This window comes from Streptomyces sp. NPDC005281 (assembly GCF_040607495.1).
In the GTDB taxonomy this organism is placed as follows: Bacteria; Actinomycetota; Actinomycetes; order Streptomycetales; family Streptomycetaceae; genus Streptomyces.
In genome coordinates this window covers 271069-385239 of the sequence record NZ_JBEXGX010000001.1, presented here as the reverse complement: position 1 = coordinate 385239, position 114171 = coordinate 271069, and the positions used below count along the sequence as shown (strand labels likewise).

General features: G+C 71.8%; 93 protein-coding genes (1 of these 93 only partly in view). 50 read left to right on the top strand and 43 right to left on the bottom strand.

All coding sequences use genetic code 11. The features are described 5' to 3' along the window. The 4 genes in view from ABZV42_RS01645 to ABZV42_RS01630 are tightly spaced (at most 17 nt apart) and all read left to right on the top strand, a layout consistent with a single transcriptional unit that may run on beyond the window. Positions 1–524, top strand: partial view of an acyl-CoA dehydrogenase family protein gene (locus tag ABZV42_RS01645; RefSeq protein ID WP_355977668.1) — the end only. It extends 637 nt beyond the left edge of the window; the window shows 524 of its 1161 coding nt (coding positions 638–1161); the start codon falls outside the window, past its left edge; its stop codon occupies positions 522–524. A gap of 17 nt (positions 525–541) precedes the next feature. Then, complete coding sequence (locus ABZV42_RS01640) at positions 542–2107, top strand: 4-coumarate--CoA ligase family protein (protein ID WP_355977671.1); 1566 nt, start codon at positions 542–544, stop codon at positions 2105–2107. Continuing rightward, positions 2104–2838: an enoyl-CoA hydratase family protein gene (locus tag ABZV42_RS01635; protein ID WP_355977674.1), complete on the top strand. Its 735-nt coding sequence runs from the start codon at positions 2104–2106 to the stop codon at positions 2836–2838. The genes ABZV42_RS01640 and ABZV42_RS01635 overlap by 4 nt, the downstream gene beginning before the upstream one ends. Next, on the top strand, positions 2826–3443 hold the full coding sequence (locus ABZV42_RS01630) for a TetR/AcrR family transcriptional regulator (protein ID WP_355977677.1): 618 nt from the start codon (positions 2826–2828) through the stop codon (positions 3441–3443). Before ABZV42_RS01635 ends, ABZV42_RS01630 begins: the two co-directional genes overlap by 13 nt. A 55-nt stretch (positions 3444–3498) precedes the next feature. On the opposite strand, the gene pdxH is transcribed toward ABZV42_RS01630, so the two are convergent. After that, a complete protein-coding gene (pdxH, locus tag ABZV42_RS01625) occupies positions 3499–4137 on the bottom strand; it encodes a pyridoxamine 5'-phosphate oxidase (RefSeq protein ID WP_355977909.1) in 639 nt (212 codons plus the stop codon). Positions 4138–4582: 445 nt separating this feature from the next. Between pdxH and ABZV42_RS01620 the strand changes: the two genes are divergently transcribed. Beyond that, complete coding sequence (locus tag ABZV42_RS01620) at positions 4583–5683, top strand: citrate synthase 2 (protein WP_355977680.1); 1101 nt, start codon at positions 4583–4585, stop codon at positions 5681–5683. A gap of 59 nt (positions 5684–5742) precedes the next feature. On the opposite strand, the gene ABZV42_RS01615 is transcribed toward ABZV42_RS01620, so the two are convergent. Next, on the bottom strand, positions 5743–6795 hold the full coding sequence (locus ABZV42_RS01615; protein ID WP_356050629.1) for a 2-oxoglutarate and iron-dependent oxygenase domain-containing protein: 1053 nt from the start codon (positions 6793–6795) through the stop codon (positions 5743–5745). Between the two features lie 792 nt (positions 6796–7587). On the opposite strand from ABZV42_RS01615, the gene ABZV42_RS01610 reads away from it, so the two are divergent. Beyond that, positions 7588–8970, top strand: a complete 1383-nt coding sequence (locus ABZV42_RS01610) for a PAS domain-containing protein (RefSeq protein ID WP_356050628.1) — start codon at positions 7588–7590, stop codon at positions 8968–8970. Positions 8971–9054: 84 nt separating this feature from the next. Here ABZV42_RS01610 and ABZV42_RS01605 read toward each other — a convergent pair whose 3' ends face one another. Continuing rightward, positions 9055–9810 (bottom strand): SIS domain-containing protein, encoded by a 756-nt coding sequence (locus tag ABZV42_RS01605; protein ID WP_355977688.1) that lies wholly within the window; start codon positions 9808–9810, stop codon positions 9055–9057. A 360-nt stretch (positions 9811–10170) separates the two neighbouring features. Here ABZV42_RS01605 and ABZV42_RS01600 point away from each other — a divergent pair, with 360 nt between their 5' ends. Both ABZV42_RS01600 and ABZV42_RS01595 read left to right on the top strand, forming a co-directional pair. After that, entirely contained in the window at positions 10171–10863 is a 693-nt protein-coding gene (locus ABZV42_RS01600) for a metal-dependent transcriptional regulator (RefSeq protein ID WP_355977691.1), read from the top strand. Between the two features lie 859 nt (positions 10864–11722). Beyond that, positions 11723–12589 carry an alpha/beta hydrolase gene (locus ABZV42_RS01595; protein WP_355977694.1) on the top strand — a complete coding sequence of 289 codons (867 nt, stop codon included), beginning with the start codon at positions 11723–11725 and terminating at the stop codon, positions 12587–12589. A gap of 78 nt (positions 12590–12667) precedes the next feature. On the opposite strand, the gene ABZV42_RS01590 is transcribed toward ABZV42_RS01595, so the two are convergent. From ABZV42_RS01590 to ABZV42_RS01580, 3 genes are read right to left on the bottom strand one after another with little or no spacing between them, the layout of a single operon-like run. After that, a complete protein-coding gene (locus ABZV42_RS01590; protein ID WP_355977697.1) occupies positions 12668–14281 on the bottom strand; it encodes a transporter in 1614 nt (537 codons plus the stop codon). Then, positions 14278–15075: an ABC transporter ATP-binding protein gene (locus ABZV42_RS01585; RefSeq protein WP_355977700.1), complete on the bottom strand. Its 798-nt coding sequence runs from the start codon at positions 15073–15075 to the stop codon at positions 14278–14280. Before ABZV42_RS01585 ends, ABZV42_RS01590 begins: the two co-directional genes overlap by 4 nt. A 50-nt stretch (positions 15076–15125) precedes the next feature. Beyond that, entirely contained in the window at positions 15126–15779 is a 654-nt protein-coding gene (locus ABZV42_RS01580; protein ID WP_355977701.1) for a bifunctional DNA primase/polymerase, read from the bottom strand. A 303-nt stretch (positions 15780–16082) separates the two neighbouring features. Here ABZV42_RS01580 and ABZV42_RS01575 point away from each other — a divergent pair, with 303 nt between their 5' ends. Both ABZV42_RS01575 and ABZV42_RS01570 read left to right on the top strand, forming a co-directional pair. After that, positions 16083–17468: a transcriptional regulator gene (locus tag ABZV42_RS01575; RefSeq protein ID WP_355977703.1), complete on the top strand. Its 1386-nt coding sequence runs from the start codon at positions 16083–16085 to the stop codon at positions 17466–17468. Between the two features lie 320 nt (positions 17469–17788). Then, positions 17789–19402: a hypothetical protein gene (locus ABZV42_RS01570; protein WP_355977705.1), complete on the top strand. Its 1614-nt coding sequence runs from the start codon at positions 17789–17791 to the stop codon at positions 19400–19402. 103 nt (positions 19403–19505) lie between these two features. On the opposite strand, the gene ABZV42_RS01565 is transcribed toward ABZV42_RS01570, so the two are convergent. Next, entirely contained in the window at positions 19506–20804 is a 1299-nt protein-coding gene (locus ABZV42_RS01565; protein WP_355977707.1) for an ABC transporter substrate-binding protein, read from the bottom strand. Positions 20805–20921: 117 nt separating this feature from the next. Here ABZV42_RS01565 and ABZV42_RS01560 point away from each other — a divergent pair, with 117 nt between their 5' ends. Both ABZV42_RS01560 and purU read left to right on the top strand, forming a co-directional pair. Further along, positions 20922–21422, top strand: coding sequence for a hypothetical protein (locus ABZV42_RS01560; protein ID WP_355977708.1), 501 nt, complete (start codon positions 20922–20924; stop codon positions 21420–21422). A 167-nt stretch (positions 21423–21589) separates the two neighbouring features. Beyond that, positions 21590–22474 carry a formyltetrahydrofolate deformylase gene (gene purU, locus ABZV42_RS01555; RefSeq protein WP_356050627.1) on the top strand — a complete coding sequence of 295 codons (885 nt, stop codon included), beginning with the start codon at positions 21590–21592 and terminating at the stop codon, positions 22472–22474. A gap of 64 nt (positions 22475–22538) precedes the next feature. On the opposite strand, the gene ABZV42_RS01550 is transcribed toward purU, so the two are convergent. After that, on the bottom strand, positions 22539–23807 hold the full coding sequence (locus tag ABZV42_RS01550; protein ID WP_355977912.1) for a maleylpyruvate isomerase N-terminal domain-containing protein: 1269 nt from the start codon (positions 23805–23807) through the stop codon (positions 22539–22541). 113 nt (positions 23808–23920) lie between these two features. Further along, complete coding sequence (locus ABZV42_RS01545) at positions 23921–24502, bottom strand: sigma-70 family RNA polymerase sigma factor (protein WP_355977714.1); 582 nt, start codon at positions 24500–24502, stop codon at positions 23921–23923. 524 nt (positions 24503–25026) lie between these two features. On the opposite strand from ABZV42_RS01545, the gene ABZV42_RS01540 reads away from it, so the two are divergent. Both ABZV42_RS01540 and ABZV42_RS01535 read left to right on the top strand, forming a co-directional pair. After that, positions 25027–25359 (top strand): STAS domain-containing protein, encoded by a 333-nt coding sequence (locus tag ABZV42_RS01540; RefSeq protein ID WP_356050703.1) that lies wholly within the window; start codon positions 25027–25029, stop codon positions 25357–25359. Between the two features lie 314 nt (positions 25360–25673). Further along, complete coding sequence (locus ABZV42_RS01535) at positions 25674–26186, top strand: EF-hand domain-containing protein (RefSeq protein ID WP_355977716.1); 513 nt, start codon at positions 25674–25676, stop codon at positions 26184–26186. 204 nt (positions 26187–26390) lie between these two features. On the opposite strand, the gene ABZV42_RS01530 is transcribed toward ABZV42_RS01535, so the two are convergent. Continuing rightward, complete coding sequence (locus ABZV42_RS01530) at positions 26391–27923, bottom strand: AMP-binding protein (protein WP_355977718.1); 1533 nt, start codon at positions 27921–27923, stop codon at positions 26391–26393. Between the two features lie 166 nt (positions 27924–28089). Here ABZV42_RS01530 and ABZV42_RS01525 point away from each other — a divergent pair, with 166 nt between their 5' ends. The 4 genes from ABZV42_RS01525 (at position 28090) to ABZV42_RS01510 (ending at position 32592) form a co-directional block, all read left to right on the top strand. Further along, a complete protein-coding gene (locus ABZV42_RS01525) occupies positions 28090–29277 on the top strand; it encodes an amidohydrolase family protein (protein ID WP_355977721.1) in 1188 nt (395 codons plus the stop codon). Next, a complete protein-coding gene (locus tag ABZV42_RS01520; protein WP_355977724.1) occupies positions 29277–30431 on the top strand; it encodes an acyl-CoA dehydrogenase family protein in 1155 nt (384 codons plus the stop codon). Before ABZV42_RS01525 ends, ABZV42_RS01520 begins: the two co-directional genes overlap by 1 nt. Next, entirely contained in the window at positions 30428–31651 is a 1224-nt protein-coding gene (locus tag ABZV42_RS01515; protein ID WP_356050626.1) for an acyl-CoA dehydrogenase, read from the top strand. The genes ABZV42_RS01520 and ABZV42_RS01515 overlap by 4 nt, the downstream gene beginning before the upstream one ends. Before the next feature lie 479 nt (positions 31652–32130). Continuing rightward, the gene (locus tag ABZV42_RS01510) at positions 32131–32592 is read left to right on the top strand and encodes an ATP-binding protein (RefSeq protein ID WP_356050625.1); all 462 of its coding nucleotides are present in this window, start codon (positions 32131–32133) and stop codon (positions 32590–32592) included. Positions 32593–33184: 592 nt separating this feature from the next. Here the strand turns inward: ABZV42_RS01510 and ABZV42_RS01505 are convergent. Beyond that, positions 33185–34120 carry a cyclase family protein gene (locus tag ABZV42_RS01505; protein WP_356050624.1) on the bottom strand — a complete coding sequence of 312 codons (936 nt, stop codon included), beginning with the start codon at positions 34118–34120 and terminating at the stop codon, positions 33185–33187. A 96-nt stretch (positions 34121–34216) separates the two neighbouring features. Here ABZV42_RS01505 and ABZV42_RS01500 point away from each other — a divergent pair, with 96 nt between their 5' ends. From ABZV42_RS01500 to ABZV42_RS01490, 3 genes are all read left to right on the top strand, one after another. Next, entirely contained in the window at positions 34217–35128 is a 912-nt protein-coding gene (locus tag ABZV42_RS01500; protein WP_355977734.1) for an SDR family oxidoreductase, read from the top strand. Between the two features lie 30 nt (positions 35129–35158). Next, positions 35159–36325: an acyl-CoA dehydrogenase family protein gene (locus ABZV42_RS01495; protein ID WP_355977736.1), complete on the top strand. Its 1167-nt coding sequence runs from the start codon at positions 35159–35161 to the stop codon at positions 36323–36325. A gap of 222 nt (positions 36326–36547) precedes the next feature. After that, on the top strand, positions 36548–37597 hold the full coding sequence (locus ABZV42_RS01490) for a Zn-dependent alcohol dehydrogenase (protein WP_355977738.1): 1050 nt from the start codon (positions 36548–36550) through the stop codon (positions 37595–37597). Positions 37598–37772: 175 nt separating this feature from the next. On the opposite strand, the gene ABZV42_RS01485 is transcribed toward ABZV42_RS01490, so the two are convergent. The 5 genes from ABZV42_RS01485 to ABZV42_RS01465 form a co-directional block, all read right to left on the bottom strand. After that, the gene (locus tag ABZV42_RS01485) at positions 37773–38552 is read right to left on the bottom strand and encodes a hypothetical protein (RefSeq protein WP_356050623.1); all 780 of its coding nucleotides are present in this window, start codon (positions 38550–38552) and stop codon (positions 37773–37775) included. A gap of 11 nt (positions 38553–38563) precedes the next feature. Then, positions 38564–40672 carry a polysaccharide deacetylase family protein gene (locus ABZV42_RS01480; protein WP_355977742.1) on the bottom strand — a complete coding sequence of 703 codons (2109 nt, stop codon included), beginning with the start codon at positions 40670–40672 and terminating at the stop codon, positions 38564–38566. Between the two features lie 103 nt (positions 40673–40775). Then, on the bottom strand, positions 40776–42368 hold the full coding sequence (locus ABZV42_RS01475; RefSeq protein ID WP_355977916.1) for a glycosyltransferase: 1593 nt from the start codon (positions 42366–42368) through the stop codon (positions 40776–40778). Between the two features lie 2 nt (positions 42369–42370). Next, positions 42371–43666, bottom strand: a complete 1296-nt coding sequence (locus ABZV42_RS01470) for a nucleotide sugar dehydrogenase (RefSeq protein WP_355977744.1) — start codon at positions 43664–43666, stop codon at positions 42371–42373. Positions 43667–44254: 588 nt separating this feature from the next. Beyond that, entirely contained in the window at positions 44255–45262 is a 1008-nt protein-coding gene (locus ABZV42_RS01465; protein ID WP_355977746.1) for a helix-turn-helix domain-containing protein, read from the bottom strand. A gap of 71 nt (positions 45263–45333) precedes the next feature. Between ABZV42_RS01465 and ABZV42_RS01460 the strand changes: the two genes are divergently transcribed. Further along, positions 45334–46659 carry an MFS transporter gene (locus ABZV42_RS01460; RefSeq protein ID WP_355977748.1) on the top strand — a complete coding sequence of 442 codons (1326 nt, stop codon included), beginning with the start codon at positions 45334–45336 and terminating at the stop codon, positions 46657–46659. 9 nt (positions 46660–46668) lie between these two features. Here the strand turns inward: ABZV42_RS01460 and ABZV42_RS01455 are convergent, their stop codons facing one another. Further along, the gene (locus tag ABZV42_RS01455; protein ID WP_355977750.1) at positions 46669–47298 is read right to left on the bottom strand and encodes a flavin reductase family protein; all 630 of its coding nucleotides are present in this window, start codon (positions 47296–47298) and stop codon (positions 46669–46671) included. Positions 47299–47634: 336 nt separating this feature from the next. Between ABZV42_RS01455 and ABZV42_RS01450 the strand changes: the two genes are divergently transcribed. Beyond that, positions 47635–48543 carry a hypothetical protein gene (locus ABZV42_RS01450; RefSeq protein ID WP_355977752.1) on the top strand — a complete coding sequence of 303 codons (909 nt, stop codon included), beginning with the start codon at positions 47635–47637 and terminating at the stop codon, positions 48541–48543. A gap of 149 nt (positions 48544–48692) precedes the next feature. Here the strand turns inward: ABZV42_RS01450 and ABZV42_RS01445 are convergent, their stop codons facing one another. From ABZV42_RS01445 to ABZV42_RS01430, 4 genes are all read right to left on the bottom strand, one after another. Then, a complete protein-coding gene (locus ABZV42_RS01445; RefSeq protein WP_355977754.1) occupies positions 48693–49580 on the bottom strand; it encodes an enoyl-CoA hydratase-related protein in 888 nt (295 codons plus the stop codon). A gap of 109 nt (positions 49581–49689) precedes the next feature. After that, positions 49690–51915, bottom strand: a complete 2226-nt coding sequence (locus ABZV42_RS01440) for an acetate--CoA ligase family protein (protein ID WP_355977756.1) — start codon at positions 51913–51915, stop codon at positions 49690–49692. A gap of 286 nt (positions 51916–52201) precedes the next feature. Beyond that, on the bottom strand, positions 52202–52708 hold the full coding sequence (locus tag ABZV42_RS01435; protein WP_355977758.1) for a hypothetical protein: 507 nt from the start codon (positions 52706–52708) through the stop codon (positions 52202–52204). Beyond that, positions 52705–53463: a hypothetical protein gene (locus ABZV42_RS01430; protein ID WP_355977760.1), complete on the bottom strand. Its 759-nt coding sequence runs from the start codon at positions 53461–53463 to the stop codon at positions 52705–52707. The genes ABZV42_RS01435 and ABZV42_RS01430 overlap by 4 nt, the downstream gene beginning before the upstream one ends. A 451-nt stretch (positions 53464–53914) precedes the next feature. Here ABZV42_RS01430 and ABZV42_RS01425 point away from each other — a divergent pair, with 451 nt between their 5' ends. Next, complete coding sequence (locus ABZV42_RS01425; RefSeq protein ID WP_355977762.1) at positions 53915–54751, top strand: enoyl-CoA hydratase/isomerase family protein; 837 nt, start codon at positions 53915–53917, stop codon at positions 54749–54751. Between the two features lie 24 nt (positions 54752–54775). Here ABZV42_RS01425 and ABZV42_RS01420 read toward each other — a convergent pair whose 3' ends face one another. Next, positions 54776–55072: a hypothetical protein gene (locus ABZV42_RS01420; RefSeq protein WP_356050622.1), complete on the bottom strand. Its 297-nt coding sequence runs from the start codon at positions 55070–55072 to the stop codon at positions 54776–54778. A 123-nt stretch (positions 55073–55195) separates the two neighbouring features. On the opposite strand from ABZV42_RS01420, the gene ABZV42_RS01415 reads away from it, so the two are divergent. Next, positions 55196–55804, top strand: coding sequence for a DJ-1/PfpI family protein (locus tag ABZV42_RS01415; protein ID WP_355977766.1), 609 nt, complete (start codon positions 55196–55198; stop codon positions 55802–55804). Positions 55805–55920: 116 nt separating this feature from the next. Here ABZV42_RS01415 and ABZV42_RS01410 read toward each other — a convergent pair whose 3' ends face one another. Continuing rightward, positions 55921–57144: an NAD(P)/FAD-dependent oxidoreductase gene (locus ABZV42_RS01410; RefSeq protein ID WP_356050621.1), complete on the bottom strand. Its 1224-nt coding sequence runs from the start codon at positions 57142–57144 to the stop codon at positions 55921–55923. A 351-nt stretch (positions 57145–57495) separates the two neighbouring features. Here ABZV42_RS01410 and ABZV42_RS01405 point away from each other — a divergent pair, with 351 nt between their 5' ends. Beyond that, positions 57496–57948 (top strand): DoxX family protein, encoded by a 453-nt coding sequence (locus ABZV42_RS01405; protein WP_356050620.1) that lies wholly within the window; start codon positions 57496–57498, stop codon positions 57946–57948. Beyond that, the gene (locus tag ABZV42_RS01400; RefSeq protein ID WP_355977772.1) at positions 57945–58379 is read left to right on the top strand and encodes an OB-fold domain-containing protein; all 435 of its coding nucleotides are present in this window, start codon (positions 57945–57947) and stop codon (positions 58377–58379) included. Before ABZV42_RS01405 ends, ABZV42_RS01400 begins: the two co-directional genes overlap by 4 nt. Before the next feature lie 90 nt (positions 58380–58469). Here ABZV42_RS01400 and ABZV42_RS01395 read toward each other — a convergent pair whose 3' ends face one another. Further along, a complete protein-coding gene (locus tag ABZV42_RS01395) occupies positions 58470–59075 on the bottom strand; it encodes a GNAT family protein (protein ID WP_356050619.1) in 606 nt (201 codons plus the stop codon). 90 nt (positions 59076–59165) lie between these two features. Here ABZV42_RS01395 and ABZV42_RS01390 point away from each other — a divergent pair, with 90 nt between their 5' ends. Continuing rightward, positions 59166–60038 (top strand): GNAT family N-acetyltransferase, encoded by an 873-nt coding sequence (locus ABZV42_RS01390; protein WP_355977776.1) that lies wholly within the window; start codon positions 59166–59168, stop codon positions 60036–60038. A 103-nt stretch (positions 60039–60141) separates the two neighbouring features. Here the strand turns inward: ABZV42_RS01390 and ABZV42_RS01385 are convergent, their stop codons facing one another. Continuing rightward, positions 60142–60798: a pyridoxal 5'-phosphate synthase gene (locus ABZV42_RS01385; RefSeq protein ID WP_355977778.1), complete on the bottom strand. Its 657-nt coding sequence runs from the start codon at positions 60796–60798 to the stop codon at positions 60142–60144. Between the two features lie 41 nt (positions 60799–60839). After that, on the bottom strand, positions 60840–62033 hold the full coding sequence (locus ABZV42_RS01380; protein WP_355977780.1) for an acetyl-CoA acetyltransferase: 1194 nt from the start codon (positions 62031–62033) through the stop codon (positions 60840–60842). 306 nt (positions 62034–62339) lie between these two features. Between ABZV42_RS01380 and ABZV42_RS01375 the strand changes: the two genes are divergently transcribed. Then, positions 62340–63527, top strand: coding sequence for an acyl-CoA dehydrogenase family protein (locus tag ABZV42_RS01375; protein WP_356050618.1), 1188 nt, complete (start codon positions 62340–62342; stop codon positions 63525–63527). Positions 63528–63649: 122 nt separating this feature from the next. Then, positions 63650–64282, top strand: coding sequence for a nitroreductase/quinone reductase family protein (locus tag ABZV42_RS01370; RefSeq protein WP_356050617.1), 633 nt, complete (start codon positions 63650–63652; stop codon positions 64280–64282). A 199-nt stretch (positions 64283–64481) separates the two neighbouring features. On the opposite strand, the gene ABZV42_RS01365 is transcribed toward ABZV42_RS01370, so the two are convergent. Continuing rightward, complete coding sequence (locus ABZV42_RS01365) at positions 64482–65117, bottom strand: TetR family transcriptional regulator (RefSeq protein WP_355977918.1); 636 nt, start codon at positions 65115–65117, stop codon at positions 64482–64484. Between the two features lie 368 nt (positions 65118–65485). Here ABZV42_RS01365 and ABZV42_RS01360 point away from each other — a divergent pair, with 368 nt between their 5' ends. Continuing rightward, positions 65486–66220: a VOC family protein gene (locus ABZV42_RS01360; protein ID WP_355977786.1), complete on the top strand. Its 735-nt coding sequence runs from the start codon at positions 65486–65488 to the stop codon at positions 66218–66220. 393 nt (positions 66221–66613) lie between these two features. Further along, positions 66614–68944 (top strand): serine/threonine-protein kinase, encoded by a 2331-nt coding sequence (locus tag ABZV42_RS01355; RefSeq protein WP_355977788.1) that lies wholly within the window; start codon positions 66614–66616, stop codon positions 68942–68944. A gap of 271 nt (positions 68945–69215) precedes the next feature. Here ABZV42_RS01355 and ABZV42_RS01350 read toward each other — a convergent pair whose 3' ends face one another. From ABZV42_RS01350 to ABZV42_RS01340, 3 genes are read right to left on the bottom strand one after another with little or no spacing between them, the layout of a single operon-like run. Further along, complete coding sequence (locus tag ABZV42_RS01350) at positions 69216–70007, bottom strand: enoyl-CoA hydratase/isomerase family protein (RefSeq protein WP_356050616.1); 792 nt, start codon at positions 70005–70007, stop codon at positions 69216–69218. After that, a complete protein-coding gene (locus ABZV42_RS01345; RefSeq protein WP_356050615.1) occupies positions 70004–70477 on the bottom strand; it encodes an OB-fold domain-containing protein in 474 nt (157 codons plus the stop codon). The genes ABZV42_RS01350 and ABZV42_RS01345 overlap by 4 nt, the downstream gene beginning before the upstream one ends. Positions 70478–70495: 18 nt before the next feature. Then, positions 70496–71644: a lipid-transfer protein gene (locus ABZV42_RS01340; protein WP_355977794.1), complete on the bottom strand. Its 1149-nt coding sequence runs from the start codon at positions 71642–71644 to the stop codon at positions 70496–70498. Between the two features lie 98 nt (positions 71645–71742). Between ABZV42_RS01340 and ABZV42_RS01335 the strand changes: the two genes are divergently transcribed. Further along, on the top strand, positions 71743–73365 hold the full coding sequence (locus ABZV42_RS01335) for a FadD3 family acyl-CoA ligase (RefSeq protein ID WP_356050614.1): 1623 nt from the start codon (positions 71743–71745) through the stop codon (positions 73363–73365). A gap of 124 nt (positions 73366–73489) precedes the next feature. Here ABZV42_RS01335 and ABZV42_RS01330 read toward each other — a convergent pair whose 3' ends face one another. Together ABZV42_RS01330 and ABZV42_RS01325 are read right to left on the bottom strand one after the other, a co-directional pair. After that, positions 73490–73669 (bottom strand): hypothetical protein, encoded by a 180-nt coding sequence (locus ABZV42_RS01330; RefSeq protein ID WP_355977798.1) that lies wholly within the window; start codon positions 73667–73669, stop codon positions 73490–73492. A 208-nt stretch (positions 73670–73877) separates the two neighbouring features. Next, the gene (locus ABZV42_RS01325) at positions 73878–76835 is read right to left on the bottom strand and encodes a BTAD domain-containing putative transcriptional regulator (RefSeq protein WP_355977800.1); all 2958 of its coding nucleotides are present in this window, start codon (positions 76833–76835) and stop codon (positions 73878–73880) included. A 245-nt stretch (positions 76836–77080) separates the two neighbouring features. Between ABZV42_RS01325 and ABZV42_RS01320 the strand changes: the two genes are divergently transcribed. From ABZV42_RS01320 to ABZV42_RS01280, 9 genes are all read left to right on the top strand, one after another. Then, positions 77081–78340, top strand: coding sequence for an amidohydrolase family protein (locus ABZV42_RS01320; RefSeq protein WP_355977802.1), 1260 nt, complete (start codon positions 77081–77083; stop codon positions 78338–78340). Positions 78341–78505: 165 nt separating this feature from the next. After that, positions 78506–79978, top strand: a complete 1473-nt coding sequence (locus ABZV42_RS01315; RefSeq protein WP_355977804.1) for a VCBS repeat-containing protein — start codon at positions 78506–78508, stop codon at positions 79976–79978. A 160-nt stretch (positions 79979–80138) separates the two neighbouring features. Beyond that, positions 80139–81080: an LLM class F420-dependent oxidoreductase gene (locus ABZV42_RS01310; protein ID WP_356050613.1), complete on the top strand. Its 942-nt coding sequence runs from the start codon at positions 80139–80141 to the stop codon at positions 81078–81080. Positions 81081–81091: 11 nt separating this feature from the next. Beyond that, positions 81092–81868, top strand: coding sequence for a glucose 1-dehydrogenase (locus ABZV42_RS01305; RefSeq protein ID WP_356050612.1), 777 nt, complete (start codon positions 81092–81094; stop codon positions 81866–81868). A gap of 97 nt (positions 81869–81965) precedes the next feature. Continuing rightward, positions 81966–83084 carry an LLM class flavin-dependent oxidoreductase gene (locus ABZV42_RS01300; protein ID WP_356050611.1) on the top strand — a complete coding sequence of 373 codons (1119 nt, stop codon included), beginning with the start codon at positions 81966–81968 and terminating at the stop codon, positions 83082–83084. A gap of 49 nt (positions 83085–83133) precedes the next feature. Further along, complete coding sequence (locus ABZV42_RS01295) at positions 83134–84864, top strand: D-aminoacylase (RefSeq protein ID WP_356050610.1); 1731 nt, start codon at positions 83134–83136, stop codon at positions 84862–84864. Next, entirely contained in the window at positions 84861–86339 is a 1479-nt protein-coding gene (locus tag ABZV42_RS01290; protein WP_356050609.1) for an aldehyde dehydrogenase family protein, read from the top strand. Before ABZV42_RS01295 ends, ABZV42_RS01290 begins: the two co-directional genes overlap by 4 nt. A gap of 120 nt (positions 86340–86459) precedes the next feature. Further along, the gene (locus ABZV42_RS01285) at positions 86460–87209 is read left to right on the top strand and encodes an SDR family oxidoreductase (protein WP_355977816.1); all 750 of its coding nucleotides are present in this window, start codon (positions 86460–86462) and stop codon (positions 87207–87209) included. A 50-nt stretch (positions 87210–87259) separates the two neighbouring features. Continuing rightward, on the top strand, positions 87260–88015 hold the full coding sequence (locus tag ABZV42_RS01280) for a TetR/AcrR family transcriptional regulator (RefSeq protein ID WP_355977818.1): 756 nt from the start codon (positions 87260–87262) through the stop codon (positions 88013–88015). An 18-nt stretch (positions 88016–88033) separates the two neighbouring features. On the opposite strand, the gene ABZV42_RS01275 is transcribed toward ABZV42_RS01280, so the two are convergent. Together ABZV42_RS01275 and ABZV42_RS01270 are read right to left on the bottom strand one after the other, a co-directional pair. After that, on the bottom strand, positions 88034–88834 hold the full coding sequence (locus tag ABZV42_RS01275) for a DUF4232 domain-containing protein (RefSeq protein ID WP_355977820.1): 801 nt from the start codon (positions 88832–88834) through the stop codon (positions 88034–88036). Between the two features lie 288 nt (positions 88835–89122). Continuing rightward, positions 89123–89533 (bottom strand): nitroreductase/quinone reductase family protein, encoded by a 411-nt coding sequence (locus tag ABZV42_RS01270; RefSeq protein ID WP_355977823.1) that lies wholly within the window; start codon positions 89531–89533, stop codon positions 89123–89125. A 92-nt stretch (positions 89534–89625) separates the two neighbouring features. On the opposite strand from ABZV42_RS01270, the gene ABZV42_RS01265 reads away from it, so the two are divergent. Next, the gene (locus ABZV42_RS01265) at positions 89626–90462 is read left to right on the top strand and encodes an endonuclease/exonuclease/phosphatase family protein (RefSeq protein WP_356050608.1); all 837 of its coding nucleotides are present in this window, start codon (positions 89626–89628) and stop codon (positions 90460–90462) included. A gap of 6 nt (positions 90463–90468) precedes the next feature. On the opposite strand, the gene ABZV42_RS01260 is transcribed toward ABZV42_RS01265, so the two are convergent. Continuing rightward, complete coding sequence (locus tag ABZV42_RS01260; protein ID WP_356050607.1) at positions 90469–90660, bottom strand: DUF397 domain-containing protein; 192 nt, start codon at positions 90658–90660, stop codon at positions 90469–90471. Between the two features lie 10 nt (positions 90661–90670). Continuing rightward, the gene (locus ABZV42_RS01255; RefSeq protein ID WP_356050606.1) at positions 90671–91522 is read right to left on the bottom strand and encodes a helix-turn-helix transcriptional regulator; all 852 of its coding nucleotides are present in this window, start codon (positions 91520–91522) and stop codon (positions 90671–90673) included. A gap of 213 nt (positions 91523–91735) precedes the next feature. Between ABZV42_RS01255 and ABZV42_RS01250 the strand changes: the two genes are divergently transcribed. Next, positions 91736–92203, top strand: a complete 468-nt coding sequence (locus tag ABZV42_RS01250; RefSeq protein WP_356050605.1) for an ATP-binding protein — start codon at positions 91736–91738, stop codon at positions 92201–92203. On the opposite strand, the gene ABZV42_RS01245 is transcribed toward ABZV42_RS01250, so the two are convergent. Further along, entirely contained in the window at positions 92175–93689 is a 1515-nt protein-coding gene (locus ABZV42_RS01245) for a CehA/McbA family metallohydrolase (RefSeq protein ID WP_355977838.1), read from the bottom strand. The two genes, ABZV42_RS01250 and ABZV42_RS01245, sit on opposite strands and share 29 nt — an antisense overlap. Positions 93690–93909: 220 nt before the next feature. Between ABZV42_RS01245 and ABZV42_RS01240 the strand changes: the two genes are divergently transcribed. The 3 genes from ABZV42_RS01240 (at position 93910) to ABZV42_RS01230 (ending at position 101159) form a co-directional block, all read left to right on the top strand. Next, positions 93910–96504 (top strand): bifunctional FO biosynthesis protein CofGH, encoded by a 2595-nt coding sequence (locus ABZV42_RS01240; RefSeq protein WP_356050604.1) that lies wholly within the window; start codon positions 93910–93912, stop codon positions 96502–96504. 106 nt (positions 96505–96610) lie between these two features. Beyond that, entirely contained in the window at positions 96611–99928 is a 3318-nt protein-coding gene (locus ABZV42_RS01235; RefSeq protein ID WP_356050603.1) for a tetratricopeptide repeat protein, read from the top strand. Positions 99929–100043: 115 nt separating this feature from the next. After that, the gene (locus ABZV42_RS01230; protein WP_356050602.1) at positions 100044–101159 is read left to right on the top strand and encodes an ADP-ribosylglycohydrolase family protein; all 1116 of its coding nucleotides are present in this window, start codon (positions 100044–100046) and stop codon (positions 101157–101159) included. A 19-nt stretch (positions 101160–101178) separates the two neighbouring features. On the opposite strand, the gene ABZV42_RS01225 is transcribed toward ABZV42_RS01230, so the two are convergent. Both ABZV42_RS01225 and ABZV42_RS01220 read right to left on the bottom strand, forming a co-directional pair. Then, the gene (locus tag ABZV42_RS01225; RefSeq protein WP_355977850.1) at positions 101179–102780 is read right to left on the bottom strand and encodes a sodium:solute symporter family protein; all 1602 of its coding nucleotides are present in this window, start codon (positions 102778–102780) and stop codon (positions 101179–101181) included. A gap of 351 nt (positions 102781–103131) precedes the next feature. Then, positions 103132–103917 (bottom strand): SDR family oxidoreductase, encoded by a 786-nt coding sequence (locus ABZV42_RS01220; RefSeq protein ID WP_356050601.1) that lies wholly within the window; start codon positions 103915–103917, stop codon positions 103132–103134. Between the two features lie 161 nt (positions 103918–104078). Here ABZV42_RS01220 and ABZV42_RS01215 point away from each other — a divergent pair, with 161 nt between their 5' ends. After that, positions 104079–104918, top strand: coding sequence for a hypothetical protein (locus tag ABZV42_RS01215; protein WP_355977856.1), 840 nt, complete (start codon positions 104079–104081; stop codon positions 104916–104918). 236 nt (positions 104919–105154) lie between these two features. Here ABZV42_RS01215 and ABZV42_RS01210 read toward each other — a convergent pair whose 3' ends face one another. The 3 genes from ABZV42_RS01210 to ABZV42_RS01200 form a co-directional block, all read right to left on the bottom strand. Beyond that, positions 105155–105364: a DUF397 domain-containing protein gene (locus ABZV42_RS01210; RefSeq protein WP_355977859.1), complete on the bottom strand. Its 210-nt coding sequence runs from the start codon at positions 105362–105364 to the stop codon at positions 105155–105157. Positions 105365–105646: 282 nt separating this feature from the next. Next, positions 105647–106504, bottom strand: a complete 858-nt coding sequence (locus tag ABZV42_RS01205) for a helix-turn-helix transcriptional regulator (RefSeq protein ID WP_355977862.1) — start codon at positions 106502–106504, stop codon at positions 105647–105649. 536 nt (positions 106505–107040) lie between these two features. Beyond that, the gene (locus ABZV42_RS01200) at positions 107041–107796 is read right to left on the bottom strand and encodes a GPP34 family phosphoprotein (RefSeq protein WP_355977865.1); all 756 of its coding nucleotides are present in this window, start codon (positions 107794–107796) and stop codon (positions 107041–107043) included. Between the two features lie 405 nt (positions 107797–108201). On the opposite strand from ABZV42_RS01200, the gene ABZV42_RS01195 reads away from it, so the two are divergent. Both ABZV42_RS01195 and ABZV42_RS01190 read left to right on the top strand, forming a co-directional pair. Next, positions 108202–110904 (top strand): D-alanyl-D-alanine carboxypeptidase, encoded by a 2703-nt coding sequence (locus tag ABZV42_RS01195; protein WP_356050600.1) that lies wholly within the window; start codon positions 108202–108204, stop codon positions 110902–110904. 202 nt (positions 110905–111106) lie between these two features. After that, positions 111107–112996, top strand: coding sequence for an MFS transporter (locus tag ABZV42_RS01190; protein WP_356050599.1), 1890 nt, complete (start codon positions 111107–111109; stop codon positions 112994–112996). Positions 112997–113009: 13 nt separating this feature from the next. Here ABZV42_RS01190 and ABZV42_RS01185 read toward each other — a convergent pair whose 3' ends face one another. Beyond that, positions 113010–113945 carry an alpha/beta fold hydrolase gene (locus ABZV42_RS01185; RefSeq protein WP_355977873.1) on the bottom strand — a complete coding sequence of 312 codons (936 nt, stop codon included), beginning with the start codon at positions 113943–113945 and terminating at the stop codon, positions 113010–113012. Positions 113946–114171: the final 226 nt, after the last annotated feature.

Genomic DNA, 114171 nt, shown 5'->3' with positions numbered 1-114171 from the left:
CCCTGGACGAGGTGCGGCTGCCCGCCGACGCTCTGGTCGGCGACGAGGACGCGGGACTGCTGCAACTCTTCGCCGGGCTCAACCCGGAGCGGGTGATGACGGCCGCGTTCGCGATCGGCATGGGCCGGTTCGCGCTCGCCAGGGCCGTCGAGTACGCACGGGAACGGACCGTCTGGAAGGCGCCGATCGGTGCCCACCAGGCCATCGCCCACCCTCTCGCACAGGCCCACATCGAGCTCGAACTGGCCCGGCTGATGATGCAGAAGGCCGCGTACCTCTACGACGCGGGCGACGACATCGCGGCGGGCGAGGCGGCCAACATGGCCAAGTACGCGGCCGGAGAGGCCTGTGTACGGGCCGTCGACCAGGCCGTGCACACCCTCGGAGGCAACGGCCTCACCCGGGAGTTCGGCCTCGCCTCCCTGATCACGGCGGCGCGCGTGTCTCGTATCGCACCGGTCAGCAGGGAGATGATTCTCAACTACGTCTCCCACCAGACCCTGGGTCTGCCCAAGTCGTACTGAGCGCTCTAGGAGGAACCGTGTTCCGCAGCGAGTACGCAGATGTACCGGCCGTCGAGGAACCCATCCACGACGCCGTCCTCGGCCGCGCGGCCGAGCGCGGCGAGGCACCCGCGCTCGTCGACGGCGTCGACGGCACCACCCTCAGCTACGCCCAGGTAGACCAGTACCACCGGCGGCTGGCCGCCGCGTTCGCCGAGGCGGGGCTGCGCAAGGGCGACGTGCTCGCCCTGCACAGCCCCAACACCATCGCCTTCCCCGTGGTCTTCTACGGGGCCACGCGGGCGGGGGCGTCGGTCACCACCGTGCACCCGCTCGCCACGGCGGAGGAGTTCGCCAAGCAGCTGCGGGACTCCTCGGCCCGCTGGATCGTGACCGTCTCGCCCCTGCTGGAGGTGGCCCGCCACGCCGCCGAACTCGCGGGCGGCATAAGGGAGATCCTCGTCTGCGACCAGGCGGAGGGCCACCGGTCCGTGCTCGGCCTGCTCGGCAGCACCGCGCCCGAACCGCAGGTCGGCATCGATCCCGTCGAGGACGTGGCGGCGCTCCCGTACTCCTCGGGCACCACCGGTGTCCCCAAGGGCGTGATGCTCACCCACCGCTCCATAGCCACGAACCTCGCCCAGCTCTCGCCCGCCATGCCGATGGGACCGGACGACCGCATCCTCGCCGTGCTGCCGTTCTTCCACATCTACGGGCTCACCGCCCTGATGAACGCGCCGCTGCGGCAGGGCGCGACCGTGGTCGTGCTGCCCCGCTTCGACCTCGACACCTTCCTCGGCGCCATCCAGGAACACCGCATCACCGGCCTGTACGTGGCGCCGCCGATCGTCCTGGCCCTCGCCAAGCACCCCGCCGTCGCGAAGTACGACCTGTCGTCGCTGAAGTACATCGTCTGTTCCGCCGCGCCCCTGGACGCCGCGCTGGCGGCCGCCTGTTCGGCCCGGCTGGGGCTGCCGCCGGTGGGCCAGGCGTACGGCATGACCGAGCTGTCGCCCGGTACGCACGTCGTCCCGCTGGACGCCGAGAACCCGCCCCCGGGGACGGTCGGCAAGCTCGTCGCGGGCACGGAGATGCGCATCGTCTCCCTCGACGACCCGGACAGGGACCTCGGGCCGGGAGAGCGCGGCGAGATCGTCGTCCGGGGGCCCCAGGTCATGAAGGGCTATCTGGGCCGGCCCGACGCGACCGCAGCGATGATCGACCCGGACGGCTGGCTGCACACCGGGGACGTCGGCCAGGTGGACGAGGACGGCTGGCTGTTCGTCGTGGACCGCGTCAAGGAACTCATCAAGTACAAGGGCTTCCAGGTCGCCCCCGCCGAACTGGAGGCACTGCTGCTCACCCACCCCGGCATCGCCGACGCCGCCGTGATCGGTGCCTACAACGAGGACAACAACGAGGTCCCGCACGCCTTCGTGGTGCGCCAGCCCTCCGCGGCCGGTCTCTCCGAGGCGGAGGTGATGATGTACGTCGCCGAGCGCGTCGCCCCGTACAAACGGGTCCGTCTCGTCACCTTCATCGAAACGGTCCCGAGGGCGGTCTCCGGGAAGATCCTGCGCCGCGAACTGCGAGGCCTGTCATGACCGTCGTCCGCACGGCGCACGAGCGCGCCGTCACCACCCTCACCCTGGACTCGCCGGACACCCGCAACGCCCTGTCGGCCGTCCTCGTGGGCGAGCTGTCCGACGCGCTCACCCGCTGCGGCAAGGACGACGGCGTACGCGCGGTCGTCCTGACCCACACCGGGAACACCTTCAGCGCGGGCGCCGACCTGCGCGACCCGCCCGGTCCGGACGCCTTCGTCGGCCTGCTGCGGCAGATCGTCGAGCTGCCGAGGCCCGTCGTGGCCCGGGTGAGCGGACACGTCAGGGCGGGCGGCCTCGGGCTGCTCGGGGCCTGCGACATCGCGGTGGCCGGCCCGGCGGCGAGCTTCGCCTTCACCGAGGTACGGATCGGGGTCGCCCCCGCCGTCATCTCGCTCCCGCTGCTGCCCCGCACCGACCCGCGCGCACTCGCCCGGTACTACCTCACCGGCGAGCGCTTCGACGCCGCCGAGGCGGTACGCGCCGGGCTCCTCACGGCGGCCGGGGACGACGTGGACGCCGTACTCGCACCCGTGCTCGACGGGCTGCGCCGGGCCGCCCCCGAAGCCCTCGCCGAGACGAAGGCGCTGCTCACGGCTAAGGTGCTGGAGACCTTCGACCGGGACGCGGCGGACCTGACCGCGCTCTCGGCCCGGCTGTTCTCCTCCGCACAGGCCCGCGAGGGGATGACGGCCTTCCTCGAACGACGGGATCCCGCATGGGTGGTGTGAGCGCGACGGAACACGCGGCACGTACTCCGCACGTCCCCAAACAGGACCGCAGCCGGGCCACCCGGCAGCGGCTCCTGGCCGCCGCCGTGGCCTGCCTCGCCGAGCACGGCTGGGCGGGCTCCACCGTCTCCGTCGTCGCCGAGCGCGCCGGGGTGTCCCGGGGCGCCGCCCAGCACCACTTCCCCACCCGCGAGGACCTCTTCACCGCGGCGGTCGAGTACGTCGCCGAGGAACGCTCCAGCGCCCTGCGGGACCTGTTCCCCGACGGCCCCGCCGACCGGCGTGCCGTCGTCGCCGCCCTCGTCGCCCTCTACACCGGGCCGCTGTTCCGCGCCGCCCTCCATCTGTGGGTCGCGGCCTCGAACGAGGACCAGCTCCGCGCGCGGGTCACCGAGCTCGAAGGCCGGGTGGGCCGTGAGAGCCACCGCATCGCGGTCGACCTGCTGGGCGCCGACGAATCCCGGCCCGGGGTGCGCGAGACGGTGCAGGGCCTGCTCGACATGGCACGCGGTCTCGGCCTCGCGAACCTGCTCACCGACGACACCGCGCGCCGGGAGCGGGTCGTGGAGCAGTGGGGGACGATCGTGGAGGAGACGCTCGGCTGAGCGGCCGCCCGGCGCCGCCCCCGGCCGTTGCCCGGGGGCGCCGCCTCCGGCCGCCTCAGGGGCTGAGCCGCTCGATCCGCCAGCTGCCGTCGGGCTCGGCCACGTAGCGCAGCCGGTCGTGGAGGCGGTTCTCCCGGCCCTGCCAGAACTCGACCGTCTGCGGGGCGATCCGGAAACCGCCCCAGTGCGGCGGCACCGGCACCTGCTCACCCTCCGGGTAGCGGGTGCTCAGTTCCGCGTACAGGACCTCCAGCTCGCCGCGCGAGGCGATGACCGCGGACTGCGTGCTCGCCCAGGCGCCCAGCTGGGAGCCGTGCGGGCGGGTGCGGAAGTACGCGGCGGTCTCGTCCCGGCCGGTGCGCCGAGCCGTCCCGGTGACGACGACCTGCCGGGCCATCGGGTGCCAGGGGAAGAGCAGCGAGATGTACGGGTTGTGGGCCAGCTCGCGGGCCTTGCGCGAGTCGTAGTTGGTGTAGAAGACGAAGCCCTGCTCGTCGTACTGCTTGAGCAGCACCGTGCGCGAGCTGGGCCGGCCCTCGGCGTCCGCCGTGGAGACGACCATCGCGTTCGGCTCGTGCACGAATCCGTGCACCGCGGCCTGCGCCGCCTGCTTGAACCAGCGGGAGAACTGCTCCATGGGGTGCGCGGCGACATCGCCCTCGGCGAGTCCCTCCGCGCGGTAGTGCGCCCGCATGGAGGCGGGGTCGTCGGCGATCTCCTCGTGCGAGGCCTCGGCGGCCTCGGCCGCGGCCTGGATGAGGGGCTCGGTCGGGGATTCGTCCGGGAAACGATCGTTCACGCGGTCATCCTGCCGTATCCGGGCCCGCTCGCGCGGCGGGGCGGGTGTGCTTCGTCACGCGGTGGCACTCAGTGCCGCGTACTCTCCCTAAGGATGGCACTCGGAGATATCGTGCTGATGCCGTTCCGGTTGGAGGACCAGCCGTACGGGGCATCACCGGGGTGACCGCTTTCGGACCGCGAGTCGGCGGAGACTGATCGAAGAGCATTCGGGAGTCTTCGCGGATGACCGCGGAACCGGCAGGCGAAGCGCCTCACCGTCGACCGCCTCCCCTACAAGGGGCACCGGTCACCTCGACCCGACAACACCATCCGTCGTACACATCACGAGGAGCCGCCTGATGTCCGACTTCGTACCCGGACTCGAAGGAGTCGTCGCGTTCGAGACGGAGATCGCCGAACCCGACAAGGAGGGCGGCGCCCTTCGGTACCGAGGCGTCGACATCGAGGACCTCGTCGGCCATGTCTCCTTCGGCAACGTCTGGGGACTCCTCGTCGACGGCGCCTTCAACCCCGGCCTGCCGCCCGCCGAGCCGTTCCCGATCCCCGTCCACTCCGGCGACATCCGTGTCGACGTGCAGTCCGCGCTCGCCATGCTCGCGCCCGTCTGGGGTCTCAAACCCCTCCTCGACATCGACGCGGAGCAGGCTCGCGAGGACCTCGCCCGCGCCGCCGTCATGGCCCTGTCGTACGTCGCCCAGTCCGCCCGCGGCCAGGGCCGGGCGATGGTTCCGCAGAGCGAGATCGACAAGGCCGGCTCCGTCGTCGAACGCTTCATGATCCGCTGGCGCGGCGAGCCCGACCCCAAGCACGTCGCCGCCGTCGACGCCTACTGGACCTCGGCCGCCGAGCACGGCATGAACGCCTCCACCTTCACCGCGCGCGTGATCGCCTCCACCGGCGCGGACGTCGCCGCCGCGCTCTCCGGAGCCGTGGGCGCCATGTCCGGCCCGCTGCACGGTGGCGCCCCCTCCCGTGTCCTCGGCATGATCGAGGAGATCGAGCGCACCGGCGACGCCGACGCCTACGTCCGCCACGCCCTGGACAAGGGCGAGCGCCTGATGGGCTTCGGCCACCGCGTGTACCGCGCCGAGGACCCCCGCGCGCGGGTCCTGCGCCGCACCGCGCGCGAGCTGGGCGCCCCCCGCTTCGAGATCGCCGAAGCCCTGGAGAAGGCCGCCCTCGCCGAGCTCCACGCCCGCCGTCCGGACCGTGTCCTCGCCACGAACGTCGAGTTCTGGGCGGCCATCGTCCTGGACTTCGCCGAGGTCCCGGCGCACATGTTCACATCCATGTTCACGTGCGCCCGTACCGCCGGCTGGTCGGCGCACATTCTGGAGCAGAAGCGCACCGGCCGCCTGGTGCGCCCCTCCGCGCACTACGTGGGCCCCGGCTCGCGCGGCCCCCGGGAGATCGAGGGATACGGGGACATCGCGCACTGAACCGGCGCACCGAGGCGGTGTACCGACCCGGCACACCGGCCCGCGTCCGCCGCCGGTCGTCACGCCGGAGCGAGCAGCTCCGCGTGATGGCGGGCGGCGACGAGCGGGTGCGCACGCAGCTTGCCCTTGAGCTCGTTGAAGCCGTACTCGGCGAACAGCGGATTCGACGGGTCGTCGGTGACACCGGGCGCGGCCGGGGCGTGCGGGAAGGGTAGCGGCTCGATCCGGGCGTCCAGGCGCGGGTTGTAGAAGAACGGCACCGAGAACCGCTCGGTGGCCCCGGCGGGGCTCACCACCCGGTGGTTGGTCGCCAGGAGGTACCCGTTCGTGGCGACCTCCAGGAGCTCGCCCAGGTTGACCACGAACGCGCCCGGCAGCGGCGGCACGTCGTGGAAGCGGCCGTCCTCGCGCTCCACCTGGAGCCCGCCGATCCGGTCCTGGAGCAGCAGCGTCAGGAACCCGTAGTCCTTGTGCGCGCCCACGCCCTGATCGGCCCCGTCTCCGGCGCTCCCCGGATAGCGCACCAGCTTCAGATGCGGGTGTGCCCGCCCGCCGAAGATCGGGTCGTAGAAACCGGCGGGAGCCCCGATGGCGGCCAGCAGCTCGCGCAGCAGCCGGGCCGCGACCTCGCTCAGCCGTTCCATCCAGGTCAGCGCGGCCGTCCGCAGCTCCGGCAGCGCGGCCGGCCACTGGTTGGGCCCCTGGAGCCACCAGTACGCGGGCTCGCCGGGGCGAGGTGCCCGAGCGGGCCGCTCGGCGCCTATGTCGAGCTGGTCCCGCCAGTCCCGGCTGCCGCCGGTGCGCTCGTCACCGGTGCGCGTGTACCCGCGGAAGTGCGGGGAGCCGACGTTGTCCAGGGCCAGCCGGTCGGCCTCGGGGAGCGCGAAGAACCGGTGCATGGCCCGCAGCAGCGCGCCGGTCTCGGCCTCGCTCACTCCGTGCCCGACTAGCTGGAAGAAACCCACGTCGTGGGCGGCGCTGTGCAGCTGCGCGTGCAGCAGCGCCCGTGCCCGGGGGCCGCGGTCGGCGGCCGAGAGATCGATGATCGGGAGCTGCTGGTACGAGGGGAGCTGCCCGGTCGGGGCAGGCGTGGAAGACGTGTTCGTCGTCATGAGATGCGTCCGCGGGGTGTACGGGTGCCCGGACGGCCGCCGGGGGTGGGGCGGGGGTCACGGGTGCCGGGTGGGGAAAGCGCGAAGGGGGCTGGGTCAGGCGGAGCGCCGACAGCCCATGCTCGTGACGCGCACGAAATCCACGTGGCGGCGTCGGACGAGCATCGGAGGCATGGCCACAGCGTACTGCGGTCCCCGCGTTCCGCGTGTGGCCTGGATCACTAGCCTGGGTGCCGCCCGTGCGGGGCGGGCGCACCGGCTGGCGGAACACGGGCCGGCGGAACAGCGGAACAGGCACACGGGTGGGCGGAACCGCGGCACACGGGCGGGCGGAACACCGCCGGGCCGAGAACGCGGACGACCCGTGAGCTCGGGTCCCTCCGCCTCTCGGCGACGGGGCCGGCCGGACGCACCGGCGAGCTCACGGGTCGGGTGACTGCGTTGGATTGGGCCGGCTGCATGCGCGTCGCGCATGCCGGTCCGGCGCCGAACCGAGTCCGACAACGGGCCGTCAGCCCGCAGTCACCTCGTATGTCCGGGTTTCCGTCATGAGCCGAACCACCTCCTCTCCTACGTGTGAAGAACTCTAGGAAGACATCCCGGAGGGCTCAAGCGATTTATCGCGAGGTGCGGGACCGAGGCTCCTGGGGCGGGCGGTGCGGAAATCCGGCCTACAGTGATTTCCCCCATTTCCGGGGAACGAGGTGTGGGCTGGGTCACGTTCGAGTTGAATGGTGTCGAGCGAGTGAACTGTCGCGCCGTACACACGGACGCAGCCTGCAGGGGGTCCAGGTGAGTGCTTCCCGGCGTAGTGGGACCACCGACGAGCTGGGGCCCGACGAGCCCGAGCCGGACGGTTCGGATCTGCTTGCCGCGTTGCTGGACGGCATGGACGCGGCGTTGTGCGCCTTCGACGCCGACGGTGTCCTCACGCACTGGAACCGCGAGGCCGAGCGCATTCTCGGGTGGACGGCGGCCGAGGCCGTGGGGCGGCGCGGATTCGCCGGCTGGGCCGTGCGGACCGCCGACGCCGAGGAGGTCGAGGGCCGGCTGATGTCCTCCATGGAGGCGCCCGGCCGCCAGGTGCACGAGTTCGCGCTCCTCACCAAGGAGGGCGGCAGGGTGCTCGTGCGCACCCAGTCCGCCGCCGTACGCGGCCCGGACGGCAAGCCCGCCGGCGTGTACTGCGCCTTCAGCGAGGTGCACACCCAGATCGACCTCGAACGCTCGATCGCCCTGAGCGAGGCACTCTTCGAGGACGCAGGCTGGGGCGTGGTGCTGGTCGACGCCGACCTGCGGCCCGCCGTGGTCAACGCGCACGCCGCCCAGGCCCTCGGGACCGGGCGCAGCTCCGTCCTCGGCCGGCCTCTGGGGGACCTGCTCTCCCAGGGCGTCGAGGAGCTGGAGAGCGCCCTGACCCACGTCCTGTCCGAAGGCGCGCCGCCGGCCCCCGCGGAGATGTGGGTGAACGTGCGCACGCCGGAGGGCGAGAAGCGGCGGTGCTGGCTCAGCGGCTTCGTGCGGCTCGCCTCGCCGCTGGCGGAGGAACCCGTGCCGCTCGGCGTCGGCTGGCTCTTCCAGGACGTGACCGAGGCCAAGCAGACCGAGCAGGAGGCGGCGCTGCTGCGCTTCCGCGCCAACCAGCTGCATCGCGCCGCGCGGGCCGCGGCCGAGTGCGAGAACCCGGGCGAGGCCGCCGCCGTCCACCTCGACTTCGCCCTCGCCGGCTTCGCCGACCACGCCCTGGTCGACCGGCTGGCCGCGGGCGGACCGGCGGACGGGGAAGGGCCCGTACGGCTCGTCCGCACCGTCGCCACGCCCGCCGGTTCTCCCGGACCGAGCCACATCACCGGGAAGGCCGGACTGCCCCTGCGCTACGGGGAGGGGCATCCCGCCCTCCAGTGCGTGGACCGCGCCGGTTCGGTACGGGCCGACGCGGCCTCCGCCGACCCCGAGCGGGCGCGCGAGTGGGCTCTGGCCCGGCAGTGGCCGCGCGACTCCGTGCACGCCCTGTGCGCGGTGCTGCGCAGCCGCGGGCGGACGCTGGGCGTCGTGACGTTCCTGCGGAGCGCGGGCCGCAGCCGGTTCGAGCGAGCGGACGCGATGTACGCGGAGGACGTCGCCGTACGGATCGCGATGGCCCTGGACCTCCAGGAGCTGGCCGGCAGGTCCTGAGGACGCCTCCGGGGCGCCCTGGACGGCTCGTTCCCCCGGGCGGGCGGCCCTCGGCGCCGGATGTTACCCGGCGCCGGACGCCACTCAGCGGCGGTAGAAGATCCGGTCCCCGTACTCCGTCATGACCCGACCGTTCCACTCGTGGCCGCCGTCGACGTTGCCCGAGCGCAGCAGAGGCGGCTCGATGCCGCGGTCGGCGAGGTCGCCGGCCGCGGTGGCCATGACGGCCTGGAGGAGGGCCGAGGTGACGACGGTCGACGCGGGGGCGAAGGGCGCCTCGATGGAGTCCAGGGTCAGCTCCGCGTCGCCGACCGGGATCCGCGAGTCGAGGACGACGTCGCAGTGGTCCTTGAGGTAGGTGCCCGACACGTGCCGTGACGTGGTCTCGGTGGCATAGGCGACGGAGGTGACGCCGATGACCTTCAGCCCGCGGGCGCGGGCGTTCATGGCCATCTCCACGGGAAGCGCGTTGCGGCCGGAGAGCGAGATGATCACCAACAGGTCGCCGGCGCGCAGCGGACTGGTGTCGAGGACCGCGCTCGCCAGACCGTCGACCCGTTCCAGGGCGGAGCCGAGGGTCGCGGGCATGACGTCGACGCCCACCACTCCCGGTACCGCGAGCAGGTTCATCAGGGCGAGGCCGCCCGCGCGGTAGACGATGTCCTGCGCGGCGAGCGAGGAGTGGCCGGCGCCGAAGGCGAACAGCCGGCCGCCGTCCACGACGGTGTCGGCGATCAGTGACCCGGCCGCCTCGATCTCCCCGGCGCCCTCGTCCCGCACCTGCCGCAGCAGGCCGATCGCGGCGTCGAAGAACTGCCCGGCCAGCTTGCTGTCGCTCATCGGCGAAGCCCCTCAGAAGTCTCGTCGGCATGGACGTCTCGTCGGCGCCGGGTCGGCGCGGGGCGGATGGACGGCTGAACCGGTCGCCCGGCGTGGCCGTACTCCCGTCGTGTCGCGGATCACGTTGCGGTCTGGACCACTGCCCTGTCAATACGGCTTGCGGGGGTGCTCCCGAGCGCGCGGCCGGGGCGCGCGCGGGCCGGCCGGGCTCCTCGTCCGCGCGGATTCCGGGGCGATCCGTGCCAAGCGGTTTGAACGGCGAGGCACGGTTGTCAGTGCTATGCGTCAGAATTGAGTTCAGGGCCAGCGCACACGCCGGTGGGCCATCGAGTCTCCGGCAGAGCTAATCGAGGGGCACGAATGTCCGGACTGATCGACACCACGGAGATGTATCTCCGCACCATCCTCGAGCTGGAGGAGGAAGGCGTTGTCCCCATGCGCGCCCGGATCGCGGAGCGGCTCGACCAGAGTGGCCCGACGGTGAGCCAGACAGTGGCGAGGATGGAGCGCGACGGTCTGGTGGCGGTGGCGAGCGACCGGCATCTGGAGCTCACGGACGAGGGACGGCGGCTGGCCACGCGTGTCATGCGCAAGCACCGCCTCGCCGAGTGTCTGCTCGTCGACGTGATCGGCCTCGAGTGGGAGCAGGTGCACGCGGAGGCCTGCCGCTGGGAGCACGTGATGAGCGAGGCGGTGGAGCGGCGCGTGCTGGAACTGCTGCGCCACCCGACCGAGTCGCCGTACGGAAACCCGATCCCGGGCCTGGAGGAGCTGGGCGAGAAGGACGGCGCGGACCCGTTCCTGGACGAGGGCATGGTGTCGCTGTCCGAGCTGGACCCGGGTCTGGACGGCAAGACCGTGGTCGTACGGCGGATCGGGGAGCCGATCCAGACGGACGCCCAGCTGATGTACACGCTGCGGCGGGCGGGCGTGCAGCCCGGCTCGGTGGTCAGCGTGACCGCGTCCGCCGGCGGGGTCCTCGTCGGCAGCGGCGGCGAGGCCGCGGAGCTGGAGGCGGACGTTGCCTCTCACGTGTTCGTCGCCAAGCGCTGATCCGGCCGGCGGGCCCACCGGCAGCGATGCTGCCGGTGGCCGCACTGTCCGGCTCCGGGCTTCCGGAGGCCCGGCTTCCGGTGTCCACGCGCCCGGCGGCCGGGCTTCCGGTATCGACACGTCCGGTATCCGCGCCTCCGGTATTTCCCGTTCCGGATCCCGGTCTTTGTCCATCCGCGCTTCCGGTGCCCGCGAGGGGCAGTTCCCGGGCGCCGACCGAGGGGCCGGCGGCCGCTGACCTCCACGTCGGCGTCCGGGAGCACGCCGGACACCGTGGGACCCACCCGGCCCGTACCGCCTCGGGCGTGTCAACTGCTGTGGCGGCAGGGGCAGTTGTGATGTTTTCGCGACCTTGTCGAAACCAAGATTCAGTGTGCCGAATCGCAGCGCCGGGACCGTTTGCGTGCGAGGCTGTCGCGTGAGGCATATGACCTGAGGGCTCTTGACCGTGTCCGAGAGCGATGGTGCACGGTCGGGGAGGGGGCGTAAGGATGTGCCGCAGACGTGGAGAGGGCCCCGGCGCCGTTCGGCGCCGGGGCCTGTCCTCCCCTGTGCTGACCCGGAGCCCCGAGCTCCCAGGGTCATTCCCTTCGGACCGTTTTCCCCGAGCGGTCCGCCTCCCGCAGAAGATCTCCCCCGGGCGACGCCGGTCAACCCTTGTCGGTGGTCACTCGAACGAGGGGTGTTGCGGCCGGAAAGGCCAGTTTCGAAACCGCATTCGATAACGTGACGATGTGGCGGGAGTGCACGAGGGGCATCGACCGGCACGGCGGGAACAGCGGCAGAAGGCGTACGAGTGGACCGGCCGGGAAGAGCGGGTGCGAGGCGGTCCGAGCGAGCTAGGGGGGTGCCATTACCGATGGTGCGGCGCATCGACGTGACGGGAGCGGGCGGTGTACGCCTGGCTGCCTGGGAGTTCGCGGATCCTCCCAAGAGCGATCAGCCGAGGGCGTCCGAGGCGCCCGGCGTGCTGTTACTGCACGGCCTCATGGGCCGCGCCTCGCACTGGGCCTCCACCGCCCGCTGGCTCTCCGAGCGGCACCGGGCCGTCGCTCTCGACCAGCGCGGCCACGGCCAGAGCGACAAGGCCCCGGAGGCCGAGTACACCCGTGAGGCCTACGTCGAGGACGCCGAAGCCGCCCTCGACCAGCTCGGTCTCGGACCGGCCGTCGTCGTCGGCCACGCGATGGGCGCACTGACCGGCTGGCAGCTCGCCGCCAAGCGCCCCGATCTCGTCCGCGCCCTGATCATCTGCGACATGCGGGCCTCCGCGCTCGGTGCCGCCTCCCAGCGCGAGTGGGAGGACTGGTTCAAGGCCTGGCCCGTCCCCTTCGCCACCCTCGCCGACGTACGGAAGTGGTTCGGCGAGGACGACCCCTGGGTGGAGCGCCGCTATCCCTCCCGCGGCGAGTTCTACGCCGAGGTGATGCACGAGTCCTCGGACGGCTGGCGCCCCGTCTTCGAGCCGGAACAGATGCTCAAGTCCCGCCAGACATGGGTGTACGACGCCCACTGGGAGGAGCTCGCCCAGGTCCGGTGCCCCGCCCTGGTCGTCCGCGGCCTCGACGGCGAGCTCGGCCGGGCCGAGTCCCAGGAGATGGTCCGGGTCCTGCCGCGCGGCCAGTACGCCGAGGTCGCGGACGCCGGCCACCTCGTGCACTACGACCGGCCCGAGGCGTGGCGCAGCGCGATCGAGCCGTTCCTGGACGGCGTCCTCACCCGCTAGCGGTGGCCCCTGGACGGCGTGCTCACCCGCTGGCGGTGGCCCCTGGACGGCGTCCTCACCCGCCGGCGGCGGCCGGGGTCACCCCTTGCTGACCGCCGCCAGGATCTCCGGCAGCCGCCCCGCCGTCCGGGGTGCCGCGAGCCTGAGCCCCAGCAGCGTGATCAGCGCTCCGTAGCCGGCGCCCACGGGCAGCAGCAGCCAGGTCCAGTGGTCGCCGTCGGCGCTCACGTTCAGCCAGATCGTCAGGGCGATGACGGGGGAGGCGAGCAGGGCGGCCGAGATCAGGCCGCCGAAGATGGCGATCCAGGCGAGCCCGGCCTGGCCGGGGGCCACGTTCTTGTAGCCCTCCTGGGGGATGGAGTACGGGAAACGGGCCGAGGACCAGGCGCCGGTCGCCAGCATCGCGCCGAGCAGCGCGAAGGAGAGCCCGAGGACCTCGGGCAGTTTCGCCCACGCGCCGAGCAGCCCGGTCGTCACCGTGCTCACGAGGGTCGCGTACGGCAGGGTGATCAGCAGCAGCGCCAGCGCGCGCCCGCGCAGCTCGACGTAGGCGTCGCGGGTCGAGGAGATCGTCAGCGCGACCATCCAGAAGGCGGACGTGTCCTGCCCGAACTGGTTGTACATCTGGATCCCGAGCATCCCGGCCGCGAAGCACGCGAAGTAGACCGAGCCGGTGCCCTGGAGCGCGTTGAAGACCGGCACGATCAGACCGATGGCCAGCGAGGTCACCCAGGCCGCCTTCGTCTTCGGATCGCGCCACACGTACCGCAGGCTGCGCTCCATGACCGTGCCGGTGCGCCCGGCCGGCAGCAGCCGCCCGAGCCCCGACGGGCCGCGCTCGCGGCCGGCGGGTTCCGCGGCCTGGAGCGTGGACCCGTCGGGCGAGGTCATCAGCCGGGTCAGATGACGGGACCAGAGCGCCAGCAGCCCCGCCAGGGCGGCCGCGCACAGCGCGAGCTGGACGACCCCGGCCCCGTACGAGCCCTCGCTCACCGAGTCCACGGCGCCGACCGCCGACGCGGGCGGGATCCAGCGCAGCACCTCCGTCGCCGGGTCCAGCTTCGACAGGCCGCCCGTCGAACCGAGCCGCTGCGCGCCGAAGTTGACCAGCTGGGCCCCGATCGCGACGACCAGTCCGCTGAGCACCGCCAGATCACGGCCCTTGCGGCTGGACAGCAGCCGGATGTTGGCGGCCGCGACGGCTCGCGCGAGGGCCACACAGACCAGCAGGGCGAGCCCGAGGGCGACCACCGCCGTCGCGTACGCCGCGGCCCCGTGCGCGACCGAGATCACCGAGCCGAGCAGCAGGCAGAACGTGAAGAGCGGGCCGACACCGACCAGGGAGGCGGCCAGCAGCGCCCGGACGAGCGGCCGCGGGCGCAGCGGCAGCATCACCAGCCGCGTCGGATCGAGCGTCTCGTCGCCACTGGGGAAGAACAGCGGCATCACGGTCCAGCCGAGGGCCAGGATCACCGCGAGCAGGACGCCGACGGTTTCGGCGTGCGCGTTGCCGCGCAGCGCGATCAGACCGAGCAGCTGGAGCACGGCGAAGAGCGTCACGAGCACCGTGGAGGCGATGAACGCGGCCCGCCTCCCGGCGGACTGCCGCAGCCCGTTGCGCAGGAGCGACAGCTTCAGGCGTACGACGACGGGGGTGATCGACGCGGCGGAGACGCCGGTGGGGGCGCTCACCGGGGAGCCCCGCCGCCCAGCCAGTCCAGGTCGGCCGTGGTGCCGCGGCCGTGCGCGCCGACCAGCTCCAGGAAGGCCTGCTGGAGCGAGGGCGCGCTGCCGGTCACGTCCGCGAGCGGACCGTGCGCGCGGATGCGTCCGGCGGCCATGACGGCGACCCAGTCGCACAGCGACTCGACCAGCTCCATCACGTGGGAGGAGAAGACGACGGTGGCGCCGGACGCGGTGTACCGCTCGAGGACACCCCGGATGGTCTGTGCGGAGACCGGGTCCACCCCCTCGAACGGCTCGTCCAGGAAGAGGACTTCGGGGTTGTGGAGGAGTGCGCAGGCCAGACCGATCTTCTTGCGCATGCCGGTCGAGTAGTCGACGACCAGTTTGTGCTGCGCGCCGGCGAGGTCGAGGACGTCGAGGAGCTGGGTGGCGCGCTTGTCGACCTCGGCGCCGGGCAGGCCGCGCAACCGCCCGTTGTACGCGAGCAGTTCGCGTCCTGAGAGCCGCTCGAAGAGGCGGAGCCCCTCGGGCAGCACGCCGATCCTGGCCTTCACCTCCGCCGGGTCGCGCCAGACGTCGTGTCCGACGACCTCGACGGTGCCGGAATCGGGCCTGAGCAGCCCGGTCACCATCGACAGGGTGGTGGTCTTGCCGGCCCCGTTCGGCCCGACGAGCCCGATGAACTGCCCCGCGGGAAGCTCCAGATCGATCCCGGCCACGGCGACCTGGTCACCGAACCGCTTCCAGAGCCCCCGCACACGTACGGCGGGCACGCCGCCGTCCTTCGCTCCCTCGCTCATACAGGCACCCTAAGCGTCCCCGGGTGCCGCTCACCCGTTCCTGCCGGTCCCTACCTGTCCCGTCCGCACGCGTAGGCCAGCGGGGAGATCAGCTCCTCCGCGTCCGGCAGCCAGCGGTTCGCGGGAGTCGGCCGGCAGGCCCACTGCACGGCACCGCGGGATCCGACCCGGGTGGGCGGCGCGGCCACATAGGCGCCTTCGCCCAGCGTCGTGAGGTCGAGCGAGGCGGGCGGCCAGCCCAGCGCCCCTACGAGGTCGGGGATCTTCGCCGCCGCTCCGGGCAGCACGAAGAACTGCATGCGCCGGTCGGGGGTGCACGTCACAGGCCCGAGGGCGAGCCGCATCCGCTGCATACGGGCGAGTGCCAGGAACCCGGCCGTCTCGGGCACGTCGATCGCGTCGAACGTACGCCCCGTGGGCAGCAGGATCGACGCGGACGGCTGTACCGACCAGAGCCGCCGCGCGACGCTCGCGCTTCCGGTGGCCTGGCCCGGCCAGTCCTCGCGCGCCGGATGCGCGCCGGGCACGGCACAGGCGCGTTCGCCGCAGGAGCAGAGCTGCACCCCGCCGGCCGCTTCCAGCCAGGTGCCGGGGAACACGTCCCAGTGGCGTTCCTCGGCATAGCGCACGGCGGCTTCCCGCAGCGATTCGCCACGCTGCTGGGGGATCTGTGCGGACTCGGTGCCTGCGATGGTCTCTTCCACGTGGATCTCAACTCCCGCGTCCACCCCGGGTTACGGGGACACGCGCGCGGGGGAGGAGCATCGATTCCCCGCCTGGGGCGCATGGATGCACGTGTGGGGGCGCGCGGGGGGAACGGCAGCCGGTAGCGGGTAACCAGGGGTGGGGTCGGGCGACCGCCCTTACCCCGGCAATCCTCACATGTCTCGCATCTTCGGTATGTCTGCGGGGCATTGATCTTCCTGGCCGGCCTCCTTCGGTGCTCGGCCTGTGAGGACACGTCAACTCGGTGCGTGGGCAGGCACCGCAGCCACAGGGGGTACGCCATGGCCGCAAGGCCTCTGATCGCCAGGCAGCCGAACGAACGGCTACAGGCACTCATCCAGGAAGCGGGCTGCTCGAACGCCGGGCTGGCCCGCCGGGTCAACATGTGCGGAGCGGAGCACGGGCTCGACCTGCGCTACGACAAGACGTCCGTCGCGCGCTGGCTGCGCGGTCAGCAGCCCCGGGGGCGGGCTCCGGCGATCATCGCCGAGGCGCTCGGCCGCAAGCTCGGCAGGACGGTCACGATCGACGAGATCGGCATGGCCAACGGCAAGAACCTGGCGTCCGGTGTCGGCCTCCAGTTCTCGCCGACGATACTGGGCGCCATCGAGCAGGTCTGCGAGCTGTGGCGCAGCGACGTGGGACGGCGGGACTTCCTGTCCGGGTCGTCCGTCGCCGCCTCCGCGCTCGTCGAGCCGAGCCGTGACTGGCTCATCTCGTCGCCCGACTCCCAGGTGGCCCGCTCGGCCGGCCCGCGCGTCGGGCTCTCGGACGTGGCGGCGGTCCGCGCGATGACCCAGGCCCTCGTCGACCTGGACCACCAGTACGGCAGCGGGCATGTGCGCCCGGTCGTCGTGCACTACCTGAACAGCGTGGTCTCCGGCCTGCTCGCCGGCTCCTACCGGGAGGCGGTGGGACGCGAACTGTTCGCGGCCGTGTCCCGGCTGACGGAACTCGCCGGCTACATGGCCATCGACACCGGCCAGCCCGGGCTGGCCCAGCGCTACTACATCCAGGCGCTGCGGCTCGCTCAGGCGGCCGGCGACCGCGGCTACGGCGGCTACGTCCTCGCCGCGTCCATGAGCCACCTGGCCGCCCAGCTCGGCAACCCGCGCGAGATCGCCCAGTTGGCGCGCGCGGCCCAGGAGGGGGCGCGCGGGCGGGTGACACCGAGGGCGGAGTCGATGTTCCACGCCGCCGAGGCGCGCGGGCACGCGCTGATGGGCGACGCGCGCGCCGCGCAGGTGGCGTCCGGGCGGGCCGTCACGGCCCTGGAGAACGCGGACCCGGCCTCCGGGGACGACCCGACGTGGATCGCGCACTTCGACGAGGCCTATCTCGCCGACGAACTGGCCCACTGTCACCGGGACCTGGGTCAGGCCGAGGCCGCCGCGCGGTGCGCCGAGGAGTCCCTGGCGGGCCATCCCGAGTCCCGCGCCCGCCGCCGGGCCATCGGCTATGTCCTGCTGGCCACGGCACAGGTCCAGCAGCGCGAGGTGGAGCAGGCCTGTCACACCGGCCTGCGCGCCGTCGAACTCCTCGGCACGCTCCGCTCCAACCGGGGCGCCGAGTACCTGGAGGACCTGCAACAGCGCCTCCAGCCGTTCCAGAACGAGGCCGTGGTGCGGGAGTTCGGGGCACGCATGGAGCTTCAGGCCGCGGCGTGAGCGGCACCGGGGGCGGGGGCTCCGGAGTGGCGGCCGGGCAGGAGGACCGGGGCCGTCGGCGCGGGGTGTGATCATTTCGCTTCCGCCCGCTTCCGCGGCTTCCGGCCCCGTTCGGTGAACATATGACCCGTGGGGGCGTGAACGCCGGGAAAACCAGGGTGCCGTGCGGAAAGGGAGTGAGATACAGCGCATTCGGGGGCGGTTTCGTTACCCGTGTCACAAGGCGCGGCGGTGACTCCAGGTGCTGCGTAGCAACGGGTTGCGGGGACCCGGTAGCGTGAGCCGATGATTCCGAAGGTCCCCCATTCGTAGGAGTCCCGGTGACGCAGAGTGGACAGGGCGAGGAGCCCTCGGCGCGGCCCGCGCGCGAAGGCATCGTGCTGCCCTCCGACGGCAGCGAGCCGCTGCTGCCGGGCACGACGGGTGACGGTGCGGCCCCGGTCGGTGGTCCGGCCTGGGGCGGGCAGTGGGGCCCCGGCCAGTCGGCCGCCCAGGCTCCGCAGTCCGGTGACGGCTGGGGTGCGCCGGTGAACGCCACCCAGTCATGGGGTGCCTCCGCACCCTCAGGATCCCAGGGCTGGCCGGCGCAGGACGCGCACGGCGCACAGCAGGCGCAGGGCTTCGGACAGCCGGGTACCGGCTCCGTACCGCTGCCGCCGGAGAGCGCTCCGTCCTCGGCATACGGCGCCCAGAACGGCTATGCGCCGGGGGCGCACGGCTCGCACGCGGCCGCCGGATACGACGGCTACGGCGCCTACGGGTCCCCGGGCCAGCAGGGCGCGTCGTTGCCGACCGGCGGCGAGGACGGCGCCACCCAGTACATCCCGTACATACCGGCCGCCCCGGGTGCCGACGAGGGGGCGACGCAGTTCATACCGCCGGTCGCCGCCGCGCCGGACGAGGGCGCCACCCAGTTCATACCGCCGGTCGGGCCGGGCGCCCTGCCGCCGGAAATCGGTTCCGGCGTCCCGCGGTACCCGGGCCGGCCGGCTCACGGCGGTTCGGACGCCGACGCCACGCAGTACATCCCGCCCGTGCCCGCGCAGCCGTCGGGGGCCTACGGGATGCCCTCGGGCGCGCCGGAGGAGCGGCAGCCCCCGGCCGAGTTCGACAGCCTCTTCCGCAGCGAGCCGGAGGTGGCCGGATCGACGCAGATGCTGCCCCGTATCGACGCGGGCGCCCCGCAGGCCCCGCACGGTGACATGTACGGCGCCCAGCCCGTGCCGGGCGGGCCCGGCGGCCGGGCCGCCGGGCGCCGCGGCGGTCCGTCCGACGGTGACGGAGGGGCGGGCGGTGGCCGCGGCCGCTCGCGCGTCCCGCTGATCGCCGCTGTCGGCATCGGCATCATCGTGCTCGGCGTCGGCGCGGGCGCCCTGCTCAGCGGCGGCGGCAGCGGCGACGGCGCCAAGAACGACACCGGCAAGACGGTGGCCGCGACCGCGCCCGCCACACAGGGCTCGTCGGCGGCGGCCGACCCGGTGAAGGCGCAGGCCGTGGAACTGGACAAGCTCCTTGCGGACAGCTCCAACAGCCGTGGCTCGGTGATCAACGCCGTGGCGAACGTGAAGGCCTGCGACAACCTGGGCCAGGCGGCCGGCGATCTGCGGGACGCCGCCAAGCAGCGCGGCGAACTCGTCACCCGGCTCGCCTCCCTCGCCGTCGACAAGCTGCCGAACCACGACGCGCTGTCGACCGCCCTCACCAACGGCTGGAAGGCCTCCGCGGCGGCCGACAACCACTACGCGGCCTGGGCCGACCAGGTCAACAACGGGAAGAAGGGCTGCCGCAAGGGCCACGCCCGCACCACACCGCAGACCCAGGCCGGCGACTCGGCCAGCGGTACGGCCTCCGCCGAGAAGGAGAAGGCCGCCGGGCTGTGGAACTCCATCGCGTCCAAGTACGGCCTGACGCAGCGGACCCGCACCCAGTTGTGACCCCGAACGAAAGCCCGGCCCCCTCGCTGAACGGCGAGGGGGCCGGGCTTCGTCGTGGGCTCCGTCCCTGAACCGGCCCGCCGGCCGGTTCCGGGACGCTCGGCTAGTCCGCGTTGGCCAGGGTCTTGGCCATGTCGACGAACCCGCCTCGCTGAGAGGTCAGCTGACCGTCGCGGATGACCTGGAAGGTGACGTCGGCGTTGACGAGGCGGGGGAAGTCCGCGGCCGCGGTCTGCGCGTCGAAGCGCCAGCTGAGGGTGGGCGTGAGCCCGCCCGTGTTCACCTTCAGGCCGTCGTCGAGCTCGCGCCGGATGGTGAGGGGCGAGACCTCTCCCGCGCCGAGGGACTCGATGACCTTCCTCAGCACGGTGTAGGCGATCCAGGTGGTCTGCACCCCGGCGTCGGCGGGGTCGATCCGGTTGTCGCCGAAGGCCTGCTCCTTGATCACCGCGCGCATCGGGTACCAGCGCGAGTCGTTCGCGGTCGGGTACCAGCCGGTGACGTACGAACCCTCGTAGGGGCCCGACTTGCCGCCGGTGGCGTCGATCTGCGACTGGTCGATGCTGCCGATGACCGTTCCGGTGTGCACCTTCCGGTAGTCCGCGCTGTCGCGCCGGAAGGAGTCCATGAAGGTGTTCGTGCGGTCACCGAGCGCGGGGACCACACAGCCCTGCCGGCCCGGCACGGAGGTCGCGTGCTGGAGCGCCAGCTGAGTCGGCCGGGAGTACTCGGTGGCGTCCTCGGCGGCCCGCTGGTCCGCGGCCTGCGGGTGCCCCAGCGCCTTCAGACCGGCGTCGAGCAGCACCGGCAGCTCGTCACCGGCGATGGTGTCGGGGCGTATGAGCGAGACCGGGCCGCAGTTCTTGCCGAGCTGCTCGCCGAGGCCCGCCAGCAGGACGCCCTGACCGCCGTTGACGGGGTAGGAGACGGGGCTGGTGAACTCGTCGTCCGTTATGCCGAAGCCGCCGATGTAGGGGATGCCCGCGCTTTCCAGCGGGGCGAGGAACGCGCGGCTGTGCTGGCTGTAGGAACCCACGACCGCGACGACCTTCTCGTCGGCGGCCCGCTCGGCGCAGTGCGCGGCGGCGACCGAGTCGTTGTGGTCGTTGCAGGTGAGGACCTCCAGCTGCCGGCCGTTGATGCCACCGTGGGCGTTGACCCAGCGCGCGTAGGCCTTGGCCATGGCCGGCATGCCGGGCTTGTTCGTCGCGTTGGTCTTCTCGGGGGCCCAGGTCATCACCTTGACGGGGCCATCCCCGGAGCCCCCCGTGGCACCAGGGATGACCCCGCATCCGACGGCGACCGACGCGCATGCGATTAACGCGCTCGCGTACAGCAGCTTGGCCTTGCGGGGCCGGGGCGGAGTGGGGGAGGTGGTGCGGGTACGTCGCCTACCGGTCATGGGCATGCACGATTCCCCCACACCGAGAACCCTTGTGTGACCCTTGGTCGACACTGGGTGACACAGAGGTGAATTGCAGGGGTCGATGAACTGTTTTTCACAGAGAACGTACGATCGATGACCGTGCAAGACTCGGAGAACTCTTCCCGCCGCGGCCGTCGCTCATCCACCATGGGCGGCATGCCACTGAACGACATGCCCTGGTGGCGCTGGCGCAGCAATGTGCGTTCCGCGCTGCACATGCTTTCCGACCCCGTGTTCCAGAGAGACGTCTGGCTCGCCGGCGTCGACGGGTACGGCGACGTCACGGACGCCGTGTACCGCCTGGTCGAGGACACCTGGCTGGACAACTGGTCGGCCGAGAAATACGTCGGCACGATCTTCCGGGACTCCCAGGAGGCCGCCCTCGTGGACAGTGCCGTCCTGCGGGTCCTGCGGATCATGCACCAGGTCGGACCCGACGCGCAGGTCGCCGCCTATCTCGACCACCAGGCGTGGCCGGACGCCCTCCAGGCCGCGCGCGCCGCGCACGTACGGCTGGCCACGAGCGACGGAGAGGACCCGGACGCGCCTCCGCGCACCCTCGAGGTCCTGCGCATCCTGACGCGGTCCGCGTAGCCGTCGTACCGCTGCCGTACAGCCGTCCTACTGCTGCCGTGCCGCTGCCGTACCGCCGTCGTGCCGCTGCCGGCCTCCAGGTCCGGCGGTCGTGAGGTGTCCTGGGCGGCGTCCGCGTGGCGGGACGGCACTCCTGCGCGGGCGCCCGGTGTGAAACCCTGTCCCGCATGAATGAGCCGTCCGTCCGCGGGACCGCGCCCGCCGCCGAGCAGTACGTCCTGACGCTGTCCTGCCCCGACAAGCAGGGCATCGTGCACGCCGTGTCGAGCTACTTGTTCATGACCGGCTGCAACATCGAGGACAGTCAGCAGTTCGGCGACCACGACACGGGACTGTTCTTCATGCGCGTCCACTTCTCGGCTGAATCGCCGGTGACTGTGGAGAAACTGCGTGCGAGTTTCACAGCGATCGGCGACGCCTTCCACATGGAATGGCAGATCCACCGGGCCGAGGACCGGATGCGGGTCGTCCTCATGGTCAGCAAGTTCGGCCACTGTCTGAACGACCTGCTCTTCCGCGCGCGGATCGGCGCGCTGCCCGTCGACTTCGCCGCGGTGGTCTCCAACCACACGGACTTCGCGGAACTGGTGGGGTCGTACGACGTGCCCTTCCACCACATCGCGGTGACGAAGGACACGAAGGCCGAGGCCGAGGCCCAGCTCCTGGAGCTGGTGCGGGAGAAGGGCGTCGAGCTGGTCGTCCTCGCCCGCTACATGCAGGTCCTCTCCGACGACCTGTGCAAGCAGCTCAGCGGACGCATCATCAACATCCATCACTCCTTCCTGCCGAGCTTCAAGGGCGCCAAGCCCTACCACCAGGCGCACGCCCGCGGGGTCAAGCTCATCGGCGCCACGGCGCACTACGTCACCGCCGACCTCGACGAGGGCCCGATCATCGAGCAGGAGGTCGAGCGGGTCGGCCACGACGTCACCCCCGACCAGCTGGTCGCCATCGGCCGTGACGTGGAGTGCCAGGCGCTGGCCCGCGCGGTGAAGTGGCACGCGGAGCGCCGCATCCTGCTGAACGGCCGCCGGACGGTCGTCTTCGCCTGACCGCCTGACCGCCAAACCGCCCGGCCGCCTGACAGCCTTGCCGTTCGGCCGCCCGGCCGCCCGCTTACATCCTGCTCAGCGACGCGGCCGCGAACAGCACGTCCCTGATGACCTCGCGGTCGCCGTCCTGTCCGGCGGCCGCCTCCTCCGGGGACACATGGCCCGCGGCCAGGCGGCAGAACTCCACCCCGTCCAGCGCGACATGGGCCACCTCGTGATCGGCGGAGCCCACGGCGCCCGGCGAGTCGAGCGGGATGAGCCACTCGCCGCCCCCGGAGCCCTCGATCTCCAGGCGCAGACTGCGCCCCGGTGCGCCCGCCGTGACGAGGTGCCGGGACGACCGCGCGGACAGTCCGGCCCGGCGCCGCTCGGCGAGCGAGACGGGCAGCATCCGCGCGGCCAGGTCGATCATCCGGTGCAGGTGCCGGGGAGCCGGGGGCTCGTACGGGTAGTCCACCGCGTCGGCGATGTCCCCAGCGTGCACCCAGCATTCGAAGGCCCGGTCCACCATCGAGTCGCTCAGCGGCAGGTCGAATCCGCCGTACGCCACGGTGAGCCGCCCGGAGGTCTCCCCGCCCGCGGCCGCGCCCGCCGCCGGGGCGCCCTCCTCCACGAACGACACCGTCCGCACGATGTCGTGGCTCTGTTCCCGCCAGGGTCCGCGCACGGACCGGGTGTGCGGGACGCGCGTGGAGCGCCAGTACGTCTCGGTGCGGTCCTGCGGTGTCGGACCCTGCGCGCCGCTCCCGCCGAGCGGGTCGTCCAGGCCCAGCGCGACGGCGACCAGACCGTCGACGCTCAGCAGATGGGCGATGACTCCGGCGACCGTCGTACGGCGGCTCACGGGCCTGTCGTCCTCGAACCAGCGCAGCCGCACGGGCGCGTGCCATTCGGAGCCGCCGATGTCCTGGAGCAGGGCGTCGAGACGGGCGGTCTCCGCGTCGTACGCGGCGGCCCACTCGGGGACCGGGATGCGCGGCGGGCGCCGGTCCAGGCAACTCGTCAGGACGCGGGTGCGCAGCGTCGGGTCCAGGTCGAGGCTCTCCGCCGGGTGCAGCAGTCCGACCGCCTCGCGCAGCCGCAGCGCCTCCTCCGCGCACGAACCGCAGTGCCCGAGGTGTTCCTCGACGGCGCCCGTCTCGTCGGCCGAGCAGGCGGCCAGCGCCCATGCGCCCAGCAGCGACTTCAGGACCCGGTGTTCGAGGACCAGTGGCGCCGGTCCGGGCAGGGGCAGCCCGGTGTCCTCCACGGAGGCGCGCGGCGGCGGTATGCGCGGCAGCCCGTCCGGCCGCGGTCCGGCGCCGCCCGCGTCCTCGTGCCCGTCCTCACGCATACCGCTGTGCCCGTCCTCGTCCTTGCTCTCGTCCATGTCCCTGTGCGCGCCCTCGTGGCCGGCCTCGCGCCCCTCCTCGCCGTCGAACGGCTCGAAGGGGCTGGATTCCTCGCTCACCGCGCACCCCCGTGGTCCGGTGGCACGCCGGCGGGCCCGGCGTCGTGCGCGGTGGACAGCAGCTGAAGCCCGAGGCGGAGCCGGCGGCGGGCCTCGTCCTCGGTGACGCCGAGATCGGCGGCCGCCTGGCGGTAGTCACGGCGTTGGAAATACGCCAGTTCCAGCGCGGTCCGCAGCGGGGTGGGCATGGACGTGACGATGTAGTCCGCGCGGGCGGCGACGGACGCGCTGCGCACCTTGCGCTCCAGTTCCTCGGTGGTGCCGTCCCCGCCCTGGGCGAGTGCGGCGGTCTCGGTGGCGCGCAGGCGCTGGACGGCCAGCCGGTGGGTCAGCGTGGCGACCCAGGAGCGCAGCGGGCCCTGCTTGGGGTCGTACGCGTCGGGGTTCTCCCAGACGTGGGTGAAGACCTCGCGGGTGATGCCGTCGGCGGCCCGCTCGTCCCCGAGCACGCGATGGGCGAGACCGTGCACGAGCGAGGCGAACCGGTCGTAGAGCTCGCCGAGCGCGGCCGCCTCCCCGCGCGAGAGCCGCTGCTGCATCTTGCGGTCCCAGCGGGGCGGTGCGTCCTGCGTCGCCATACGGCCCCCTCACCTGGTCGTGCCCGGCGCCCGTCCATGCGTCCGGCCGGTGTGCCGGCCGTGTCCCCTGTTTCTGTCCAGCCATGCGCCGCTGTTGTCCAGCCTGAGCGCAACCGCTGTCTTGAATGTAGTCGGCACGTCCGACAGCGCACGCCCCTTTGCGTCAATGTGCGCCCCTGGGCGAGCCGTAGATGGTAGAAGCCCGCCGCTTACGCCCCCGGATCCGACCGCTACTGGCTGTACGCGACTGAAAGAGAACCTTCGTGAAGCTTTTTCGACCGTAGATAGCCGTTTCTTCTTGGCGGGATCCGTGTTTCATGGAACTACGGCGGGGCAGCCGCGCTGGAAGGAAGCGTACGGAGTGCTTCCGTTTCTGCTGGGCGAGGCGAGCGAGAGGCGTGGCGGTGACGCTCAAGGTGACCCACGTGACCGACGTGACCGACGGCGAGAGCGGCGCGGACGGCACGGAAAGAGGGAGTACGGGCGGTTCGGGCGCCCCGCACCGGCACGAGGACGAGTGGGCCGTGCTGCGGGTGTCGGGCGAACTCGACCTCGTCACGTCGCCCGCGCTGCGCCAGAGCGTCCACGACGTGGTGGCCGCGGGGCGGCACAGCATCGTCCTGGACCTGTCCGCGGTCGTGTTCTGCGACTCCAGCGGTGTCGGCGTGCTGATCGCCGCCCGTCGTCTGATGCGCTCGTGCCAGGGGCGTCTGCGGCTGATACTGCCCGCGCAGGGAGCGGCCGACGGCTCCCACGTCAACCGGGTCCTCGGGGCCCTCGGGGTGCGCCGGCTCTTCGACGTCTACCCCGGCGTCGACGCGGCGACGGACGAGGAGTCCCGCCCGCTGTCGGCCTGACGGCCGCCCGATCACGGCCCCTCCCACCCTCCCCGGCCCGCTCCCCCCGCCCTTCAGGCGGCCGAGCCCGCCCCGGAACCGGGCCTGCCCCGGAACGGGGCCCTTTCGCCACTCGTGGCCCCGTACGGACACGCCTTGATCACCGCGTGGCACACCGGCACGCACACCGGCACGCCGTTGTCCCGGAATTCTTGCGGTCTTGGTACAACCGTCGCTTTCCGGCACCCCGGACGGTTCTGGCGACGTACGCTCCGTCCCAGATGAACCGCAGTCCGGCCGAGGCCGGCTGAGTAGTGAGGCGGTCCGAACACACCATGGTCAGTTCCGAGTACGAGCGCAGGATCGCCGCCCGGTTCGCCGGCTTCGACCAGGACGGCAACGGTTACATCGACCGGGAGGACTTCAGCGCCGCGACCAAGGCCGTGCTCGCCGAGTTCGGCACCACGGCCCGGTGCGACAAGGGCCAGGCCCTCTACATCGGGGCCGAGGCGTTCTGGCAGGGCATGGCCGGGATAGCGGACCGGGACGGCGACCAGCGGATCACGCGCGAGGAGTTCGTGAGCGGCGCCGTGAAGCGGCTGCGCGACAACCCCGAGCGGTTCGCCGAGATCGCCCGCCCCTTCCTGCACGCGGCCATCGCGGTGGCGGACACCGACGGGGACGGCGCGGCCACGGTCGAGGAGACCTCCCGCGTCCTGCGGGCGCTCGGAGTGGGCGAGGCCGTCGCCGCCACGGTGGCCGGAGCCCTCGACACGGACGCCGACGGACGGATCGGCGAGACGGAGATCGTGAGCGGGTTCGCCCGCTACTTCACGGTGCAGGAGTAGCAGGAGTAGCAGGAGTAGCAGGAGTGGCCGGAGCGGGCCGCTGGACGGGACCTCACCCCGAAAGCAGGGACGAGGTCATCACCCGGTGAGCCGGGCGAGGTCCGCACTCCGAAACCCCGGACGAGCTCCCCACCCCGAGAACCGGGCGAGGTCCGCACTCCGAAACCCCGGACGAGCTCCTCACCCGGTGAGCCGGTCGGGCCCTCACCCCGAGAAGCGCTCCCTGAGCCGGTACTTGAGCACCTTCCGCAGTGCCTCGTTGCGCGGAAGGGCGTCCACGACCTCCAGTTGCTCCGGCAGCTTGTGCACGGACAGCCCTTCCCCGCGCAGATACGACGTCAGCGCGGCCAGCGTCAGCTCCGGCGCCCCCGGCGGCTGTTCCACCACCACGCAGACGCGCTCCCCGCGCTCGGCGTCGGGCAGTCCGATCACGGCGGTGTCGCCCACCGCCGGGTGCCGGTGCAGCAGGTCCTCGATCTCCTTCGCGGAGATGTTCTCGCCCTTGCGGATGATGATGTCCTTCACCCGGCCGGTCAGGACGAGGTGACCGCTTCCGGTCAGATGCCCGACGTCCCCGGTGATCAGGAACCCGTCCCCGTCGAACGCCTCCGCGGTCTGTGCCGGGTCCAGATATCCCTGGCACACGGCCTCCCCCCTGAGCCGTACGTCACCGTCGGCGCCGCACGGCCGGAGGGCGCCCGCCGCGTCCACGATCCGTATCTCCATGCCCGCGGGGGGCCTGCCCTCCGTGGTGGCCAGGTTCTCGGCGGTGTCGTCCGGCGCGCCCATCGTGATCATCGGGACCTCGGTCATCCCGTATCCGTGGGTGAGCTGCACGCCCATCTCCCGGACGACCGAGTGATAGACCTCGGGCGGCTTGGGGGCTCCGCCGCCCGCCAGCAGCCGCAGCGTGGGAATGACCGGCTCCCCGGGCCGTTTGCGCTGTTCGGCCAGGAACATCGAGTAGAACGCGGTCGACCCGCCCGCCACCGTCACGCCGTGCCGGCGGTACTCCTCCAGGGCGGCGGGCAGCGCGAAGTTCTCCAACATCACGGCGGGGAAGCCGTACAGCAGCAGCATCACCGTGTAGTCGGGCCCGGCGATGTGCGCGTACGGGAAGGCCATCGAGCCCACGTCGTCCTCGGACAGGCGCAGCGCGTGGGCGAGGCAGGAACCGCCCGCGATCAGTGAACGGTCGTTGTGCAGCACGCCCTTGGGGTCGGAGGTGGTGCCCGAGGTCCAGTAGATCCAGCGGACCGAGGTGCCGTCGCAGGGCGGGGCGGGCAGGACTGCCGGATCGCCGTCGGGCAGGGCGTCGTACGCCTCGAAGACGTTCTTCGCGCCGAGCCGGTGCGCCATCGCGGTGTGGTCGAAGCCGCGCCACTCGCCCGGCACGGCGAAGTACTCCGCCTTCGACTCCCGCAGGGCGAAGCCGACTTCGCGGTCGCGGTAGAAGGGGATCACCGGCGACTGCACGGCGCCGAGGCGGGCCAGCGCGAAGGACAGCAGGGCCGTCTCGATGCGGGTGGGCAGCTGCCAGGCGACCACCGTGCCGGGTCGTACGCCCCTGTCGTGGAGGCCCGCCGCCACCCGCTCCGCGCGGTCCCGCAACTCGCCGAAGGTCAGGGAGCGGTCGCCCTGGAGCAGGACGGGCCGGTCGGGGGTGAGGCCGGCCCGGCGGTCGACCAGCTCCCACAGTGTGCGCGCGGAACTCAGGGCGTGTGCGGCGTCGTTCACTTCGGCCCCCTGTGGTCGTTCGCTTCGATGCACAGAGCTGACGGGCAGTCAGATCGTGCGCAGAGCGTAGGGCTCGGCGCCTTGTCGGTCCATAGGTGCGGGGCTAGCCTGCTTGTGCAGATGGATCTGACGGACCATCAGAAACGTACGCCAGGCGGAGGGGACCATGACCGAACTGCCCCGCATCATCAGCGTCGACGACCATGTGATCGAGCCCGCGCACCTCTTCGAGACCTGGCTGCCGCGGAAGTACCACGACCGGGGACCGCAGCCGCTGACCGCCGGGATCGGCGAACTCGCCTACGTGGCGGGCAAGTACCAGATCGCCATGGACCCGGACGGCCCGCCGACCGACTGGTGGATCTACGAGGACCTCAAGTTCCCGTACAAGCGCAACATCGCCGCCGTCGGCTTCGACCGCGACGAGATGACGCTGGAGGGCATCACCCGCGCCGAGATGCGGCCCGGCTGCTGGGACCCCGCCGAGCGGCTCAAGGACATGGACCTCAACCACGTCGAGGCCAGCCTCTGCTTCCCCACCTTCCCGCGCTTCTGCGGCCAGACCTTCGCCGAGGCGCACGACAAGGAGGTGGCCCTGGCCTGTGTGCGGGCGTACAACGACTGGATGGTCGAGGAGTGGTGCGGCGACAGCGGCGGCCGGCTGATCCCGCTGTGCCTGATACCCCTGTGGGACATCGGCCTGGCGGTCGCGGAGATCCGCCGCAACGCCGCCCGGGGAGTGAAGGCCGTCACCTTCTCCGAGATCCCCACCCACCTCGGGCTGCCGTCGATCCACTCCGGCTACTGGGACCCGTTCTTCGCGGTCTGCCAGGAGACCGGGACCGTCGTGAACATGCACATCGGCTCGTCCTCCCAGATGCCCGCCGCGTCCCCCGACGCACCGCCCGCCGTCCAGGCCTCGCTGTCCTTCAACAACGCGATGGCCTCGATGATGGACTTCCTGTTCAGCGGCGTCCTGGTGAAGTTCCCGCGCCTCAAACTCGCCTACTCCGAAGGCCAGATGGGCTGGATCCCGTACGCCCTGGAGCGCGCCGACGACGTCTGGTCCGAGCACCGCGCCTGGGGCGGGGTCAGGGACCTGATCCCGGAGCCCCCGTCGACGTACTACTACCGGCAGATCTTCTGCTGCTTCTTCCGCGACAAGCACGGCGTGGCGTCCCTGGACGTGGTCGGCCGCGACAACGCCACCTTCGAGACCGACTACCCGCACGTCGACTCGACCTTCCCGCACACCAAGGAGGTCGCCCTCGACCATGTGAAGGGCCTCGACGACGAGACGGTCCACAAGCTGATGCGGGGCAACGCGATCCGCATGCTCGACCTGGACCTGTAGTGGACCTGACGTACACGCCCGAGGAGGAGGACTTCCGGGCGCGGCTGCGGACCTGGCTCGCCGAGGTCCTGCCGAAGCTGCCGCCGAAACCCTCCCCGCACGACTGGCCCGCGCGACGGGCGTACGACCTCGGCTGGCAGCGGATGCTGTACGACGCCGGGTACGCGGGCCTGCACTGGCCCGTCGACGCCGGCGGCCGGGGTGCCACCCCGACCCAGCACCTCATCTACCTGGAGGAGACCGAGAAGGCGGGCGCCCCCTACGTAGGGGCCAACTTCGTCGGGCTGCTGCACGCCGGGCCGACCATCGCCTCCGAGGGGAGCGCCGGGCAGCGGGCGCGCTGGCTGCCGCCCGTGCTGCGCGGCGAGGAGGTCTGGTGCCAGGGCTTCTCCGAACCGGACGCCGGTTCGGACCTCGCGGCGCTGCGCACGCGCGCGTGGCGCGACGGCGACGACTACGTGGTGAGCGGGTCCAAGATCTGGACCTCCCACGCCGAGGTCGCCGACTGGTGCGAACTGCTGGTGCGGACGGACCCGGCCGCGCGCAAGCACAAGGGCATCACCTGGCTTGCCATGCCCATGGACGCGCCCGGGATCACCGTCCGCCCGCTGCGGACGCTCGCGGGCTCCACCGAGTTCGCGGAGGTCTTCCTCGACGAGGTGCGCGTCCCGGTCGCCAACCGGGTCGGCGCCGAGAACGACGGCTGGCGCGTGACCATGGTGACGCTCTCCTACGAACGCGGCACCGCCTTCGTCGGCGAGGTGGTCGCCTGCCGGCGCGTGCTGTCCGAGGTCGCGCGTGAGGCGCGGAGGAACGGCCGCTGGGACGACGCCGTGCTGCGCCGGCGTCTCGGCAGGCTGAACGCCGAGTTCCGCGCGCTGTGGCGGCTCACCCAGTGGAACGTGAGCGAGGCGCAGGGGACCGGGGGCGTGCCGGGCGTGGGCGGTTCGGTCTTCAAGCTGCGTTATTCGCACGCCCGTCAGGAGCTGTACGACGCCGCCGCGGAGGTTCTCGGACCCGACGCCCTGGACGGGGACCAGGAGTGGACCCGGGACCGGCTGTCGTCCCTGTCGTACACCATCGCGGCCGGCACCTCGCAGATCCAGCGGAACATCGTGGCCGAGCGGATCCTCGGCCTTCCCAAGGGGAGATGAGCTCGACAGTGGACTTCCGGCTCACGGACGACCAACGGGCCCTGCGGCAGGGCATACGCGCACTGCTGGAGGGCCGCTTCGGGCGGGAGGCGCTGCGCGCGGCCGTGGACCGGGCGGACGGGAAGGGCGCGACGCCGGGGAAGGCGGAGGCGGACGGCAGGGGTGCGACGGGAGAGAAGGCGGGCGGGGGTGTTCTCGACCGGGAGTTGTGGCGCGAGCTGGGCGCGGCGGGGTTCTTCGCGCTGTGCCTGCCCGAGGCCGATGGCGGTGTCGGACAGGGCCTCCCGGAGGCCGTGCTGGCCTTCGAGGAGGCGGGGCGGGTCCTGCTGCCCGGTCCGCTGATCGCCACCCATCTCGCCGCGGGAGCCGTGCCCGGCGCGGCCACCGGGGAGGTGGTCGTGACGTCCGCCGACGGGGGCCTCGCGGGCGCGGGGCTCGTGGAATGGCTGGACGAGGCCGACGTCGTACGGGGCGACGCCACCGGCGCCGAACCCCTGGCCCCGATGGACCCGCTGACCCCCTTGCACCGCTTGCCCCTCCCGGACCGGCCGGCCCCCTCGGACCGGCTGCTCTCCTCGGACCGGTCGGACCGGTCTGCCCTATCGCACCGACTGCTGCCCCCGGACCGGTTGGCCCCCTCCGGCAGGCTGCCCTCCGCGGACCGGCCGACCCCCTTGCACCGGCTGCTCTCCTCGGACCGGTTGCCCCCTTCTCGCCGGCCGGCCCCCTCGCACCGGCTGCCCGTGACCGTCGGCCGGACGGCCGTCGGTGGCGAACCCCGGGCGGCCGGGGCACCGGATCGGCTTGTCGCGTCGCTGCTCACGGCCGCCGAACAGCTCGGCAGCGCCGCCCGGACCTGTGAGACGGCGGTGCAACACGCCCGGACGCGCGAGCAGTTCGGGCGGCCGGTCGGCGCCTTCCAGGCGGTGCAGCATCTGTGCGCGGGCATGCTCGTGCGGGTCGAGGTGGCCCGGGCGGCCGTCTACGCCGCCTCGGTCACCGCCGACCCGGTGGACATCGCGGCGGCCCGCCTGCTGGCCGACGAGGCCGCCGTGCGCGGCGCCCGCGACTGTCTCCAGGTGCACGGCGGCATGGGCTTCACCTGGGAGTCCGACGTCCATCTGCACCTGAAGAGGGCGTGGATCCGCACGCACCGCGCCGGTGGCGCTACACAGAGCGAGGAAGAGCTGGCGGACGATCTGGTGGCCGGGACGGCGTAGAGGGCCGCTGGGCTGGGGCGTCGCGGGAGGAACGCGGACGGATGTCGCGGATCGTGGCAGAACGGGATCACGGAGCGTTGAGACCGGGTTGTGTCCTAGGCGTGACTTGTCACGGCCTGGAGTCGGCGCCGGGCTCCGGTACCTTGTGTGGGATGCGAGTGGTTCTGAGGCTGAGCCATCCCGGTGTTGCCCCCGAGGCCGCGCCGGACCCGGCGATGCGCGCCGCTCGTACGGCAGGGCGGACCCCCGCACCTGCCTGTTCGACTCCCCGTGGCGAGCGTCGCACAGTATGCCGCACGCGTACTCCTTCGCGCTGGAATATGCCCGAAGCGCTTGTTGGGGTGACTGTACGTCAACCATGCTGTCTCGCAAGGGAATCACGTTCCGTGATCCTTGTTCTGGCCATGCAGAAAATGGCTACGATCGTGGCCCTTGTGAGGCGCGAGGCGATGTGTCCGCCGGTTCGGATGGTGTGAGCGGTGCAGGTGCTTCAAGTGCAGCTGGAGATCCGGCCCGACCCCGCAGAGGTGGGGCGAGCCCGGCGCTGGGCCCGTTCGAGGCTCGCGGGGTCCGGGATAGACGCCGATGAACCACTCGCCGAGACGCTGATCCTGCTCGTCTCCGAACTTGTCACCAACGCCGTGGTGCACACCGGGTGTCCGGCCGTGCTGCGCCTGTGCCTGCCCGGCGGCGCCGGGGCCGCGACCGTGCGTCTCGAAGTGGCCGACTCCAGCGCCCGGCCGCCGATGCCCCGGCACGCGGACGGTGACGAGACCAACGGCCGCGGCCTGGAACTGGTCGACGGCCTCGCGGACCGCTGGGGCTGGAACCCCGAGGGCGCCGGCAAACGCATCTGGTGCGAGGTGGACCGCTGCGCCTCGGGTGCCGCGCAGGACTCCCCGTACGGCGCCTACGGCGGCTTCGCGTACGAGGCTGTCTGAAGCCGGGTCCGGCCGACTCCCGTGCCTGCCGCGCTGCCGCGCGGGACGGCCGGGGGTCGCCGAGGTGATCCCGTCCCTCTCGCGTCCATCCCGCGTTTTGTGCATGTATGCACGAAACCGCTGTACACGGCCGCGGTCGTGGCCGAATGCGCCGGGTCGTGCTTCCGTACGCGCTGTCTCAAATAGGATGGAACGCCGTAAATCCCCGATCGGGTGTTGACGTGGCGTGTCCGTTTGATCACGCTTGTGTTCAGCGATTCACCGCGAGGGGACGGCGGGGGTTCCGGTGACGGGAGCCCTCGGCGAGTGTGGGTCGCGATTCGGCGTCGGCTCCCTCAAGGCCGGGGGAGGCAGGGCGGGTACGCCGGAGGCGGATGGCGGCGCGCGGTGCCGTGCCCGGGGTGAGGTGGGGACCTTCCGGCCGGGCGCAGTCGAGAGTGGGGGAGGCGCGCCGCCAGCCGGCCCTTGAAGACGTGGGCCCCAGAGACCGCCCTCGAAGGCGCGGGCCCCAGAGACCGCCCTCGGCGGGGCAGGCCCCGGAGGTCGTTCTCGAAGGCGCGGGTCCTGAGGTCGCCTCGGTGCGGACGGGCCGTCAGAGAATCGCCACGGGTGCCACCGGTGTGCCGGTGCCGCCGACGAAGGGCTCCGGCATCGCCGACAGCAGGAAGGTGTAGCGGCTTTCTTGTCCACAGGCTGTGGACAACTCTTCGAGATTCCAGTTCTGGCCCTGCATCATCCCCATTTCGACCAGATCGAGTGCGTGTACGGGCAGCCACAGGTCATCGATTTCGGGCGGGAAGATCTCGAACGTCAGGGTGTCGTTGGCGACCGCCGCGACATCGCGCGCGTGGAACCACTCGGGCGTGCGCACCGACAGGCCGGGCGACGGATACCCGTATCCGTGCTTGTCGCCCGCCAGATACACCTGGATCTGCCCGGTCCGTACGAGCACGATGTCGCCCGCCCGTACGTGCGTTCCGGCCAACTCCTCCGCCGACTCCAGGTCTTCGGGAGTCACGGCATGCCCGCCGGCCAGCCGGTGTTCGCCGCGCGCCCGCGCCACGTCGAGCAGGACACCGCGCGAGACGATGTGCCGCGGCTTGTCGATCCCGCTGAACTCGGCGCCGCCGTGCGGGGTGACGGTGGAGGCGGGGCGCCCGTTGTAGAGCCTGCCGGAGTGCGAGACGTGGGGCAGCGCGTCCCAGTGGGTGGCCGCCTGGAGGCCCATGGTCACGGCGTCGTCGCTGCACGCCACCGTGCCGGGGCCGAAGATCTCCTGGTTGATCTGCACCATCGTGTGCAGCGGATTGACCCGCCCGGGGATCATCCCGGTCTGCACACCGTCCTGCCGGAGCGGCAGGGCGAGCGGTACGCGCAGCCCGGTCCGTACGGTCGCGGCCGCCTCCCGTACGACCTCGTCGGTGATGAGGTTCAGCGTGCCGATCTCGTCGTCGGCCCCCCAGCGCCCCCAGTTGTTGACTCGCTTCGCGATCTCGTGGAACTCCGGATGAAGCGCCGACTCTGGCATGAGTCCTCCCCGGGGTCTTGTCTCCAGGTATCTGACGGGTCGTAGAATCCGAGTTGAATCTAACGGACCGTCAGAAACTGCGGGAAGGGGCCGGGCATGGGGAACTTCCTTGCGGGCAAGGTCGTCGCCGTCACGGGCGCGGGCCGGGGGATAGGCCGGGCGGTCGCCCTCGCCTCGGCGGCCGAAGGCGCGCGCGTCGTCGTCAACGACTACGGGGTGTCCATCGAGGGCGCCGAGCCCACGAGTTCGATAGCCGACACCGTCGTCAAGGAGATCGAGGCCGCCGGCGGGGAGGCGGTCGCGGTGGCCGACGACATCTCGACGATGGCGGGCGGGCAGCGGGTCGTCGACACCGCGCTCGCGTCGTACGGGCGGATCGACGGTGTGGTGTGCGTGGCCGGCATCCTGCGCGAGCGGATGCTCTTCAACATGTCCGAGCAGGAGTGGGACCCGGTGGTCGCCACCCATCTCAAGGGCACGTTCACGCTGTTCAGGGCCGCCTCCGCGGTGATGCGCAAACAGGGTTCGGGCACGCTGATCGGCTTCACCAGCGGCAACCACCAGGGGTCGGTGGCGCAGGCCAACTACAGCGCGGCGAAGGGCGGGATCATCTCCCTGGTGCGCAGCGCGGCCCTCGGGCTGCACAAGTACGGGGTCACCGCGAACGCCGTCGCGCCCGTCGCCCGTACCCGCATGTCGGCGAACGTCCCGATGGAGCTGAAGGAGATCGGCGAACCGGAGGACGTGGCCGCGCTCGTGGTCTACCTGCTGTCGGACCGGGCGCGCCAGGAACGCATCACCGGGCAGGTCTACACGATCGCCGGACCGAAGATCGCCGTATGGGCGCAGCCGCGCGAACTGCGCGCCGGGTACGCCGAGGGCGCCTGGACCCCGGAGAGGATCGCCGACTTCCTGCCCGGGACCGTCGGCGTGGACCCGATGCCGCTGCTGGAACAGCTGGAGGCGATGGCGCGGGCGGCGGCGGACAAGACGCGGCCCAACGCCTAGCGGCGCCCCGGGACCGGTGGAGGAGAGCGCGTGGATTTCGCATTCGGCCCGCAGGACGAGCTCTTCAGGCTCGAGGCGCGGGCCTGGCTGGAGGAGCACCTGGCCGGCACACCCGCGCGCCGCGACTGGGAGCGGGAACTCGGCGGGGGCGGCTGGATCGGGCTCGGCTGGGCGGAGGACGGGTACGGCAACCGGCGCGCGGACCTGACCCGGCAGGTGGTGTGGGCCGAGGAGTACGCCCGCTCGAAGGCGCCCGCCCGGTCCGGGCACATCGGCGAGAACCTGCTGGCGCCGACGCTCATCGCGCACGGGACGCCGGAACAGAAGCGCCGCTTCCTGCCGCCGGTCGCCCGGGGCGCAGAGCTCTGGTGCCAGGGGTACAGCGAACCCGGCGCCGGTTCGGACCTGGCCGGCGTCCGGACGGCCGCCGTGCGGGACACGGGGGCCGGTGCCCCGGGGGCGTACCGGATCACGGGGCAGAAGATCTGGACCTCGCTCGCCCACGAGGCGGACTGGTGCTTCGTGCTCGCCCGCACGGAGCCGGGGTCCGCCCGCCATCACGGTCTGTCCTTCCTCCTCGTCCCGATGGACCAGCCCGGCCGGGTCGAAGTCCGTCCGATCCGGCAGCTGACCGGCACCAGCGACTTCAACGAGGTCTTCTTCGACGGGGCGGTCGCCCGGGCCGGGCATGTGGTCGGCGGCGAGGGCAACGGCTGGCGGGTCGCCATGAGCCTGCTCGGCTTCGAGCGAGGGGTCTCCACACTCGCCCAGCAGATCGGCTTCGCAGAGGAGTTGGGGCAGGTGCTGCGGACGGCCGTCGAGACGGGAGCGGCCGGGGATCCCGTCGTCCGCGAACGACTCGTGCGGCTGTGGGCCGAGTTGCGCGCGATGCGGTGGAACGCCCTGCGCACACTGGGAGGTTCGGGGAGTCCCGGGGGCTCGGGCGCACCGAGTGTGGCGAAGCTGCTGTGGGGCGGCTGGCACCGGCGGCTCGGTGAACTGGCCGTCCAGGTGAGGGGGGCCGCCGCGGCTGTGGGTCCGGCGGACTGGTCGGACGCGCTGCCCTACGAATTGGACGCGGCCCAGCACCTGTTCCTCTTCAGCCGGGCCGACACGATCTACGGCGGCTCGGACGAGATCCAGCGCACGATCATCGCCGAGCGTGTGCTCGGCCTGCCGAAGGAGCCCCGGGGCTAGCCGCGGCCGGCCCTTCGGAGGGCTTCAACAGGGCTTGAGGAGCGGCGAGTTCGGTAAGGCGCGGCTCGGGCGGAGACAGGACACCCAGGTGCGGCGCGAGAACGGCCCGGTACGGACGGGACGGCCAGGAGCAGCCCGGTACGGACCGGGAACAGCCCAGGAACAGCCCAGGAACAGCCCAGGAACAGCCCGGGGCGGCCCGGGAAGAGGGGAGCCGGCGCGATGCGAGGCGTGATCTTCGACGGGAAGAGGACCCAGGTCGTGGACGACCTGGAGATACGGGACCCGGGGCCCGGAGAGGTCCAGGTGGCGATCTCCGCGGCGGGACTCTGCCACAGCGATCTCTCCGTGGTGGACGGGACCATTCCGTTCCCCGTTCCCGTGGTGCTCGGCCATGAGGGAGCGGGAGTGGTGGAGGCGGTGGGCGCGGGTGTCACCCACGTCGGGCCCGGCGACCATGTGGCCCTTTCCACCCTCGCCAACTGCGGGACCTGCGCCGAGTGCGACCGGGGCCGGCCGACGATGTGCCGCAAGGCGATCGGCATGCCGAAGCGGCCGTTCACGCGCGCAGGCGAGCCGCTCCACCAGTTCGCCGCCAACTCGGCCTTCGCGGAACGCACGGTGGTGAAGGCGGTGCAGGCGGTCCGTATCGCGAAGGACATCCCGCTGACCTCGGCCGCGCTGATCGGCTGCGGAGTTCTCACGGGGGTCGGAGCGGTCCTGAACCGGGCCCGGGTCGACCGCGGCGACACCGTCCTGGTCATCGGCACGGGCGGCATCGGTCTCAACGTCATCCAGGGGGCCCGGCTCGCGGGCGCGCTGCGGATCGTCGCCGTCGACTCCAATCCGGCCAAGGAGGCCGTGGCCCGCGAGTTCGGCGCGACGCACTTCCTGACCTCGGTGGACGGGGTGAAGGACATCCTGCCCACCGGTGCCCAGCACGCCTTCGAATGCGTCGGACGCGTCGAACTCATCCGCCAGGCCGTCGACGCGCTCGACCGGCACGGCCAGGCGATCCTGCTCGGCGTCCCCCCGGCGACGGCCGAGGCCTCCTTCCTCGTCTCCTCGATGTACCTCGACAAGTCCATCCTGGGCTGCCGCTACGGCTCGTCCCGCCCTCAGCGCGACATCGCCCTGTACGCCGAGCTGTACCGCGAAGGCCGCCTGCTCCTGGACGAGTTGGTGACGGCGACGTACCCGGTCGAGGACTTCGAGAGGGCGGCCGAGGACGCGCACGCGGGGAAGGTGGCGAGGGCGGTGCTGACGTTCTAGGGCGGCTGTCGCCTGTGCGGCGGGGCGCTGGACCACTCGGCCGACCTGCCGCCCGCCGAGCGGGTGGTCCCCCAGGAGAGGTGGCCGACCGACCACCACCGTCCGGACCCGGACCTCGGCGGGCCAAGGCCACTTCGAGATCTGGGTCCGGCGGCGGGTGTGCTGAGCGAGCCGTTCAGGCTGTGCGGGCCCAGAAGTCGCCGAACCACAGCTCACTGTTGTCGACGCGCAAGCCGACCCCACCCGGAGCTGCCAGTGGACCCGGTGTGCGATCGACGGTGTGCAGCACTTCTTTGCCGTCGATGGCCAGGCGCAGCCGAACCCCGGAGAACACGTTCACCGCATGGGCCTCGACCAGGTGCCAGTCGCCGTAGCTGATGGCATGGCTGCCTTCGGCGATCGTCGTGTAGTCCCCGCCCTCCACGGCAGCGGCGTCGTGGGACGGCACCTTGCGCTTGATGACCACCGCGCCGTCCCGGCGCCGGAAACTGAGCGCGTACAACTCCTGCGGGCTGTGATAACGCAGCCAGACGTGCCCACCGTCCCAGTCCTGCTCCGGGGTGCGCGCGGTAGTGATCGGCTGCCGCAACCGCACCTTGAAGGAGACCGTGACCGGGCCGAAGTTCCGGCGTCGGCTCACCAGCCGGAAGACCGCCGAATCGTTGATGGCACCGGAGTCGGGGCCGGTCTCGCCAGCATCGGGCCGACCGGTCCAGCCGAGGCCGCCGGTCGCGAACAGTGAGCCGCTGGTGGTCACCCAGTCAGAGGTTTCGTGCGCCCTGGGGCCGCGAGGATTGCGGAACGCCCACTCGTTGGTGATCAACCCGTCCGGGCCGAAGCGCGGACGGAATTCCGGGAAGGCATCGCCGCCGGACACCTCATAGGCGCCGATACCGACGGCAGAGGCGCCAAGCACCCCGGCCACGCCCCCCCAGACGAGTTGACGTCGTGTCACGCCGGCCACGATCAGCCTGCCCCTGTGATGGCCACGACGTTGAGCTTCTGGACGGTCGGCCACGACCACCGGGTCAGGCCTCGGTAGGCCGAGAAGCCCACCCCGCCCGTCTCGCCCTTGGCGATCAAGCTGATGCTGGTCGAGCCGTCCACAGCGATCTCGGTGCTGTCGGCGGTCACCGTGATCGTCAACGCGTGGGTGGGTGCCTCCGCAAGTCGACGACTGGTTACCAATGCCTGGTTGTCCGCATTCCCCGAGTAGACGTCCACGTGGTCACGGTAGACACGCACGCTGATCGCCAGCGGGCTTCCGACCCGAACCCAGAGTGCACCGCTGACCTCGCTGTTGGTCAGATTGGAGATCGTGCCGATCAGGGTGTAGTCGCTCCAGCGGGCGGTCGCGTCGGGCTGGTAGGCACCGTACGCCGAGAGCGTGCGGCCCTGCGGGGCCAGCTCACTGCGCGTGATCTTGAGCGGCGCCTTGACATCCGGAGAGGAGACCCAGGAGGCATTCGGGGCGAGCAGCGCGGTGTCAGCCACCTGCTGCTGTGAGCCGGTCACGGTGCGCGAGCCGTCGGCGATGTCGACGATCCGAAGCGAAGCAAAGCGGGGCCAGGAGACCCCCGGCTCGTTGATACCGACGCGCAGCGTGATACCCCCGGTCCGATGGGCAGGGCTACCGCTGGTCGGCAGTTGCGCGTACACCGTGCCGTCCACCCAGATCTGGGTGCTGTTGGTGCGCACCGCGATCCGCAGCATGTGGCTGGAGGCCGAGGTCAAGTGTTTGAGTATCTTTTTCGTACCCGAGACGGAGACCACCAGGTTGTTCTGGCTCACGCTGACCGCGACCGGGGCGCCGCTGTCGTCGCGGACCTGGACGGCCCCCTGATTGGTGCCGTCGCCCAGGCCCGAGACGCGTGCGTCCACCTCGTAGCCGTTCCAGTCGACGCTGCTCCTCGGTCGGTAGATTGCGGCCATGTAGTGCACCGGCGAACTCTTGTCCGGGTAGGGGCCGACGCCGGTGAAGGCGCCCAGACCACTCATCCCGCTGCTGTCGTCGTGCTTCCACAACTGAGGCTGCGCCAGCGGCGCGCTGGCTTGTGGGGCGACCTGGGTCCAGCGGACCGCGTCCGCGACCAGCTCAGCAGAGGTGGTCGACTTGAGCACTTCGAGGCGCTGCACCTGCCGGGCTGCGGCCGCGCGTCGGCTGGCAGGCAGGGGGAGGGACGAGACGTTGGTCATCGTGGCCACGAATCTGCCGTTCAGGATTTCCTGCAGCGTCTGCCCCGACATCGGCAGGTTGGGCCGCTCCGTCGCCTCGGAGAAGGGGTATGCGAACAGCTTCGGGGCGGGCAGGTCATGAGCCGCGAAGGCGTCGAAGGAGAGCTGGAGGTCGCTGTCGACTCGGGCCTCGTACTCATCGAGGCTCTCCTGGCGCTGCTGCCGCGACAGCCAGAGTCGGTTGGCCAGTGCTGAAGCCCTGTCGCCCTTCGCATCCACTACCGCGCGGCGGTGCAGGTTGTGCGTGTGGTCCTGGAAGTCCCAGCGTCCCGACGCCTGCATCCGGGCGATCTCGTTCCACGACAGGTAGTACGGGCGGTCGTCGACGCGGCCGGTGATCAGGAAGACCGTGCCGTGCATGTGATGCCGGGCCAGTATCCGGTCGGCGTAGACCCACAGGCCATTGGGGCCGTCGTCGAAGGTGATGTAGACCGAGCGCGGCGGCGCCGGCTCGCCCTGCAGGTAGGCGACGAACTCGTCGGTGGTCAGGCTCCGGTAGCCGGCCTTCTCCAGCGCGGTCAACTGCGCGTCGAAGGACGCTGCACTGACGGTGTAGTCGCTCGGAGCGGGTCCGACGTCGTGGTAGGCCAGCACGACCGGAGCGGCCGTGGCCGGTAGGGACTTGGCTGCGTCGCTCCATGAAGCCGCTTGCCGGGTATCGATCCGGACCGTCGGCGGTTGAACCTGGGTGCTCATGTACTTGCCGTACAGGTAGTACTCGGCGGCGGCGTAGAAGGGCAGAGCCAGCACCGCGAGTGCCAGCACGACGAGCCCGAACCTGGCCGGCCAGTGCCAGACGCTCAGGCGCTGCTTCCCGGGATGCCGGTTCACGTCGGTCACGGCAGGATGCTCCCTCGGGACAGCACGATGGCGTATATGCCGCATACCGCGGCGATCGACAACAGGGCGGCGGCGAGCCGCCCCAGCAGACTCAGGGCTTTCATCAGGTGAGGCTCCTTGCCCAGACGCCGCGGCGGATGGTGGCGAACGAGTACGGCAGCAGCCAGGCCAGCAGCACCGCCGACAGCAGGCTCATCAGCGGCCTGTAGCGCCAGCGTCCGTCGTTCGGGTTGTCCACCTTGAACGCCAGGCCCCAGACGAGGCCCTTGAGGACGACACCGCACAGATAGAGCAGCGTCAGGAAAGCCATGCCGTGCAGCGGCGCCCACACCAAGTGGCGGAAGGCCATGACCGGAGCGGCCACCACCCACAGAGCGTGCCCGTAGTAGAGAGCCGCCGGGCCGAAGCCGCGGCGCCACATGAAGGAGCCGGTGAAGAAGAGGTTGCGGATGAAGCTCTTCTTCCAGCGGATCTGCTGCTTCATGAACGAGCGGAAGCTCTCCGGGACGTTCGTCCAGACCTTGGCGGACTGCACATAGCCGATGCGCCAGGCACGCTCCGGGTAGTCGCGCTCGGTCACGAAGGGGGAGTCGGCGTACTGCTGCTTGAGCTTCCTACCGCGCCAGCACTGGCCGAGTACGTAGCCGGTCAGCTGACGGTCGGTCGCGAAGCGGAACGGCGCACCCATGAACCGGTCGCCGGCCCAAGCCGGCAGATAGTTGTATACGGCGTCGCGGCGGAAGACCGCGAGCGGTCCGGAGACGCAGGTGACCGAACCGAACGTGGACTCGGCGGCCTTCGCCACACGGAACTGGCCCTCGTACCAGACGTCCTGAGCCTTGGTGAAGACGGTGCGGGTCACGTTGAGCGCGCGGGCATGACCGCTGACGGCGCCCAGTTCCGGATGGTCGACGAGGGCGCGCACACAGCGGCTGAGGGCGTCGGGAGCCAGGATGCAGTCGGAGTCCGTGAAGGCGATGACGTCACCGTCGGCGATCTCGCACGCCTTCACCAGCGCGTACTTCTTACCGAGGTTCTTCTCCAGGTAGAGCACGGTGATGCCGAGCTCGGCCTCCAGCCGACGCAGCACGTCACGGGTGCCGTCCTCGGACATGTCGTCCACGACGATGATCTGCAGCAGGTCCTCGTCGTATTCGCACAGGGCCATCGAGCGCACGCAGGCTTCGATGTAATCGATCTCGTCCTTGACCGCAAGGAGGAAGCTGACCTTGGGCCGCAGCGGCAAGCTCGGGAAGTCTGCCAGCTTCTTCTGCTTGGGACGCTTGCGCAGCGTCCGCTCCGACGGGTCGTCGTAGCGGCTGTACGCGATGTAGAGCATGGCGATAGTGCCGGTCAGCACGGTGAAGCCATAACCGAGCACCAGAGGGCTCTGGGCCAGGCGCGGTGCCTCACGGGCCAGGATCAGCAGCAGCGGCAGCAGACAGATCAGTGTCAGCACACGGCGGACGCCGTGACGGAGTGCTGGGTGCATCGCGTCCAGCCGGCGGCGCAGGAAGCCCGGTTCGATCTTCCGGGTCGAGCGCAGGGTCGGCAGCGGCGGTGGTGCAGGAAGGTTTGCCTGCGCCCGTTCGATCGTGAGCGTGGCGTTGTTGGACTGGAGGTGCTGGTTCGGGTCTTTCGGATCGAGCTGTCCGGATGGGGCGGAGAGCTCGACGTGCAGGTCGCGGCCGGGCATGGTCACACGACCGCCTTGTGCGCGGGCGAGTCGAGGCGGTAGGTGCCATCCAGCACCAGCGGTTGAGCCTCCAGCCAGGCGAGGTCCATGCCGGGCTGGACGGTGTGCACGAGGACCAAGTCCCAGGGCTCTGTCTCGGGGGCGGGGATGCTCGTCAGAGTGCGCTCACCGATGCGCAGCGAAGGGATGAACGGATCGTGGTAAGCGGTCTTGGCGCCGGCGTCGGTGAGCTCCTCCAGGATCTCCAGGGCCGGCGATTCACGCAGGTCGGCGACGCCGGCCTTGTAGGCCATCCCGAGGACGAGCACCCTGGCCCCGGTGACGCTGTGGCCGGCATCTCCCAGCAGTTCCCGTACGCGCTGTACAACCTTGCGCGGGCGGGAGGCGATGGCGGCCATGGCTGCGTCGATCAAGGGAGAAACGATTCTGCGGGCGCGCAGCTGCCAGAGAAGGTAGTGCGGGTCGCACGGGATGCAGTGCCCGCCGACGCCGGGACCGGGATAGAAGGGCATGAAGCCGTAGGGCTTGGTCGCGGCGGCTTCGATGATCCGGACCGGCTCCAGGTTCAATCCACGACAGTTTTCCGCGAACTCGTTCGCCAGCGCGATGTTGACGGCGCGGAAGGTGTTCTCCCACAGCTTGGTCATCTCGGCCTCTTCGGCCGAGGGCAGTGCGTGGATGGACGGAGCGGTGCGTGCCAGCACGGCGGCGGCCAGTTCGGTGCTGCGCGGACCGACGCCACCGACCACGCGAGGGGTGCTCTCCTGAGCGTGGTGGGCGTTGCCGGGATCGATCCGCTCGGGGGAGAAGGCGACGAACACCTCGGTGTCGACCAGGAGGCCGCGCGCGATGAGCGGCTTGACCAGCAGCTCCTGGGTCGTGCCGACGTAGGTGGTGGAGGTCAGCATCAGCAACTGGCCGGGAACGGCGTGACATACCGCGTCGGCGCAAGCCCCGGCCATGGCCTTCAGATCCGGTACCAGGTGCTGGTCGACCGGCGTAGGTACGCAGATCAGCACCGTGCGGGCGGCGGAGAGCGCGGCCGGGTCGCTGGTCAGTGTCAACCGGCCGGTGCCACGCAGGCGGGCAAGCCGCTCATGGTCCGAGGGGAGCAGATCCACGTCGCCGCTGCGGATGGCGTCGAGACGCCGCTCGCTGACATCGATGCCAATCACGTCGTTGCCGGCTTCCAGCAGCGCCAGCGCGGTGGGCAGGCCCACGTAGCCGAGGCCGACGACAGCAACCGGGGCCGCGGCGTGCTCTTCCGGCTGAAGTGGCGCGTGGGGCGAAACGGGCATGGATGTGCTCCCAAAAACCGCAGGCGGTGAGGTGACATGTAGAGATCGTGTGATGATCTCGCAAACATGGAGGCTAAGAGATATCGAGTCCCCTCCCGCGCGTCAAAGGCAGATTGCGGCGACAGGAGGTGCGACATGTCTGTTTGCTGCGGAAATCGATGGTCGACATAGGGGAAAATGCCGAAAGGCCCGAGGGGCTCCGATGGAGAATGTGATGATCTTGTGATGGTCGGTCCATTAATGACGCAGCGTCATATAGTCCATCATCTGGACAGTCGGCCGACTGGGTGCCAGGGGTGAATGCACCTCGTTGACGTCTGTCGGTGCGGCAGGGAGCGTGGCCTCGGCACTTTGGCCCGCTTGACTCCTGTGCGGGCTGCCGTTGGGTCGTGGGCCGTCGCCGACCAACGCCGCGTGTGCACGTCCGATTCGCTGAAGGCCGCAACCGAGCTGACGCGGGCCATGTGTGGGGACGGACGTCAGGGCGTCATATTTCGCGACGAGTCGAGGGTGCTACTGCTGTCGAAGCCACCGGATCTGTCGGGTTGCCGACACCAGGGGATTGGCTGGGTGCATCAGCTCCACAGTTCATGGCAGCTGTGTCGCTTCGCTGGCCGCCCTGAAGGTGCGCCGGTAGGTCGTCGGGTTGACGCCGAGGGTCGTCTGGAGGTGCTGGCGCATGGACTGGGCGGTGCCGAAGCCGGCGTCGCGGGCCACGTGGTCGATGGACAGGTCGCTGGACTCCAGCAGGTGGCGGGCGTGTTCGACGCGCTGCTGGGTGAGCCACTGGCCGGGGCTGACACCGACCTCCTCGCGAAAGCGCCGGGTGAAGGTGCGCACCGACATGGACTCCTGCCCGGCCATGTCGCGCAGCTGGATCGGCTCGTGGAGGCGGCCGAGGGCCCAGGCGCGGGCCGCGGTCGTGGTGGCCGACCCCGCCTCCGGAACCGGGCGCTGGATGTACTGCGCCTGGCCGCCGTCGCGGTGCGGCGGTACGACGGTCCGGCGGGCCACCTCGTTGGCGACAACGGCTCCGTGGTCACGCCGTACGAGATGCAGGCACAGGTCGATCCCGGCCGCGACCCCGGCGGAGGTCAGGACGTCCCCGTCGTCGACGAAGAGCACGTCCGCGTCGACGCTGATCCGGGGGAAGAGCCGCTGGAAGTGCTCGGCGTGCATCCAGTGCGTGGTGGCGGGGCGGCCGTCCAGATATCCGGCGGCGGCGAGGACGTAGCTGCCGGTGCAGATGGAGACGAGCCGGGTGCCGGGGCGGATGTGCGCGAGCGCGGCCGTCAGCTCCGGGGTCAGGATGCCCTCCCGATGGACGGGTCCGAGCTCGTACGACGCCGGGACGACGACGGTGTCGGCCGTGGCCAGCGCCTCGGGCCCGTTGCCGACGAGGATCGAGAAGTCCGCGTCCGTACCGACGGGGCCCGGCGGCCGGACCGAGCAGGTGACGACCTCGTACACCGGGCGCCCCTCGGTGTCCCGGGCCTTGCCGAAGATGCGCTGCGGAATGCCCAGCTCGAAGGGGAGCAGTCCGTCGAGCGCGAGGACGACGACGCGGTGCGGGGACGGCGTACCGGGAGTGGCCATGGCCCGATCCTAGCGAATGCTGTCTCTCGGGCCAGTGGTTCATCGGTGCACGTTCCCCGAAGCTCTATGTCGTGACCCAGACAACCGAAGCCGCGCAGGTCCCGGAGGACGCCCGGCCCGTTCGCCCCGCCCCCTCCCACCGCATCCACCGCGCCTGGTTCGTCGCCGCCGTCACCTTCGTGACGATCATCGGCGCGGCGGCCTTCCGGTCGCTTCCCGGACTGCTGATCGACCCGCTGCACCAGGAGTTCCACTGGTCGCGCGGCACGATCGGCGCGGCCGTCTCGATCAACCTCGCGCTGTACGGGCTGACGGCGCCCTTCGCGGCGGCGCTCATGGACCGCTTCAGCATCCGCCGGGTGGTGGCGGTCGCCCTGACCGTGATCGCGATCGGCTCCGGGCTGACCGTCTGGATGACGACCGCGTGGCAACTGCTGCTCTGCTGGGGCTTGCTGGTCGGCCTGGGTTCCGGTTCGATGGCGCTCGCCTTCGCGGCGACGGTCACCAACCGCTGGTTCACGGCGCGCAAGGGCCTGGTGACGGGCATCCTGACCGCCGCCTCGGCCTCCGGCCAGCTGATCTTCCTGCCGCTGCTGTCCTGGATCGTCACGGAACACAGCTGGCGTCCGGCCGCGGTGACCGTGTCCCTCGCCGCCCTCGCGGTCGTCCCCTTCGTCTGGCTGCTGCTGCGCGACCACCCGGCCGACGTGGGCCAAATGCCTTACGGCGCGACGGAGTTCGTGCCCAAGCCCGAGCCGGTGCGGGGCGCCGCCCGGCGCGCGGTGACCGTGCTGCTCTCCGCCGTCCGCACAGGCCCCTTCTGGCTGCTGGCCGGGACGTTCGCGATCTGCGGCGCCTCGACGAACGGCCTGGTCCAGACGCACTTCGTGCCCGCGGCCCACGACCACGGCATGCCCATCACCGCCGCCGCCTCGCTCCTCGCGGTCATCGGCGTCTTCGACGTGGTCGGCACGATCGCCTCCGGCTGGTTCACCGACCGCTTCGAGCCGCGCCGCCTGCTGGCCGTGTACTACGCCCTGCGCGGCATCTCGCTGCTGTTCCTGCCGATGTTCCTCGCCCCGACCGTGCACCCGCCGATGATCTTCTTCATCGTCTTCTACGGCCTCGACTGGGTCGCCACCGTCCCGCCCACCCTGGCCCTGTGCCGTGAGCAGTACGGCGAGGACAGCGCCATCGTCTTCGGCTGGGTCCTCGCCTCCCACCAGGTGGGCGCCGCCCTCGTTGCCTTCCTCGGCGGCGTCGCCCGCGACCGGTTCGGCTCGTACGACGTGGTCTGGTACGCCTCGGGCGCGCTGTGCGCGGCGGCCGCGCTGATGGCCCTGGTGATCCGCCGCCGCCGTCCGGCGGCCCCGGCGGCGCTGCCCGCACCCGCGTGACGGGCCGCGTCAGTCGATGAAGCGGCCCTTGTGGAAGAGCAGCGGCGGGACGTCCGCGTCCTCCCCGCCGTCGCCGCCCGCGCCGAGAGCGTCCACCCGGCCCACCACGATCAGGTGGTCCCCTCCCGTGTGGACCGCGTGGATCGTGCAGTCGATCCAGGCCGCGGCGCCCGCGAGGCGGGGGGATCCGGACACCGGGGCGGCGTCGTAGACCACCCCGGCGAACTTGTCCGCGCCGCTCACCGCGAAGCCGCGGCACACCTCGCCCTGGTGCGCGCCGAGTACGTTGACGCAGAAGACGCCGGCGCGGGCGATGCGCGGCCAGGTCGCCGACGTACGGCCGACCATGAAGCAGACCAGCGGCGGGTCCAGGGAGAGCGAGGCGAAGGACTGGCAGGCGAAACCGGCCGGGCCCGCCGGGTCCTCGGCGCTGGTGCCGGGTGCCGTCACGACGGTCACCCCGGTCGCGAAGTGCCCCAGCACCCGCCGGAACCGGGCCGGATCGACCGGCGCCCGCTCGTCTTCGCCGACCGCTCGCAGATCCGGGCGCGGCAACGCCTCGACGGGCCCCGCGACGGTGGGGGCCCCTGCCGATCTGAGGTAACGGACGGCGGCGGCGGCCATCCCTGCGTGTCCCATCACGCCTTCCATTGAAGCTGACGCCATGTCAGATAGGAAGGGGTTCGCGAGCAGACAGGAAGTGGTTTGCGAGCCGACGGGAAGGGGTTCGGGAGCCGAGGGGAAGTGGTTCGCGAACAGGCGGGAAGTGGTTCGCGAGGCCGGGGGCGCGGTGACGCGGAGGGCCCGGAGCACGGCGAAGCGGCGGGCCGGATCGGTGTCCCGGTGAGGCCTGCCGGAGCGGTCGGCGACAGCCCCTCGCGGCGCGGCGTGTCCCGCCCGCGTATCTTTCGCCCCATGGGGTCGGGAAACTCCGGGAGGCCCACGCGCCCCCGGTCGGCATGGGCCGGTGCGGAAGTGAACCTCGCCGCCGCGGTCTGCGCGGCGCAGTTCGCGATCGCCGTCGCGGTCTGGTGGGTCGGGACATTCGACGACGACGACCACGGCGCGGGTCTCGGCGGCGGACTCGCCGCCGTCGGACTGCTGTGCATGCTGGTGTTCGGACCGCCCCTGCTCGCCGCTCTGGGCCTGCTGCACGCGGTGACGTACACGATGCCGGCGGCCACCCTCGCCCGGCTGGTGCGCCGCCGCGCACCCGGCCCCGAGGCCGCCTGGCACCTGGGTCTCGTCCTGCTGCTCGGCACGTTCTGGACCACGCTCGCGGTCCTCCTTCTCGGCCTCGCGCCCACCGGCACCGAGGCCCTGCTGCTCGCCGTGTCGGGAGTCCCGCCCGCGCTGGGCGTCTCCCGGATGCGATCGAGCGAACGGGCCACCGGACAGCCGCAGGAGGGCGGGCGCGTCTGGCTCCGCTCGGCACTCGTGGCCCTCGGGGTGTGCGTACTGGTCGTGGCGGCGGGCACGGTGGGCCTGGCCACGGGAACCATCCACGAGTACGAGCCCCCGAAGCTCGCCGCCGGCCGGCTCGCCGGAGTCTGGCGCGGCGATCACGGGGCGGTGCTGCGGCTGGGCGCCGACGGCAGGGCCGAGCTCTCGGCCGTGCCCGCCCAGCCCGAGTTCGGGGACGTGACCACCAAGGAGTTCACGCGCTGCGACGGCACCGGCAAGTGGTTCCTCGACACCGCCGGCCGCTACGACCCGTACGCCGACGGGTCCGTCTCCGAGCTGCGGGACGGCGTGGTCGTGCGCGTCGGCGACTGCGGCCACGACACCTACTGGACCATCGGCGGCACCGAGGCCCACCCGGAACTCTTCGTCCTCTTCGGCGATCCCGACTCGGGAGACCTGCGCATTCTGCGGCAGAGCTGAACTGGTGGGGTGCGAGTGCCCGGGGCGACCGACGGGGTTCCGGGTTCCCGGAGTGGCCGGCGGCTTCCGGATTCCCGGGGCGCGTTGCCGGATTTCGGTCTTCCGGGGTGGCCGACGGGCAGGCGGACGGCCGGACCGGGTTCGTTTCTTCAGCGGCCCTCGTAGTGCGGGGTGCGCCGTTCCACGAAGCTCGCCACACCCTCGACGGCGTCCGACGTCGTCATGTTGATCTCCTGTGCCGCCGCCTCCGCCGCGAAGGCGCTGCCGCGGTCGGCGTCGAGGGAGGCGTTGACCAGTTGCTTGGTGAGGGCGAGCGCGCGGGTGGGCCCGGCGGCGAGGCGCTCGGACCACGCCCGGGCCGTCTTCTCCAACTCGTCGAGCGGTACGACCCTGTTGACGAGCCCGATCCGCTCGGCGTCCGCCGCGCTGAGCGCGTCGCCGAAGAACATCAGCTCCTTGGCCCGCCGCGGGCCGACGAGACGGGGCAGCAGGTAGGCCCCGCCGCCGTCCGGTACGAGACCTCGGCGCACGAACACCTCGATGAACCGCGCCGGTTCGGCCGCGAGGACGAGGTCGCACGCGAAGGCGAGATGCGCGCCGATCCCGGCCGCCGTGCCGTTGACCGCCGCGATCACCGGTTTCTCGCAGTCGAGGACGGCGGCGATCAGGCGCTGCGCGCCCAGCCGGATCGTGCGGGCGACATCGCCTGGCACCCGGTCCCCGGCGGGCGGACCGCCCCGCAGGTCCGCGCCCGCGCAGAACCCGCGGCCGGTGGCGGTGATGACCACGGCCCGCACACCGGGGTCGGCGGACGCCGCCGCGAGCAGATCGATCACCCGCTCGCGCTGGTCCCAGGTGAGCGCGTTCATCGCCTCGGGCCGGTCGAGGGTGATCCACGAGACCGCGTTGTCAGTGGCGTGCCGTATCAATGAGTCGAGGGGCTTTTCGGCTGGTTCACGAGATTCAGGAGATTTACGAGACTCAGGAGCTTCGGGGGTTTCGGGCGCTTCGCGGGACGCACGGGGGGAGTCGGTCATGAGGGTGCTCCGTTTCGTACGGGGGTTGCGGGCGGGACCGCCGCGTCGTGCGCGGGACCTGGTCGGAGCGGGCCGGCGGGCGTGGAGGAGCGGGAGCGGGGGCCCCGGTTCAGCGGCACATCACCAGGGCGTCCAGGGCCACGGCTCCCTGCCCGCGGGGCAGGACCATCAGCGGATTGATGTCCAGCTCCGAGATCTCGTCACCGAGTTCGAGCGCCATGCGCTGGACCCGGATCACGACCTCGACCAGCGCGTCCACGTCCACCGGCGGACCCCCGCGCACCCCGTCGAGGAGCGCCCGTCCCCGCAGCTCGGACAGCATGGCCCGCGCCTGGTCGTCACCGAACGGCGGCACGCGTACGGCGACGTCCCGCAGCACCTCGACGAGCACCCCGCCCAGCCCGACGGTGACGGTCGGCCCGAAGAGCGGGTCGTGCGTGACGCCCACGACCATCTCGACGCCCCGCTCGACCATCTGGCAGACCAGGACTCCGTCGAGGGAGATGCCCTCGTAGCGGGCGATGTCGGTCAGCTCGCGATAGGCGTCGCGGACCTGGCTGGCGGAGGTCAGCCCGATCTTGACCAGCCCGAGCTCGGTCTTGTGGGCGATCTGCGCGCCGGAGGCCTTCATCACCACCGGGTAGCCGACCTGGCTCGCCGCCCGCACGGCCGCCGCCGCGCTGGTCACCAGCTGCTCGCGCGGCACACGGATCCCGTACGCGCGCAGCAGCTGCTTGGCCGCGTGCTCGCTCAGCTGCTGGCCCGGACGCATCAGGGCCTGTGCCTTGCGGAAGGAGGGCGACGGGGTGCGCGGGGCCTCGTCGAAGGGCGAGCGGTAGGCGGCGGCGAAGCGCGCGTGGTCGAGATGGGCGCGGACTGCGGTGATGCAGTTGGCGAACGTACGGAAGGTGGCGACCCGGGACGACCCGAGCAGCGTCTCGCGGTAGGCCGCCTCCGTGCCGACCGGCGATCCCCACACCACGCACACCAGCTTGTCCGTCTGTTCCGCCGCGTCCACCAGGTCCTGCGTCAGTTTGTCGCTCAGGGGCGGGAAGGGCCCGGTGATCGGACAGATCAGCACGCCGACGGCGGGGTCGGCGAGGATCGCGTCGATGATCTTCCGGCCACGCCAGTCTCCGACCGGGTGCCCGCCGTTGTCCACCGGGTTCGCGACGTTCAGATAGCCGGGTATCCAGGTGTGCAGCTCCGCCTGTTTGGCGTCCGAGAGGACCGGCAGGTCGAGGCCCGCCTCGCTCGCCAGGTCCGCGAAGTGCGCGCCCGTGCCGCCCGAGATCGAATAGACGACGACCCCGTCGGCCTGCGGAGCGCGGGCCCGCGCCAACAGGGCCGCGGTGTCCTGGAGTTCGTCGAGTCCGTCGACGCGGATCACGCCGTACTGCCGCATCGCCGCGTCCACCACGGTGTCGGCGCCGGTCAGCTTGCCGGTGTGCGAGGCGGCGGTGCGGGCGCCGGTCTCGGTGCGGCCGACCTTCACCGCGACGACGGGCACCTTGCGCCGGGCGGCGCGGTCGGCGGCGAGCAGGAAGGAGCGGCCGTCCTTGAGCCCCTCGACGTAGCAGGCGATGGCACCGACCTCGGGCCGCTCGGAGAAGTAGGAGATGAAGTCCGCGGTCTCCAGGTCGGCCTCGTTGCCGGTGGGCGCCCAGTGGGACAGGCGTACTCCCAGCTGCTGCATCGCGAACACCGGCCGTCCCTGATGGCCGGACTGGGTGATGAGGGCGACCGCCGGGCCGTCGAGGTCGTCGCGGAAGTTCTCGAACGCGTTGAGGTTGGTGTTCGGCCCGAGCAGCCGCAGGCCGGAGCCGCGTACGGCGGCGGCGAGCCGGGCCTGGGCGGCGGCGCCCTCGGCCCCGGTCTCGGCGAATCCGGACGCGAAGGCGACCGCGAACCTCACCTTCGCCTCGGCCAGTTCCTCGATCACCGGAAGGGGGTCACCGACCAGGACCACCGCCAGGTCCACCTGCTCCGGCAGGGCCGCGACGGATGGGAGGCACGGCAGGCCGAAGACTTCGCGGCGGGTGGGATGCACCGGGTGGAGCCGGGCGCCGACCCGCTCGGCCCAGCCGATCAGCTGCCGGGTGATTCCGGTGTTCGGCCGGCCCTCGGCGTCCGAGGCGCCGATGACGGCCACGCACTCGGGACGGAAGAAGCGGTCCAGGTCGGGTGCGGCGGCGTACAGCGGGCGACCGCTGACGTCCAGGTCGTCGACCTCGGCCGGCCGGCCGTGCACGACCGGTGAGGGCTGCTCGCCGCAGGCGATGACCCGGGCCCGGCGGGAGTCGGTGGTGAGGGTGCCGTGGGTTGATCCAAGCATCGGTCCGCCCGCTCCTGTGTGACAGCCAATTGTTAACTGACGCACTGTCAGATTACTTAACTGACGCCGTGTCAGGAACTGTTGTGCAGGCAAAGGCTGCGACGGAGGGAGCTTTTATGGGTTCTCGGGGCTTTCGCCCACTTCTCGGAACGGGCACCCCACGTCTCGGAACGGGCACCCCGCTTCTCGGAACAGGCATCCCTGCTCCACTCACAGTCTCATGTACCCATGTGAGTGACGCCGTGATCCGGCGCGGTGCACCTATGAATCCGGAGGCCTCGGAGCCTCACAGCTGGGGAGGTACGTCGCCGCCGAGGAGGGCGATCAGCCGGCCCAGGCGGGTGTCCAGTTCGCGGCCGACCTCGGCGATTTGCGGGTTGCCGAAGCTGTCGAACAGCAGGCTGGGCTGGTCGACGGCAAATTTCGTGTCGCCGTCGGGGTCGGCGTAGATCAGGGAAGGCAGTGGTGCGTGCAGCGCGGCCGACGCGTCCTCGCGGAACGCGGGTTCCGCGATGACGTGGTTGCCCATGAGGTACTGGGTGGCCTTCCAGAGGGACGGCGAGCCGGCCATCAGGGCGCAGACGTCGCTCCGGTGGTAGCGCATGAACCCGTGGGGGCCGTTGATCTCGGCGAGTTCGAAGGTGGCCTTCCAGGAGCCCAGTTGGTAGAAGCGCTGGAGATCGGCCTCCGGGACGAGGGTCTCGAAGTGCTCGCAGGCCGCGTCGTAGGGACGCGGGAGCGTCACGACGAGCCTCCGGGCGGGGTGATCGACGAAGGCGCTCTCTGTGGTCATGGCCGTACCTGTTCGTCGTCGGAGCGGACGAGCTCGACATCGTGGACGTCGACCGTGATGGAGGGGAAGTTGAGGTTGACGCTGTCGTCGGGGTTGCGGCGGAACATCCGTCGTCGCGTCGGAATGACCAGCCCGTCGAAATCGCGGTGGTGGCCGGTGTAGTGGCCGACGAGGAAGCTGTTGTTGATCTCGGCGACGTAGTCCATTCGGCGTTGCATGCCGAAGGCGTCGTAGTAGAAGACCGCGGTGGGGCTGTGTGTGGCGATGTCGGGCGGGAAGCGCACCTGCAGACGCCGCCACGTCTGCCCCGCCTCGTGCCACGGTTCGATCTCGCGGGTCTTCACGCCGGGATGGGTGAAGAGGAACGGGCTGGTGAAGTAGTTCCAGATGGCGTAGCCCAGGAAGTAGCCGAGGTGGGGGGCGTCCCAGTCGGAGTTGCGCAGCATTCCCTTGAAGGTGGCGCGAGCGGGTGCGAGGGTCTCGACCGGTTCCCCGTCCAGGGTTCGCACGGTGACGCTGTCACTGGCACCGTCGAAGATCATCTCCCACTCCGGGCGGGTGAACGGGGTGAACACGATGTGTTCTCTGGCCGTGTCGAGCGTGACGACCTGGTCGAAACTCGCCCCCGGTGGCCAGCCCTTGAGCCCCCAGACCGGACCGTCGATGGAGATGTCGGCCTTCACGCCGCGGAGGGTGTCCCAGAGTTCCCTGCCACCGGCGGTCGCGATGGCCAGATCGAGGAGTTCAGTACTCATGGCCTGGGTTCTTTCCCTAGGAAATGCGTACAAGCCCAGTAGCTCGCAGGCTGTGGTCACGCCGGATCCGACGAGTCCGAGGTCGACCGTCACAAGGCCCACCGAACAGGGCCCGGTGGCGCGGGCCGGAGACTCGCGCGGTTGGTGGAGCCGACGTCGACGCTTGCTGACAGACCTCCAAGGACGACTACTTGGTTTTCAGGGGTTCCCTGACGGACTTGCGGAACATCGGGCCGGCGAAGGGGAGTTCACCTGAAAATGCCGGGCCGGCATGAACTGCTCCTTCGCTTCGGGAGGCACGGTTCTCGCGGCAGCGCCGCCTCGCAGTACCCGCACGGCCTCCGCGGGCAAGGCACTCCTCCCTGCTTCCCAGCATGCGCCCGGGGTGGCGGAGGGCGCACCCTGGGACAGAGGCTCAGTCCCCGCGTCCACCTCACGCCCAGGAGCTGTCATGAGCGTCGACCGTCCGTCGATCCGGACCCGGCTGGAGGACGGCGTCCTGTTCGCGACCCTCGACGCAGGCCCCCTGAACCTCCTCGGTGTCGACCTGGTCCGTGACCTGGTCTCCCTCGTCGACATGCTGTACACCGACCCGGGTGACGTGCGCGTTGTCGTCATCGACAGCGCTTCGCCGGACTATTTCTCCGCGCACGTGGACCTCACGGCCGTCCCGCAGTACACCGCGGAAGCCGCGAAGGCGGGTGGCCCCGGCGACGCCTCGCTCGGCATGTTCCTGTACAAGCTGGCGCGGGTTCCGGTGATCACCGTCGCCAAGGTGCGCGGGCGCGCCCGCGGCGGCGGCAACGAACTTGCCCTGGCGTGCGACATGATCTTCGCCTCGCGCGAGAAGGCGGTCTTCGGGCAGTTCGAGGCCGGCACCGGTGCGCTGCCCGGCGCGGGTGGTGTCCAGCACCTGGCCCGGCGGCTCGGCCGGACTCGCGCCATCGAGGCCATCGTCAGCGCCGACGACTTCGACGCCGACACCGCCGAGCGCTACGGCTGGATCAACCGCGCCCTGCCCGACACCGAGCTGGACGGCTTCGTCGAGCGCCTGGCGAAACGCATCGCCGGCTTCCCACCGGAAGGGGTGCGAGCGGCCAAGCGTGCCGTCAACGAGCTCACGCTGGCATCGGCCGCCCACGTCCGCTCCGACGCCGCGACATTCCAGAGCCTGATCGCCCGGCCCGAGAGCCGTGAGCGTCTGGACCACCTCGCCGGGCGGGGCCTCCAGACGCCCGGTGAACTCGAAAGCGACCTCGGCACAGCCGTGGGCGACTTTCCGCGCTGACCGCCGACGGCTGACCGCCGACCCTCAGGCCTGCTGGAAGCCGAACATCAGCCAGGTCTGGTGGCTGACCCGGTCGGGATACAGCTCGGTCATGGCGTCGTAGAGCTCCTGGTCGCTGCCGGTCTCCTGCTGGAGGCGGTCGAAGTCGGTGAGGTGGGCCGGGACCGCTCGGCCACCAGCTCCTTCTCCGGTGCCGTGAACACGTTCACGCTCAAAGGGGATGCCATGCCACTCGGTTCCTCTCCGCGGCGAGGCCGCCCGCGTCGGCTTCGCCGTCGTCCCGCCGGTCCGCGCCGCGCACGACCGCCTTCCGCCTTCCACGGCCCGGCGGACCCCGACAACTTCAGTTCTGACGGATGAGCCACCGATTGCCGATTGGCCCGCGATCCGGGCACGGAGCGGATGAGAATCTGCACCTCCAGCGCCGTGCTTCGAGGAGATGCCATGCAGGTAGCCGTGGTCACGTTCGACGGGTTCAACGAGCTCGACAGCTTCATCGCCTCCGCGTTGATCAACCGGTGCCGAAAGGACGGCCTGGAGGCCTTCATCACGACCCCCGCCCCGGTGGTCACGTCGATGAACGGTGTCGAGGTCACCGGACAGCGCCCGATGGAGTTCGTGACCGAAGCGGACGTCGTGCTGATCGGCAGTGGGGTGAAGGCGCGCGAGGTGGTCGCCGACGACCGGCTGATCTCCCGGCTGTCGCTCGACCCGTCGCGTCAGCTGATCGGCGCGCAGTGCTCGGGCGCCCTGGTGCTCGCCCGGCTCGGCCTGCTCGACGGCATGCCGGTCAGCACGGACGTGAAGAGCCGGCCCTTCGTGGAAGCCTGCGGCGTCACGGTGCTGGACGCGCCGTTCCATGCCTCTGGGAACATCGCCACGGCGGGCGGCTGCCTGGCCTCCCAGTACCTCGCCACGTGGGTGATGACCCGCACGCTCGGGGAGGGCGCCGTGCGCGACGTCATGGGCTACGTGGCCCCGGTCGGCGAGAGCCGGGAGACGGTCGAGCGCGCCCTGCGCGCCGTTCACGCCGGCGAGGCCGCACTGCACTGACACCCCCCGCAAATCAGTACAGGGGCGCAGGGAGCGAAAAACCTGCCCAATCGGCGGGTGCCGGGGTGCCGGGGTGCCGGGGTGCCGGGGTGCCGAGGTGCCGAGGTGCCGAGGTGTCAGGCGGTGGGCGCCGGGGCGTCCGTCGGTGCGGACTCGGGCTTGGAGGTGTGGCGGGCCACTGCCTTCGCGATCTTCTCGGCGTCCAGGGCGAGTTCGCGGAACATGCCGGAGATGGGGTTGGTGAAACCCGTGAAGTACAGGCCGGGCGCGTTCTTCGGGGTGTGGCCGCCGTGCACGAGCGGGTGTCCGCGGCCGTCGAGCACCTCGAGGTGTCCGACCATGCCTTCCAGGGCCCGCGTGTAGCCGGTCGCGACGATCACCGCGTCCGGGGCGATCCGGTTCCCGTCGGCGAGGACGGCCTTGTCGTCCTCGAATCCCTCGACGGCGGCCACGATCTCGACCTTGCCCTTGCGGACGGCGTCGATGACGCCGACGTCCTGGACGGGGATGGAACCCTCGTTGACGCGGGAGTAGAGCCCGGTGTCGGGGCGGGGCAGGCCCTGCGCCGCCAGGTCGGGCACGCTGAGCTTCGCCATCGGGCCGGCCAGCGCGTCCACGAGGCGCACCGGCAGCCGCCGTACGACGATGCCCGTGAACTGCGCGGCCCAGCCCGCCGTCGAGCGGCGCACGATGTGCGGCGCGGTGCGGACGGACAGCCGTACGCGCGAGGCACCGCCCTCGACCAGGTCCACGGCGATCTCGGCGCCGGTGTTGCCCATGCCGACGACAAGGACGTCGCGGCCCGCGTAGGGGGCGGGGTTGCGGTACTCGCCGGCGTGCAGCAGTTCACCGGTGTAGGTGTCGCGGCCGGACCAGTCGGGGACGCGCGGGGTGTGGTTGTAACCGGTCGCGACGACCACCGCGCTGCCGGTCAGCTCACGTCCGCCGGTGGCGTGCAGCAGCCAGCCGTCGCCGCCGGGGGCGGGCTCGACGCGGGAGACCTCGACGCCCGTGACGATCTCCAGGGTGTGGTGCTCGGCGTACTTCTCCAGGTAGCGCACCACGTTGTCGCGGGCCACCCACCGGCCGAACGAGCGCGGCATCGACAGCCCCGGCAGCGCGGACAGGCGCCGGGTGGTGTGCAGGTGCAGCCGGTCGTAGTGGCCCCGCCAGGACGCGCCGACCTGGTCCGACTTCTCCAGGACGACGGCTCGTACGCCCCGGGCGCGCAGTGCGTACGCCGCCGCGAGTCCCCCGGGGCCGCCTCCGATCACGTACACGGGGCGGTCCTCGTGGGAGGGCACCGTGCGGGGGGTCGTGGAAGCAGTCGAGTCGGCCATAGCGCGAGCGTAATCACGACTTTGCTTGATAGGTCTCGGTCAAGACCTGAATCGGTTGCGAACTGGTCACGCCTGTGGGAGGGGTGGGTGGACTTGGTGGCGTAGGTCACTTCGGTGTGGTGAAGGAGTGTGAAAAGCGGGGTGTCGTCGCAGGTGAGCGCCGGGGCGTACGCCCTTTGCCGGGGCGTGGGATTGGCTTCGCGCGCCCCCCCGGGAGGGGTGGGGTGAGGGTGGATGACGGCGTGCCGGCCGTCTCCTCCCGGCCGGCCGGTGCCTGCCTCTTGCGCGAGCGTCCCGGGGCGTTGAAACTGACGTACCGTCAGATACGACTCCTCTGCGGGAGGTTCGGCCATGGACACGATCTGGCTCGGCGGGGCGGAATGGCTGGCCGTGCTCCGTATCGGGCTCGGCCTGTGGTGGCTCGAGAGCTGGCGGCACAAGGACAAGAAGGGCTGGTTCGAGCGCGGCACCGGAATCGCGTGGGCGGCGGACATCGCGTCCAAGCACCGCTGGAACGCGGTGCGTTCCGGTTTCGACACGGTCGTCGCACCGCGGCCCAGGGCGATGGCGTACGTCGTCGTGTACGCGGAGCTGGCGCTCGGTCTCGGGCTGGTGGCCGGGCTGCTGACTCCGGTCGCACTGGTCGCGGGCCTGCTCCTCAACGTCCTCTACTTCACGCTCATGATCCACGACTGGGCGGAACAGGGGCAGAACGCGATGATGGCGCTGGTCTCGGCCGTCGGGCTGTTCGGGATGTCCTGGCAGGTGTGGTCGCTGGACAGCGCCCTGGGACTCTTCGGGTGAGCGGGACCGGTCGGGGCTCGACAGGACCCGGCGGCGGGTTCGACGCTCCCGAGGCGGATGCCTTCACCCGGCCGTACTGGGAGGCCGCGGCCCAGGGGCGGCTGCTGATCCGGCACTGCGCGGCCTGCGACCGCGTCCACCACTATCCACGCGAGTTCTGCCCGTACTGCTGGAGCGAGGACGTGAACTGGAGCCCCGCGAGCGGACGCGCCACGCTCTACACCTGGTCCGTCGTCCACCGCAACGACCTGCCTCCGTTCGGCGAACGCGTGCCGTACGCCGCCGCCGTCGTCGACCTGGCGGAGGGGCCCCGGATGATGACCGAGGTGATCGGGTGCGAGGAGGCGGTGCTGCGGATCGGGATGGAACTGGAGGTGGCCTTCCGGGCGGGGATCCCCGTGTTCCGGCCGGCTTCACACGCCGACGGGTGACCGTCCCGGTCTCCCGGGACCCGGTCTCCCGGGACCGAGACACTCCGGCCCGGTGGCCCGGTGGCCCCGTGGCACCTGGGCGGCCTGCCGCTACCCGGCGGGCGCCGGTTCCGGGTCCGTCGCCAGGCGTCCGTGCAGGTGTACGTCGCGGAACGCGTCATGGCGGCCGGCCTCGAACATCGCGCCGCGCAGGGTCCCCTCGTGCCGGAATCCGCAGCGTTCGGCGACCCGGCAGGACACCTCGTGGCCCACGGCGTGGCCGAGTTCCAGGCGGTGCAGGGCGAGTTCGGTGAAGCCGTAGCGGGCCGCGAGGAGGAGGGCGCGGGTGGCGACCTGACGGCCGCGGGACTCCGGGAGCACCCAGTAGCCGATGCGGGCGCAGCTCGTGACGTGGTCGATCTCGTTGACGCCGATGTGGCCCAGCGTCTCGTCGCTCTCGGCGTCGGTGACACAGAAGGAGACCCCGGAGCCGTCCCTCGCGGCGGCGACGCGCCTGCCGAGCGCCGCGCGGGCGTCCTCGATGGCCCGGACGAACCTGAGCGGGGTGTTCCAGCGCTGCAACTCGGGATCGGTCAGTCCGCGCAGATACGCCGACGCGTCGGCGTCGGACTCCGGGTCCCAGGGGCGCAGCCGCAGACCGAGACCGGTCACCTCGGGGAACGGCTGGACGGAGAAGTGCACATGGCCGTCGGACATCCAGCCATTCAAGCCCCTTCAGGCTCACGGGTCACTCCCATCCGCCGAAATTCGGAGGCACGTCGTCGTGGCCGCACGGGATCATCGGCCATGACCTCCGTGACGTACGACTGGCAGCTCACGCACGACCTCGACGCGTTTCTCGCCCGGGCCGGGGACTTTCTCCGTTCGCGTCCCGCGCGGCACACCGTCGCGCTGACCGTGACGGAGGCACTGCGCAGGCGGGGGATGCGCCAGTACGGCGAGAGCGCGCCGGTCTTCGGGACCCTGGAGCGGGACGGGGCCGTCCGCGCGGCCTTCTTCCGTACGCCGCCGTACCGGCTGAACGTCACCTCGCTGGACGAGCGGGGTGCGGAGGGGCTCGCCGCGCTGCTCGTGGACGCGGGGATCGAGGTGCCCGGGATCTCCGCCGACCAGGACACCGCCGAGGGCTTCGCCGCGATCTGGGGGCGGCGGACCGGAGCTAGGGCCGAGCTGCTGCGGAGCGAGCGGCTGTACCGGCTGGGCGGCCTGACGGTGCCCGAGCCCGCGCCGCCCGGCCGCCCCCGGATCGCCGACGAGGGCGACCGGGACCTGCTCGCCCGCTGGTACACGGAGTTCGCCGAATCCATCGCCGAAGGCGCGCACCGCGACCCCGGCGCCTGGGCCGACGACCGGATCTCCTACGGCGGCATCACCCTCTGGGAGGCCCCCGACGGCACGCCCGTCGCCATGGCGGGCGTGACACCGCCGGTCGCCGGACAGCTCCGGGTCGCCCCGGTCTACACCCCGGCGAACCTGCGCGGCCGGGGATACGCCGGAGCCGTCACCGCCGAGGTCAGCCGCGCCGCGACCGCCACCGGTGTCCAGGAGGTCCTGCTCTTCACCGACCTCGCCAATCCGACCAGCAACGGCCTGTACCAGCGCATCGGCTACCGTCCCGTCGCCGGCTTCGCGACGTACGACTTCACGTACGACGTCTAGCCAGGGCCTGGACGCCCAAGGCCTGGACGCCCGAGGCCTGGACGTCCAGGGCCGGACCCGCGGGGCGGACGTCAGGGTGCCGGATCCGCGGTCACCGCCGGTGTCACGGCCACAGCAGTTCGGTGGTCCAGCCGGGCTCCGCGCGGCGGTAGACGAGCCGGGTGTGGCGACGGCGGGCGTCGCCCTGGAAGAACTCGACCTCGTCGGGGCGGAGTCGGTAGAGCGTCCAGGTCGGGGCGGGGGAGCTCGGGGCGCTCTCGGCCTGTTCCCAGGCCGCGTCCGAGGCCCGGTCCAACTCGGCGCGCGAGGGCAGGACTTCGCTCTGCCGGCCCACCAGCGCTGCGGCCAGTGCCCCCGTGGAGCGGGCGTGCAGGTCCGCCTGGCCCTCCTCGGGCGACGCGGCCGTGACCGGGCCGCGGAGCCGGATCTGGCGGCCCCGCGCGGGCCAGTAGAAACCGAGAGCGGCGTACGGCCGGGCGGCCAGCTGGCGTCCCTTGCGGCTCGTCACGTGTGAGGCGAACGCCCAGCCGGCGTCGTCCGCGCCGTGCAGCATCACCGTACGGACGTCGGGCAGCCCGTCCTCGCCGGCCGTCGCGAGCGACATCGTGTGCGGCTCGGCCTGTCCGGCCGCCGCGGCTTCCGCGAACCACCGGGTGAACAGGGTCAGCGGGTCCCCCGGAGCCTCCTCGGGGGCGAAGCCGGGCAGCTCCGTGTCCCACACCCGCAGCGATCTCAGCAGCTCATGAAGATCCGGTTCCATGGCCCGAGTATCACCCGGGGCGGCGGGCCCGGTGCCGCTCTTCACCCCCGCCCCAGCACCACCGTCCCCGACGAGCAGAACCAGCCACCCGTCCCGGACGCCACGGCCAGTTCGGGCAGGGTCCCGTCGGGGCGCCGGACCTGGCGCTCCGCCGGGAGGTCGCCGCGCAGCTGCCGTACGGCCTCCACGAGCAGGAACAGGCCGCGCATGCCGGGGTGCTGGGCCGAGAGGCCGCCGCCGTCGGTGTTCACCGGCAGCTCCCCGCCCACCAGGAGCCGCCCCTTCGCCGCGTCCACGAAGGCGCCGCCCTCGCCCTTGGCGCAGAAGCCGAGGTCCTCCAGGGTCACCAGGGTCATGTAGGTGAAGGCGTCGTAGATCTCGGCGAAGTCGATCTCGGCCGGGCGGACTCCCGCCCGCTCGAAGGCGAGCCGGCCGCTCACCGCCGCCGGGGAGACGGTGAAGTCCGCCCACTCGGACATGGTGGTGTGCGAGACGTGCTCGCCGGTCCCGAGCACCCACACCGGGGCCGTGCGGCAGTCGCGTACGTACTCCTCGGCCGCCAGCAGCACCGCCGCGCCGCCGTCGGAACGGATGCAGCAGTGCAGTTTGGTGAAGGGGTCCGCGATCATCGGGCCCGACAGGACGTCGTCGACGGTGACCGGGGCGCGGAACATCGCCTCCGGGTTGCGTGCCGCGTTCGCGCGGGCCTGGACCGCCACCGAGGCGAGCTGTTCGAGCGTGGTGCCGTACGTGTGCATGTGGCGGCGCGCGGCCATCGCGTACTTGGCGATCAGGGTGTGGCCGTACGGGACCTCGAACTGGAGGGGGCCCCGGGCACCGAACGACAGGTTGCCGGTGCGGCGGCCCGCCCTGATGTCGGCGCGGGCGGTGGAGCCGTAGACGAGCAGGACGGCGTTCGCGTGGCCCGCCGCTATGGCGTCGGCAGCGTGGGCCGCCATGACCTCCCAGGTGGACCCGCCGACCGAGGTCGAGTCGACCCAGGTGGGCCGCAGCCCGAGATAGTCGGCCACCTCGGCGGGCGCGAGCGTGCCGAGCCCGGCCGAGGCGAGTCCGTCGATCACCGAGCGGTCAAGGCCGGAGTCGGCCAGGGCGCGGCGCGCGGCCTGGGCGTGCAGCGCGTACGGGGTCGCCTCGTCCACGCGGCCGCAGTCGGACAGGGATATGCCGACGACGGCGACCTTTCGACGGCTGCGGCCCGGGGTGGCGTGAGTCATGAATCTGACGGTACATCAGATGCCGGACCCGCCGGGAGGCCGTCGCACCCCTGTGCATCTGGGATCCCTCGCCCTAACATGACGGCCCGTCAGATCAATTCGCCATATGAGCTGTTCGGATTGAACCGTCATGCGGGCTGTTCGGATCGATCCGTCGGATCGGCTTGCGGATCAGCCCGTCGGATCGGTCTGCGGATCAGCCGGCCTGGCCGGCTCGTTGTGCCGCCCCGGCGGATCCCGGACGCTCGCCGCCCGGCCGTCCCGCCGCCCGATCGTCCCGCTGCCCGACGAGGGAGGAGCCCGCCCATGGATGCCCAGCTCACCGCGGAGCAGGAGGAGATCCGCCGCACCCTGCGGGAACTGCTGGTGAAGCGGTGCGGGCCGCAGGAGCTGCGGGCCGCCGAGCTGACCCCCGCGGGCTACGACCCCGCGCTCTGGGAAGCCCTCGCGCTGCAACTCGGGCTGCCCGGACTGGCCCTCCCCGAGGCGTACGGCGGTGTCGGCTGCTCGATGACGGAACTCGCCCTCGCCTGCGAGGAGTCGGGCCGCGCCCTCGCGCCCTCGCCGCTGCTCTCCACCGCCGTCCTCGCCGCCCCGCTGATCCTGGCCCTCGGCACCGAGGCGCAGCGCGCCGCACTGCTGCCGGCGCTGGCATCGGGCGCGCTGACCGCCGCCCTCGCCGTCCCCGGTACGGGCCTGGCCACCGCCCTCGGGCTGGTCGGCGACAATCGCGGCGACTGGGCGGGCGGCGGCCGCGCCGGAGGCGTCCAGGCGCGCCGGGCGGACGGCGTGTGGCGGCTCTACGGGCAGGCGGCGCAGGTGCTCGACGGCCACAGCGCCGGGCTGCTGGTGGTGGCCGCGCACACCGGCGGGTTCGCGCGGTCACGGACGCTGCTGTTCCTGGTGAGGGACGACGCCGACGGGCTCGTACGCACACGGCAGACCTCCCTGGATCCGACCCGCCCGCAGGCCGGACTCGAACTACGGGAAGTGGAGGCCGAGTTGCTGGGCGACGACCGGGCCGACGTGCCCGCGGCGCTGGCCGCCGTCGGGGACACCGCCGCGGCCGTCCTCGCCGTGGAGGCCGTGGGCGCCGCCGACCGTATTCTGGAGCGCACCATCGAACACGTCGGCCGGCGTGAGCAGTTCGGGCGGGCGATCGGCTCCTTCCAGGCGGTCAAGCACCGGCTCGCGGACGTCTACGTGGGCGTGCAGTCGGCCCGCTCGGCGGCGTACTACGCGGCCTGGGCCACCGGGACGGGCGGTGAGCGCGTGGGTGCCCTCGCGCTGGCCCAGGGGCTCGAGGCGCTGCGCACCGCCGCCTCCGAGGGCGTCCAGCTGCACGGCGGCATCGGCTTCACCTGGGAGCACGAGGCCCATCTCTACTTCAAGCGCGCGTCCGGTGACGAACTGCTCTTCGGCCCCGTTCACCGGCTGCGCGCGCACGCGGCCGACGCGGCCCGGCTCTTCGACGGGGGAGAGGTGACGGTCTGATGGCGGCGGGCAGGCGTTCACGCGGGGGGAGCGGGACCGGAGGCGGCCTCGGCGGGGGAGCGGGCGCGGGAGCCGGCGCCGCCGGGAGGGCGGGGGCCGGGGTGGGGACCGGGGCGAGGAGGATGCCCGGGGTGCGGCTGGTGCAGCGGGTGTCCTCCACCCGGGCGTTCGCCAGGGTGGCCCCTCACCTCATACCGGCCCTCGACCGTGCCGTGCACCGGCTCACTCGCGGGAAGGTGCTGCTCAGCGCCCAGATGCTGCCGGGTGTCGTCCTGACCGCGCGCGGCGCCAGGAGCGGACTGGAGCGCCGTACCCCGCTGGCCTGTATGCCGGAGGGCGACGCCCCGGGCGCGAGGGCGGGGTCCACCGGGGGTGCGGGGGCGGGCCCGGGCGAGGGCACGGCGGCGGGGTCCACTGGGGGTGCGGCGGCAGGGTCCGGCGAGGGGGCGGGGGCGGGGTCGGGGTCGGGCTGGATTCTCATCGGGTCCAACTTCGGCCGTACGGGCCATCCCGCCTGGACCGCGAACCTGCTCGCCCGTCCCGACGCCGTCATCAACTGGAAGGGCGAGGACATTCCCGTCACGGCCCGGCTCCTCACGGGCGAGGAGAGGGAGGCGGTCTGGAGGACGGTACTGGCGTTCTGGCCGCCGTACGCCACCTACCAGGCCCGGGTGGACCGGGAGATACGGCTCTTCAGGATCGTACGCAGAGAGGTGCCCGCCGACTCCGCGGAGGACGAGGTCCGGCAGGGCTGAGCACGGTAGCCGGGCGGACGGCCGTCGGGCCGAGGCGCGCCGGGTGGGCGGACGGCCGAACGGGCTGGGACGCGCGGCCCGTTCCTCGCAGCCGGTTCCCGGTCGCCGTACAGCGCAGCGGGCGGCGGTCCGCCGGAGTGTTCCTCCGGGACGAACGGCCGCCCGCATGACAGGAGCTGGAGCGTTCGGACGCGGAAACCTACTTCGTCGGCTTCTTCCCGGTCACGCCCAGATACACCAACAGCGCGAGGTTCGGCTTGAGTTCGGCCTGCTTGACGCCCCAGGTCTGGAACCCCTTCTGGTGCGAGGCGACCGCGGCGAGCATGGCGACGAGGGAACCGGCCATCGCGGCAGGGTTGACGTCCTTGTCGACCTTGCCCTTGGACTGGAGTTCGGTGACCGAGTCCGTGAGGGAGTTGTTCACGGAGTTCAGGATCTTCATGCGGATCTTGTAGAACCGCTTGTCGCCCTCGGCGGCGCCGAGATCGACGACTCGCAGGATCGCGTCGTTCCTCCGCCAGAACTCGAGGAAGCCGTCCACGAGTTCCTGGGCGGTCTGCCAGCCGGCCTTGCCGACCCATGAACGGCCTTCGAGCAACTGGGTCAACTCGGCGCCCTCGGCGGCCATTTGCTCGGCGATCTCCAGGACGGCGCCTTCGACGTCCGGGAAGTACTGGTAGAAGGTCGCCGGTGAAGTGCCTGCCTTCCGGGCGACGTCAATGACTTTGACGTCCCGGTAGGGCGATGAGCTGAGCATCTCGCTGAGGCAGTCGAGCAGCTTCTGCCGGGTCGCCTGCCCTCGCCGTCCGGCCACGCGGCCGTCGACGGTACGCACTTGTCCTGTCATGCCGTCAGCTTACCGAGGGGTGATCGGAGCGCGATTCGGCCGACTGCAAATGGGGTGCGGCCTTTTCCCACGTGGGTTCAGCGGGGGTGCGACGGCGAATTCCGGCCTCCGCGACGGGAGCCCGCGCAGGGCCCGCGCGAACCCGTCGCGGAAGCCCGCACCCGACCCGCGCGAACCCGTGTCAGAAGCCCGCACCCGGCCCGCACGACCCCCGCCGCGGAAGCCCGCATCTCGCCCGCGCGAACCCCCGCGACAGGGGCCCGTGGCGCCCTGCGAGCCCCTGAGCAGGGACGGGGCGTCACCGGAGCAGGTGCGCACGCTCTGCGGGATACCGAAAGGGCCGTTAGCTTGGCCGCATGGCCGAATCAGCCGTTGTCGCCGGATTCTCCGAGGGTGTGCCCTGCTGGGTCGACGCGCAGCTGGCCGACGTGGAGGCGGGCAAGCGCTTCTACGGCGGGCTCTTCGGCTGGACGTTCCCGGAGGAGTCGGGCCCCGAGGGCTGGGCGGAACTGGACGGCGAACCGGTCGCCGCGCTCACGCCCAAGCTGGACGGGCGGATGCCCACCGTGTGGACGGTGTACTTCGCGACGCCGGACGCCGAGGGGCTCACCCGCCGGATCACGGGGGCGGGCGGCCGGGTCATCGCCGTGCCCACGGCCGTGGGACCGTCGGGCGAACTGGGCACGGCCGCCCTCGCCACCGACACGGAGGGCGCCGTCTTCGGCCTCTGGCAGCCCGGCACCCACGCCGGCTTCGCCAAGCGGCACGAGCCGCGCACGTTCTGCTGGGCCGAGCTCTACGCCCGCGACACCGCGACCGTCGACCGCTTCTACGGCACCCTCTTCCACGACGCGCTGTTCGGGCCCGACGCGACCCCCGATTTCGGCCGCGTTCCCCTGACGGGAGTCTTTCCGGCCGAGATGCCACCCCACTTCCTCGTCCACTTCGGGGTCGAGGACTGCGAGAAGACACTCGGGACGGTGAACAGGCTCGGCGGCCGTGTCCAGGTGACACCCTTCGACACGTCGTACGGTCGGGTGGCCGTCGTCACGGACAATCAGGGTGCGTCGTTCGCGGTACTCGAACGGTGAAGGGGCTTCCACCAGGTGTGACGTCCCGTCGGTGGTGCGGGTGTTCCGGCGGCGCCGGTCGACGGGGATGATTCGGGGGCGCCGTCCGAAACGCATTCGCGCCGCGGAGTGCGGCATTTCGACGTGAGGGACGGCACTTCCGGGGTGCGGAGCGGGGTACTTCTGGGGGTGAGGGGCGCATTTCGGCCCTGAACCATGGCGCCCCGGCGGCCGTACTTCTTCCTGGGCGGCGGTTTTGTCACGAGACACCCCGATCCGCCCCCTGGTTCGCAACCGGCGGCTCGGCCAGGAAGAATCGGGGTGCGTGCCGCCACGGCGGTGCGGTGGTGAGACGCTGCACTGGGCCGCGTTCATACGTGGATGACGTGACCCGTACGGGGAGGTGGCAGGCAAGTGGTGGATCAGCTGACGCAGCACGATCCGCGCCGGATCGGGCCGTTCGAGGTGCTGGGCCGGCTGGGGGCCGGCGGCATGGGGCTGGTCTATCTCGCGCGCTCGGCCTCCGGCCGGCGCGTGGCGATCAAGACGGTCAGGACCGAGCTCGCCGAGGACCAGTTGTTCCGGGTCCGCTTCTCGCGCGAGGTCGAGGCGGCCCGCGCCGTGTCGGGCTTCTACACGGCGGCCGTGGTCGACGCCGACGCCCGTGCCGCGGTGCCGTGGCTGGCCACCGCGTACGTGCCCGCGCCCTCGCTCGAGGAGATAGTGAACGAGTGCGGGCCGCTCCCGGCCCAGGCGGTGCGCTGGCTGGCGGCCGGTGTCGCGGAGGCGCTCCAGTCGATCCACGGCGCCGGACTCGTCCACCGTGACCTGAAGCCCTCGAACGTCCTCGTGGTCGAGGACGGACCGCGCGTGATCGACTTCGGCATCGCGTCCGGCGTCTCGAACACCCGTCTGACCATGACCAACGTGGCCGTCGGCACCCCCGCCTACATGTCGCCCGAGCAGGCGAAGGACTCGCGCAGCGTCACCGGTGCGAGTGATGTCTTCTCGCTCGGCTCGATGCTCGTCTTCGCGGCCACCGGACACGCCCCCTTCCACGGCGCCAACCCCGTCGAGACGGTCTTCATGCTGCTCCGCGAGGGCCCGGACCTCGAGGGCCTGCCCGACGAGCTCCGTCCGCTCATCGAGTCCTGCATGCAGATGGACGCCACCGGCCGACCCAACCCCGCCGATCTCCAGGCCCAGCTCGCACCCCACCTCTTCGGCTCCGGCTCCGACGACAGCGGTACGGCCTCGGCCTGGCTGCCCGAGCGCGCGGTGACCATGATCGAGACCCGCCGTGGCGGCCGTCCGCCGGTCATGCGGCCGGCCGGGGGAAGCGGACGCAGCGGCGGGGGGCGCCCGGCGCTGCCTCCGCCCCCTTCGCACGCCCCGGTGCCCGTCGGGGCGCCCGACACCGGCCCCGTGCGCCTCGCCGGCGCCCAGGTGCCCATCGGCCCCGGCCCCCGGGTCCTCGACGCCCGCGCGGCGGCCGTGAAGGCACCGCCCCCGGAAGCCGGGCTCGCGGCGTCCTGGTCCCGGCCGCGCATCGGTGTGAACGGCGCCGAACCGGCGCCGGTGCCCACGGCCGCGCCGCCGACCCCCGACGCCTCGGCGGGCTGGCGCCCCTGGCGCTTCCGCATGTCGAACGACGTCTGGGGCACTCCCTCGGTCGCCGACGACCTCGTCTACGTCACGTCCTTCGAAGTCCACGCCCTCGATGTCGCGACCGGCCGGCGCCGGTTCAAGACCCGTGACGTGGCCTGGTCGATGGCGGTGGCGGACGGCCGTATCCACGCGTCCGACGGGCCGACGCTGTACGCGCTCGAAGCCAGGGAGGGCGCCGACCTCTGGCGTCTGTCCACGGACGCCTGGGTCTACTCGCTCCAGGCCGACCGCGGAACGGTCGTCACCGGCACGCGCGGCGGCGGCGTCCAGGCGTGGGAGGCCGCGAACGGCCAGAAGCTCTGGGAGATCAGTGGCGCCCAGACGGACTTCGAGTCCGCCGAGGCCGGTCCGGCGATCCACGACGGCACGGTGTACGTCTGGAAGGACGCCCGGCTGCGCGCCCTCGAAGCCCGTACGGGCGAGGAGCGCTGGTCGTACCCGATCGGCGACACGGCCTCCTGCGGCGGCGTACCGGTCCGTATGACCCACGCCCCCGACGGCTACGTCTACATCTGCGCGGGCACCCGCGTTCTCGCCATCGACGTGGCCGGCGGTCACGTCCGCTGGCACTTCGAGGCCCCGGCCGTCTTCCTCAGCCCGCCGACGTTCGCCCCGGGCCCGGCGGTGACGGGCGGCGGTGTCTACCTCGCCGACTACCTGGGCACGGTGTACGCCCTCGACGCGACCGACGGCCGCGACCGCTGGCGCATCGCCACCGAGTCCCGCGCCTCCACCGAGCCGGTCCTCGTGGCCGCCGGACACGTCCATGTCGGCAGCGGCAAGGGCCTGTACACGCTGGACGCCGTCACCGGCACCCCGAAGTGGCGCTTCCAGGCCGGGGGCGACCTGGTGGGCGCCCCGGCGGTGGCCGAGGGCCGTATCCACTTCGGCTCCACGGACCATCTCCTGTACACCCTGAAGGCCGACGACGGGCGGCTGCGCTGGAAGCTGGCCACCGGAGGCGAGATCACCGGGGCGCCCGTGGTCAAGGACGGCGTCGTGTACGCGTGCAGCAAGGACCGCTGCGTGTACGCGCTGGACGCGGAGAAGGGCACCGGGACCGCGCGCACCACGTGAGCGTCGGGCCATTGCGTGACGGCCGCCGTACCGGGCACGGAAGGGTCTCCGGACGGCGGCCGTCGTTCGCGCGGACGGCCTGCGGAAGCCGCTCCGGCAGCGAGGCTACGCCCGGCGTGACCGGCCCGCCACAGGGAGCGAGGCCCGGACCGGCCCGCTCGTGCGCGGTTCGAGCGTTTCTCCGTCCCGGCGGAGGCGGGGGCCGGCGTCCGCCGTCCGGACGGCGCTCGGCGCAGCCGGAACCCGCGCTCGATGCAGCTGCAACCCGCTTTCACCGCAGCCGGAACCCCGGCCGGCGGGCCGAGAACAGCTTCGCCTGCCGTTCGGCCGGCAGGTTGCCGAGGGAGACGAGCTGCGGAGCGTGCGCCAGGGCCGCCGCACGGGTCGCCTCCTGCGCCGACCACAGCGCCCGCACGGTCCCCTGGACGGCTTCGGCCGGGTAGGACGCGATGACCGTCGCGCACTCGACCGCCGCCGCCAACGCCTGGCCCGGCGGGGTGAGTTCGGACACCAGCCCCACCTCGTACGCCCGCCGCGCGGAGACCCGCTCGGCGGTCCCCATCAGCGCCATGCGCGCCACCTCCCCGAACGGCATCCGCTGGGCGAGGTAGACGGACTCGTAGGCGCTGACCATTCCGTACGTCGTGTGCGGGTCGAAGAAGGACGCCTCCTCGTCGGCGACGACGAACTCCGACTCGCCCAGCAGATAGAAGGCTCCGCCGCAGGCGATCCCGTTCACGGCGGCGATCACCGGTTTCCACAGGTCGTTGGCCTTCGGCCCGATCGTGGCGAGCGGATCGTCCACCATGTACGGGGAATCGGGCTGCGGCACCTCGGCGGCGCGGTCGATCCCGGTGCAGAAGGCCCGCCGTCCCGCGCCGGTGACGACGAGTGCCCGTACGGTGTCGTCGAACCGGAACTCCCGCCAGGCGGCGACCAGTTCGGCGGCCGTCGCGAGATCGACCGCGTTGAGCCGGTCCTGCCGGTCGAGCGTGAGGACGGCGACCCCGGCCCCCTTGTCGACGTTCACCGCGAGCCCGCCGCCTCCCGCCTCGGCGCTCACGCCCGCTCCAGGACCCAGCGGGGCACGGTCATGCCGTTCACCTCGGCGAACACCGCCTGCACCCGGGCCCCGATGCGGATCCGCCGCGGCGGAACGGAGCCGATGGGCCCGTCCGGCCCGCTCACCAGGTTCCCGGCCAGCCGTATCCTCGGCGCCTCGTCCAGCTCCACCACGATCGCGTTGTACGGGGCCAGCGCCGCGTAGGCGGGAAGGAGCGGCGGATGCGGGACGACGTACGACCAGACCCGGCCGCGCCCGCTCATCCTTCGCCACTCGTCGGCGAAGGAGTGGCAGTGCGGGCAGCAGGGGCGCGGCGGGAAGCGCAGTTCGCCGCAGTCGGCGCAGGCCTGGACGCGGAGTTCGCCCCGGGCGGCGTACTGCCAGAAGGGCGCCCCGTCGTCGTCGGGGACGGGGGACAGCAGAGGCTCGCCCGTCCCGCCGGTCCCGGTGCTCTCGTTCGTGTCCGTCATGTCGGCCGTCCCGTCCCCTCAGTTCCTCAGCAGGAGGGCGGAGGTCGGGACCCCTTCCCCCGCCGTGACCAGACAGGTCGCCGCACCCGGCACCTGCGCCGTACTCGTGCCCCGCAACTGCTTCACGCCCTCGTTGATGAGGTTGAAGCCGTGCACATAGGCCTCGCTGAGGCCGCCGCCCCCGGTGTTGACCGGCAGCCGTCCGCCGATCTCCAGCGCGCCGCCCTCCGTGAAGGCCGCGCCCTCCCCGCGCCCGCAGAAGCCGTAGCCCTCCAGCGACAGGGGTATCAGCGGTGTGAACGCGTCGTAGATCTGCGCCACGTCCACGTCCTCGGGCGTAAGGTCGGCGTGCTTCCACAGATGCCGGGCGGCGGTCCAGGCGGGGCCCGTGAGTGGGTCGTCGTTCCAGTAGTTGACCATCCCGTGGTGCTGGGCGGGCAGGCCCTGGGCGGCGGAGTGGACGTAGACGGGCCGCCGCCGGCAGTCGCGGGCCCGCTCGGCGGAGACGATCACGCACGCCAGCGCGCCGTCCGTCTCCAGGCAGTTGTCGAAGAGGCACAGCGGCTCGCTGATCCAGCGGGCGGTCATGTACATCTCGCGGGTCAGCGGGCGTTCGTACATCATCGCGGCCGGGTTCTGGTTGGCACGGTTGCGGCAGGCCAGCGCCACGTTGAAGAGGTGGTCGCGGGTCGCCCCGTACTCGTGCATGTACCGGCGTGCGAGCATCCCGATCTCGTCGGCGGGCCGCAGCAGCCCGAAGGGCCGGGTCCACTGGGCCGGGGTGGGGAGCTGGACGGCGGTGTTCTTCCAGGGGCGCGGCCCGCTGCCCCGCTTGCGCGAGCGCCAGGCCACGCCCACCGTCGCCTGGCCGGTGGCGATGGCGGCGGCCAGGTGTGCGACGGTGGCGCACGAACCGCCGCCCCCGTAACCGACCTTGCTGAAGAAGGTGAGGTCGCCGAACCCGACGGCCTTGGCGACCTCCACCTCGTCGGTTTCCTCCATGGTGTAGGAGGCGAGCCCGTCGACCTCGGCGGGCGCGATGCCGGCGTCGTCGAGGGCGGCGAGGATCGCGCGACAGGCCAACGTCTTCTCGGACTCGGCCAGTTGCCTGGCGAAGGCGGTCTGTCCGATTCCGACGACGGCTGTGGCGTCCTTGATCCCTGGCATGGGTGACCTCCGCACACGGTCCCGGCTGCTGACAGGCCGTCAGGCTACAGCTAATCTGACGGGCAGTCAGCTAGTGCTGCTTCGGCGGAAGGTACGCGATGCGAGGTGACCTGGAGTGGGGCGGCGTGCCGGGGCTGGTGCGCTCGGCGGCGGCCCGGTTCGCGGACCGGGAGGCGGTCGTCGAGGGCCGGACGCGCGTCTCCTACGAGGAGTTGGGCACCCGGGTGGAGCGCGCGGCGGCGGCCTGCGTGGCGAGCGGCGTGGGCGTCGGCGACCGGGTGGCCATCTGGGCCCCGAACACCCTCGACTGGATCGTCTCCGCCCTCGGCGCTGTGTCCGCGGGGGCGGTCCTGGTCCCCCTCAACACCCGGTTCAAGGGCGCCGAGGCGGCGTACGTGCTGGCCAGGAGCCGGGCGAAACTGCTGTTCGTGACGGGGACGTTCCTCGGCACGTCGTACGTGGCGGCGCTGCGCCGCGCGGCGGGGGAGCCGCGGGCGACGGGACCCGGTCCCGTCCTCGGCGCCGGTCCGCTCCCCGGCCTCCCGCACCTGGAGCGGGTGGTGGTCCTCGCGGACGACGCCCCCGCCGACTTCCGTACCTGGAAGGACTTCCTGGCGGACGGCGAGGGCGTGGGACGCGACGAGGTACGCCGTCGTGGAGCCGCCGTGTCCGGAGGCTCCCCCTCGGACATCATCTTCACCTCGGGCACGACGGGCCGGCCGAAGGGCGCCCTGATCACCCACGCCCAGACGCTCCGCGGCTACGAGATCTGGAGCGACCTCGCCGGTCTGCGCGAGGGTGACCGCTATCTGATCGTGAACCCCTTCTTCCACACCTTCGGCTACAAGGCCGGGATCATCGCCTGTCTCATGCGCGGGGCGACGATGGTGCCGCAGCCGGTGTTCGACGTGGACACGGTGCTCGCGAACGTGGCGGCGGAGCGCATATCCGTCCTCCCCGGCCCGCCCACCCTCCATCAGTCGCTCCTCGACCACCCCGCCCGCGACGCGTACGACCTCTCCGCGCTGCGGCTGGTGGTGACCGGCGCCGCGGTGGTCCCGCTGCGTCTGGTCGAGCGGCTGCGCACGGAGCTCGGCGTGGACACGGTCCTGACGGCGTACGGACTCTCCGAGGCGAGCGGCATCGTCACCATGTGCCGCAGGGGGGACCGGCCGGAGGCGATCGCCTCGACCTCGGGCCGGGCGATCCCCGGCACCGAGGTGCGGGTGGTGGACCCCTCGGGCGCCCCGGCGGCTCCCGGATCTCCCGGCGAGGTGCTGGTCCGCGGCTTCAACGTGATGAGCGGCTACTTCGAGGACGCGGCGGCCACGGCGGAGGTCCTGACGCCGGACGGCTGGCTGCGCACGGGCGATGTGGGCGTCCTCGACGCCGAGGGCAACCTCCGCATCACCGACCGGATCAAGGACATGTTCATCGTCGGCGGCTTCAACGCCTACCCAGCGGAGATCGAGCAGCTGCTGGGACTGCATCCCGCGGTCGCCGACGTGGCGGTGATCGGCGTACCGGACAGCCGCCTCGGCGAGGTCGGCAAGGCCTACGTGGTCCGCCGCCCGCACTCCGCTCTCACGGCCGACGACCTGATCACCTGGTCCCGCCGGGAGATGGCCAACTACAAGGTGCCCCGCACGATCGCCTTCGTCACCCGACTTCCCCGCAACGCCAGCGGGAAGGTGGTGAAGGGGGAACTGCGCGGGCGCTGAGCCGGCTTCGGCGGCCCGGACGCACGGCGACCCGGCCCCGGACGCACGGCGACCGCGGCGGCTCCCCCTCCGCGCCGCCGCGGCCGATCCCCGTGTGGTGTAAGTCCGCCCCCCCAGGTGGGACTTAGACCGGCTCGCCCGTCACGTGCGTGTTGTCCGGAGTGGCATCGCCGTCGGTCGTGCCCAGCGGCTTGATCGGGCTGCTGGTCACGTGGGTGTTCATCGGCGTGATCTCCTCACCGTCCTCACCCCCGGTGACGTGCGTGTTGTCCGGCTCGGTGATCGGCGTCTCGGTCTCGCTCATGGTGCTGCCTCCCCTGTTGTGGATCTCTTCTGGCTGTGGGGCCCGTCCGGCCATTCCCCCGAGGACGGCCGGGCGGGCCACTCGGATCGCCCACCCTAGACTGCGAGTTCGGCGATCACTCCGGCGGTCCGTCTGCCCCCCGACGCGACGGATCGACAAGAGAAAGAGTGCCGGGCGGCGATAAACGAACGATGAACGTCCGCCGGGCCTACGCGGCGGCGATGGGGGTGAGGAGCGCCCGGACCTCCGCCGCCTCCGGGGAGTCCAACTTCTCGTAGATCTCCAGGGCTTCACGCCAGCAGACCTGGGCCCTGCCCAACTGGCCGATTCCGCGCAGGGACTTGCCCAGCACGGTCAGCACGTTGCCCCGGCGCCACTCGCCGCCGATGCCCCGCAGCACGGTCAGCGCCATTTCGGCGCTGCTCGCCGCACGGGCCGGTTTGCGGGCGTCCAGGTCGACCTCCGCGAGCCTGCACAGGGCCATTCCCTCCCACAGGCGCTGACGGCTGTCGCGGAAGACCCGCAGGGCCTCTTCGAGTTCGATGGTGGCTTCCGTGTGGCGACCGCTCTTGCCGAGGGCCATGCCGAGCGCGTAGCGGCCGTTCGCCACCCGGAGGGAGTGGCCGAGGGTCTCGTAGATCTCCGTGCCCTGGCCGGCGAGGACGACGGCGCTGTCGGCTCGGCCCGTGGCCAGGTGCAGCCGCGACAGGTTGCAGAGCGGGCTGGCGGACCCGGCGAGGTCACCGCAGCCGCGGAACTCCTCGATGGCCCGGCTGAAGTATCCCTCGGCGTCCGTGTAGCGCTTCTGGTAGAAGGCGATGCTGCCGAGAATGTTCGCCGCCCAGCAGCACGGCAGCGGATCCTCCGCCGTCTCGGCGAGCCTGAGCGCCTGCTGGGCCTCCTGGTACGCCTGGTCGAACGCCCCCGAGAAGAGGAGCGCGTTGCTCAGGACGACCCTCGCCCGCCCTTCGGCGTGGGCGTCCGACGCCGCGCGGGCGGCGTCGCGCAGCGCGGTGGCGGCAGTCTCGTACTCCTTGGAGTTGGCCCCCGACTCGGCGAGGTCGACCGCCGCCCAGAGCAGGTCGATCGCGCGCCGCAGCGTCTGGGTGCCCGCCGACTGCCGTACGCAGGCGAGCAGGGACACGGCTTCCGAGTAGAGCCAGTCCCAGGAGGTCTTCCGGTCGGCGAAGGTGAGACCCGCGCTCCCGGTCGGCTCCAGGTGGTCCACGAGGCGGTCGCCGGGGCGTTCGATCGCGTACACCCCGGCCGCCGTGCTCAGGTAGAAGTCCAGCAGCCGCGACATCGCCGCCGCCCGTTCGCTCGGCGGCTGTTCGTCGCGTTCGGCGCACGCACGCGCGTAGAGGCGTACGAGGTCGTGGTAGCGGTAGCGGCCGGGCGCCGCCGACTCCAGCAGGGAGGTGTCGACGAGGGACTCCAGGAGGTCCTCGGTCGCCTCGGCCGGGAGGTCGATCACCGCCGCCGCGGCCGCGAGCGAGATGTCCGGGCCGTCGGCGAGGCCCAGCAGGCGGAAGGCACGCGCCTGGGCCGGCTCCAGCTGGCCGTAGCCGAGTTCGAAGGTGGCCTTGACGGCCAGGTCGCCGGCCTGGAGCTCGTCCAGCCGGCGGCGCTCGTCGCCGAGCTTCGCCGCGAGCACCGACACCGTCCAGGTGCGGCGGGCGGCGAGCCGGGACGCGGCGATACGGATGGCCAGGGGCAGGAAGCCGCAGGCCGCGACCACGTCGAGGGCGGCCTCCCGCTCGGAGGCGACCCGCTCCTGGCCCACGATCTTCGTGAAGAGCTGAAGCGCCTCCTCGGGGGACATCACGTCGAGGTCCACCAGATGGGCCCCGGCCAGGTCCACCATCCGGATGCGCGAGGTCACCAGGGCGGCGCAGCCCTCGGTGCCGGGCAGCAGCGGCCGTACCTGGGCGGCGTCGCGGGCGTTGTCCAGCAGGACCAGGACGCGGCGGCCGTCGAGGACGGAGCGGTAGAGGGCCGAGCGTTCCTCCAGCGAGTCCGGGATCGCCGAGTCCGCGGTTCCGAGGGCCCGAAGGAAGGCACCGAGGACCGTCTCCGGTTCGGCCGCGCGCGATCCGGCGCCCTGGAGGTCGACGTACAGCTGTCCGTCGGGGAAGGCTCCGCGGGCCTGGTGGGCCACGTGCACCGCGAGCGTGGTCTTGCCGACGCCCCCGATCCCGGCGAGCGCCGAGACGGCCATGACCGGGCCCTCCTCGGTGGAGGCCGCGGCGAGCACGTCGCTCAGTTCCTGCACGAAGGACGCCCGTCCGGTGAAGTCGGTTACGGTCGCCGGGAGCTGGGCCGGGCGGACGAGGGCGACGACGGGCTCCGCCTTGGGCGCGGAGGGCTCGGCGAGGCCCGGGTCCGCCTGGAGTATCCGCTGCTGGAGTTCCTTCAGCCCCTGCCGCGGGTCCACCCCCAGTTCGTCGGCGAGCAGCCGCCGGGTGTCCGCGTACACGGCGAGGGCCTCCGCCTGGCGGCCGGAGCGGTACAGCGCCAGCATCAGCAGTTCACGCAGGCGTTCGCGCAGCGGGTGCGCCGCGGTCAGCGCGGTGAGTTCGGAGACCGCCTCGGCGTGGAATCCCTGTTCCAGGTCCATGTCGAGCCGGGATTCGAGGAGTTGCAGGCGCCACTCCTCCAGGCGGGCCCGCTGGGTCTCCGCGTAGGGGCCGGGGATGCTCGCGAGCGGTTCGCCGTCCCACAGGGCCAAGGCGTCCCGGAGCAGGTCGCGGGCGCGGGACAGATCGCCCGCCGCGCGTGCCTTCTCGGCGTCGGCGGCGAGCTCCTGGGCGTCGACGTGGTCGAGGGCGCCCTCGCGCAGGGAGCGGATGGCGTAGCCGCCGGACTCGCTGACCAGCACCTCGGCGCCGAGCGTCTTGCGCAGGCGTGAGGCGTACGTGCGCAGGGCGGCCAGCGCCTGGGACGGGGGCTCGTCGCCCCACAGGGCGTCGATGAGCTCGGAGGCCGTGGCGGTGCGGCCGTCGCGGAGCAGCAGGGCGGCCAGCAGGGCGCGTTGCTGCGGGGACCCGGCCGGCAGTGGATCGTCCCCGAGCCAGGCGCGCACCGGGCCGAGCACGCTGAAGCGCAACGCCGCGGGCTCCTCGGAGCCCGGATGCCACTGCTTCGGTACGCGCGGCACACCGTCCATCGCTGTCCCCCTGCCGAACTGTCAGTACAACGAGGCCAGTTTGCCTTGTTCACGGCGGATGCGTCAGCCGTGCGAGACAGCGATCACAAGGTGCCGTGCGCCGGGTCACACGGTCCTCTCACAGGCTCCTCACACTTCCCCGCCCATTCATCTGACCGCCGCCGCCGGCCGCGTGCTCCGGCGGGTGTCCGCAGGGCCGCCCCGAGGAGCTGACGGGCCGTCAGATCAGCGCTACCGTGGCCGGTATGGAGACCACGGAAACCGCGCAGAGCCTCCCGGCGGACGCCGGGACCGCCTTCCCGAGGATCATCTCGGTGGACGACCACACGGTCGAACCGCCCGACGTCTGGCGGGACCGGCTGCCCGCGAAGTACCAGGACACAGGACCCCGCATCGTCCGCGCGCCCCTGAAGGAGATGACCTTCCTGGGCGGCAGGTTCGCTCCCGTCATGGGCGAGCCGGGCGACGACGGTCCCGTCGGGGACTGGTGGGTCTACGAGGACCTGCACCGTCCCCTCACCCGCCTCGACACGGCCGTGGGCTACGACCGTGACGAGATCAGGCTCGAAGTCATCACGTACGAGCAGATGCGCCCCGGCTCGTACGACGTGCCGCAGCGGCTCGCCGACATGGACGTCAACCATGTCCAGTCCGCCCTCTGCTTTCCCACCTTCCCCCGCTTCTGCGGGCAGACCTTCACCGAGGCGGCCGACCGCGACCTGGGCCTTCTCTCGGTACGGGCCTACAACGACTGGATGGTGGAGGAGTGGTGCGGGCCCAAGGCCAGGGGGCGCCTGATACCGCTGACGCTCGTGCCGCTGTGGGACGCCCGGCTCGCGGCGGACGAGGTGCGGCGCAACGCGGCCCGCGGGGTGCGCGCGGTGGCCTTCTCCGAGATCCCGCCGCACCTCGGGCTCCCGTCCGTGCACACCGACGACTGGGACCCCTTCCTCGCCGCGTGCGACGAGACGGGCACGGTCATCGCGATGCACATCGGCTCCAGCAGCCGGATGCCCTCGACCTCCGCCGACGCGCCGCCTGCGGTCGGCTCCACGATCACCTTCGCCAACTGCTGCTTCTCGATGGTCGACTGGCTGATGAGCGGCAAGTTCGAGCGCTTCCCGAACCTGAAGGTGATGTACGCGGAGGGACAGATCGGCTGGATCCCGTACATTCTGGAACGCGCCGACGTGGTGTGGGAGGAGAACCGGGCCTGGGGCGGGGTGGCCGACAAGGTCCACCGGCCGCCGTCCGAGCTCTTCGCCGAGCATGTGTACGGCTGCTTCTTCGACGACGCGTTCGGCCTGCGCAACCTCGACGCGATCGGTGTCGCCAACGTCCTCTACGAGACCGACTACCCGCACTCCGACTCGACCTGGCCGAAGTCGAAGGAGGTCGGCGAGGCCCAGATGGGCCACCTGGCCCCGGACGTCGTCGAGCGGATCGTACGGGGGAACGCGATCGACCTGCTGGGACTGACGCGGGACGGCCTCTGGGCGGGCTGAGGGCTGCGGTGCCCAGTGCGCCCGGCCGGCGGCGCCGGATAACAGTTCGGAAACTCCCGCCGTCCTCAGGGCAACCCTGTGGCCGTCAGGAAAGTCGTACCGGCGGCGGAATCTTGGATTCCGCTACTGGTCGGCTGTTCCTTCACTGCAGGAGTTGGTTTCCATATGAGACGACGCAGGTCCCCTTCTCGCCTCGCACTCGTGGCCGCGGTGGCCGTCGCCGGGACCGTCGTCGGCCCGGCGAGCGCCCACGCGGCCGGTGCGACGAGCGTGCGGGCCGACTTCAACGGCGACGGGTACGCGGACCTCGCCGTCGCCGCGCCCCGGGGTGCGGTCGGCGGGTACTCCCGCGCGGGGTACGTGAGCGTCGTGTACGGCTCCTCGAGGGGGCTGGACACCAAGCACCGGCAGGTCATCAGCCAGAACACGGCCGGCATACCCGGCGCCGCCGAGACCGACGACTTCTTCGGCTGGGGCCTCACCCTCGGCGACCTGGACGGCGACGGGTACACGGACCTGGTCGTCGGCGCCCCGGGTGAGGCGGTCGGGGACGTCCAGCAGGCGGGCACCCTGACCGCCGTCTGGGGCGGGAGGGCGGGGCTGTCCGGCGGCAGGGCCGTGGCGACCGGCTCCATGTTCGACCAGGTCAAGCCCCGGCACGCCACCGTCGGCGACTTCAACGGCGACGGCCGGCTCGACGTGGCCACGGACAACCACTTGCTGACCGGGCCCTTCACCCGCACCGCCGGTGCCGCGGCGACCGCGGACATCGCCTTCGACCTCGGCCAAGAGGAGGGCGGCTTCGCCATCGACGACGTCGCCGCCGGGGACGTCGACCACGACGGCATCACCGACCTCGTCGGGCTCGTCCACGGCACCACCGAGGAGGGGTCGCCGGGCGCCGCCTATCGCATCGTCCAGCTCCACGGCACCAGGCAGGGGCTGAGCGGCCTGGTCGTCCTGATGCGGCCCGACGGCACCCGCATGCCCGGCGGCTCCAGCCTCGGCATCGGCGACGTGAACAAGGACGGGTACGCCGACCTCGTGGTCGGGCGTCCCGTCGACGGCCAGGGCGAGGAATCCGTCGAGCCGGCACTCCTCGGCGGGCAGATCGGCGTGGTGTACGGCTCGGCGAGCGGGCCCGACACCTCCCGTACGGCGGTGATCAACCAGGACACGGCGGGCGTGCCCGGCGTGTCGGAGAAGGGTGACGACTTCGGCCTGGGCATCTCCGTCGGGGACGTCAACGGCGACGGGTACGCGGACGTGGCCGTCGGCTCCCCGGGCGAGGCCATCGGCACGCTCGCCGCGGCGGGCGGCGTGGCCGTGCTGCGCGGCTCGGCGTCCGGCCTCACCGGCAGCGGCGCCGTGTCCTTCAGCCAGCACACCACGGGTGTGCCCGGTACCGCGGAGAAGGGCGATCTCTTCGGCGCGCACACCGCGCTGGCCGACACCAACCACGACGGCCGCGCCGAGCTGTACGTCGCCGCGCACGGCGAGAACACGTACGACGGTGCCGTCTGGGCCTTCCGCTCCGTCGGCACCGGCCCGACCGCCTCCGGCTCGGTCTCCTTCGGGCCCGCCGACGTCGGCGCGCCCGTCACCGACGCCTGGTTCGGCTACGGCTTCGCCCGCTGACGCACACCTCACGGCCCCTCTCCCGGACAACTGCCCCGGCGGACATGTTCCGCCGGGGCTGCCTCTTGTATGACGCGGTGCCAGCGACGACTATGTGCGAGTCCCATTCAATCTGACGGTCCGTCAGTCGGGCGGCCGTCGGTCAGGCAAGGGGGTCGTCGTGCCCGTCCTGTCCGAGGAACGCCTCTCCTACGGCATCCAGCTCCCCGTCCAGTCCCAGAGCACCATCTACGCCGAGCCGTGGGAGGCGGACGCGGGTCCCGAGGATCTCGTCGCGATCGCCCGCGCCGCCGACCGTGCCGGATTCGGCTACATCGCGAGCTGCGACCACGTCGCCGTGCCGCGTCGGCTCGCGGACGCCATGAGCACGGTCTGGTACGACCCCGTCGCCACGCTCGCGTTCCTCGCGGCCGTCACCGAACGCGTCCTGCTGCTCAGCCATGTCGCGGTCGTCGGGCTCCGGCACCCGCTCGTCACGGCCAAGCAGTACGCGACCCTCGACCACCTCTCGGGCGGCCGGCTGATCCTCGGGGTCGGCGCCGGGCACGTACGGGAGGAGTTCGAGGCGGTCGGGGCCGACTTCGAGCGCCGGGGAGCCGTCCTCGACGAGACGATCGACGCCCTGCGCGCCGCGCTCGGGCCGGACGAGTTCCCCGTCCACCACGGCAAGACGTACGACTTCGAGGGGCTCGGCCAGCGGCCGAGGCCCGCCCAGGCCCGCGTTCCCGTGTGGGTGGGCGGCTCCTCGCCCGCCGCCGTGCGCCGGGCCGCGCTGCGCGGCGACGGCTGGTTGCCGCAGGGCGACCCGCGCGACCGGCTGCCGGGGCAGATCGCGAGGCTCCGGGAACTGCGCGCCGCGGCCGGGATCGAGGAACCGCTGACCGTCGGCGCCATCACCGAGCCGCTGTACGTCGGCGAGCCCGGCTGGGAGGCCGGGCGGCGCACCCTGAGCGGCCCGCCCGAGGCGCTGGCGGAGGCGCTGCGGGAGTACGGCGCCATGGGCGTGCACCAGATCCAGGTGCGGTTCCGCAGCCGGAGCCGCGATGAACTCACGGACCAGATGGCGGCGTTCGGAGCGGACGTCGCCCCCCATCTCGGCTAGGGAGTCATGGCATGGGAAAGCTGGACGGGCGGGTCGTCCTCATCACCGGCGCGGCACGCGGGCAGGGCGAACAGGAGGCGCGGCTCTTCGCGGCGGAGGGCGCGCGCGTGATCGTCGCGGACGTGCTCGACGACCAGGGGGAGGAGCTGGCCAAGGAGATCGGCGCGCACTACGTCCACCTGGACGTGGGCGAGGAGGCCGACTGGACGGCGGCCACCGCCTCGGCGAAGGCCGCGTACGGGCGGATCGACGGGCTGGTCAACAACGCCGGCATCCTGCGCTTCAACGCGCTCGTGGACACCCCGCTGGCCGAGTTCATGCAGATCGTGCGGGTCAACCAGGTCGGGGTGTTCCTCGGGATCAAGACCCTCGCGCCCGAGATCGCCGAGGCCGGCGGCGGCACGATCGTGAACACCTCGTCCTTCACCGGGCTCACGGGGATGGCGTACGTGGGCGCGTACGCGGCGACCAAGCACGCCATCGTCGGCCTCACCCGCGTCGCGGCGCTGGAGCTCGCGGAGAAGGGGATCCGCGTCAACGCGGTCTGTCCGGGCGCCGTCGACACGGCGATGAGCAATCCGGCGCAGCTCTCCCCGGGCGCGGGCGGCGAGGAGGCCTCGCAGGCCCTCGACGAGTTCTACGGCAAGCTCGTGCCGCTCGGCCGGATCGGCCGCCCCGAGGACGTGGCCCGGCTGGCCCTGTTCCTGACCGGTGAGGACTCCGCGTACATCACCGGGCAGCCGTTCGTGATCGACGGCGGCTGGCTCGCGGGCGTGAGTGTTCTCTGACGCCGTATCAGCTATTGACGGTCCACGCACGCGGTGGAACAGTCGGCTCAAAGAATCTGACGGTACGTCAGATAACTGGATGGGGACGGTGAACCGCGTGGAATTCGGGCTCTTTGTACAGGGATATGTGGGCAAGCGGGCCTTGACCGACCCGCTCGCGGAACACAAGGCGCTGATGGAGGAGACCGAGTACGTCATCCAGGCGGACAAGTCGGGCTTCAAGTACGCCTGGGCGTCCGAGCACCACTTCCTGGAGGAGTACTCGCACCTCTCGGCCAACGACGTCTACCTCGGCTACCTCGCGCACGCCACCGACCGCATCCACCTCGGCTCCGGCATCTTCAACCCGCTCGCCCAGGTCAACCACCCGGTCAAGGTCGCCGAGAAGGTCGCCATGCTCGACCATCTCACCGAGAACCGCTTCGAGTTCGGGTCCGGGCGCGGCGCCGGCTCGCACGAGATCCTCGGCTTCCTCCCCGGCATCACCGACATGAACTTCACCAAGGAGATCTGGGAAGAGACCATCGCCGAGTTCCCCAAGATGTGGCTCCAGGACGAGTACGTCGGCTTCCAGGGCAAGCACTGGTCGCTGCCGCCGCGCAAGATCCTGCCCAAGCCGTACGGGAAGTCGCACCCTGCGATGTGGTACGCCGCCGGGTCGCCGCCCTCGTACTCCATGGCCGCCCGCAAGGGGCTCGGGGTGCTCGGCTTCAGCGTGCAGAAGGTCTCCGACATGGAATGGGTCCTGGAGCAGTACAAGACCGCCGTCGTGGACGCCGAACCCATCGGGGACTTCGTCAACGACAACGTCATGGTGACCACGACCGCCATCTGCGCGCCCACCCACGACGAGGCGATCCGGATCGCGGTCGACGGAGGCCTGCACTACCTGCCCTCCCTCGTCTTCCGCTACCACGACACCTTCCCGCGCCCCGAGGGCTTCCCGGTCTGGCCCGAGACCCTCCCCGAGTACAACGCCGAGTTCGTCGAACTCCTCATAGAAGAGGAGCTGTTGATCTGCGGCGACCCCGGCGAGGTGCTCACCCAGTGCAAGCGCTGGGAGCAGGCGGGCGCCGACCAGCTCAGCTTCGGACTGCCCGTCGGCGTCCCCAAGGACGAGACGCTCCAGACGATCCGGCTGATCGGCGAACACGTCATTCCGAAGATCGACACGGACCCGGTGCACCGCACGACCCGGTTCCGCCAGGCCGTCTAGTCCGCCGAGCCGTCTGCTTCCGCCAAGCCGTCTAGGGGGTACTTCCGCGATGCTGGACCACCTGATCAGGGGCGCGACCGTCGTGGACGGTACGGGCGAACCCGCCCGTACCGCGGACGTGGGGATACGCGACGGCCGTATCGCCGCGATCGGCGCGGTCACCGAGCCGTCCCGGACGAGCGAGGACGCGCACGGACTCGTCCTCGCCCCCGGCTTCGTGGACCCGCACACCCACTACGACGCCCAGCTCTTCTGGGACCCGTACGCGACCCCGTCCCTCAACCACGGGGTCACCACGGTCGCGGGCGGCAACTGCGGGTTCACCCTCGCCCCGCTGAACCCCGCGCGCCCCGACGACGCCGACTACACGCGCCGCATGATGTCCAAGGTCGAAGGCATGTCCCTGGTCGCCCTGGAAGAGGGCGCCCCCTGGAACTGGCACAGTTTCGGCGACTACCTCGACGCCCTGGAAGGCCGGATCGCGGTCAACGCGGGCTTCATGGTGGGCCATTGCGCGCTGCGGCGGTACGTGATGGGGCCGGACGCGGTGGGCGGACAGCCCGAACCGGAACAACTGGACGCCATGCTGCGGCTGTTCCACGAGGCCATGGACGCCGGCGCCTGGGGCCTGTCCACCACCCAGTCCTCCACCCACTCCGACGGCGACGGCAGGCCGGTCGCCTCCCGGCACGCCGAACCCGCCGAACTCCTCGCCCTCGCCCAGGCCGTGGGGGAACACGAGGGCACCCAGATCGAGGCCATCGTGGCCGGCTGCCTCGACCAGTTCAGCGACGCGGAGATCGACCTGTTCGTCGAGATGAGCGCGGCGGCGGGCCGCCCGCTCAACTGGAACGTCCTGACGATCGACGCCGCCGTCCCCGAGCGCGTCCCGCGCCAGCTGGAGGCGAGCGAACGCGCCCGCAAGTCCGGCGGCCGGGTCGTCGCGCTCACCATGCCGATCCTCACCCCGATGAACATGTCGCTCGGCACCTTCTGCGCCCTGAACCTGATCCCCGGCTGGGGGCCGGTCCTCGCGCTGCCCGTCCCCGAGCGGATCGCCAGGCTCCGCGACCCCGCCACCCGCGCCGAGATGCTGCGCCGCGCCCAGAGCAAGGAGGCCGGGGTCTTCCGGCGGCTCGCCGACTTCGGCCGGTACGTCATCGGCGACACCTACAGCGCGGCGAACGAGGGCCTGACCGGGCGCGTGGTGCGGGACATCGCCGCCGAGCGCGGCCAGGAGCCCTTCGCCTGCCTGGTCGAGATCTGCGCGGCCGACGAGCTGCGGACGGTGCTGTGGCCCATGCCGACCGACAACGACCCGGACTCCTGGGTGCTGCGCGCCGAGACCTGGCAGCACCAGGACGTGCTGCTCGGCGGCTCCGACGCGGGCGCCCACCTGGACCGCATGTGCGGAGCCCCGTACACCACCCGGTTCCTCGGCGACTGTCTGCGCGGACGCGGACTCGCCACCCTGGAACAGGCCGTGAAGATGCTGACGGACGATCCGGCGCGGCTCTTCGGGCTGCGCGACCGCGGGCGTATCGAGGTGGGATTCCACGCGGACCTGGTGCTCTTGGACCCGGAGCGGATCGACGCCGGAAAAGCCACCCTGGTGCACGACCTGCCGGGTGACAGCCCGCGCCTCGACTCCCGGGCGATCGGGGTGAACGCCGTGTGGGTCAACGGGGTGGAGGCGATCCGCGAGGACGTGGTGACGGGCGCGGTGCCGGGGAAGGTGCTGCGGTCGGGCCGCGACACCAGGACGGTGAGCACCCGGTGACGGGCGCCGACGGGACGGCCCCCGAGGCCGCCGAGCAGCGGCTGTTCATCGGCGGATCGTGGGTGGCGCCCGACAACGGGTTCTACGAGGTGATCGACCCGGCGACCGAGGGGGTCGTCGGGCTCGCCCCCGAGGCCTCGCGCGCCCAGGTGCACGCGGCGGCGTCCGCCGCCCGCGAGGCCTTCGGCCCGTGGTCCCGTACACCCGTTGAGGAGCGGGCCGCCGTCCTCGCGCGGGCGGCGGACTGCATCCAGCGAAACTTCGTGGCGTACGCCGCCCTCGCGCAGGCGGAGAGCGGCGCCACCACAGGGACGGCGCGCGGTATGCAGGTCGGGGTCGGGGTGGCCCGCTTCCGGCGCTACGCGCGGCCCGAACCGGTGGACACCCCGCTGCCGCCGCAGATCAACGAGGCGGGCCCCTTCGGCGGGGCCGCCGTGATGGGCGCGCTGGCCGTGCGCCAGCCCGTCGGCGTGGTCACCTGCATCACCTCGTACAACAATCCGTGGGCCAACCCGGCCGGCAAGATCGCCCCCGCCCTCGCGATGGGCAACACGGTGGTGGTCAAACCCGCCCCGCAGGACCCGCTGTCCGTCTACCGGATGGCCGAGGCGCTGGAGGCGGCGGGCGTGCCGCCGGGCGTGGTCAACGTGGTCAGCGGCTCGACGGCGGAGTCCGGCGAGGCCGCGGTCGACTCCCCGGACGTCGACATGGTCAGTTTCACCGGCTCGACGCCGGTCGGGCAGCGGATCGCCGAGGTGTGCGGACGCGGTATGAAGCGCCAGCTGATGGAACTGGGCGGCAAGGGCGCGGCGATCGTCTTCGACGACGCGGACCTGGCCTCGGCGGTCTCGGGCATCGGCACCACCTTCTCCTTCTACAGCGGACAGATCTGCACGGCGCCGACACGGGTGCTGGTGCAGCGGGGCGTGCACGATCAGCTGGTGCGGCAACTGGCTGCGTACATCGGCCACTTGAAGGTCGGGGATCCTCGGGAGCGGGGCACGGTCGTCGGCCCGGTCATCTCCGCGGCCCACCGCGACCGCGTCGAGTCGTATGTCGAACTCGGGCGCAAGGAAGGCGCGCGGGTGGTGGCGGGCGGCGAACGCCCGCTCCTTCCCGCCGGGTTCTACGTCGCTCCCACCCTTCTCGCCGACTGCACTCCGGACATGAGGGTCGTCCGGGAGGAGATCTTCGGCCCGGTCGTCGTCGTGCTGCCCTTCGACGACGAGGAGGAGGCGATCGCCCTCGCCAACGACTCCGACTATGGCCTGATCGACTACGTCTGGTCCGGCGACGTGGCCCGCGCCTTCCGCGTGGCCCGCCGGCTGCGGGCGGGCGGCGTCGGCGTCAACACCGTCGGCCGCAACATGGAGGCCCCCTTCGGCGGCTTCAAGAAGAGCGGGGTGGGCCGGGATGTCGGCTCGTACGCCCTGCACGCGTACAGCGAGACGCAGGCGATCGTGTGGCAGGGGTGAGGCGGCCGGTTGCCGGCCGGGACAGGGAGTACGCACGTTAGCGTCGCTACCCATATGGTGTTAGCGTTGTTTCTATCGGGACGCGGACCCGTCGCCCCGGCCGAGACAAGGAGCAACGCCATGAGTGAGCAGCCGAGCACCTCCCCGCGCGTCGCGATCGTCACCGGCGGGTCCCGCGGAATCGGGCGCGAGAGCGCCGAGCGGCTGGCCCGCGAGGGGTACGCCGTCGTCGTGAACTACGCGGGCAACGCCGCCGAGGCCGACAAGGCGGTCGCGGCGATCGGCGAGGCGGGCGGGCAGGCCATCGCCTTCCGGGCGGACGTCGCCGAGGAGGCCGAGGTCGCCGCCCTCTTCGACCTGGCCGAGAAGACCTTCGGCGGTGTCGACGTCGTCGTCCATGCGGCCGGGGTCATGACCCTGGCCCCGCTCGCCGACCTCGACCTCGACGCCCTGGACCGGATGCACCGCACCAACATCCGCGGCACGTTCGTCGTCGACCAGCAGGCCGCGCGCCGGCTGCGCCCGGGCGGCGCGATCATCAACTTCTCCAGCTCCGTGCTGGCCCTCGCCATCCCCGGCTACACCGCGTACGCCGCCACCAAGGGCGCCGTCGAGGCCATGACCCTGATCCTCGCCCGCGAGATGCGCGGCCGGGACATCACCGTCAACGCCGTGGCCCCCGGCCCGACGGCCACCGCCCTCTTCCTGGACGGCAAGGACGAGGAGACCATCGCCCGGATGGCCGCCCAGCCTCCCCTGGAGCGCCTCGGCACCCCCGACGACATCGCCTCCGTCGTCGCCTTCCTCGCGGGCCCCGGAGGCCGCTGGGTCAACGGCCAGGTCCTGCGCGCCAACGGCGGCATCGCCTGACGCCGTCCGCCCGTACCGCCCGCCGCCCCGACGACATCAGGATCTCCGCCATGAGCGACAGCACGAACCCCGGCGCGGCCGCACCCGTCACCGGCGCCCCCGCGGGGCCCAGGGCCCGCATCCTCGCGGTGGCCGCCGACCTGGTCGCCCGCTCCCCGGACGGTGACGTCTCCACCCGGGCCGTGTGCGAGGCCGCCGGGGTCGGCGCCCCGGCGCTCTACCGCCACTTCGGCGACAAGGAGGGCCTGCTGTCGGCCGTCGTCGACCACGGCTGGGAGCGGTACCTGGCGGCCAAGCGGGAACGGCACCCCGGCACCGACCCGGTCCAGGACCTGCGCGACGGCTGGGACGGCCACACCGAGTTCGCCCAGCGCAACCCGAACCTCTACCGGCTGATGCACTCCCCGGCGATGCGCACCCCGCCCGCCGCGGCACTGGAGGCCCACCGGATCCTCACCGCCGACCTGCGCCGCGCCGCCGAACAGGGCAAGCTGCGGCTCACCCCTGAACTCGCCGCACAGATGATCATGTCGTCCAACGTCGGCGTGTGCCTGATGCTGGTCTCCCGCCCGGCGACCTTCACGGACGAGACCTTGTCGCGCCGCGTACGGGACGCGGTGCACGCGTCCGTGTTCACCCCGGAGGTGACCGCGCCCGGCGTTTCGGCCGCTCCGCCCACCCCCGGCGCCCCGGCCGCCGCGACCCGCCTCGGCGCGCTGCTCCACCAGACCCCGAGCCCCGCGTTCACCCCCGCGGAGGCGACCCTGCTCACCGAATGGCTGGACCGCCTGTCCAACGCGGGTTGAGGCCCCGGTCCGGATCCGTCACTTCGACATGATGAAGTCCAGGGCGTAGCCGGAGGCGGTCGTCCAGTAGGTGACGCGCTGGAAGTCGTTCGCGTACAACGTGTCGACGGGCATGGGGACGTCGATCGGGTTGCCCGCGGTGCTGCCGGACCTGCCGCCCTGGAGGGTGAGGGTGATGCTCTTCGCCTCGTACTCGTCCATGGGGCCGCTGACGAGCAGAGCGGCGTACCCCTCCTGGCCGGGAGCGAGGGTGACGGGCTTTCCCGGGTCCGGGTCGCTGTCCTTGATCACGGGGGCCGTGGTCCGACCGTCACCGAGCCGCACGAGCGGGTAGCGGTAGAGGTTGCACTTCTTGTCGCTCGCGTTCTGCACGGTGAGGACGAGGTGCCTGGCGTCCCTCTCCTTCACCGCGGACACCCCGAGCTCCTTCTGGGAGCAGGCGACGATCGCCTCCTTCCCGCCACCGCCACCGCCCGCGGTGCCGCCACTGCTGCCGGTGCCGCTGCTGCCCGTGCTGCCACTGCTGCCCGTGCTGCCGGCGCTGCTCGTGCCCCCGCCGCTGCCCGTGCCGGCACCGCCCCCCGCGCTGCTGCCACCGCTGCCGGCCCCGTCGCCGCCCGCGTCGCCCGAAGCGCCACCCGGCTTCGCCGAGGCCGTCGCACTCGGCTGGGCCGAGGGCTTGGCGCTGTCCGAACCCTCGGCCGCGCCCGGGTCGCACGCCGTGGCGGCGAGCAGCGCCGCTGCCGCCGCGGCCCCGAGGGCGTAGGACTTCCAGCCCCCGGGGCTCTTGTGGTGGTTCCTGCGGGCAGGCGTCTTCATGGTGTCCCGTTCCCCTGTCGATCCGTAGAAGAGGCCGCATGCGCCGGTGGCCGGCACTCCGGACCGACGGACATGGGTGTCCCCCGTGGACGGGCGGGCCGGGTTGTCGTGGCGCTGCCGAGCGGACGACCTGCTCGGCCGGTGCGACAGCCACAGCATGGGATTCCTCGTGGGCCTGGGACAACAGAAGCCCGTCAACCTGAGACGGTGGAACCATCTCACCGACGATGACCTGCGGAAACACGGAAGCCTGGGATGCCTGACCGGGATGCGAGGACCCCGGCGACCTCACCCCCCGGCGACCTCCCCCCGCAGATCCACCCGCACCGTCAGCAGCCCCGTCCCGATGAGCCGCACCGCCGTGCCGTTGCCCCGGGGCAGGGTGCGCAGCCGGGCCACCGGGTCGTCGTCCGGGAGGACGTGCGCCGTGCCCTCGTGCCAGCGGCCGCGGAGCCGCACCCGCACCCTCGGGTCCGCCTGGATGTTGCGTATGTACTGCGACCGTTCCCCGAACTCCGAGACCAGCCAGAAGGTGTCACCGACGCGGCGGCCACCGAGCGGGGTGCGCCGGGGCAGGCCGGAGACACGGCCGGTGGTCTCCAGAAGTGTCTGGAACGGCATCCGGCGCGCGAGCGGGTTGGCGAGGTGCCGCTGGAAGGCGGTAGTGGTGCGGAACCTGAGGTCGGTGAGGCGGGCCATGATCGGTGGGGCTCCTGTCCGGGCTGGTGTGTGGCACGAGGGAGTTGTTTCAATGGTCCCCGATGTCGCGCGACGGGAGCAGGTGGCTGAGGATGCGGGTCGTGACCTGGAACCTCTGGTGGCGGTTCGGGCCATGGGAGGAGCGGCAGAAAGCCATTCTGGCCGTGCTGCGCGAACTGCGGCCCGACGTCGTCGGGTTGCAGGAGGTGTGGGAGTGCGGCGGGCAGAACCTCGCCGGATGGCTCGCGGACGAGCTCGGGATGTACTGGACCTGGGCCGCCTCCGACGCCTCGGACCGCTGGCAGCGGCGGATCGGGGACCCCACGGTCGACGTCGGCAACGCCGTGCTGAGCCGCTGGCCGGTGGTGGCGCAGGAGGTGCTGCGGCTGCCCGCCCCCGAGGAGCTGTACGACGGACGGCTCGCCCTGCACGCCCGCCTGGCCACGCCCACCCACGAGGTGCCCTTCTTCACCACCCACCTCACCTCGGCCGTCCACGCCTCGGGCGTACGCCGCGAACAGGTCACCGCCCTCGCGGAGTTCGTCGCCGCGCACCGGGGCGGCACCGACTTCCCCCCGGTCGTCACGGGTGACTTCAACGCCTGGCCGGACTCCGACGAGATCCGTCTGTTCGGGGGATACAAGACGTCCCCCGTGGTGCCCGGACAGGTCTTCCTCGACGCCTGGGAGTACGCCGACCCGACGGCACCCCGGGCCACCTGGGACCCGGCGAACGCCCATGTCGGCTCGCACAGCCCCGCCGCACGCATCGACTACGTCCACGTCGGGCCGCCCGGTCCCGGCGGCCTCGGGCACGTCCGGTCCGTACGGCGGGCCGGGGACGGGCCGGTCGGCGGGGGGTGGCCCTCGGACCACGCGGCCGTCGTGGCGGACCTGTCCCTCCCCCCGGGCGGTCAGGGCACGCCCTGAGGTCCTTCAGCAGCGGTTGTTTCTCTTGAGCGCTTGGAGAAGGGCGCCGAAGGTGGCCGGAGTGGTCGAAAGTATGGAGTGGGCGGGGTCGCCGCTCTCGGTCAGATGGACCGTTTCTGCGGTGGTGGAGACGGCGACGTGGAGGCAGGCGTCGCCTTCTTGGCAGTAGGACGACTTCTGCCAGTCATGAGCTGACATGGGGGCTCCTCTACAGGTTCTGGGCGATGGCGTGGATGTGATCCCGGGACTTCTCGGGGCTCAGTGCGGTCTTCTCGACGACGTCGAGCAGGTTCCGGTACTTCTCCAAGAGTGCTTCGGCGTCCAGCAGTACGGGACCGTGGAACTGGTCGAGTTGAGCAGTGTCCAGTTGGGGGACATGCCCGTGCAGGTAGTTGATGGACTGACCCGACCCCGGAAACGCTCCGACGTCGAACGGAAGCACCCGCACGGTGATGTGCTCCCGCTCGCCCATGTCGAGCAGGTGCTGAAGCTGGGCGCGAGCCACGGCCCGTCCGCCGACGCGCATGTGCAAGGCCGCCTCGTGGATGACGGTTCGGTACGACACCGGGTCGGGCCGGTAGATGATGTCCTGCCGCATGATCCGGTGCGCGACACGGTGCTCGACCTCCGGGGGAGTGGGGGCGGGGATCACGTGGCGGAAGATCTCGCGAGCATGGTCGCGGGTCTGGAGCAGTCCCGAGATGTGGGTGGTGTACGCCGTGCGTACGGCGGTGCAGTGGTGTTCCAGTTCGGCGAGGTCGAGCAGGCCTGACGGCAGGGTCTCGCGGAAGGTCTGCCACCAGCCTCGCGTCCTGTCCGTCGCCATATCGATCAAGGCCTCGACGAAGTCCTGGTCAGGGCACGAATACAAGCGGGCCAGGGCCCTGATGCGATCGGGGCTGACACCGAACCGGGCCACTTCGACGTTCGAGAGCTGCCCCTGACTCGTTCCGAGGGCGCGCGCCGCCTCGGTTGACGTCATGCCCGCACGCTCGCGCATCTTGCGCAGCTCTACGGCCAGGCGGATTCGCCGTGCCGTGGGGGCAGGCCGTGCCGTCATGCGAACTCCTCAGGCGCGCCAGTTCAGTTGAGTTGTCACTCACACGAGGGAAGTCGGGCCGGAATATCCGGAGCTTGTGCAAATTCCATTTGCGGGAGCTCTGTCTTCGTATGCAGGCGCCCCCGCCCAGAAGCACCCCGTTCGACGGAACGGTCAGGTCACTGGGCATCCGAGACGAAGACCCCAACCTCCTCCCGTGAGCGGAGACTTCCGATGGCCACCGTATCGCCGCCCTGGACCTATACCCTCCAACTTCCGCACGATCCACGCGCACCGGGCATCGCGCGGGCCACCCTCCGCACCGTCCTCGCCGCGCACGACCTCGCGGCGCTCACGCCCACCGCCGAACTCCTGGCCTCCGAGCTGCTCACCAACGCCCATCTGCACACCCGGGGCCCGTACGCGCTGCGCCTCCTCTCGATGGAGCCGGACCGGCTGACGGTCGCCGTCTGGGACACGGATCCGAGGGTCCCGTCCGGCTATGGGGAGACCCTCGTCCCCGTACCCGCGCCGGACGCCGAACACGGCCGCGGCCTGCATCTCGTACGCGCCTGCGCCGACGCGTGGGGTGTGTCCGTCCTGCGCGAGATGGGCGCGTCGAGGGGTGGGAAGCTGCTGTGGGCGGAGTGCGGGGGCCGGGCGGGCGGCCCGGCTACACCCCCAGGAAGATCGGGTTCGTGAACGCGGCCAGCGCCCCCGGCACCGGGCCCGCCGCCGTCTCGTGCCGGAGTTCCGCGCGTACGTACGCCGCGTAGGCCGGGGTCGTACGCCATTCGACCGTTCCGGAGCCCGTGACCGGCAGCGGATCGCTGGTGAACAGCGTGCCCTGGTCGGTGACCAGGCGGACCGTGCAGCGCGGGGCGCCGGCGGCCTCCAGGCGGACGGTGACCGGGGTGTCGGGAGCGACCCTCAACCGCTCCCCGATGCCCGCGTGTTCGCCCTTGGCGCCGGACGCCGAGAAGGAGAGGGACACCAGCTTCGACTCGGCGACGTAGGAGCGGCCCGCGCGGATGCCCTCATGGATCGCCTCACGGGTCAGGTCGTCGGCGAGGACGACCGTCTGCGGGGAGCCGACCTGGTCGGGGTCGCGGTGCGCGTCGCTGTTGCCCATCGCCGGGAGCCAGTCGTGGCCAGCGCGTACGGAGGCGACCAGGGTGTTGTCCCAGTCGGCGAGGGAGACCTCGTCGTCGGGGGTGTACGGGCCGTTCCACACCTCGACCGCGTCCGCCTCGCCGAAGCCGAACTTCCAGCCGCAGCCGACACAGGTCGCGTGCGGGTGCGCGGGCACCACGAGCCCGCCGGCACCGCGGATACGGCGCGCGAACCGGCCGAACCGGTTGTCGCGGGCCCGGTAGCGCCAGTCGACGAACGTGCCGGGTTCCGTGCCGAGCGCCAGCACGTGCCCGTTGCGCGTGGTGACCTCCTCGCCCAGCATGATCAGCAGATCGTCGCCCGCCTGGTCCGCCCAGTGCGGATGCGCCGCATGCGTGTTGTGGTCCGAGGAGTTGATGAAGTCCAGGCCCGCCGCCCGCGCCAGCGCCGCGATCTCCGCGGGCGTACGGCGGCCGTCGGAGTACCAGGAGTGCAGATGGCAGTCACCGCGGTACCAGGCACGGCCGCGGCCCTTGGCCCGCGAGGGCGGATACACCGGCCGCGGGGCCGGAAGCGGCTTCCCGTACGTCAGCGTGATCGTGACCTCGTACGCCAGCCCCTGCGGCGCCACCGTGTACGGGCCGAGCGCGATATGCCAGGTGCCGGGGCGGACCGGCCCGGGGAGGTAGCCGGGGGTCGCGTCGTCCGAGCGGATGAAGAACTCCGTGCGCGCGCCGCCCGACCAGCCCCTGAAACCCCGGCCGCCCAGTTCCGTGCCGTGCTCGTCGAAGATGCCGATGTCGAGGGCGTTGCCCGCGGTCCCGGCCGGGACGGACGGCCTCTCGTACGTGTAGGAGACCTTGATCTCCGCGACCCCGGCCGGTACTTCGACCGGGAGATACACGAAGTCGGGAGATCCGGTGGGCAGCGTGCCGCGCACCGTCCGCGTCTCCTGGCCGTCCGCCGCCTCCGCGTTCGCACCGCTGGGGAAGGTCACGCCTCCCAACGTAAGCGCGGCCGCCGCTCCCGTCACGAACAACGCGCGTCTGCCGATGGTGTGGTCGTCCTCGCACATACCGCTGCTCCCAGGGATTCGAGCGTGACAGTGACATGAGTGATGCGAAGTGCCACGGACCACTGTGGGAGCAGGCTGTGAACGCAGGTGCACACCAGGGGGATCGACGGATTTCGGGGAGACCGACAGATGCCGTGGGGCCGGAACGGCCTCGCGCCCGCGATGCGGCGATGGCCTCACGCACCGCCGTGCCCGGTGACCTCGACCGTATGCTCGACGGATGACGACCTCCGCCACGGGCGAGACTCCCGGATCCGGGCCGACGGCGAACTCCATGCGGCGAGCGCTCAGGCGCGCGCGGGACGGCGTGGCGCTCGACCTGAGCGAGGCCGCGGTGCTGCTCCAGGCCCGCGGCACGGACCTGGACGACCTGGCCGCCTCCGCCGCGCGCGTGCGGGACGCGGGCCTGGACGCGGCCGGCCGCGCCGGTGTCATCACGTACTCCAAGAGCGTCTTCATCCCGCTGACCCGGCTGTGCCGCGACAAGTGCCACTACTGCACCTTCGTCACCGTCCCCGGCAAGCTGCGCCGGGCCGGCCACGGGATGTTCATGTCGCCGGACGAGGTCCTCGACATCGCCCGGAAGGGGGCGGCGCTCGGCTGCAAGGAAGCCCTGATCACCCTCGGCGACAAGCCGGAGGACCGCTGGCCCGAGGCCCGCGAATGGCTGGACGCGCACGGCTACGACGACACGATCGCCTACGTACGGGCCATCTCCATCCGCATCCTGGAGGAGACGGGCCTTCTCCCGCACCTCAACCCGGGTGTGATGTCGTGGACCGACTTCCAGCGGCTGAAGCCCGTCGCCCCTTCCATGGGGATGATGCTGGAGACGACCGCGACCCGGCTGTGGTCCGAGCCCGGCGGCCCGCACCACGGCTCCCCCGACAAGGAACCCGCCGTCAGGCTGCGGGTCCTCGAGGACGCCGGCCGCTCCTCCGTCCCCTTCACCAGCGGACTGCTGATCGGCATCGGCGAGACCTACGAGGAGCGCGCCGACTCCCTGTTCGCGCTGCGCCGCGTCTCCCGGGCCCACCACGGCATCCAGGAACTGATCATCCAGAACTTCCGCGCCAAGCCCGACACCGCGATGCGCGGGATGCCGGACGCGGAGCTGGACGAGCTGATCGCCACCGTCGCCGTCGCCCGGCACATCATGGGCCCGGCCGCCTGCCTCCAGGCGCCGCCCAACCTGGTCGACAGCGAGTACGGGCGGCTCATCGGCGCCGGGATCGACGACTGGGGCGGGGTCTCGCCGCTGACCATCGACCACGTCAACCCCGAACGCCCCTGGCCGCAGATCGAGCTGCTGCGCGAACGGTCCGCCGAGGCGGGCTTCGAGCTCCGTGAACGGCTCTGCGTCTACCCGGAGTTCGTGCGGCGCGGCGAGCCCTGGCTCGACCCGCGCCTGCTGCCGCACGTACGGGCGCTGGCGGACCCGGAGACGGGCCTCGCGCTGCCGGACGCGGTGGTCGAGGGCCGGCCCTGGCAGGAACCGGAGGAGGCCTTCACGTCCTCCGGACGCACCGATCTGCACCACACCATCGACACCGAGGGCCGCACCGGCGACCGCCGCGAGGACTTCGACGTGGTGTACGGCGACTGGGAGGCCCTGCGGGAGGCCGCGGCCCCCGGAATGGTCCCGTCGCGCATCGACACGGACGTACGGGCCGCACTGGCGACCGCGGCCGACGACCCCACGAAGCTGACCGACGACGAGGCACTCGCTCTGCTGCACGCCGACGGCCCGGCCCTGGACGCCCTGTGCCGGATCGCCGACGACGTGCGCCGGGCGGCGGTCGGCGACGACGTCACGTACATCGTCACCCGCAACATCAACTTCACCAACGTCTGCTACACCGGCTGCCGTTTCTGCGCCTTCGCCCAGCGCCGCACCGACGCCGACGCGTACACGCTCTCCCTGGAGCAGGTCGCGGACCGCGCCGCCCAGGCCTGGGACGTCGGCGCCGTCGAGGTGTGCATGCAGGGCGGCATCCACCCGGACCTGCCCGGCACGGCGTACTTCGACATCGCGAAGGCGGTCAAGGAACGCGTCCCCGGCATGCACGTCCACGCCTTCTCCCCGATGGAGGTGGTGAACGGCGCGACCCGCACCGGCCTGTCCATCCGCGAATGGCTGACCGCGGCCAAGGAAGCGGGCCTGGACACCATTCCCGGCACCGCCGCGGAGATCCTGGACGACGAGGTGCGCTGGGTCCTGACCAAGGGCAAGCTGCCCGCGGCGACCTGGATCGAGGTCGTGACCACGGCCCACGAACTGGGCATCCGCTCGTCCTCCACGATGATGTACGGCCATGTCGACCAGCCCCGCCACTGGCTCGGCCACTTCCGCACGCTCTCCCGCATCCAGCAACAGACCGGCGGCTTCACGGAGTTCGTGACCCTCCCCTTCATCCACACCAACGCGCCCGTCTACCTGGCCGGCATCGCCCGCCCCGGCCCGACCACCCGCGACAACCGCGCGGTCATGGCGATGGCCCGCCTCCTGCTCCACCCGCACATCCCCAACATCCAGACCAGCTGGGTCAAACTGGGCACCGAGGGCGCCGCCGAGATGCTCCGCTCCGGCGCCAACGACCTCGGCGGCACCCTCATGGAGGAGACCATCTCCCGTATGGCGGGCTCCAGTTACGGCTCCTACAAGTCCGTCAAGGACCTGATCGCGGTGGCCGAGGCGGCCGGCCGTCCGGCCAGACCCCGCACCACCGTGTACGGCGAGGTCCCCCTGGAGCGACAGTGCGCGGCAGAGGCCTCGGACGGCCATCTGCCGGAGCTGCTGCCGGTGCTCGACTGAGGCGATCCGTCCGCCCGAGCGTGGCCGGTCGTCACCGCTCGGTCCCGGGCGGGTTCCGTCAGACTGGGGGACGGACCGGTCGGACCACGGGGGAGGGGGCGGGGCGATGGTGCGGGCGCGGCCGTCGATGCAGGAGCTGATCGAGGGGCGGCGGCGACGCGGGTTCGTCGGCCGCGGGAACGAACGTGCCCTGTTCCGGGCCAACTTCGACCTGCCGCCCGAGGACGAGCGGCACCGGTTCCTGTTCCACGTGCACGGCGACGCGGGCGTCGGCAAGACGTTCCTCGTCCGGGAGATGGAACAACTGGCGGCCGAACACGGGGCGCTGACGGCGCATATCGACGAGAACGTCACGGGTCTGCCCGAGGCCATGGAGGCGATGAGCCGTCAGTTCGCCACGCGGGGGCACCGGTTCAAGGAGCTCGACCGGCTGCTGACCGCTTACCACGAGCGGCGCCACGAGGCACAGACCGCCGTCCTCGCCCCGCAGGACGCCGAGCGGCCCGGGCCCTCGGCGGCGGGTCTGACGGTGGCGCGGGCGGGCCTGCTGGGGCTCGGGATGGTCCCGGGCGTCGGCGCCCTCGCCGGGATCATGGATCCCACCCAACTGGCCCAGGGTGCCGACCGGTTGCACGCCAGGGTCAGCGCCCGGCTGCGCAGCCAGGAGGACGTCCGGCTGGTCCTGGCGCCGGGGGCCGTGCTCACCCCGGTCCTCGTCGCGGAGCTCTCCGAGGCGGCCGCGGACGTGCCGTGGATCGTCCTGTTCTTCGACACCTACGAGCGGACCGGCCCGTTCCTCGACGGCTGGCTCCACGCGATGATGACCACCCGCGAGTACGGCGTGCTGCCCGCCACGGTCGTCGTGGTGACCGCCGGACAGCACCCCCTCGACACCGCCCGCTGGGGCGGCTTCGGCGACTTCGTCGCCGAACTGCCCCTCGGACCGTTCACGGAGACCGAGGCACGGGGGCTCCTCGCCGACAAGGGCGTCGTCTCGGAGCCGGTGGTCGCGGAGGTCCTGCGGCTCACCGGCGGACTCCCCCTGCTCGTCTCGACCCTGGCCGAGCAGCACCCCACGGATCCCGAGGACGTCGGAGACCCCTCGGCCACGGCTGTCGAACGCTTCCTGAAGTGGGAACCGGACCCGGTCCGCCGGGCGGTGGCCCTCGCGTGCGCCCTTCCCCGCGGCCTCGACCTGGATGTGTTCCGGGCAGCCGTGGGCTGCGCCGACGAGGACGCGGGCGCACTGTTCGGCTGGCTGCGCGGCCTGCCGTTCGTGGACGGTCGTGGCGACCGGGTGCGGTATCACGACCTGGTTCGCGAGCCGATGCTCCGGTTGCAGCGGCACCATGCCCCGCGCGGCTGGACCGAGCGCCACGAGGGGCTCGCGGAGGCCTACGGCCGCTGGCGGGACGAGGCGGGGAGCGGCCTGTTCGCTCCCGACGAGGTATGGGGGCACGAGCCCTGGCGGCGGCTGCTGCTGGAGGAGTCGTACCACCGGTTGTGCGCCCGGCCGCTCGTGGCGCTCGGTGACGTACTGCGCAACGTCGTCGAGGCCTGCCGCGCTGATCAGGTGGCCGGCCGCACCTGGGCCAGGATGCTCCAGGAGGCCGGGGACGCGGCCGGAGCCCCGGTCCTCGGCGAGCTGGGCAGATCCCTGACCGAGGCTCTCGTGGACGACGGGGACGGGGTGGGCCGGGCGATGGAGCTGATGCTGGCCAGCCCCGTACTCCAGGGGCGGGGCCGGGCTCTGGCGCACGGGGTGCTGGCCAGGGAGCTGAGGATCGCCGGCGAGTACACGCGGGCCCTGGCCGAGTACGACAGGGCGCTGGAGATTGATCCCGACGAGGCACGGGTGCACTACGGCCGCGGCCTCACCCACCAGTTGCGTGGCGACTTCCCAGCGGCGCTCGCCGCCTTCGACCGCGCGGACGAACTGCGGCCCGGAACGGCCTGGATCATCGCCGAGCGCGCGGAGACCCGTCGCATGGCCGGCAGCGTTGAGGAAGCGGAGGCCGACTTCGACCGGGCCGTCGCCCTGGATCCGACGAACGCCGACGCGGTGGCCTCCCGGGCGGTGTGCCGGCACGCCCTCGGCCGGTTCGAGGAGGCGGCCACGGACTTCGACCGGGCGCTGAGCATCGACGGGGACCTCCTGTGGCCGCTCGTGCGCAGAGCCCGGCTGCGCCGGGACACGGACGAGTGGGAGCAGGCGTTCGCCGATCTGGACCGGGCGGCCCGCCTGGAACCCGACTCCGCCTGGGTCGCCTCGGAACGGGGCGACACCTACCGGCTCGCGGGCCGCTTCGAGGAGGCCGTCGCCGAACTCGGCCGGGCCGTCACCCTCGAGCCCAACCATCCCTCGGCCCTGGCGAGCAGCGGAGCGGCGCACCACGGACTGGGCCACAGCGCACAGGCACTGGCCGACCTCGACCGCGCCGTCGAGCTGGTTCCGGAGTACTCCTGGGCGCTGGTGATGCGGGCGCGGGTGAGGCGGCAGCTGGAGGACCTTCCCGGTGCGTACGAGGACCTGCGGCGCGCGCTCGCGGCGGACCCGGACGCCGACTGGATCGAGATCGAGCTGGGCAACACCTACTACCTGGAGGACCGGCACCAGGAGGCGATCGCCGTCTTCGGGCACCTTTTGGAACGGGATCCCCACAACGCCTCGGCGATGGGCTGCCTGGGAGCGGTCCACCACGACCTCGGGGACCACGCGGAGGCGCTGGTCTGGTTGGACCGGGCCCTCGCGGCCGACCCGGACTACGCGTACGCCCTCGACCAGCGGGCCCGCGTCTTCCTGGAGACCGGGCGGATCGAGCGGGCGCCGGCCGACTGGGAGCGGCTGATCGCCCTGGGCGGGGACACGGACACGGCACGCCACGAGATCGTGGAGCTGCTGATCCACTGCGGCCGGTGGGACGAGGCGACGGCCCGGCTGGCCGAGGACCCGGCGCCGGGCCCGGACGACGACCTCGTCCTTGACCGCGACCAGCTCCACATCGAGGTCTTCCGGCACACGGGCCAGTGGGAGCGCGCCCGGGATCTCGCCGAGCGGCTGCGGGAGAAGGCCCCGCTGTCGGGCACCTTCGAGCTGGCGATGACGGAGCGGCGGTCCCGGGGCCGGGCGGCCGCGGAGCACTGGTGGCGGGAGCTGGCACGGCTGCTGGACACGGAACCGGAGGAACAGCTTCGTGCGTCGGGCCGGTGCATCGTCGGCTGGGCCCTCGCGGACTGGGCCGCCGCCGACCGGGAACTGACCCGTCTCCTGGCCCTTGACCCCGGCTGGGACGAACTGGCGAACCTCGTGGACGTCCTCGCCGAACTCCTGCGCTGTCCCGACGGCGAGACCGCCGAGCTGACCCCGCGCCTCGCGACGGTCACGGCGGCCCGCGACGCCGTCCGGGAGCGGCACACCGGCTGATCACGCCCGTGGCGGATCCGACCGTGCCCTTTATGGATCCGTGGCCTCAGCCGACCGTTCCTGTTCGATTACAGTGCTGAGCTGTCGGACGTGGACAGTGCCTCGGGAGGTCTCGGTGGGTGTGACAGCCGGCGCCGTCTGGGGACGTGGAGAGCAGCAGGACTTCCGGAGCCGGGTCCGCGGAACGCTTCTGGGCACGGCCGTCGGCGACGCGCTGGGCGCCCCGGTCGACGGGCTCTCCCTGGAGAGGATCCGGGAGGCCTACGGCGCGGAGGGCCTCGTCGGACTGGCTCCCGCCTACGGGCGGCGCGGTGCCGTCACACACCTCACCCAGCTCTGCCTGTTCGGCGTCGACGGGCTCATCCGCGCCCAGGTGCGCCGCGACACCGGCGCCTGGCATCCGCCCTCCGACGTGCACCGTGCCTACCGCCGCTGGTCGGCCACCCAGAGCGACTGGGGGCCCGACGAACGGCGCAAGGACGACGGCTGGCTGGCCCGCGAGGAGTGGCTCTACGCCCGCCGCGACCCCGCCAAGGCCTGTCTGCTCGGCCTCGGCGACGAGATCATGGGCACGCTGGACGCGCCCAAGAACCCCGGCGAGCCGGGCCCCGAGGCCGCCGCCCGCTCCGCGCCGTTCGGGCTGCTCGTCGGCTGGGAGCCACAGCTCGTGATGCAGCTCGCCGTCGAGTGCGCGGCCCAGACGCACGGCCACGCTTCGGCGCACCTGGCGGCGGGCGCGTACGCGGTGATCGTGCACGCGCTCGCCCGCGGCGAGAACCTCGACGCGGCCGTGCAGCAGACCCTGGCGCTGCTCGCGGCCCGCCCCGGGCACCAGCCGGTCGCCGCCGCGCTCCAGCACGCGCTGGGCGCCGTGCGCCAGGGAATGCCCTCGCCCGGGCGAGTCGAGGAACTCGCCGGGAGCGGCACCGCCGAGGGGCCGCTCGCCGCCGCGGTGTACTGCGTGCTCGTCGGCGAGGACGTCCGGCACGGCCTGTGCCTCTCGGTGAACCACGGCGGGCCCTCCGCCGTCACCGGCGCCCTCGCGGGCGGCCTGCTGGGCGCCCTGCACGGCGAGACGGCCCTTCCGCCGGCCTGGCTGGCCGAACTGGAGGGCCGTCCCACGATGCTGGTCCTCGCGGACGACTTCGCGATGGAGATGACCCAGGGGCCCGCGCTGCACGGGCCCGCCGGATCGTCCCCCGGCTGGCTCGCCCGCTACCCCCGCGCCTGAGCCGGGGCGGGCACGGGCCTCAGTCCTTCACCGGCGTGCCCAGCGCGCCGTCCGCAGCCGTCGCCTCCGCTCCCGCCGCCTCAGCCGCTCCCGCCGGTGCCGGGATCGCCGCGGCGGCCGAGCCGTCGTCGTCCGTGTTGATCAGTTCGATGACCGCGTCCCGTTCCGGGGTGTCCTCGGGCCTGAGGAAGCCGATGAGGACGTACAGGACGAGGGAGATGGCCATCGGGACGGACACCTGGTACTCCAGCTTCACGTCCGTGCGCTGGGAGAAGTCCAGGTTGTAGTTGACGAAGAAGAAGGCGAGCAGACCGCAGGCCCAGCTCGTCAGCGCGGCCGTCGGGCCGGAACGGCGGAACGGCCGCAGCAGGCCCAGGATGAACGGGATCGCGATCGGGCCCATCAACCCCGCCACCCACTTGATGACGATGGTGATGATGTCCTTGAAGGCGGGGGAGTTGACCTGCGTCGCCACCGCCATCGACAGGCCGAGGAAGCCGACGGTGGTGACGCGGCCCGCGATGAGCCCCGCACGGGTGTCCCAGGCGCGCGCGGCCCTGGAGAACACCGGCATCACGTCGCGGGTGAACACCGCCGAGATGGCGTTCGCGTCCGAGGAGCACATGGCCATCGTGTGCGAGAAGAACCCGACGACGACCAGGCCCAACAGGCCGTGCGGCAGCAGCTGTTCGGTCATCAGACCGTACGCGTCCGAGCCGTCCGGCTTCTGCGCCGTGACGAGGAGCGGCGCGAGCCACATCGGGATGAACAGGATCAGCGGCCACACGAACCACAGCCCGGCGGACAGGAACGCCGACCGGGTGGCCTCCTTGGCGCTCCCGGTCGCCATGTAGCGCTGGGCCTGGTTCCACATGCCGCCGTTGTACTCGAACAGCTTGATGAACAGGTACGCGATGAAGAACACCGTCAGATACGGGCCCGCGAACCCGTCTCCGTGACCGTGCAGCTTCGGCGAGTCCAGCGCCTTGGACAGGCCGCCCCGGTCGGAGATCTTGTTCAGCACGATGACCAGCATCGACAGACCGGCCAGCAACTGGATGACGAACTGGCCGAGTTCGGTCAGCGCGTCCGCCCACAGGCCGCCGATCGTGCAGTACACCGCCGTGATGCCGCCGGTGATGATGATGCCCTGGGTGAGCGTGACGCCGGTGAAGACGCTGAGCAGTGTGGCGATGGCCGCCCACTTCGCGCCGACGTCCACGATCTTCAGCAGGATGCCGGACCAGGCCAGCGCCTGCTGCGTCGGCACGTTGTAGCGGTCCTTGAGGTATTCGAGGGGTGAGGCGACGTGCAGCCGTGAGCGCAGCCGGTTGAGCCGGGGCGCGAAGGCCTTGGCGCCGATGGCGACGCCGATGGCGATGGGCAGTGCCCAGGTGACGTACGAGGTGATGCCGTAGGTGTACGCGATGCCGGCGTAGCCGGTGAACATCACCGCGCTGTAGCCCGACATGTGGTGCGAGATGCCGGACAGCCACCACGGCATCTTGCCGCCCGCGGTGAAGAAGTCGCTGACATCGTCCACACGCTTGTGGGACCAGACACCGATCGCGGTCATCACGCCGAAGTACGCGACCAGGACGGCCCAGTCGAGACCGTTCATGTGCCCCCTCCAGGGGTCCGCCTTGTGAACTTGCAGATACCGGACGGCACTTCGCCAGTACGCGCAGGGGCGGCGCCCCCGTTGCGGGAGCGGGGACTTCGGGGATTGAACCGCTGGTCCGACCGGGCGGTCAAGACCTCACGCGGTCACAGATATGAACGCAGATCAGAAAGCAGAACGATTTTGCCTCCACTTTACCAACCGGGCTGTTGTCGCGCTCGTGACGTGGACCACACCATGGGCGGGCACTTCGTCAGACCCACAGCAGTAATGGCAGCAGCAACGACAAGCCGACAGCCGTACGGGATGCGGGTCCCGTGCGCCTGGGAGAGGGGCCGCCGGCCGCACCGCCTACCGCATGATCTCGCCCGCGTTCACGAGCAGCGACTGACCCGTGATCGCCCGGGCCCGGTCGGACGCGAGGAACACCGCGGCGTCGGCGACGTCCCCGTCCGTGGCCAGCTCGGGCAGCGCCATCCGCTCGGTGAGCCGCTTCAGGACGTCGGCCTCGGGCACCTGCTCGGTGTAGGCCGTGAACTGCACGTACGCCTCGACCGGAGGGCCCCACATCCAGCCGGGCAGCACGGTGTTGACCCGGATCCGGTGCGGGCCGAGCTCGCGCGCCATGGAGTACATCGCGCTCGTCAGCGCGCCCTTCGAGGCCGCGTAGGCCGCCTGGCGCACCTGGCTCGGCGCGGCGACCGAGGACTGCGTGCCGATGACGACGACCGAACCGCCGCGCTCCTTCAGCGCGGGCAGGCAGGCGCGGGTCATCCGCAGCGTGCCGAGCAGGTTCACGTCGATGACCGACTGCCAGGTCGCGAAGTCGGCGTCCTCCAGGCCGCCGAAGTAGCTGTCCCAGGCGGCGACATGGACCACGGCGTCGATCCGCCCGAAGCGTTCGGCCGCGAGTGCCGCGAGCGCCTCGCACTGTCCCTCGTCGGTGATGTCCGTCGCGCGGAACGCCGTGCGCGTGCCGTCCGGGTCCAGTTCGGCCGCCGACTTGGCGAGATTGGCCTCCGTGCGTGCCCCGAGCACCGCGTTGCCCCCGTCGCGCACGACGGCGGCCGCCACCTGATGCCCGAGCCCGGCTCCGACACCCGACACCACGACTGTCTTGCCCGTGAGTAGCGACATCTGCGGCCTCCCCTTGTCGTGGCCCGGTCCGACCGCGGCGCGAGTGTTCGGCCCACTCGCCCCGCCGCGACTCTGGCGCATTGTCTGACGGAGCGTCAGAGTATGGGCGTCCGGCGGAGGAAGGAAGTCCCGCGCACGCTCCACCGAGGAAGGGGTTCGTCATGCCGGAGGAGACCCGCAGCGAGACCTACGCGGAACTGGCCGCCCTCGGCCCGTACGGCGTCCACCCGGGCCACGCCCTGATCACCCTGGTCGAACCGAACCCGGGCCACGAGTACGCCTACAACCGCTGGTATGAGGACGATCACTACTACGCAGGCGCGATGGCCATGCCCTGGATGTACGCCGGACGCCGCTGGGTGGCCACCCGTGACCTCCAGCTGCTGCGCTACCCCGAGAAGTCGGCGGTCGCCCAGCCGGTCACCGCGGGCTGCTACATCTCCACCTACTGGGTCACCGACGGCCGCTACGACGACCACATGAAGTGGACCGTCGGCATCAACAAGCGGCTGAACCGCGACGGGCGCGTCTACCAGGACCGTACGCATGTCTTCACGGCCTTCCAGGACCACGAGGCCACCGTCTACCGTGACGGAGCCGCGGGGCCCCGGGACTTCCACGCCCTCGATCACCCCTACGCCGGTCTCGTGGTCGAGGTCGTCGACGCCGAGTCCGCCGAGCGGCGGGGGGAGTTGCTGGAGTGGCTGCGCTCCCGCCATCTCCCGCGGCGGCTGGCGGGCTCACCCGCCGCCCTCGTCACCGTCTTCCGGCCGACCCCGCTCCCCGGCGACCGCATGACGTACGTCAAGCAGGTCGAGGGCGTCGACACGCGCCTGACCCTGCTGTGGTTCCTTCAGGAGGATCCGCGCGCCTGCTGGGAGGAGCACTTCACGGGCCTGGACGAGGCCGTCGCCGAATCGGGCCTGGGCCGGGTGGAGTTGGTGGCCCCGTTCATCCCCACGATCCCGGGAACGGACACGTACGTGGACCGCCTGCGCTGAAGAGGGCCGCCCTACGGCGAGTGAGCCGAAGGGGCGCGCCGGTGTCGAGGAGCCGAGCGCGCGGAGGCCCCGACGAAGGAGGGGTCGAGCACGGTCGGCTCCTCGACACCGGCATCTGCGCCCCGGAGGCGAACCGAGCCCCCAAAAAGAGGGGGGCGAGCCCTCTCGGCCAGGACGGCGGGCCGGACGAGAGGGCTCTGTCGGTGGAGCGTATGAAGTTGTTCCGGCCATAGGGGTCAGACGAGGCCGGACGCTTCCCGGCTCACCTCGGTGACGAAGGAGTTCCAGGCGTCCGCGGGAAAGGCGAGAGTGGGGCCGGCGGGGACCTTGGAGTCCCGGACGGCCATGGCCGAGACGGCCGGGGACTTGATCTCGACGCAGGCGCCGTTGCCGGTGGAGTAGGAAGACTTGGTCCAGGTGTCGGTGGCGCCCTGCTGAATTGCCATGATCGCTCCAGAAAGCTGTCGTTCGTCGATGAATTGCCGCCATGAAGCCGTCGGCGCACTCTCACCGGACTGCGGATCCATCAGGAGACCCGCGGTTCGGATCGCGCCAACGTTGTTGCTCGATGGCGTGATCGACGCTACTCGCCAACATCGGCTGACGAAGCGACTATTCACTCGACTGGATGGCATATTCCATAGGGGTCTTCCGTGTTGGGGCGACGGCAGTGTAGGGTCCGGCCACTCATCGGCGGGGGCGCCCTCGCGAGGCCGCCCCCGTGCCGGTCAGCGCGCGTACTCCTTCGCGATGTCCGCGATGAACTGGCGCGACTGCTCCACGTTCAGGGCCTGGGCCCGCAGGTGTTCGTACATCACGCTGTACTTCTGGACGTCGTTCGCCTTCTCCAGGTACAGGTCGCTGGTCACGCCCTCGATGTAGACGACGCTGGAGTCGGCCGCGTCGGGGAACTCCAGGATCGCGTACTGGCCGTTGAGGCCCGGATGCGCGCCCATGTCGAAGGGGATCACCTGCACGGTGACGTGCGGCAGCTGGGACTGCTCGACGAGGTGCTCCAGCTGCTCGCGCATCAGCGAGCGGTTGCCGACGGCGCGGCGCAGGGCGGATTCGTCGAGGACGGTCCACAGGCGCAGCGGGTTGTCGGGGGCGGAGATTCGTTCCTGCCGTTTCATCCGAACCTGGACGCGCTTGTCGATGTCGGCGGGCGCGGTCTCCGGCAGCGCCCCCGCGATCAGGGCCTCGGCGTACTGCCGGGTCTGGAGCAGGCCGGGGACGACCTGGGGGTCGTACACGCGCAGGCTCGCGGCGTCGGTCTCCAGGCCGATGTACACGCTGTACGGGATGTCGCCGAAGGAGTGCCACCAGCCCTGCTGGCGCGAGTCCTTGGCCATCTGCATCAGCGAGTCGACGATCCGGTGGTCCTCGACCTCGTAGACCCCGCACAGATCGCGGACGTCGCGCTGGCTGATACTGCGTCTGCCGTTCTCCAGCCGGCTGATCTTCGACTGGGACACCAGCAGGCGCTCGGCGACCTCTTCGGCCGTCATGCCCTTGAGTTCGCGGAGCCGCCGAAGCTCCTGGCCCAGCCGTCGCCGCCGGACGGTGGGATTGACACTTGACGCCACGGGACGTGCACCTCCGGCTACGGGCCTGTACTTTGCGTATCTGCTGCTGAGCAGATTGCCACCAAGGTGCTTTCTACCGCTGGGAAACGGCGTATATGCGCCGGGTGGGCGCAAGTTCGCGGAATCGGCGTGTATACGCGGCTGTGGACCGTCGTCGCGGGCCCCTCGAACTCCCTTCGGGGGTCAGCGAGATCACCGAAGAGGCCCTGGTCGGCCGGCGAGGCGGACGCGGACCCCGCGAGGCGCCGTCCGCCTCCCGGACACGGGCTTCTTCTCCGATGCGGTCGCGCGGGGCGCTGGGGCCGTGCCGTCGTCCGGACGTACGGTCTCAGCCACCCCGCGCGAGCCGGCGGCTCCCGAACCGGATCATGGGGACTGCGGTGCGGCGCTTCGGTCTTACGGCGGTGCTGCGCTGCTGTCTTGCGGCGGTACTGGCGGTGCCGGTCGTGCATGTGCCGGAGGTGCCGGCGACGCGGGCGCTGTGCGCCGCTGGTGCCACCGGCGGTGCCTGACGCGGGCCGTCACGGGCCCGCGGCTCAGTGCGCCACGGCGCGCGCCATCGAACCATGGCGCGGTTGCATCGGAACACCACGTGCGGGCTCCGGTGCGGTCCTGACTCCGGCGGTGGCCGGACGGCCTACCGGTGCAGGGTTGCGGCGCGGCTGTAGGGCCGCACCGCTCTGAACGTCCATCACGGCGTGCGCCACGAGGCCGCCCATGGGGTCGTGCCTGATCAGGTCCCGCAGCCGGGATCGGGACGATCGTCCCTCGTTCCCCGGATACAGGTGCTTGCCGAGACCGACCGCGTGGGCCAGTGCGGCGAGCGCCGCGGTCCGCGGGTCCGGCGGTACGCCGGTGCGGATCGCGTTGTCCAGCCGGGTTCGGATCTCCCGGCTGATATCCGTGTCCGTCGCTTGGTAGCGAGTCGTCGGAAGAACCCCGCACATCTGGCCGGCCACGGCATGGACCATGCCGCACCTCTCCAGATGCGAGAGGTAGATCTGACGGAGCCCCAGGCGGGGTCCGCCGATCCAGTTGACCGCGCGTACGGGTGCTCCGCGTCGGCGAAGGAGTTCCAACGCACAGTCCAGTGTTGGATCTCCGGTCGGCCGTGGCACCACCACGGCGATACGATCCCCGTCTGGGGCTATCCGTCCGGCCAGCGCCAGCTCCACTAGCTGTGCTCCGGCCAGACCGAGGTCGAGCGACTGCGGCTGCGCGGTGGTACCCGTGGTCGGGTCCAACGCCAGCAGCAGAAGCTCCTCCGGAATTGTTCTGCGGCTCTTGCCCATCCATGCCTCCCCGCGTGGATGAATGACAGGGTGACCCCTCTCACATTGGTCTGTCGAGAGCGCGTGACCGGAATATGAGGGAACCGGCAGGTATGTCGTTCTCGTCTACCGCTTGGGTCGAGCCCGCAGACAGGACACTGGTACATGGTTCGGACAGCGGTGTCCGGGCGGCGGTTCAAGGGTTTGACGGTTCGTTTTCGGTGCGCGGAGGGCGCGCGCCGCATGGAGGAGGCATCGGTGGCGGGCGAGTCCCCCGACAGGTCGAAGCAGCACGAGTCGTCGGCGTCGTCGGCAGAAGCGACGCCGGGGAGCCCGGCGTCGGTTCCGAGTCCGGCGCGGTCGGGCGCGCCGGCGTCGACGTCGACGTCGACGTCGACCCAGGGCTCGGCTCCGGCCGACCCCCGGATGGCGATGGCCCGAGAGCGGGCCGCCACGGTACGGGTGGATCAGGCGACGGCGGTGTTCTCGACGAAGGCGCTGTCGGGTGAGGCCGCCCGCACGGCGGACGCACCCCGTACGGCGGAGTCGGAGAGTGCCTCCGAGTCCACCGACGGCGACGGCGCGTCCGGGGGCAAGAACGTCGAGGGCGACACCCGGCTGCGCGCCGCGGTGGCCGCCTGGGTCGCCGGAGGGGACGAGCCCGCTCCGGCGGACTCGGACTCGGCCGGGGCCGACGCGGGCTCCGAGGGTGACGCAGGCGCCGACGCCGATGCCGAGGGCCACGACGGGCCCGAGGGGGGCGACGACGCCACGAACGACGCCGAGGCCGCCGACGGTGACGCCGACGTGGACACGGACGGCGTAGAGCCGGCCGACGACACCGAGGGCGCCGAAGCGGAGCTCGCCGACGAGCCGGGCACGTCCGATGACGCCGAGGCGGCTGAGGACGCCTCCGATGCCTCTGACGCCACCGACGCCTCCGACGTGGCCTCCGGCACGGGCGGGGAGGCCCCCGAACCCGCTGCCGGCCTCGACTCCGGCCGCGACACCGAGATCGACACCGACGATGCCTCCGGCTCCGGCTCCGGGGACGAGCGTGAGCCCGCGGCCGAGGACGACCGCGAGGACGCCGAACCCGAGGACCAGCCCGAAGGCGCACCCAAGGGCCGGCTCGAAGGCGCCGGTGACGGCGACTCCGCCGACGAGCCCTCCGATGCGAAGCCCGCCGATCCCTCGGGCACCGAGCCCGGCGTGCCCTCGGACACCGAGCCCGCCGAGCCCTCGGACGCCGTGACCGAGGAGACCTCGGACACGGAGGCCGACGAGGACTCCGCCCCCGAGCGCCCCGTCGATCAGCCCACCGCCGTCTTCAAGACCCCCCGGCGCCCGGCCGTGGACCAGCCCACCACCATGCTCAAGCTGGGCGGCGCCACCCGGAAGCCGGCCGACGCGAAGCCCGCGGACGGGCCGACGGACGCACCCGTGGACAAGTCCGCGGACAAGCCCGCCGACGAGCCCGGTGCCAAGCCCGCCGGCACCCCCGTGCGCACCAGCAAGTTCGTCCCGCTCAACCGGCTCGACGACTTCGCCCCGGCGCGCCCGAAGCCCGCGCCCGAGCCCGCTCCGAAGCCTGAGCCCGCCGCGAAGCCCGCGTCCGAGCGAACGGCAGCGCCCGCGTCCGGGCGAACGGCTGCGCCCGCGTCCGGGCCCGCAGTGAAGCCCGCGCGAACCGCGGCGCCCGCAGCCGAGCCCGCCGCGAAGCCCGCGCGAACCGCGGCGCCCGCGTCCGCGCCGAAGCCTGTGGACAGGCCCGCGGCGGCCACCGCGGCCATTCCGCAGGTCGGCCCCGAGCGCACCACCCAGCTGCCGCTTCCGCCGAAGCCCCCGCTGGACCTGCTCGCCGAGCTGACGAACACCCCGCCGCCCCCGCAGACCCCGGTCCGCACCCTCGTGCGCCGGGTCAAGATCTGGACGCCGCTGGTCCTGCTGCTCGTGGTGATCTTTGCAGTCGCGCAGGCCTTCCGTCCGCTGCCGGCTCCCGCTCTCGCGCTCAGCGCCGACAGCACCTACACGTTCGGCGGCGGCACCCTCGACCTGCCCTGGCCCGGTCAGGGACAGTCCGCGATCGAGGTGGACGGCGTCGGCAGTCTCGGGACCGACGGCAAGCAGACCCCCTCGCCCACGGCGAGCGTCGCCAAGATCATGACGGCGTACGTGATCCTTCAGGAGCACCCGCTGAAGGGGAACGAGGACGGCGAGAAGATCACCGTCGACCAGCAGGCCGAGGACGAGTCGAAGCTCCCGGACGAGTCGACGGCGGCGCTGTCGAAGGGCCAGCAGTTCACCGAGCGTCAGATGCTCCAGATGCTGATGATCCCCTCCGGCAACAACGTGGCGCGGCTGCTGGCCCGCTGGGACTCCGACAGCAAGAGCTTCGTCACCAAGATGAACGCCGCGGCCAAGGACCTCGGCATGACGAACACGACGTACACGGACCCGAGCGGACTCCAGAAGACGACGGTCAGCACCGCCACGGACCAGGTCGAGCTGGCCAAGCAGGTCATGAAGAACGACGTGTTCCGCAGCATCGTCGGGATGGCCAAGGCGGACATCCCGGGGCTGGCCAACACGATCTACAACAACAACGACCTGCTGGTGCAGCAGGTCGGAGTGATCGGTCTGAAGACCGGTTCGTCGACGCCCGCGGGCGGCAACCTGGTGTGGGCCGCGACGAAGGTCGTGAACGGCAAGACGCAGACGATCTACGGCGCGGTGATGAACCAGAACGCCGGCACCGGCAAGGTCTGGGACAGCCTCCACCTGGCGATCCAGAACAGCCAGAAGCTGATCGACAAGGTCCAGAAGAGCCTGATCACCGCCACGGTGGTGAAGAAGGGCCAGGTCGTCGGTTACGTGGACGACCAGCTCGGCGGGCGGACCCCGGTCGTCGCCACCAAGAACATGACCGCGGTCGGCTGGCCCGGCCTGAAGACCCGGCTGAGCATGGCCCAGGGCACGTCCGCCGTCCCGCACACCGGCAAGGCGGGCACGGTCGTCGGCGAGCTGAGGGTCGGCGACGGTTCCAGCGAGGCCGTGCGGATCCCCGTCGCGCTCCAGTCGGACCTCGCCGAGCCCGGCTTCGGCGCGAAGCTGACCCGCGTCGGCTGAGCCGGCGCGCACACCGGTGACGTACGCGCGCAGGCATCGGTGACGTACGGCGGGTGCCGGCACCCGCACCGCACTCCGCCGGACGGCGCCCCACACGGGGGCCGTCCGGCGGAGTGCGTGCTAGCGTCGCGCTAATCGGGGCTGCTCGCGAGCCGCGGGTCCCGGCCCAGAACGGACAACGGGACAGCGGGAGAACCTTGCAGTGGCGACAGCGGAGCCGACACACGCCGACGACGCGGACGCGGGCCAGGGAACGGGCCCGCGAATACCGCTGCACGCAGGCACCCGTGAGGCGGTCCGTGACGTAGTCGCGGACACCGACCCGGGCGCCGGGGCCGCCGGGGAGTCCGGCGGGACGGAGCCGGCCGGGCCGGCCGGAGCCGCGCCGCTCGCCCTCGTCCGCCGCTACCCCGTCCTTCTCCTCACCGTCTTCGCAGGCGTGCTCCACATCGTGTGGTTCTTCACGTTCGCGAACAGTGGGGGTGACCTGGCGGCGCAGGACGCGTGGGCGGAGTTCGTCGGCCGGCACCCGGACTCGGCGTACAACCTCGCCTGGTACGGCGGAATGCACCCGGTCTCCTACAGCGTGGTGTCGCCGTATCTGATGTCGGTGCTCGGCGTCCGGACGACGATGATGATCGCCGGGACGGTCTCGGCCGGTCTGCTGACGCTGATCCTCGTCCGCAGCCGATCCGTCCGTAACCCCGTCGCGACATCGCTCGCCGGCGTCTTCGCGCTGCTCTGCAACGCCATCTCGGGCCGGGTGACGTACGGGCTCGGCACGGCGTTCGCGCTCGGCGCGGTCGCCGTCGTCTTCTGCTGGCCCCACCGCTGGCGCTACAAACGCTGGGCGAAGGCCCTGTGCGCGGCACCGCTGGCCGCGCTCGCGACGGCCGCCTCACCGGTCGCCGGACTGTTCGTGGGCCTGCTGGCCGTGGCCCTGTTCCTCCAGAAGCGCCGGCCAGGTGCCTACGCCCTCGGCATAGCCCCGACGGTCGTGGTCGCGCTCTCGGCCCTGCTGTTCCCCTTCTCCGGCACCCAGCCGATGACGTTCTTCTCGGTCCTCCTGCCGTTCGCGTCCGCCGCCTCGGTGTACTTCCTGGTCCCCAAGGCGTGGACGACCGTACGGATCACGGCGGGGGTGTACGGCCTCTCCGTGCTCCTCGTCTGGCTGATCAGCTCCCAGATCGGCTCGAACATCACCCGGCTGTCGATGCTGTTCGGGGGCGTCGCCCTGATCGCCGCGCTGCCCTTCACCACGCCGAAATCACGGAAGTGGTACGGCATCGTCCTTTCCTTCGCCGTGTTCACCGGATGGATCGGCGTCAAGACGGTCGACGACATCGTGCACACGACCCCGGCGGCGTCCTGGGCGCGCGAGCTGGCGCCGCTCGTCCACCAGCTCCAGCTGGCGGACGCCGAGAAGGGCCGCGTCGAGGTGGTTCCGGCCCGCTCGCACCGCGAGGCGTCCGCCCTCGCCCCCTATGTGAACCTCGCCCGGGGCTGGAACCGGCAGGCCGACATGGAGCGCAACCCGCTCTTCTACGACGACACGCTCAACTCCGCGAACTACCACGAGTGGCTCCAGCGCTGGGCCATCCGTTACGTCGTGCTGCCCAAGGGCGAACCGGACGGCGACGGCGGCCAGCGCGAGCGCGAGCTCGTCCAGCGGGGCATGCCCTACCTCCGGCAGATCTGGGGCGACGCCAACTGGCAGCTCTTCACCGTCACCGACCCCACCCCGCTCGCCGAGCCGCACGCCGTCGTCGACCTGGCCGAGCAGGGCGAGATGACCATCGAGGTGAAGGAGGCGGGCCGCATCCTCATCCGTATCCCGTACTCGCCGTGGCTGAGCGTCGTCGACGAGAAGGGCAAGAGCCTCAAGGCGCCCCAGGAGACGAAGGCGTCGAAGCGCCGCACGGACGGCACCCCGAGGACGTACGACAACGTCAACGGCTGTCTGATGCCGACGGAGGAGACCGCGGCGGGCGACACCTGGACGGAGCTGCTCGCCCCGAAGCCGGGCACCTACCGGCTCGCGGCCCCCTACCAGCTCCCCCGGGGAACCCCGTGCCCGGAGGAGCTGCGCTGAGCCCCCGGCCGCTCTAGAACCGCTCGAAGGGACCGCAGTACGCCAGGCCGGCGTCCTGCGGCCGCCCGTCGCGGAAGAAGCGGACGAGCAGATCGCAGAAGTCCCGGGGCCGCTGGAGATGGGCCAGATGGCCGGACTCCGCGATGGTGGTGAAACACGCGCCCGGCAGGTCCGCCGCGACCGAGCGGACCATGCCGGGTGTGGTGAGGGTGTCGTGCTCTCCGGTGAACACGAGATAGGGGACGGCGGGGACGGGCGCCCGCCGGTACCACTCGTGGGCCAGCAGCCGCCGGTTCCGCTCGACCGTCACGGCGACGTCGCGCGGGGTCTGCGCCGCGAACTGCTGGTACATCAGCCGGGTCAGCGCGGCGTGCTTGCGTACGGTGCGGTCTCCCGGCGGCGGCACGAAGCACCGTACGAACTCCTCGGCGACCTCCTCGACGCGTCCCTGCTCCAGAAGCCCGACCCACCCCACGAGCGCCTCGGCGAACCAGCGCGGAATGTGGTCCGACATCCCCTGCACCGCGATCCGGCGCAGCAGGTGCGGATACCGCTGGGCGAGCCGGAGCCCGACCGCTCCGCCGTAGCAGCCCGCGTACAGGTTCACCGGGCCGAGCCTCAGCTCGCGCAGCATGTGGCCCGCGCACTCGGCCAGAAAGTCGATGCCGTGCTCGGCGGGCAGGAAGTCCGCGTCCCCGAACCCGGGCAGATCCACCGTGACGACGGTCCCGAGTTCACCGAGCCACCGCTCGTGCCGCATCCAGGAGTACCGCGTCTGGTCCGACCCGCCGAGCACCAGCAGCGGCTCGGTGAGGGGGGAGCCGTGCCGGGCGACCCGCGCGGTGTACCCGTAGCCCTCCCACGAGAGCCGGTACTCCGCCACTTCCGTGCATGCCCCGCCTCCCGGCACCGGGGCGAGAACATTGACCGAGGAAGCGACAGAAGGCACAGCGAACTCCCGAGAGGGACGAGACCACCGAAACTCCCAACTCGTACACGGCTCCCGGGTGCGGCGCCCGCAATGTCACACGAAGGTGGGCGCTGCACCACACGAAGGTGGGCGCGGCGCGGCAGCGACACCACGCCACCCCCACTCCGCGTCACGGGCTGTGCGGCGGGGCCGGACCTGTCATGTCACCGGCCGTGCGCCCGGGCCGGTCAAGTCACCGGTCGTG

Bases quoted from the DNA above. Each gene is read 5' to 3' on its own strand.
- ABZV42_RS01370 (WP_356050617.1), top strand. From the start codon at position 63,650: ATGCCCGGGGTGCGGCTGGTGCAGCGGGTGTCCTCCACCCGGGCGTTC.
- ABZV42_RS01325 (WP_355977800.1), bottom strand. From the start codon at position 76,835: ATGGACGGTGTGCCGCGCGTACCGAAGCAGTGGCATCCGGGCTCCGAG.
- ABZV42_RS01295 (WP_356050610.1), top strand. From the start codon at position 83,134: ATGCTGGACCACCTGATCAGGGGCGCGACCGTCGTGGACGGTACGGGC.
- ABZV42_RS01565 (WP_355977707.1), bottom strand. From the start codon at position 20,804: ATGACCGGTAGGCGACGTACCCGCACCACCTCCCCCACTCCGCCCCGG.
- ABZV42_RS01380 (WP_355977780.1), bottom strand. From the start codon at position 62,033: ATGACTCACGCCACCCCGGGCCGCAGCCGTCGAAAGGTCGCCGTCGTC.
- ABZV42_RS01200 (WP_355977865.1), bottom strand. From the start codon at position 107,796: ATGGGCAAGAGCCGCAGAACAATTCCGGAGGAGCTTCTGCTGCTGGCG.
- ABZV42_RS01235 (WP_356050603.1), top strand. From the start codon at position 96,611: ATGGTGCGGGCGCGGCCGTCGATGCAGGAGCTGATCGAGGGGCGGCGG.
- ABZV42_RS01550 (WP_355977912.1), bottom strand. From the start codon at position 23,807: ATGCGTGAGGACGGGCACGAGGACGCGGGCGGCGCCGGACCGCGGCCG.
- ABZV42_RS01275 (WP_355977820.1), bottom strand. From the start codon at position 88,834: ATGAAGACGCCTGCCCGCAGGAACCACCACAAGAGCCCCGGGGGCTGG.
- ABZV42_RS01215 (WP_355977856.1), top strand. From the start codon at position 104,079: ATGCCGGAGGAGACCCGCAGCGAGACCTACGCGGAACTGGCCGCCCTC.
- ABZV42_RS01260 (WP_356050607.1), bottom strand. From the start codon at position 90,660: ATGTCAGCTCATGACTGGCAGAAGTCGTCCTACTGCCAAGAAGGCGAC.
- ABZV42_RS01390 (WP_355977776.1), top strand. From the start codon at position 59,166: ATGACCTCCGTGACGTACGACTGGCAGCTCACGCACGACCTCGACGCG.
- ABZV42_RS01245 (WP_355977838.1), bottom strand. From the start codon at position 93,689: ATGTGCGAGGACGACCACACCATCGGCAGACGCGCGTTGTTCGTGACG.
- ABZV42_RS01225 (WP_355977850.1), bottom strand. From the start codon at position 102,780: ATGAACGGTCTCGACTGGGCCGTCCTGGTCGCGTACTTCGGCGTGATG.
- ABZV42_RS01395 (WP_356050619.1), bottom strand. From the start codon at position 59,075: ATGTCCGACGGCCATGTGCACTTCTCCGTCCAGCCGTTCCCCGAGGTG.
- ABZV42_RS01345 (WP_356050615.1), bottom strand. From the start codon at position 70,477: ATGACGGACACGAACGAGAGCACCGGGACCGGCGGGACGGGCGAGCCT.
- ABZV42_RS01575 (WP_355977703.1), top strand. From the start codon at position 16,083: ATGGCCGCAAGGCCTCTGATCGCCAGGCAGCCGAACGAACGGCTACAG.
- ABZV42_RS01195 (WP_356050600.1), top strand. From the start codon at position 108,202: ATGGCGATGGCCCGAGAGCGGGCCGCCACGGTACGGGTGGATCAGGCG.
- ABZV42_RS01505 (WP_356050624.1), bottom strand. From the start codon at position 34,120: ATGCCAGAGTCGGCGCTTCATCCGGAGTTCCACGAGATCGCGAAGCGA.
- ABZV42_RS01330 (WP_355977798.1), bottom strand. From the start codon at position 73,669: ATGAGCGAGACCGAGACGCCGATCACCGAGCCGGACAACACGCACGTC.
- ABZV42_RS01265 (WP_356050608.1), top strand. From the start codon at position 89,626: ATGCGGGTCGTGACCTGGAACCTCTGGTGGCGGTTCGGGCCATGGGAG.
- ABZV42_RS01560 (WP_355977708.1), top strand. From the start codon at position 20,922: ATGACCGTGCAAGACTCGGAGAACTCTTCCCGCCGCGGCCGTCGCTCA.
- ABZV42_RS01410 (WP_356050621.1), bottom strand. From the start codon at position 57,144: ATGGCCGACTCGACTGCTTCCACGACCCCCCGCACGGTGCCCTCCCAC.
- ABZV42_RS01305 (WP_356050612.1), top strand. From the start codon at position 81,092: ATGGGAAAGCTGGACGGGCGGGTCGTCCTCATCACCGGCGCGGCACGC.
- ABZV42_RS01500 (WP_355977734.1), top strand. From the start codon at position 34,217: ATGGGGAACTTCCTTGCGGGCAAGGTCGTCGCCGTCACGGGCGCGGGC.
- ABZV42_RS01445 (WP_355977754.1), bottom strand. From the start codon at position 49,580: ATGACCGACTCCCCCCGTGCGTCCCGCGAAGCGCCCGAAACCCCCGAA.
- ABZV42_RS01340 (WP_355977794.1), bottom strand. From the start codon at position 71,644: ATGCCAGGGATCAAGGACGCCACAGCCGTCGTCGGAATCGGACAGACC.
- ABZV42_RS01415 (WP_355977766.1), top strand. From the start codon at position 55,196: ATGCAGGTAGCCGTGGTCACGTTCGACGGGTTCAACGAGCTCGACAGC.
- ABZV42_RS01475 (WP_355977916.1), bottom strand. From the start codon at position 42,368: ATGCCCGGCCGCGACCTGCACGTCGAGCTCTCCGCCCCATCCGGACAG.
- ABZV42_RS01280 (WP_355977818.1), top strand. From the start codon at position 87,260: ATGAGCGACAGCACGAACCCCGGCGCGGCCGCACCCGTCACCGGCGCC.
- ABZV42_RS01360 (WP_355977786.1), top strand. From the start codon at position 65,486: ATGGCCGAATCAGCCGTTGTCGCCGGATTCTCCGAGGGTGTGCCCTGC.
- ABZV42_RS01455 (WP_355977750.1), bottom strand. From the start codon at position 47,298: ATGGGACACGCAGGGATGGCCGCCGCCGCCGTCCGTTACCTCAGATCG.
- purU (WP_356050627.1), top strand. From the start codon at position 21,590: ATGAATGAGCCGTCCGTCCGCGGGACCGCGCCCGCCGCCGAGCAGTAC.
- ABZV42_RS01605 (WP_355977688.1), bottom strand. From the start codon at position 9,810: ATGAGCGACAGCAAGCTGGCCGGGCAGTTCTTCGACGCCGCGATCGGC.
- ABZV42_RS01285 (WP_355977816.1), top strand. From the start codon at position 86,460: ATGAGTGAGCAGCCGAGCACCTCCCCGCGCGTCGCGATCGTCACCGGC.
- ABZV42_RS01635 (WP_355977674.1), top strand. From the start codon at position 2,104: ATGACCGTCGTCCGCACGGCGCACGAGCGCGCCGTCACCACCCTCACC.
- ABZV42_RS01490 (WP_355977738.1), top strand. From the start codon at position 36,548: ATGCGAGGCGTGATCTTCGACGGGAAGAGGACCCAGGTCGTGGACGAC.
- ABZV42_RS01595 (WP_355977694.1), top strand. From the start codon at position 11,723: ATGGTGCGGCGCATCGACGTGACGGGAGCGGGCGGTGTACGCCTGGCT.
- ABZV42_RS01315 (WP_355977804.1), top strand. From the start codon at position 78,506: ATGAGACGACGCAGGTCCCCTTCTCGCCTCGCACTCGTGGCCGCGGTG.
- ABZV42_RS01600 (WP_355977691.1), top strand. From the start codon at position 10,171: ATGTCCGGACTGATCGACACCACGGAGATGTATCTCCGCACCATCCTC.
- ABZV42_RS01220 (WP_356050601.1), bottom strand. From the start codon at position 103,917: ATGTCGCTACTCACGGGCAAGACAGTCGTGGTGTCGGGTGTCGGAGCC.
- ABZV42_RS01430 (WP_355977760.1), bottom strand. From the start codon at position 53,463: ATGAGTACTGAACTCCTCGATCTGGCCATCGCGACCGCCGGTGGCAGG.
- ABZV42_RS01375 (WP_356050618.1), top strand. From the start codon at position 62,340: ATGGATGCCCAGCTCACCGCGGAGCAGGAGGAGATCCGCCGCACCCTG.
- ABZV42_RS01440 (WP_355977756.1), bottom strand. From the start codon at position 51,915: ATGCTTGGATCAACCCACGGCACCCTCACCACCGACTCCCGCCGGGCC.
- ABZV42_RS01255 (WP_356050606.1), bottom strand. From the start codon at position 91,522: ATGACGGCACGGCCTGCCCCCACGGCACGGCGAATCCGCCTGGCCGTA.
- pdxH (WP_355977909.1), bottom strand. From the start codon at position 4,137: ATGCGGGCGCACTACCGCGCGGAGGGACTCGCCGAGGGCGATGTCGCC.
- ABZV42_RS01585 (WP_355977700.1), bottom strand. From the start codon at position 15,075: ATGAGCGAGGGAGCGAAGGACGGCGGCGTGCCCGCCGTACGTGTGCGG.
- ABZV42_RS01425 (WP_355977762.1), top strand. From the start codon at position 53,915: ATGAGCGTCGACCGTCCGTCGATCCGGACCCGGCTGGAGGACGGCGTC.
- ABZV42_RS01405 (WP_356050620.1), top strand. From the start codon at position 57,496: ATGGACACGATCTGGCTCGGCGGGGCGGAATGGCTGGCCGTGCTCCGT.
- ABZV42_RS01535 (WP_355977716.1), top strand. From the start codon at position 25,674: ATGGTCAGTTCCGAGTACGAGCGCAGGATCGCCGCCCGGTTCGCCGGC.
- ABZV42_RS01210 (WP_355977859.1), bottom strand. From the start codon at position 105,364: ATGGCAATTCAGCAGGGCGCCACCGACACCTGGACCAAGTCTTCCTAC.
- ABZV42_RS01630 (WP_355977677.1), top strand. From the start codon at position 2,826: ATGGGTGGTGTGAGCGCGACGGAACACGCGGCACGTACTCCGCACGTC.
- ABZV42_RS01515 (WP_356050626.1), top strand. From the start codon at position 30,428: ATGAGCTCGACAGTGGACTTCCGGCTCACGGACGACCAACGGGCCCTG.
- ABZV42_RS01335 (WP_356050614.1), top strand. From the start codon at position 71,743: ATGCGAGGTGACCTGGAGTGGGGCGGCGTGCCGGGGCTGGTGCGCTCG.
- ABZV42_RS01615 (WP_356050629.1), bottom strand. From the start codon at position 6,795: ATGACGACGAACACGTCTTCCACGCCTGCCCCGACCGGGCAGCTCCCC.
- ABZV42_RS01240 (WP_356050604.1), top strand. From the start codon at position 93,910: ATGACGACCTCCGCCACGGGCGAGACTCCCGGATCCGGGCCGACGGCG.
- ABZV42_RS01320 (WP_355977802.1), top strand. From the start codon at position 77,081: ATGGAGACCACGGAAACCGCGCAGAGCCTCCCGGCGGACGCCGGGACC.
- ABZV42_RS01385 (WP_355977778.1), bottom strand. From the start codon at position 60,798: ATGGAACCGGATCTTCATGAGCTGCTGAGATCGCTGCGGGTGTGGGAC.
- ABZV42_RS01525 (WP_355977721.1), top strand. From the start codon at position 28,090: ATGACCGAACTGCCCCGCATCATCAGCGTCGACGACCATGTGATCGAG.
- ABZV42_RS01435 (WP_355977758.1), bottom strand. From the start codon at position 52,708: ATGACCACAGAGAGCGCCTTCGTCGATCACCCCGCCCGGAGGCTCGTC.
- ABZV42_RS01465 (WP_355977746.1), bottom strand. From the start codon at position 45,262: ATGGCCACTCCCGGTACGCCGTCCCCGCACCGCGTCGTCGTCCTCGCG.
- ABZV42_RS01270 (WP_355977823.1), bottom strand. From the start codon at position 89,533: ATGGCCCGCCTCACCGACCTCAGGTTCCGCACCACTACCGCCTTCCAG.
- ABZV42_RS01250 (WP_356050605.1), top strand. From the start codon at position 91,736: ATGGCCACCGTATCGCCGCCCTGGACCTATACCCTCCAACTTCCGCAC.
- ABZV42_RS01545 (WP_355977714.1), bottom strand. From the start codon at position 24,502: ATGGCGACGCAGGACGCACCGCCCCGCTGGGACCGCAAGATGCAGCAG.
- ABZV42_RS01620 (WP_355977680.1), top strand. From the start codon at position 4,583: ATGTCCGACTTCGTACCCGGACTCGAAGGAGTCGTCGCGTTCGAGACG.
- ABZV42_RS01470 (WP_355977744.1), bottom strand. From the start codon at position 43,666: ATGCCCGTTTCGCCCCACGCGCCACTTCAGCCGGAAGAGCACGCCGCG.